The organism is Pseudomonas sp. URMO17WK12:I6 (genome assembly GCF_003253625.1).
GTDB lineage: Bacteria > Pseudomonadota > Gammaproteobacteria > Pseudomonadales > Pseudomonadaceae > Aquipseudomonas.
On the sequence record NZ_QKYZ01000009.1, the window covers coordinates 171,903 to 267,468 of the forward strand.

At 59.5% G+C, this 95,566-nt stretch carries 76 protein-coding genes (1 of these 76 running past the window's edge); 38 read left to right on the forward strand and 38 right to left on the reverse strand.

Annotated features, from left to right (window positions below; genetic code table 11):
* The 9 genes from F475_RS18100 to F475_RS18140 form a co-directional block, all read right to left on the reverse strand.
* Positions 1 to 1,481, reverse strand: the 5' portion of a protein-coding gene (locus F475_RS18100) for a glycosyltransferase (RefSeq protein WP_111454408.1). Its footprint begins 2,092 nt before the window's first position; 1,481 of the gene's 3,573 nt are visible here — the first part of the coding sequence; its start codon is at positions 1,479 to 1,481; its stop codon lies off the left edge, out of view.
* A 125-nt stretch (positions 1,482 to 1,606) separates the two neighbouring features.
* Entirely contained in the window at positions 1,607 to 3,175 is a 1,569-nt protein-coding gene (locus F475_RS18105; protein WP_018929951.1) for a flagellar hook-associated protein 3, read from the reverse strand.
* Between the two features lie 13 nt (positions 3,176 to 3,188).
* On the reverse strand, positions 3,189 to 5,249 hold the full coding sequence (gene flgK, locus F475_RS18110) for a flagellar hook-associated protein FlgK (RefSeq protein WP_111454409.1): 2,061 nt from the start codon (positions 5,247 to 5,249) through the stop codon (positions 3,189 to 3,191).
* A 23-nt stretch (positions 5,250 to 5,272) separates the two neighbouring features.
* Complete coding sequence (flgJ, locus tag F475_RS18115; RefSeq protein WP_111454410.1) at positions 5,273 to 6,571, reverse strand: flagellar assembly peptidoglycan hydrolase FlgJ; 1,299 nt, start codon at positions 6,569 to 6,571, stop codon at positions 5,273 to 5,275.
* An 11-nt stretch (positions 6,572 to 6,582) separates the two neighbouring features.
* A complete protein-coding gene (locus F475_RS18120) occupies positions 6,583 to 7,671 on the reverse strand; it encodes a flagellar basal body P-ring protein FlgI (protein WP_032831038.1) in 1,089 nt (362 codons plus the stop codon).
* 27 nt (positions 7,672 to 7,698) lie between these two features.
* A complete protein-coding gene (gene flgH / locus F475_RS18125) occupies positions 7,699 to 8,394 on the reverse strand; it encodes a flagellar basal body L-ring protein FlgH (RefSeq protein WP_111454411.1) in 696 nt (231 codons plus the stop codon).
* A gap of 52 nt (positions 8,395 to 8,446) precedes the next feature.
* Positions 8,447 to 9,232 carry a flagellar basal-body rod protein FlgG gene (gene flgG, locus F475_RS18130; RefSeq protein ID WP_007938559.1) on the reverse strand — a complete coding sequence of 262 codons (786 nt, stop codon included), beginning with the start codon at positions 9,230 to 9,232 and terminating at the stop codon, positions 8,447 to 8,449.
* 45 nt (positions 9,233 to 9,277) lie between these two features.
* Positions 9,278 to 10,018 (reverse strand): flagellar basal body rod protein FlgF, encoded by a 741-nt coding sequence (locus F475_RS18135; RefSeq protein WP_026286705.1) that lies wholly within the window; start codon positions 10,016 to 10,018, stop codon positions 9,278 to 9,280.
* Positions 10,019 to 10,372: 354 nt separating this feature from the next.
* Positions 10,373 to 11,932, reverse strand: coding sequence for a sigma-54-dependent transcriptional regulator (locus tag F475_RS18140; RefSeq protein WP_111454412.1), 1,560 nt, complete (start codon positions 11,930 to 11,932; stop codon positions 10,373 to 10,375).
* Between the two features lie 281 nt (positions 11,933 to 12,213).
* On the opposite strand from F475_RS18140, the gene phhA reads away from it, so the two are divergent.
* From phhA to F475_RS18165, 6 genes are all read left to right on the forward strand, one after another.
* Positions 12,214 to 12,999, forward strand: coding sequence for a phenylalanine 4-monooxygenase (gene phhA / locus F475_RS18145; RefSeq protein ID WP_111454413.1), 786 nt, complete (start codon positions 12,214 to 12,216; stop codon positions 12,997 to 12,999).
* 105 nt (positions 13,000 to 13,104) lie between these two features.
* On the forward strand, positions 13,105 to 13,461 hold the full coding sequence (locus F475_RS18150) for a 4a-hydroxytetrahydrobiopterin dehydratase (RefSeq protein ID WP_018929944.1): 357 nt from the start codon (positions 13,105 to 13,107) through the stop codon (positions 13,459 to 13,461).
* The gene (locus F475_RS18155; RefSeq protein WP_018929943.1) at positions 13,461 to 14,654 is read left to right on the forward strand and encodes an amino acid aminotransferase; all 1,194 of its coding nucleotides are present in this window, start codon (positions 13,461 to 13,463) and stop codon (positions 14,652 to 14,654) included. Before F475_RS18150 ends, F475_RS18155 begins: the two co-directional genes overlap by 1 nt.
* Positions 14,655 to 14,866: 212 nt before the next feature.
* Complete coding sequence (locus F475_RS30755; protein ID WP_007938543.1) at positions 14,867 to 14,998, forward strand: hypothetical protein; 132 nt, start codon at positions 14,867 to 14,869, stop codon at positions 14,996 to 14,998.
* A 75-nt stretch (positions 14,999 to 15,073) separates the two neighbouring features.
* The gene (locus F475_RS18160) at positions 15,074 to 15,256 is read left to right on the forward strand and encodes a hypothetical protein (protein ID WP_007938541.1); all 183 of its coding nucleotides are present in this window, start codon (positions 15,074 to 15,076) and stop codon (positions 15,254 to 15,256) included.
* Between the two features lie 104 nt (positions 15,257 to 15,360).
* A complete protein-coding gene (locus F475_RS18165; RefSeq protein WP_111454414.1) occupies positions 15,361 to 16,560 on the forward strand; it encodes an MFS transporter in 1,200 nt (399 codons plus the stop codon).
* Here the strand turns inward: F475_RS18165 and arfB are convergent.
* A complete protein-coding gene (arfB, locus tag F475_RS18170) occupies positions 16,557 to 16,970 on the reverse strand; it encodes an alternative ribosome rescue aminoacyl-tRNA hydrolase ArfB (RefSeq protein ID WP_007938537.1) in 414 nt (137 codons plus the stop codon). The two genes, F475_RS18165 and arfB, sit on opposite strands and share 4 nt — an antisense overlap.
* A gap of 101 nt (positions 16,971 to 17,071) precedes the next feature.
* Positions 17,072 to 18,484, reverse strand: coding sequence for an amino acid permease (locus tag F475_RS18175; RefSeq protein ID WP_064619561.1), 1,413 nt, complete (start codon positions 18,482 to 18,484; stop codon positions 17,072 to 17,074).
* 946 nt (positions 18,485 to 19,430) lie between these two features.
* Between F475_RS18175 and F475_RS30485 the strand changes: the two genes are divergently transcribed.
* Together F475_RS30485 and F475_RS18185 are read left to right on the forward strand one after the other, a co-directional pair.
* Positions 19,431 to 19,568 (forward strand): hypothetical protein, encoded by a 138-nt coding sequence (locus tag F475_RS30485; RefSeq protein WP_007938535.1) that lies wholly within the window; start codon positions 19,431 to 19,433, stop codon positions 19,566 to 19,568.
* Positions 19,569 to 19,635: 67 nt separating this feature from the next.
* Positions 19,636 to 20,601 (forward strand): leucyl aminopeptidase, encoded by a 966-nt coding sequence (locus F475_RS18185; RefSeq protein ID WP_111454415.1) that lies wholly within the window; start codon positions 19,636 to 19,638, stop codon positions 20,599 to 20,601.
* A 131-nt stretch (positions 20,602 to 20,732) separates the two neighbouring features.
* Here the strand turns inward: F475_RS18185 and rluB are convergent, their stop codons facing one another.
* From rluB to F475_RS18210, 5 genes are all read right to left on the reverse strand, one after another.
* Positions 20,733 to 21,998 (reverse strand): 23S rRNA pseudouridine(2605) synthase RluB, encoded by a 1,266-nt coding sequence (rluB, locus tag F475_RS18190; RefSeq protein WP_018929938.1) that lies wholly within the window; start codon positions 21,996 to 21,998, stop codon positions 20,733 to 20,735.
* 193 nt (positions 21,999 to 22,191) lie between these two features.
* Positions 22,192 to 23,184: an SMC-Scp complex subunit ScpB gene (gene scpB / locus F475_RS18195; RefSeq protein ID WP_111454416.1), complete on the reverse strand. Its 993-nt coding sequence runs from the start codon at positions 23,182 to 23,184 to the stop codon at positions 22,192 to 22,194.
* Between the two features lie 11 nt (positions 23,185 to 23,195).
* Positions 23,196 to 23,954 (reverse strand): ScpA family protein, encoded by a 759-nt coding sequence (locus tag F475_RS18200; RefSeq protein ID WP_253548957.1) that lies wholly within the window; start codon positions 23,952 to 23,954, stop codon positions 23,196 to 23,198.
* Positions 23,955 to 24,020: 66 nt separating this feature from the next.
* The gene (locus tag F475_RS18205) at positions 24,021 to 24,650 is read right to left on the reverse strand and encodes an L-threonylcarbamoyladenylate synthase (RefSeq protein ID WP_007938530.1); all 630 of its coding nucleotides are present in this window, start codon (positions 24,648 to 24,650) and stop codon (positions 24,021 to 24,023) included.
* A gap of 13 nt (positions 24,651 to 24,663) precedes the next feature.
* On the reverse strand, positions 24,664 to 25,527 hold the full coding sequence (locus F475_RS18210; protein WP_018929935.1) for a PHP domain-containing protein: 864 nt from the start codon (positions 25,525 to 25,527) through the stop codon (positions 24,664 to 24,666).
* 87 nt (positions 25,528 to 25,614) lie between these two features.
* On the opposite strand from F475_RS18210, the gene F475_RS18215 reads away from it, so the two are divergent.
* The 6 genes from F475_RS18215 (at position 25,615) to F475_RS18240 (ending at position 30,091) form a co-directional block, all read left to right on the forward strand.
* On the forward strand, positions 25,615 to 26,211 hold the full coding sequence (locus tag F475_RS18215; protein ID WP_064619571.1) for a septation protein A: 597 nt from the start codon (positions 25,615 to 25,617) through the stop codon (positions 26,209 to 26,211).
* A 1-nt stretch (position 26,212) separates the two neighbouring features.
* Positions 26,213 to 26,512 carry a YciI family protein gene (locus tag F475_RS18220; RefSeq protein ID WP_019579534.1) on the forward strand — a complete coding sequence of 100 codons (300 nt, stop codon included), beginning with the start codon at positions 26,213 to 26,215 and terminating at the stop codon, positions 26,510 to 26,512.
* Positions 26,513 to 26,622: 110 nt separating this feature from the next.
* Positions 26,623 to 27,036 carry a hypothetical protein gene (locus F475_RS18225; RefSeq protein ID WP_064619574.1) on the forward strand — a complete coding sequence of 138 codons (414 nt, stop codon included), beginning with the start codon at positions 26,623 to 26,625 and terminating at the stop codon, positions 27,034 to 27,036.
* A gap of 7 nt (positions 27,037 to 27,043) precedes the next feature.
* Entirely contained in the window at positions 27,044 to 27,721 is a 678-nt protein-coding gene (locus F475_RS18230; RefSeq protein ID WP_086946374.1) for a response regulator transcription factor, read from the forward strand.
* A gap of 340 nt (positions 27,722 to 28,061) precedes the next feature.
* A complete protein-coding gene (locus tag F475_RS18235) occupies positions 28,062 to 28,511 on the forward strand; it encodes a Spy/CpxP family protein refolding chaperone (protein WP_111454417.1) in 450 nt (149 codons plus the stop codon).
* 239 nt (positions 28,512 to 28,750) lie between these two features.
* Positions 28,751 to 30,091 carry a cell wall metabolism sensor histidine kinase WalK gene (locus F475_RS18240; protein ID WP_111454418.1) on the forward strand — a complete coding sequence of 447 codons (1,341 nt, stop codon included), beginning with the start codon at positions 28,751 to 28,753 and terminating at the stop codon, positions 30,089 to 30,091.
* 82 nt (positions 30,092 to 30,173) lie between these two features.
* On the opposite strand, the gene F475_RS18245 is transcribed toward F475_RS18240, so the two are convergent.
* Positions 30,174 to 30,740, reverse strand: coding sequence for an NAD(P)H nitroreductase (locus tag F475_RS18245; protein WP_111454419.1), 567 nt, complete (start codon positions 30,738 to 30,740; stop codon positions 30,174 to 30,176).
* A 122-nt stretch (positions 30,741 to 30,862) separates the two neighbouring features.
* On the opposite strand from F475_RS18245, the gene F475_RS18250 reads away from it, so the two are divergent.
* Positions 30,863 to 32,317, forward strand: a complete 1,455-nt coding sequence (locus tag F475_RS18250) for a TrkH family potassium uptake protein (RefSeq protein ID WP_018929928.1) — start codon at positions 30,863 to 30,865, stop codon at positions 32,315 to 32,317.
* Here the strand turns inward: F475_RS18250 and F475_RS18255 are convergent.
* A complete protein-coding gene (locus tag F475_RS18255) occupies positions 32,274 to 33,335 on the reverse strand; it encodes an AraC family transcriptional regulator (RefSeq protein WP_207238835.1) in 1,062 nt (353 codons plus the stop codon). The two genes, F475_RS18250 and F475_RS18255, sit on opposite strands and share 44 nt — an antisense overlap.
* A gap of 156 nt (positions 33,336 to 33,491) precedes the next feature.
* Between F475_RS18255 and F475_RS18260 the strand changes: the two genes are divergently transcribed.
* On the forward strand, positions 33,492 to 33,803 hold the full coding sequence (locus tag F475_RS18260; protein WP_086946376.1) for an Mpo1-like protein: 312 nt from the start codon (positions 33,492 to 33,494) through the stop codon (positions 33,801 to 33,803).
* 101 nt (positions 33,804 to 33,904) lie between these two features.
* Entirely contained in the window at positions 33,905 to 34,495 is a 591-nt protein-coding gene (locus tag F475_RS18265) for an HD domain-containing protein (RefSeq protein ID WP_086946377.1), read from the forward strand.
* A 19-nt stretch (positions 34,496 to 34,514) separates the two neighbouring features.
* Here the strand turns inward: F475_RS18265 and F475_RS18270 are convergent, their stop codons facing one another.
* The gene (locus tag F475_RS18270; protein WP_018929924.1) at positions 34,515 to 35,330 is read right to left on the reverse strand and encodes a UDP-2,3-diacylglucosamine diphosphatase; all 816 of its coding nucleotides are present in this window, start codon (positions 35,328 to 35,330) and stop codon (positions 34,515 to 34,517) included.
* 149 nt (positions 35,331 to 35,479) lie between these two features.
* Here F475_RS18270 and F475_RS18275 point away from each other — a divergent pair, with 149 nt between their 5' ends.
* Positions 35,480 to 36,238 carry an AraC family transcriptional regulator gene (locus tag F475_RS18275; protein ID WP_018929923.1) on the forward strand — a complete coding sequence of 253 codons (759 nt, stop codon included), beginning with the start codon at positions 35,480 to 35,482 and terminating at the stop codon, positions 36,236 to 36,238.
* Positions 36,239 to 36,359: 121 nt separating this feature from the next.
* Complete coding sequence (locus tag F475_RS18280; protein ID WP_018929922.1) at positions 36,360 to 37,253, forward strand: DMT family transporter; 894 nt, start codon at positions 36,360 to 36,362, stop codon at positions 37,251 to 37,253.
* Here the strand turns inward: F475_RS18280 and F475_RS18285 are convergent.
* The 4 genes from F475_RS18285 to recQ form a co-directional block, all read right to left on the reverse strand.
* Complete coding sequence (locus F475_RS18285; protein ID WP_007895010.1) at positions 37,247 to 37,534, reverse strand: SelT/SelW/SelH family protein; 288 nt, start codon at positions 37,532 to 37,534, stop codon at positions 37,247 to 37,249. The two genes, F475_RS18280 and F475_RS18285, sit on opposite strands and share 7 nt — an antisense overlap.
* A gap of 66 nt (positions 37,535 to 37,600) precedes the next feature.
* Positions 37,601 to 39,403: a FimV/HubP family polar landmark protein gene (locus F475_RS18290; protein ID WP_111454440.1), complete on the reverse strand. Its 1,803-nt coding sequence runs from the start codon at positions 39,401 to 39,403 to the stop codon at positions 37,601 to 37,603.
* Between the two features lie 127 nt (positions 39,404 to 39,530).
* Positions 39,531 to 39,965: a MarR family transcriptional regulator gene (locus F475_RS18295; protein ID WP_018929920.1), complete on the reverse strand. Its 435-nt coding sequence runs from the start codon at positions 39,963 to 39,965 to the stop codon at positions 39,531 to 39,533.
* A gap of 119 nt (positions 39,966 to 40,084) precedes the next feature.
* On the reverse strand, positions 40,085 to 42,211 hold the full coding sequence (gene recQ / locus F475_RS18300) for a DNA helicase RecQ (RefSeq protein WP_019648061.1): 2,127 nt from the start codon (positions 42,209 to 42,211) through the stop codon (positions 40,085 to 40,087).
* A 284-nt stretch (positions 42,212 to 42,495) separates the two neighbouring features.
* Between recQ and F475_RS18305 the strand changes: the two genes are divergently transcribed.
* The 6 genes from F475_RS18305 to F475_RS18330 all read left to right on the forward strand — a co-directional run bounded on the left by F475_RS18305 (position 42,496) and on the right by F475_RS18330 (position 49,923).
* Positions 42,496 to 43,083, forward strand: a complete 588-nt coding sequence (locus tag F475_RS18305) for a YecA family protein (RefSeq protein ID WP_007938492.1) — start codon at positions 42,496 to 42,498, stop codon at positions 43,081 to 43,083.
* A gap of 10 nt (positions 43,084 to 43,093) precedes the next feature.
* Positions 43,094 to 43,489, forward strand: coding sequence for a YbaN family protein (locus F475_RS18310; protein ID WP_018929918.1), 396 nt, complete (start codon positions 43,094 to 43,096; stop codon positions 43,487 to 43,489).
* 150 nt (positions 43,490 to 43,639) lie between these two features.
* Positions 43,640 to 44,347 carry a cysteine protease LapG gene (gene lapG, locus F475_RS18315; protein ID WP_064619589.1) on the forward strand — a complete coding sequence of 236 codons (708 nt, stop codon included), beginning with the start codon at positions 43,640 to 43,642 and terminating at the stop codon, positions 44,345 to 44,347.
* Between the two features lie 23 nt (positions 44,348 to 44,370).
* Entirely contained in the window at positions 44,371 to 46,311 is a 1,941-nt protein-coding gene (gene lapD, locus F475_RS18320) for a cyclic di-GMP receptor LapD (protein WP_111454420.1), read from the forward strand.
* 139 nt (positions 46,312 to 46,450) lie between these two features.
* A complete protein-coding gene (locus tag F475_RS18325) occupies positions 46,451 to 49,120 on the forward strand; it encodes a hypothetical protein (RefSeq protein WP_064619595.1) in 2,670 nt (889 codons plus the stop codon).
* 434 nt (positions 49,121 to 49,554) lie between these two features.
* Positions 49,555 to 49,923, forward strand: coding sequence for a DUF6124 family protein (locus F475_RS18330; RefSeq protein WP_018929914.1), 369 nt, complete (start codon positions 49,555 to 49,557; stop codon positions 49,921 to 49,923).
* A gap of 253 nt (positions 49,924 to 50,176) precedes the next feature.
* Here the strand turns inward: F475_RS18330 and F475_RS18340 are convergent, their stop codons facing one another.
* Positions 50,177 to 57,316: a retention module-containing protein gene (locus tag F475_RS18340; protein WP_111454421.1), complete on the reverse strand. Its 7,140-nt coding sequence runs from the start codon at positions 57,314 to 57,316 to the stop codon at positions 50,177 to 50,179.
* A 591-nt stretch (positions 57,317 to 57,907) separates the two neighbouring features.
* Between F475_RS18340 and F475_RS18345 the strand changes: the two genes are divergently transcribed.
* From F475_RS18345 to F475_RS18355, 3 genes are read left to right on the forward strand one after another with little or no spacing between them, the layout of a single operon-like run.
* Complete coding sequence (locus F475_RS18345; protein WP_111454422.1) at positions 57,908 to 59,266, forward strand: TolC family outer membrane protein; 1,359 nt, start codon at positions 57,908 to 57,910, stop codon at positions 59,264 to 59,266.
* A gap of 26 nt (positions 59,267 to 59,292) precedes the next feature.
* Positions 59,293 to 61,452, forward strand: coding sequence for a type I secretion system permease/ATPase (locus F475_RS18350; protein WP_111454423.1), 2,160 nt, complete (start codon positions 59,293 to 59,295; stop codon positions 61,450 to 61,452).
* 9 nt (positions 61,453 to 61,461) lie between these two features.
* Complete coding sequence (locus F475_RS18355) at positions 61,462 to 62,829, forward strand: HlyD family type I secretion periplasmic adaptor subunit (protein WP_064619601.1); 1,368 nt, start codon at positions 61,462 to 61,464, stop codon at positions 62,827 to 62,829.
* A 152-nt stretch (positions 62,830 to 62,981) separates the two neighbouring features.
* Here F475_RS18355 and F475_RS18365 read toward each other — a convergent pair whose 3' ends face one another.
* Positions 62,982 to 63,575, reverse strand: a complete 594-nt coding sequence (locus F475_RS18365) for a tRNA-uridine aminocarboxypropyltransferase (protein WP_111454425.1) — start codon at positions 63,573 to 63,575, stop codon at positions 62,982 to 62,984.
* 4 nt (positions 63,576 to 63,579) lie between these two features.
* The gene (locus tag F475_RS18370; protein ID WP_007938472.1) at positions 63,580 to 64,473 is read right to left on the reverse strand and encodes a LysR family transcriptional regulator; all 894 of its coding nucleotides are present in this window, start codon (positions 64,471 to 64,473) and stop codon (positions 63,580 to 63,582) included.
* A gap of 356 nt (positions 64,474 to 64,829) precedes the next feature.
* Here F475_RS18370 and speB point away from each other — a divergent pair, with 356 nt between their 5' ends.
* From speB to F475_RS18405, 5 genes are all read left to right on the forward strand, one after another.
* Positions 64,830 to 65,780 carry an agmatinase gene (speB, locus tag F475_RS18380; RefSeq protein WP_007942156.1) on the forward strand — a complete coding sequence of 317 codons (951 nt, stop codon included), beginning with the start codon at positions 64,830 to 64,832 and terminating at the stop codon, positions 65,778 to 65,780.
* 9 nt (positions 65,781 to 65,789) lie between these two features.
* Complete coding sequence (locus tag F475_RS18385; protein WP_111454427.1) at positions 65,790 to 66,212, forward strand: nuclear transport factor 2 family protein; 423 nt, start codon at positions 65,790 to 65,792, stop codon at positions 66,210 to 66,212.
* A gap of 54 nt (positions 66,213 to 66,266) precedes the next feature.
* A complete protein-coding gene (locus F475_RS18390) occupies positions 66,267 to 67,778 on the forward strand; it encodes a cytosine permease (protein ID WP_018929905.1) in 1,512 nt (503 codons plus the stop codon).
* A 226-nt stretch (positions 67,779 to 68,004) separates the two neighbouring features.
* Positions 68,005 to 69,384: a sodium:solute symporter gene (locus tag F475_RS18400; protein WP_111454428.1), complete on the forward strand. Its 1,380-nt coding sequence runs from the start codon at positions 68,005 to 68,007 to the stop codon at positions 69,382 to 69,384.
* A gap of 247 nt (positions 69,385 to 69,631) precedes the next feature.
* Entirely contained in the window at positions 69,632 to 69,883 is a 252-nt protein-coding gene (locus tag F475_RS18405; protein ID WP_026345692.1) for a phosphopantetheine-containing protein, read from the forward strand.
* A 186-nt stretch (positions 69,884 to 70,069) separates the two neighbouring features.
* Here F475_RS18405 and F475_RS30760 read toward each other — a convergent pair whose 3' ends face one another.
* The gene (locus tag F475_RS30760; protein WP_007914492.1) at positions 70,070 to 70,198 is read right to left on the reverse strand and encodes a PA1414 family protein; all 129 of its coding nucleotides are present in this window, start codon (positions 70,196 to 70,198) and stop codon (positions 70,070 to 70,072) included.
* Positions 70,199 to 70,338: 140 nt separating this feature from the next.
* The gene (locus tag F475_RS18410) at positions 70,339 to 71,232 is read right to left on the reverse strand and encodes a LysR family transcriptional regulator (RefSeq protein WP_064619609.1); all 894 of its coding nucleotides are present in this window, start codon (positions 71,230 to 71,232) and stop codon (positions 70,339 to 70,341) included.
* A 104-nt stretch (positions 71,233 to 71,336) separates the two neighbouring features.
* Between F475_RS18410 and F475_RS18415 the strand changes: the two genes are divergently transcribed.
* Positions 71,337 to 72,527, forward strand: a complete 1,191-nt coding sequence (locus tag F475_RS18415) for an MFS transporter (protein ID WP_111454429.1) — start codon at positions 71,337 to 71,339, stop codon at positions 72,525 to 72,527.
* Here the strand turns inward: F475_RS18415 and F475_RS18420 are convergent.
* From F475_RS18420 to F475_RS18430, 3 genes are all read right to left on the reverse strand, one after another.
* Positions 72,463 to 73,395 (reverse strand): DMT family transporter, encoded by a 933-nt coding sequence (locus tag F475_RS18420; protein WP_028939950.1) that lies wholly within the window; start codon positions 73,393 to 73,395, stop codon positions 72,463 to 72,465. The two genes, F475_RS18415 and F475_RS18420, sit on opposite strands and share 65 nt — an antisense overlap.
* 165 nt (positions 73,396 to 73,560) lie before the next feature.
* On the reverse strand, positions 73,561 to 75,006 hold the full coding sequence (locus F475_RS18425; RefSeq protein WP_111454430.1) for an NCS1 family nucleobase:cation symporter-1: 1,446 nt from the start codon (positions 75,004 to 75,006) through the stop codon (positions 73,561 to 73,563).
* A gap of 334 nt (positions 75,007 to 75,340) precedes the next feature.
* On the reverse strand, positions 75,341 to 76,177 hold the full coding sequence (locus F475_RS18430) for a S1 RNA-binding domain-containing protein (RefSeq protein ID WP_007942143.1): 837 nt from the start codon (positions 76,175 to 76,177) through the stop codon (positions 75,341 to 75,343).
* Positions 76,178 to 76,528: 351 nt separating this feature from the next.
* On the opposite strand from F475_RS18430, the gene F475_RS18435 reads away from it, so the two are divergent.
* The 3 genes from F475_RS18435 (at position 76,529) to F475_RS18445 (ending at position 78,590) form a co-directional block, all read left to right on the forward strand.
* Positions 76,529 to 76,717: a hypothetical protein gene (locus F475_RS18435; protein ID WP_017337097.1), complete on the forward strand. Its 189-nt coding sequence runs from the start codon at positions 76,529 to 76,531 to the stop codon at positions 76,715 to 76,717.
* A gap of 209 nt (positions 76,718 to 76,926) precedes the next feature.
* Positions 76,927 to 77,643, forward strand: a complete 717-nt coding sequence (locus F475_RS18440; protein WP_111454431.1) for a TorF family putative porin — start codon at positions 76,927 to 76,929, stop codon at positions 77,641 to 77,643.
* Positions 77,644 to 77,720: 77 nt separating this feature from the next.
* A complete protein-coding gene (locus F475_RS18445; protein WP_111454432.1) occupies positions 77,721 to 78,590 on the forward strand; it encodes a DUF6279 family lipoprotein in 870 nt (289 codons plus the stop codon).
* Between the two features lie 18 nt (positions 78,591 to 78,608).
* Here F475_RS18445 and F475_RS18450 read toward each other — a convergent pair whose 3' ends face one another.
* Positions 78,609 to 79,001 carry a transcriptional regulator gene (locus F475_RS18450; protein ID WP_111454433.1) on the reverse strand — a complete coding sequence of 131 codons (393 nt, stop codon included), beginning with the start codon at positions 78,999 to 79,001 and terminating at the stop codon, positions 78,609 to 78,611.
* Positions 79,002 to 79,202: 201 nt separating this feature from the next.
* Between F475_RS18450 and F475_RS18455 the strand changes: the two genes are divergently transcribed.
* Positions 79,203 to 79,937 (forward strand): thioredoxin family protein, encoded by a 735-nt coding sequence (locus tag F475_RS18455; RefSeq protein ID WP_111454434.1) that lies wholly within the window; start codon positions 79,203 to 79,205, stop codon positions 79,935 to 79,937.
* A 281-nt stretch (positions 79,938 to 80,218) separates the two neighbouring features.
* Here the strand turns inward: F475_RS18455 and F475_RS18460 are convergent, their stop codons facing one another.
* The 6 genes from F475_RS18460 to F475_RS18485 all read right to left on the reverse strand — a co-directional run.
* Complete coding sequence (locus F475_RS18460) at positions 80,219 to 80,548, reverse strand: hypothetical protein (protein ID WP_111454435.1); 330 nt, start codon at positions 80,546 to 80,548, stop codon at positions 80,219 to 80,221.
* Between the two features lie 16 nt (positions 80,549 to 80,564).
* The gene (locus F475_RS18465) at positions 80,565 to 81,125 is read right to left on the reverse strand and encodes a hypothetical protein (protein WP_111454436.1); all 561 of its coding nucleotides are present in this window, start codon (positions 81,123 to 81,125) and stop codon (positions 80,565 to 80,567) included.
* 179 nt (positions 81,126 to 81,304) lie between these two features.
* Positions 81,305 to 81,541, reverse strand: coding sequence for a hypothetical protein (locus F475_RS18470; RefSeq protein ID WP_111454437.1), 237 nt, complete (start codon positions 81,539 to 81,541; stop codon positions 81,305 to 81,307).
* 943 nt (positions 81,542 to 82,484) lie between these two features.
* Positions 82,485 to 82,844: a ribonuclease toxin immunity protein CdiI gene (cdiI, locus tag F475_RS18475; RefSeq protein ID WP_111454438.1), complete on the reverse strand. Its 360-nt coding sequence runs from the start codon at positions 82,842 to 82,844 to the stop codon at positions 82,485 to 82,487.
* A gap of 16 nt (positions 82,845 to 82,860) precedes the next feature.
* On the reverse strand, positions 82,861 to 94,653 hold the full coding sequence (locus F475_RS18480; protein ID WP_111454439.1) for a filamentous hemagglutinin N-terminal domain-containing protein: 11,793 nt from the start codon (positions 94,651 to 94,653) through the stop codon (positions 82,861 to 82,863).
* A gap of 24 nt (positions 94,654 to 94,677) precedes the next feature.
* The coding region (locus F475_RS18485; protein WP_146602938.1) for a ShlB/FhaC/HecB family hemolysin secretion/activation protein at positions 94,678 to 95,566 on the reverse strand (889 nt) is incomplete at its 5' end.

Here is a 95,566-nt window from a genome sequence, read left to right on the forward strand (position 1 = left end):
TAGCCCGCAACAATGCCGCCAAGCTCGAGAACCCGCTGACGCTGTAAAGCGAGGACCCGGCCGATGTAAGGGTAACTACGCATCAAGTCAAGATTGAAGTCCGGCTTGAACACGGGCTCGATCGACACCTCATCGCGCAGCCCTCCCTCATCGCTATAGAGACAGCGCACGTCCGGCATTTCGACCATGCGCTCGGCCAGCAGCAACAAGGCCAGCTCGTTCAAACGATCGCCCGCCCGGACCAGATAGATCCAGTCTGCCTCATCCAGTTGCCTCAGCAGTCGATTGAACTGAGCGACCGGCTCTTCATGCAAACGTACATGACGCACACCTTCGCAGGGCGCATGCTCCGAACGGGAAATCACCACCACCTGCTCGGCGGCATAAACCTGCTGACGAATACTCTTGAGCGTATCTTCCAGCGCTACGCTATTACCTTCGCTATCAATGACGATCGGCACAATCCGCGGACGCCAGGCCCACCCCTGCAGGCGGGCAGGCAAAAGACGCTGTTGAGCGGGGTTCAATGTGCGGCAAGACAACCATTCACGATACAGGTCGACAAAACTGTCGCAGTCGTCACCCACCCGGGAAAGCACCAGGGTGTGTATGAAACTCAGGGATCGGCCCAACCCCGACTCTTCCCAGGCATAGGGCTGACCATCGACTGCATCGGCCAGAGTCATATAGCGCACCCAGCCTGGTGCAGGTGCCGGCTCGCCACTGCGCAATGCAAGCATCTGTTTGAGCCAGTCGAGCTCTGTCGCCAGCGCATTCCTGACGTGTGGCTGATTACTCAATCGCGCCGGGTGCAGGCGCTCGAGACTCAGAACCTGACTGACGACAACCAGATTGCCGCGACGCAACAAACAGGCAAACAAGGCGAAGTCCAGGCGAGCCACGAAACCTTCACCGACCTGGGTCAACGCCGGCAAATACTCCAGCGCATGACGGGTACGCAGCAGCGCCCCGCTCAAACCGCTGAGGAAGTTGACCAGGGTGCTTTCCAGAATCCCCAACAGATCCTCACCCTTGAACAGCGTGATGCCAGTAGAAAAACAGCAGTTTTCCAGCCGCTCGGACAACAGGATGTAATCGCCGTCGCAAAACTGTCGCTGGGCGATGACCAGATTCACGTCATCACGATCGATAAAACCTTCGATCTGCTGCTTGATGCACTCAGGCAACAGTTGATCGTCGTCGCACAGCAGCTTCAGATAATCGCCGCTGGCCTCTTGTGCGCAAGCCATGAGGTTACCCTGAAATCCCAAGCGTCGATCATTGCGTACATAACGTAACCGGATCGACTGCGGCACCTCACAATCCTCGACGATCCGGCGGATTTCGTCGCCGACACTGTCGTCGCAGACAATCACTTCGAAGTTGCTGTAGGTTTGATTCAGCGCGCTTTGCAACGCCGCCTGAAAGAACTGCGGATTGAAGGCGGGGATGGCGATGCTGACAAGAGGGACTGGTTTCACGGCAGGGGAACTCTCGAGCGGCGGAAGCTCACTCTAAAAAGAGTGGAGCCTCCCGGAACCGCTGAAAAAAGACGGTTTGCACTCGGCAATCTGCAACCCTCGCGATAAATCGCGAAGGCCTGGATTCAGACTTTGTTGAACAGCCCCAACTGAGCGATCTTGCTGAACGCCAATTGCGAGGCCTGCAACATGGTTTGCTGCAGGGTCAGGCGGGTCATCACTTCGGCCGGATCGGAATCGCGAATCGACGACTGGGTCTGGGTATTGGCCAGCGCCAGACTCTGGTTGATCTCAGTCTGAGTGGTCAATGACGAACCGCGCCCCCCCACGGAACTGATGCCGGCCGCCAACTGGTCGATGCCACTGGACAGATTGCCAATGCCTGAACCGATCGCCGCGTTTAATTGCTGGATGGCGATCGGGTTGTTGTTGGTCGGTGTCGCCAGTGCGGTCTTCAGTTGGCTGACGGTATCCAGAACGTTCTGTGTCTGGTGTGTGTTGACTGCAACGGAGAACTGGTCACCCGCAGCCGGTGTACCGGCCAACGTAAAGGTAACGCCGGACGCGGTTGCCGTGGCACCGGCCATGGTGCCGCTGGACACCGGTTTGCTGCTGGCGGTCAGTGGCGCGGCGTACAAATCGTAGTTCGTGGCGCTGGTGAACTTGAGGATCGCACTACCGTTCGGGAAACTGGCGTGGTAGTTGGCGCTGTTGGTGACCGCGGTACCGGTGACCAGTGCCGCCGAAGGATTCCCCGGGCTGCGAGACGTAGTGAAGCTGTCCGGCTTGGCCGCCAGGGTGAAACTGTGCCCGGTGATCACTGTACCCGGGACGTCACCCGCTTGCAGGTTGATGTTCAACTTCAGATCAACGCCACGGAAATTGACAGTCTGTGTGGCCGCACCGTTGGTGGAGCTGAACACACCATTCTGACTGGCCTCGGCGGTGACGTCGTTACCTAGGGAATCGGTAATTTTCAACTGCGTGCCGCTGACGAAATCCACGGTGTAAGGCTCACCGCTGCGGAACTTGGCGTTGTAGGTGACATCGGAGCCGACCTGACCGTTGGACAACACCACACGACCGTCATCGACCGCAGGCGCGGTGAGCGTGGTCTGAGTACGACTGGTGTTGATCGCCTGCTGGAACACATCCCAACCGGTGCTGTTGGTGGCCATCGACTGGGTATCGCCAATCGGCAGATCCAGCGTGACCTGATCACCGTTGTAGGCGTAGCTGCCATCGGTGTTGCGGGTGAACGGCACCACATCGCCCTTGGACCCGGAGAAGATGTACTTGCCGTTTTCATCCTTGGTGTTCATCAGGCTGAGCAGTTGCTCTTCAATCTGCCCCAGTTCGGAAGCGTTCGCCTGACGGTCGGCATCGGTATAGCCAGCGTTGCCTGCGCCGAGCGCCAGCTCTTTGGCGCGCTGCAGCACGTTGCCAATACTGGTCATCACCGACTCGGTCTGGCCTAGGGTGCCTTTGATGGTGGTCATGTTGGCCGAGTACTGGTCAAGCATCGAAGCCTGCTGACCCAATTGCAGCAAACGCGAAGCACCGACCGGATCATCCGCCGCGGTATTCACGCGAACCAGGCTGCTGGCCTCTTCGCTGCTCTTGACCACGTTGGAAAAGTTCTTCTGATAGTTGGCAGCAGAGGACTCGTAAAACTGGGCGGTAGAAATGCGCATGGGCTACGACTCCTTAAAGACTGTTGATCAGTGTGCTGAAGATTTCCTGCGCAGCCTTGATGATCTGCGAAGACGCGGTGTAGTACTGCTGATACTTGACCAGGTTGCCGGTTTCCTCATCGAGGTCGACACCGGACAACGAGTCGCGAGCGCCCTTGGCGTTGGCCAAAATCGCGGTGGTCGCAGCACTGTCGAGCTTGCCTTGCGCGGCCTTGGCACCGACGCCCGAGACCAGTTTGCCGTAGGCATCGTTCAGGGAAATACCGTTGCTGGCCGAACCGGTGTCCACGGCCTGCTTGGTCTGCAAGGCGGCCAGTGTGGTGCCGTTACGGTTATCCAGCGAACCCGGCTGGCTGAGCGATACGTTGATCGCGGTGCCGTTACCTGGCGAACCGGCCACGGTCATGTCGAACGACACAGTGCGCTGCACAACGGGCGGTCCCGGATCATTGATCGCGGCGCCGGTGCCGTCGACCAGTGGAATGGTCAGGCTCAACGTATTGTTCTGGCCCGGCACGATGGTACCGCTGCTGAGCGAGTTGCCTTGGGCATCGAGCATTTGGTAAGTCTGAGTCGAACCACCGGCCGCACCAAATACGATCTTGACCGGCGTCGACGTCTTCAGGCCGTTCTGGATCGTGGTGGTGGTCGCCGTGTCGTAGATATCGAACTTGGTGGTCAGGGTCGGCTGACCGCTGGCCGGAATCGTCAGTGTGCCGCTGCCGCCCGCAGCAATGGCCGCGCCCAACGGTGCCGCGATGGCCAGACGCTTGGAGTCGGTCATCTCGGTCTTGATGTTGGTCGCCGCGTTGCGGGTCGGGGTGATCTTGAACGTGTCGCCGGCGGCTGCGGTGCCACCGGAAAGTGTCATGGAGAAACCATCGATCACCGGCGGTGGCGTGGTCAGCGTGCTGAACGCGCCCATGGCGGTGCCTTCTGGCAGACGCTGCACGGTGTAGTTGGTGGCGCTGGTGAAGGTGACCTTGTAATCGTTAATGGTCAGCTTGCCGCTGTCCTCGATGCTCACATCGAAGTTGCCTGAGCCGGCGCTGTTGCCGACCGTGGCAACGCTGCGTTGGGCCATTTGCGCGGCGGTGTTGATGCTGTTGAACAGGTTCGAACCAAAATCACCGTTCTTGTCGATGCCCTGGGCCTGGACGGTGTTCATCTGATCGGCGACGACCAGCGCCACACGCCCCAGTTCATTCATGGCCGGGTCCAGCACGGTGCTGCGATAACGCAGCAAGCCGCCCATCTCGCCACCGGTCATCACCGAGGTGATATCGATGGTGCTCGAACCGCGATTGAGCTGAATGGCCGAACGCGACGGGTCGTCTTTGCTCGGCACCACTTCCAGCTTGCTGGCGGTATTCCCCATGACCAGCGGCTGTCCGCTGCCCAGGTAAATGTCGAGGTTACCGTCACGCTCGAGCACTTGCGCCCCGGTGAAGGTGGACAACTGGCGCACGGTCTCGTTGCGCGCGTCGAGCAAGTCGTTGGGCTGGCCGCCGGCGTTGGAAACTTCGGAGATCTTCTGGTTCAACTGGGCCACGGTGGCCGCCAGTTTGTTGACCTGATCGGCCATGTTCGTCAGGTTGCCGTTGATGTCCGCGTTCTGCGCGGCCAACTGGCTGGAGATCGAGTTGAAACGGTTACTCAGGGCTTGCGCATCGCTGAGCAGCAGTTGGCGGGAAGCATCGTCGCCCGGTTTGGCGTTGACGTTCTGTACCGAGGCGAAGAACTTGGTCAGGGCGCCGTTGAGGCCGGTGCCGCTGTCTGACAGCAACTTATCGAGCGGGCTGATCTGCCCGGCATAGGCAGCCGAGTCGCTGTTGAGCGAGGTGGTGGTTTGCAGTTGCGCATCGAGGTAGCTGTTGTACACCCGACGCACATCGGCCAGGGTCGTACCCGTGCCGATGTAGACATTGCCGAACTGATTCGAGGCCTTGCTGCCCTGCACGGTTTGCTGACGCGAGTAGCCTGCGGTGTCGGCGTTGGCAATGTTGTTACCGGTCACCATCAACGCGCTTTGGCCAGCGGATAAACCCGACATCCCGATGTTGAGCAAACTCATGATTCAAACCTTATGCCTTGTGCCTATAAAGGCGTAGTGGAAGCGCCCGCTGCAGCGTAGTTTTGGTAACTCGTCATCTGCTTGGCTATCTGCGAGATCTTGCTTGCGTAATCCGGGTCGGTTGCATACCCGGCTTTTTGCAACTCGCGTACAAACTGTTCTGGGTTATCGGCCGACTTCAGCACATCTTGATAGCGATTGTTGCTTTGCAGCAGCGTCACAAGGTCATGGAAACTGTCCTTGTAAGAGGCGTAGGAACGGAACTCAGCCGTCTCCTTGACCATCTGGCCATTTCTGAATTCGCTGGTGATCGCCCGCGCCGAATCGCCCTTCCAGTTACCACTGGCCTTGATCCCGAACAGGTTGTGGCTACTGCTGCCATCCTGGGCGCGCATGACAGATTTGCCCCAACCGGTTTCCAGGGCGGCCTGAGCCACCAGGTAACGCGGATCGACACCGATACGGTCGGCGGCTTCTTTGGCCATTGGCAGCATGGTGTTGACGAATTCGTCGGCGGAGCTGAAGGCTTTCTTCGCCGGTGCCAGGGGGATTTGAGCCATGGCACGACCATAAATCTGCAGGCGCCCGCTGGAGCTCGTATCCGTTTGCGAAGCCAGCCAATCGCCGTTGTACAGCGGGCCGGAACCGGTCGCGGTGCTCGGCGGCACCTGGATTTTGTTCTGCGTTGCGGTGGCGGTTGTCGCCGTGGTCGATGCTGACGGCACCAACCCTGCGAGCAAACGGTCGGCCAGTTTCGGTGGCAGCGCCAGACGCCGCTGATTGATCAGCGCCATGTCGTTGCGGTGTGCGCCCTCGCCCGCACCTGCCGGCGCCCTCACCGCGCGTGAAGCCCACAACGGGCGCTCGCCGTTGAGGCGCGACAGCGGCCCGTTGGTGGCGACCGTACCGGCGGCAATCGGTGTTTCCACGGCGGCCTTCGCGGCGGCTTGCTTGGCGGCAGATGCTGCCGCAGCCTCACCCGGCGCCAACGGTTTGTTCTTCGACATCTGGCGCATCAACACGTCAGCCAGGCCGATACCGCCGCCTTCGCGAGACAGGGAAACGGCCAACTGCTGGTCGTACATTTCCTGGTATTGCTTGGCTGCCGGCGTGTTGAGCGGATTATCCTTGCCCAGCGCTTCGGTGGCCGAGCGCATGGACTTGAGCATTTCGCCGAGGAACAGCGACTCGAATTCCTGCGCCACTTTGCGCATGTTCGCATCGCTGTTCTTGTCGCCGACCTTGAGCTGATTCAAACGATTCAGGTCCGAGTAGGAACCCGAATCGCTGCTGCTGACCAGACCGCTTTTGCGCATATCCATGATCGCCGTCCTCAGATCACGATCAGGTCGGCTTGCAACGCGCCGGCCTGTTTCAACGCTTCGAGGATCGCCATCAAGTCACCCGGTGCTGCGCCGACCTGGTTCACCGCACGAACGATCTCGTCGAGGGTGGTGCCCGGGCCGAACTTGAACATCGGCTTGGCTTCTTGCTGAGCGTTGACCCGCGAACGCGGCACGACCGCCGTCTGCCCGTTGGACAGAGGACCGGGCTGGCTGACGATCGGGTCTTCGGTGATGGTCACGGTCAGGCTGCCGTGGGTCACGGCGGCCGGGGAAACCTTGACGTTCTGGCCGATCACGATGGTACCGGTGCGCGAGTTGATGATGACTTTCGCCACCGCCTGGCCCGGATCGACTTCGAGGTTTTCGAGGATCGACAAATAGTCGACCCGCTGGCTCGGATCGAGTGGCGCGGTCACGCGGATCGAGCCACCGTCAATGGCCTGAGCGACGCCAGGGCCAAGCATGTCGTTGATCTTGTCGACGATGCGCTTGGCCGTGGTGAAGTCCGAACGGTTGAGGTTCAGGGTCAGACTGTTGCCCTGATTGAAACCGCTCGGCACTGCACGCTCTACCGACGCACCACCGGGGATGCGACCGGCCGACGGAACGTTGACGGTGATCTTGGAACCGTCACGACCTTCGGCATCGAAACCACCGACCACCAGGTTGCCCTGAGCGACGGCATAGACGTTGCCATCGATACCTTTGAGCGGCGTCAACAGCAAGGTGCCGCCACGCAGGCTCTTGGAGTTACCGATGGACGCTACGGTGATGTCTATCTGCTGACCCGGCTTGGCGAACGCCGGCAAATCAGCACTGATCGACACCGCCGCGACGTTCTTCAACTGCACGTTGCCGGAACCTGGCGGCACCTTGATGCCGAACTGCGAGAGCATGTTGTTGAAGGTCTGCAGGGTGAACGGGGTTTGCGTCGTCTGGTCGCCGGTACCGTTAAGCCCGACCACCAGGCCGTAGCCGATCAATTGGTTGGAACGCACGCCGGAAATACTGGCGATATCCTTCAGCCGCTCGGCTTGAGCATCGAAGGCCGCCGTCAACAACAGGACGCCCACCATAAGGTGTTTAAGATTCAACGTAGCCACCTAGAAAGGGAACAGCGGGCTGAGGAAGAAACGGTCGAACCAGCCTGGCTGACTCGCATCGGCAAACGAACCGGTGCCCGAATAGGTGATGCGCGCATCGGCGATACGGGTCGACGAAACGGTGTTGTCAGTCGCGATGTCATCGGCGCGAACAAGCCCTGCAATCCGCACCAGTTCATCACCGGTATTGAGGGTCATCCACTTCTCGCCGCGTACGGCGATGATACCGTTGGGCAACACGTCGGCGACGGTCACGGTGATCGAGCCGGTGAGGCTGTTGCCCTGCCCGGCCTTGCTGTCACCCTTGGTCGCGCGGTCGCCGCTGTAGCTGGCATCCAGACTCAGGTCGCCGCTGTCGAGCGGGTTATTTACGCTGGGCTTAGTGCCGAACAATGAGGAAAGACCAATGCTGGTCTTACTGGTCTTGCCGACCTGGGAATTGGCGTTCTTGCTCGCCTGGGTGCGCTCGTTCAGGGTGATGGTGATGATGTCACCGACCCGGAATGCCTTGCGGTCGCTGTACAGGTTCTGTTCGAAACCGGCCTGGTAGATCGAGCCGTTATTGGCGGCAGCCGGCAACGGCGTGCGCGGCAACACCGGGGCGTAGTAAGGGTCATTGGGCTTTGGCGTCGGACCGACGCACCCCGCCAGCGCGGCGACCCCACTCAGTGCCAGAACAGATACAAAGCGATTCATGACCCTACCTCACGGTGTTGCAGGCGACCTCATGGCCGCCTCATAGACTTGATTACAGATTCTGCGTTACGAACGAGAGCATCTGGTCGGCGGTGGAGATCACTTTGGAGTTCATCTCGTAGGCGCGCTGAGTGGTGATCATGTTGACCATTTCTTCAACGGTGCTGACGTTGGACGTTTCCAGGGTGTTCTGCAGCGTGGTGCCGAAACCGGCCAGGCCCGGGGTGCCGACTTGCGGCGCGCCACTGGCAGCGGTTTCCAGGAACAGGTTGTTACCCACCGCTTGCAGACCGGCCGGGTTGATGAAGTCGGCGGTTTGCAGGTTGCCGATCACCTGGGCGGCCGGGCTGCCGGCAACAGTGATGGACACGGTGCCGTCACGGCCAACGGTGAACGTCTGGGCATTGTTCGGAATGACAATGGCCGGCTCCAGGGCGAAGCCGCTGGCGTTGACGATCTGGCCGTTGGAATCCAGGTGGAAGGTACCGTCACGGGTGTAGGACGTGGTGCCATCGGGCTGCAGGATCTGGAAGAAACCGCGGCCGTCGATGGCCATGTCCAATGGCTGCTCGGTGGTTTGCAGGCTGCCGGCGGTGAAGTTTTTCTGGGTGCCGACGATGCGCACACCGGTACCCACTTGCAGACCCGACGGCAGTTCGCTGTCCTGGGTCGACTGGGCGCCTGGCTGGCGTTTGATCTGATACAGCAAGTCCTGGAATTCGGCGCGGTCACGTTTGAAACCCGTGGTCGATACGTTCGCCAGGTTGTTGGAAATGGTGGTGAGGTTGGTGTCCTGGGCGGACAGACCTGTTTTGGCAACCCATAGAGCCGGAAGCATTCGTTTCTCCTCGTGCGCCTGTTTTACGGCGCGACGTTCTGATAATTAGCTGATCTGCAAGACCCGAGCCATGGCCTGGTCATCGTCTTTGGCGGTGTTCATCATCTTGATGTGCAGCTCGAACTGCTTGGCCAGCGCCAGTACCGAAGTCATTTCTTCCACGGCATTGACGTTGCTCGACTCGAGGAATCCGGACACCAGCTTGACGCCGGCATCGGCTTGCGCCGGCTTGCCGTCCTTGGTGTGGATCGAACCGTCCAGGCCTTTGGTCATGTTCTTGAAGTCCGGGTTGACCAGTTTGATGCGGTCGACTTCAGCCATCACACGCGGGCCTTCGCCCATCGCACGGATGCTGACGGTGCCGTCTTCGCCGACTTCGATCTGCTGCTCGGGCGGCACGGCAATCGGCCCGCCATTGCCCATCACCGGCATGCCGTTGCCGGCGCGCAGCACGCCCAGCGCATCAACGTTCAGGCTGCCGGTGCGCACGTAGCTCTCACCGCCATCGGGGTTCTGCACGGCGATCCAGCCGTTGCCTTGCACCGCGACATCGAGGTCACGGCCGGTTTCCACCAGGGCGCCCGGGGAGAAGTCGGTGGCCGGACGTTCGCTCATGGCAAACGCACGCGCCGGAAAGCTGTCACCAAACACCGGCATCGAACGGGCCTGCTCCAGGTCCTTCTGAAAACCATTGGTAGAGATGTTCGCCAGGTTGTTGGCATGAGCCTTCTGCGCCAGTGCATTCTGGCTGGCGCCGGTCATTGCCACATAAAGGTACTTGTCCACACTCTTTCCTCTGCATGCCGGACGTTTGCCGCCCACCGCTGTACTGCTGAGCCATAAGCAATTTGCAGACCAACTTTTTTCTGGCGGCGCCGGGCCCGGCAAACAAAGGACTTGAGGGATTTAGAGGGGATTGAGGAAATGTATCGAAGACGAAAAACCGGCGGTGTCATGCCGCCAAGAGGCAAGGATCAGCCTGGACGCTGATCGTTCCCCTGTGGCGAGGGAGCTTGCTCCCGCTGGGCTGCGCAGCAGCCCCAAAAATGACAACCGAATTATTGCAGGCAGATCGCGCAGGTAGGTTTTGCGGCCGCTTCGCGCCCGAGCGGGAGCAAGCTCCCTCGCCACAAAAGCCGCTTAGCCCGGCTCCTTGCCGACCTCATACTCGCGCAACTTATTGGCAATGGTGGTATGGGAAACCCCCAGTCGCTTGCCCAGTTGCCGACTGCTCGGATACTCGGAATACAAGCGCTCCAGCACGGCTTTCTCGAAGCGCCCGACAATCTCGTCCAGCCCACCCTCGAGGGAGAAATCGCCAAGCGGCTGACGCACGCCGTAGTCCGGCAGACGAATGTGCTCGGCTTTGACGGTGCCGCCATCGCACAGGGAAACCGCCTGAAACAGCACGTTCTCCAATTGCCGCACGTTACCCGGCCAGTGATAGTGACTGAGTCGTTCCATCGCCGCCGGCGCCAGCTTCGGCAGTGGGCAACCGATCTGTCGGCTGGCCTGATCGAGGAAGTGCTCCACCAGCGGCGCCAGTCCGTCGAGGCATTCGCGCAGTGGCGGGATGTGCAACGAAAGCACGTTCAAGCGGTGGTACAAATCCTGGCGAAATTCACCGCGAGCACACAGCTCGGACAAGTCCACCTGAGTCGCGCAGATCACCCGCACATCCAGATAGACCTCTTCATCGCTGCCGACACGACGGAAGCAACCGTCCTGCAGAAAGCGCAGTAATTTCACCTGCAAGCGCGGGCTCATTTCGCCGACGCCATCGAGAAACAACGTACCGCCCGCCGTCAGCTCCAGGAGCCCGAGCTTGCCTTCGGCCCGCGCCCCTTCGAAGGCGCCGGGGCCGTAGCCGAACAATTCGGTCTCGGCCATGGACTCTGGCAGGCCGGCGCAGTTGAGCGCCATCAGCGGTGATTGCCCACGCGGGCTCGCCAGGTGACAGGCCCGCGCCAACAACTCTTTGCCGGTGCCGGTTTCGCCTTCGATCAATAGCGGCGCATCTAGCGGTGCCATGCGCCGCGCTTCGCGAACCACCGCCGCCATCACTTTCGAGCTTTGGAAAATGCTGTCGAAGCCGCGCAACTCCTGTTTGCGCACGTTATAGATGCGCTCGCCCACCCGGTCCGCCCGGTGCAGCGTCAACACCGCACCGGCCATGGCCTCGCTTTCGTCATGCTCCGATTGCAGCGGCGCGATGTCGGCGAGAAACACGTCACCCTTGACCTTCACCCGCAAGCCGTTGATCCGCGACTTGTTGGCGCGCACCAGTTCCGGCAAGTCGAAGTCTTCGGCGTACCGCGACAGCGGAATCCCCGGCACCTCATCCACCCGCACCCCGAGCAATTGCGCCGCCGCACGGTTGGCCGCGACGATGGAACCGCCCATGTCGATCGACAGCACCGGAAACTCCAGGGCACCGAGCAAGGCATTGAGCTCCATGTGTCGACGCTCGCTGGGCATCAGCCCTACACGCTTGACGCCGAATACCCCACCAATCGCCTCGAACTTCGGCCGCAACGCCTGGAACTGAATGTTGATCAGGTTCGGACAGTGCAGATAGATCGCATTGCCATGCTCACCACCCACCTCGCCGCGAGCGACGTTGATCCCGTACTCGACCAACAGGTTGAGAATGTCGCGCAAGATACCGATGCGGTTCTGGCAGTGGACTTTGATACGCATATGAAGGCCCGTAACAGCGGTGATCGAGGCCCGGCGCAAGGAATTTTCTGCGCGAGCACCAAGTTAGTCGTCAAGATTATGTGACACCTGTAGGCCATTTCAAACCCGTAAATATCAATACTTGCGCCACAGCAGACAATACGTAACGAAAACTTTACGAAGAGCGCGGATTTTTCCTACGCAAGACGCGGATCACCTGCTGCAACACCGAACACCTTGGGGTATTTCTAGGTCCATAGCTGTACACACAACAAGAACGATTCCCCTAGCAGGAGAGCAGCATGAAGCAGACGCAATACGTGGCTCGCGAGCCCGATGCGCAAGGTTTTATCGACTACCCCGCTGAAGAACACGCGGTGTGGAATACGCTGATCACTCGCCAACTGAAAGTGGTCGAGGGTCGTGCATGCCAGGAATACCTGGACGGTATCGAAAAACTCGGTCTGCCCCACGACCGCATTCCGCAACTCGGCGAAATCAACAAAGTCCTCGGTGAAACCACCGGCTGGCAAGTTGCCCGGGTGCCCGCGCTGATTCCCTTCCAGACCTTTTTCGAATTGCTGGCGAACAAGCAGTTTCCGGTGGCGACCTTTATTCGTACCCGCGAAGAACTGGATTACCTGCAAGAGCCGGACATTTTCCACGAGATCTTCGGCCACTGCCCGTTGCTGACCAACTCCTGGTTCGCCGAATTCACCCACACCTACGGCAAACTCGGCCTACAGGCCTCCAAGGAAGAGCGCGTGTACCTGGCGCGTCTGTACTGGATGACCATCGAGTTCGGCCTGGTCGACACGCCGCAAGGCCTGCGCATCTATGGCGGCGGCATTCTGTCCTCGCCGAAAGAAACTGTTTACGCCCTGTCGGATGCGCCTGAGCATCAGGCCTTCGACCCACTGGAATGCATGCGTACGCCGTATCGCATCGACATTCTGCAGCCGCTGTACTTTGTCCTGCCGAACCTCAAGCGCCTGTTCGATCTGGCCCACGAAGACATCATGGGCATGGTCAAGCAAGGCATGCAGCTTGGGTTGCACGCACCGAAATTTCCGCCAAAAGCTGCGTGACCCGCGACTTTTGGCATCAAGTGAGTCTGTTACGGATCGCCGCTTTGCTTTAGCGTGGTCCCACTGACGACCGTTTTTCAAAACACTCGATTTCAGGAACACATCATGTCCACATTGAACCAAGCCCATTGCGAAGCCTGCCGCGCCGACGCCCCTCAGGTCAGCGACGAAGAACTGCCGATCCTGATCAAGCAGATCCCTGACTGGAACATCGAAGTGCGCGACGGTGTGATGCAGTTGGAAAAAGTTTTCCTGTTCAAGAACTTCAAGCACGCGCTGGCGTTCACCAACGCCGTTGGCGAAATCTCCGAGGCCGAAGGTCACCACCCGGGCCTGCTGACCGAGTGGGGCAAAGTCACCGTGACCTGGTGGAGCCACTCCATCAAGGGCCTGCACCGCAACGACTTCATCATGGCCGCGCGCACTGACGAAGTGGCCAAAGACGCCGAGGGCCGCAAATAATGCATTTCGACGCCATCGGCCGAGTACCCGGCGACCCGATTCTCGGCCTGATGGAGGCCTATGCGCAGGACCCTAACCCGCGCAAGTTCGACCTTGGCGTGGGTGTCTACAAAGACGCCCAGGGCCTGACGCCGATCCTTGAAGCGGTGAAGCTTGCCGAGCAGCGCCTGGTGGATCGCCAGGCCACCAAGACTTACATCGGCGGCCACGGCGATGCGGCGTTCGGCAAAGTCATCAACGAGCTTGTGCTGGGTGCTGATTCGGCGCTGATCGCCGAGCAACGGGCCGGCGTCACGCAAACGCCGGGCGGCACCGGTGCGCTGCGCTTGAGCGCCGACTTCATCGCCCAATGCCTGCCGGGCCGTGGCGTGTGGCTGAGCAGCCCGACCTGGCCGATCCACGAAACGATTTTCGCAACGGCCGGGGTCAAGGTCAGTCACTACCCGTACGTGGGCAGCGATAACCGTCTCGATGTCGAAGCGATGCTCGAAGTGCTCAATCAAGCACCGAAGGGCGATGTGGTGCTGCTGCACGCCTGCTGCCACAACCCGACCGGTTTCGACCTGTCCCATGACGATTGGCGCCGGGTGCTGGACGTGGTGCGCAGTCGCGACTTGCTGCCTCTGATCGACTTCGCCTATCAGGGCTTCGGCGATGGCCTGGAACAAGATGCCTGGTCGACCCGGTTGTTCGCCGCCGAGTTGCCGGAAGTGCTGATCACCAGTTCCTGCTCGAAAAACTTCGGCCTGTACCGCGACCGCACCGGTGCGCTGATTGTCTGCGCGCAAACCGCCGGCAAGCTGGTGGACATCCGCAGCCAACTGGCCAACATCGCCCGCAACCTGTGGTCGACACCGCCGGATCACGGCGCCGCCGTCGTCGCGACCATCCTTGGCGATCCAGAGCTGAAAAGCCGCTGGGCCGACGAAGTGGAAGCCATGCGTTTGCGCATCGCCCAGCTGCGCAGTGGCCTGGTCGAAGCGCTTGAACCCCACGGCTTGCGCGAGCGGTTTGCGCACATTGGCGTGCAACGCGGGATGTTTTCCTACACCGGTTTGTCGCCGGAGCAGGTCAAGCAACTGCGCGAACATCACAGTGTGTACATGGTCAGCTCGGGCCGGGCGAACGTGGCGGGGATCGATGCGACACGCCTGGACCTGCTGGCCGAGGCCATCGCTGACGTCTGCAAGTAACACGATGCAATGGCGAGCTCCCTGTGGCGAGGGAGCTTGCTCCCTCGCCACAGTGGGTCTTCGCCTCCTGCTGACCTGTCTAGACAATCCCATCCGTCGTAACAATTGGATATAAAGTCTATTTGTCATTTTTCCTGCTGTATCCTGCCCAGGCTTTTTTAAAAGCGCGGATCTACCAGATCTATCAACAGACTTAGCGAGGAGCGCGAAACATGCACGAGATCCCTAATCTCCCCTTCCCAAGCCTGCACGAAACTGAGCAGACAACCACGCAACAAGCCGGTGCCCAACAGCCCGAGCCGAAAGAAGCACCTGAACGCCGCCAGGCCGACAGAGAAGACTGATACACCTGCAATGCCAGACCGTGTGGAAAGCGCTAACATGCGCTTTCCACACTGCCTGAACCGCGAGCCCGCACCATGAGCGATGATTTCACTGAAGCCCAGGCCAGCGTCCTGATCGGCACCGCCGAGAAGATGATCGAGATCTGGAATCGCCTTTCCCCCGAGAAACAAGCCGCCCTGCTGGCCCGCTTCGGCAGCGAAGAAAATGCCCTGGCCGCCCTGGTCACGACGCAACTGGTCGCCCCCGCAAAATCCTGATTCATCCCGTTCGGCAATTAGTTTTACTTTTTCACGCCCTGCGACCGTCCACGCCGCTATCATAAGCAGCCTATCTATCCTGCTGCCCCGTGGACCTTTTACCCATGTCTGAAACCCAGCGCCCCCTGGCGGTCACGCTGCAAGTCGTTTCCATCGTCCTGTTCACTTTCATCGGTTACCTCAATATCGGTATTCCCCTGGCCGTATTGCCGGGCTACGTCCACAGCGACCTCGGCTTCGGCGCGGTGATCGCCGGGCTGGTGATCAGCGTGCAATACCTGGCCACCCTGCTCAGCCGGCCTTATGCCGGGCGCATCATCGATAACAAGGGCAGCAAACTGGCGGTGATGTATGGCCTCGCCGGCTGTGGTTTGAGCGGCGTGTTCATGCTGATTTCAGCCTGGACGCAAAGCCTGCCGATGCTGAGTTTGATCAGCCTGTTGATTGGCCGCCTGATACTCGGCAGCGCGGAAAGCCTGGTCGGCTCCGGGTCGATCGGCTGGGGCATCGGCCGGGTCGGCGCGGCGAACACCGCCAAGGTCATCTCCTGGAACGGCATCGCCAGTTACGGCGCGTTGGCGGTCGGCGCACCACTGGGGGTGCTGCTGGTGAGTCAATTGGGTTTGTGGAGCATGGGCGTGAGCATCATGCTGCTAGCGGTGCTGGGCGTGGCGCTGGCCTGGCCGAAAACCGCGGCGCCGATTGTCGCCGGCGAACGTTTGCCGTTCATGCATGTGCTGGGACGGTTGTTCCCTCATGGCTGCGGCCTGGCACTGGGCTCCATCGGCTTTGGCACCATCGCGACCTTCATCACCCTGTATTACGCTACTCAGCATTGGTCCAACGCGGTGCTGTCCCTGAGTTTGTTCGGCGCCAGTTTCATTGGCGCGCGACTACTGTTCGGCAACCTGATCAACCGCCTCGGCGGCTTTCGCGTGGCGATTGCCTGCCTCTCGGTGGAAACCCTCGGGCTGTTGCTACTGTGGCTGGCGCCGGATGCTCATTGGGCACTGGCCGGTGCGGCGCTGAGCGGTTTCGGCTTTTCGCTGGTGTTCCCGGCCTTGGGCGTGGAAGCGGTCAATCTGGTGCCGGCCTCCAGCCGTGGCGCAGCAGTTGGGGCCTATTCGCTGTTTATCGATTTGTCACTGGGGATTACCGGACCGCTGGCGGGTGCGATTGCTGCAGGATTCGGGTTTGCCTCGATCTTCCTGTTCGCCGCCCTCGCCGCCTTGAGCGGATTGATGTTGAGCGTTTACTTGTACCGACAGGCGCCCAAGTATCGGGAAGAGCGTGAAGCACGCTAAAAATCGACCTTGCCCCGCCCGGCCTTGATGCTGCCGCGCTTGGTCTTTGATTCGAGCCGACGCTTTTTCGAGCCCAGCGTCGGCTTGGTCGGACGGCGTTTCTTTTCCACTTTGGTAGCGCTGAGGATCAACTCGGTCAGACGCTCCAGCGCATCGGCGCGGTTCTGCTCCTGCGTGCGGTATTGCTGGGCCTTGATGATCAACACCCCTTCGCTGGTGATGCGACTGTCGCGCAACGCCAGCAGCCGTTCCTTGTAAAACTCGGGCAGGGACGAGGCCGGAATGTCGAAGCGCAGGTGCACCGCACTGGAGACCTTGTTGACGTTCTGCCCACCGGCGCCCTGGGCGCGAATGGCCGTCAACTCGATCTCGGCATCCGGCAGATGCACGTTGTTGGAAATCACCAGCATGGAAAAAGGTCCGGTATCAGGACCGCCAGAATACCCCGGCTTTCGCATCCTCCACAAAAAACCCGGCACTTTGGCCGGGTTTATCGTTTCTGCGCGTTGCGTTATTTCACCGCAACCTGCAACGCCTGCTGGGCGCTGCGCTTGTTTTTGATGCCGTAGCAGATCCACATGAACGCGACCCACACCGGAATCGCATACACCGAGACCTGGATGCCCGGGATCAGCAGCATCACGCCGAGGATGAACACCACGAACGCCAGGCAGATGTAGTTGCCGTACGGGTACCACAGGGCCTTGAACAGCGGCGTCTGCCGGGTCTTGTTCATGTGCTGGCGGAACTTGAAGTGCGAGAAGCTGATCATCGCCCAGTTGATCACCAGGGTCGCAACCACCAACGACATCAACAGTTCCAGCGCGTTTTGCGGGATCAGGTAGTTCAGCAACACCGCGATCAACGTCACAGCGGCCGACGCCAGGATCGAACGTACCGGCACGCCACGCTTGTCGATCTTCGACAAGGCTTTCGGCGCATCGCCCTGCTCGGCCATGCCCAGCAGCATGCGGCTGTTGCAGTAAGTACCGCTGTTGTACACCGACAGCGCCGCGGTCAGGACCACGAAGTTGAGGATATGCGCGGCGGTGTTGCTGCCGAGCATCGAGAACACCTGCACGAACGGGCTGCCGCTATAGGCATCGCCAGACGCATTCAGTGTCGTCAGCAGGCTGTCCCAAGGGGTCAGCGACAACAGGACCACCAGCGCACCGATGTAGAAAATCAGGATCCGGTAGATCACCTGGTTGATGGCTTTCGGGATCACGGTTTTCGGCTTGTCGGCTTCAGCGGCGGTGAAACCGAGCATTTCCAGGCCACCGAAGGAAAACATGATGATCGCCATGGCCATCACCAGACCGCTGACACCGTTCGGGAAGAAGCCACCGTGGGACCACAGGTTGGTTACCGAGGCTTGCGGGCCGCCGTTACCGCTGACCAGCAAATAGCTGCCCAGGGCAATCATACCGACGATCGCCACGACCTTGATGATCGCGAACCAGAACTCGGCCTCACCGAAGACTTTGACGTTGGCCAGGTTGATCGCGTTGATCAGCACAAAGAACGCAGCAGCGGAGACCCAGGTCGGGATATCCGGCGCCCAGTAGTGGATGTATTTGCCGACCGCGGTCAGCTCCGACATGCCCACCAGGATGTACAGAATCCAGCAGTTCCAGCCCGACAGGAAACCGGCAAAACCGCCCCAGTATTTATGCGCGAAGTGGCTGAAGGAACCGGCCACCGGCTCTTCGACGATCATCTCGCCCAGCTGGCGCATGATCATGAAGGCGATGAAGCCGCAAATGGCGTAGCCGAGAATCATCGACGGGCCGGCGGATTTGAGCACGCCGGCCGAGCCGAGGAACAACCCGGTACCGATCGCGCCACCGAGGGCGATCAGTTGAATATGGCGATTTTTCAGGCCGCGTTTAAGCTCGCCTGAATGCGAGTTTTGTCCACTCATGAAAAGGGTCTCACGCAAGGTTTGATGATGTTCGGTAGACGTTGCTGCAAGGTTGCGATTTCAAGCAGCGCCGATCAAACCCCAGCGCAGGCACCAGGAGTTCAGCGTTTTTACGACAGTCATGCGTCACCTGTTTGTTTTTATCTGTGACGAAATCGAACCCGACACGCTCGTGACGCGGCGGAGTGAACAAGGCGGATAGCCTTGAGGTTTGCGCTGTTGCGCAGAGGGTCACAGTTAAAACGCGGCGCATTGTACACCGCTAACCCCCTGCTGCCAGACACCGCTGGATCAGCGCGTCGGTTGCCGGGATTGCCTGTGTCCGCCTCGAAGGTCTCGGGCGGCTGCAAAAATTGAGTCAGACCTTTGCAGGTCTTCGACGGGGGCAGCGGAAAAATCGCCCCACGGAGAGAGATGGAGATGAGTCACGGCGTTCATTGCGCCTCCTTCTTGTTATGCACCTGCACGACAGGCATGGGGCGCATCTCACCTTTCAATCGAGGCTGAGACAAGCGCGCCAGAGCCCTTGAACAGCACCATCGTGGCGGCGGACGGCAGGTTTTCCTTACAGCCCTTTCCACAGCGGCATTCCATGGGGTTTGAGCACGCTTTTCGTAAGGATTTATTTACAGCGCGTAACGCATGCTTTCCAAATCAGATCCAGAGAGCCGTCGACTGTAAATTGACGATAGGAAGCTTCCTAAGGAGTTTCCGACTTAGTTTTCTGTTTTTTATTAGAAAATTTACTTTTTTTAAAATGGAATAATTAGTTCAAATGAAAATTGTTTAATTATTTTTTTGCAATTCAAAAACCTGTGAACTAGGTTTTCAGCGACTTGCCGAGCCGCATCGACCGGCAAGTTGACGCGCTCTTCAATGAATGAAAAACGCGCCACTGTTCTTACCGAAGCTGTTCTTACCGTAAAAGTCATCTAGGAGATTCACCATGCAAGCACTGGACAAAGACTTGGACACTGAACTGCAACTCGACGATTGGTTTGAAGCACCGACCCATGAAGCCGCCGTTGAAATGATGCAAGCCGACGCGGTTGTTCCGTTCGGCACGGCGATGTGGCCTCTGTAAGACATCCCGGCGGGCATGATCCGGCCGGTCGTGCCCGCCACTTACCAGGTTTGTCAGGGAGGACTCCATGGATAAGCAGCGTGCCATCTCGCATTTCCTTTACTACCTCGAACATCACCCAGCCGTTGCCGGCATCAAACCGGCGAAGGTCTTGCTCGGCCATACCGCTGATTACGAGGCGCTGACCGGCGCCATCGTCGAACAGGCCGGCAACAGCCCAAGGTTCGCCTTCAGCGCGATGCGTCTGGACCTCGAACCCACCGAATTGCTGGCCCAGGCGATTGCAGACAGCGATCTGTACATTTTCTTCTACGACTCTTCCACCCTGCCCAACCCGCGTCCCGACGGCCCGGACTTTGTCCGCGCGCTGCAAGGCGTGATGGCGGAAAACTGGAAGAAGTCGCTGCTGTTCAAGGATTACGGCGATTACTTCTACGACACGTTCAGTGTCACCCCGCAGCGGATTGCCGGGTTGAACAGCCACTTGATCCAGCGCATGTCCCAGGCCACCACTTTAAGTTTCAAAGATGAGCATGGCTCGTGGTTCGAAACACCGTTGAGCAGTATCAAGAAGTGGACCGACATCAATGGTGTCGGCAACTTCGACCTGGCGCCCGGCGAGATTGCCACCCATAGCGAGGCGATTAATGGCCGGGTCAAGTTCATGGGGACGTTCCTCAGCACGATTCCGTTTGCCCGCAAGTACGGCGTACTCGCGTCACCACTGGAGTTGTGGATCGAGAACTCGACCATCAGCAAAATCGCCACCGATGTGCCGGGACTGGAACATGACTTCAACAAGTACCTGGACGCCAATCCGTCCAATCGACGCATCGAGGAGTTGGGGATCGGTACCAACGAAGGTGTGAAAGAGTTGTATGCGCGCAATGCCGGGTTCGAAGAGCGCCATTGCGGTTTGCACTTGGGGTTGGGCGGAGGCGCCAAGGGCAGCCATCATCTGGACCTGATCTTCTCTGGCGGCGTGTTGGCGCTGGATGATGAGCCGGTGTTTGATAGGCGGTTTGTCTTCTGAACAACACCGCCCCCTGTGGCGAGGGAGCAAGCTCCCTCGCCACAACGCCACCTGCATATTGAAAACCGGTTCTGCCAGACACAAAAAAACGCCATCCCGAGGGATGGCGTTTTTTATGCTGCGCTTACCGATTACTCAGGCTTGCGACGACCGAAGCCCGGACGCTGGCCGGAGCCGGCTGGCGCACCGCGGCGCTTGCCCGATGGCGCGTCCTTGTCGACCAGCACGATGCCTGGGCGTTTCTTCGGCGCCGGTTTGGCCGGGCGCTTGGTGTCGGCCGGGCGGTCTGCCACCGGCGTACCACGGCCGGCAGGCGCACCGCGATCGCTACGACCACCGGACGGAGCGCCACGGCCTTCGCCACGCTCAGTACGACCGTTGGCCGGACGCGGCGTGCGTGGACCGCGCTCGCCGTCCTGGCGTGGCGCTGGCTTGCGGGCCGGGCGCTCGCCTTCGATCTGCGGCTCACGAGATGGACGCGGGCCGGCAGCTGGAGCGCCAGCGGCTGGACGCAAGGTCCGTACGCGTTCGGTCTTGCCCACCGGGCGGGACGATTTGCGCTGCATACGCTCGAGCTTGTCTTTGCTCTTGGCGTTCATTTGCGGCATCGCCACCGGCGTCAGGCCGACTTCAGCACTCAGAATGTCGACTTCCTGCTGGCTCATTTCGCGCCAGCGACCCATCGGCAGGTCGGAGTTGAGGAACACCGGACCGAAACGCACGCGCTTCAGACGGCTGACCACCAGGCCCTGGGATTCCCACAGACGACGAACTTCGCGGTTACGACCTTCCATCACCACGCAGTGGTACCAGTGGTTGAAACCTTCGCCACCTGGTGCCTGCTTGATGTCGGTGAATTTGGCCGGGCCGTCTTCGAGCACCACGCCTGCCTTCAGACGCTCGATCATCTCGTCGTCGACTTCACCACGTACACGGACGGCGTATTCACGGTCCATTTCGTAGGACGGGTGCATCAGGCGGTTGGCCAGCTCACCGTCGGTGGTGAACATCAGCAGACCTGTGGTGTTGATGTCCAGGCGCCCGATGTTGATCCAGCGACCTTCTTTCGGGCGCGGCATCTTGTCGAACACGGTCGGACGGCCTTCCGGGTCGTCACGGGTGCAGATTTCACCGTCGGGTTTGTTGTACATGATCACGCGGCGTACCGACTCGGCAGCTTCTTCGCGCTTGATCACCTTGCCATCGATGGTGATGGCGTCATGCAGGTCGACGCGCAGGCCGAGGGTGGCGTCTTTGCCATTGACCTTGATGCGGCCGTGGCTGATCCAGGCTTCTACGTCACGGCGCGAGCCGACGCCGATACGGGCGAGGACTTTCTGCAGTTTTTCGCCTGCTGGGCCGATTTCCTGGTCGTCTTTCTGGTCGTTGATACTCATCTGGGCACCTCCCGGTGTGATCAAGTTCAGGCCTTGGCCTGAAGATGTGAAATCTGGTCGTTTGACGAAGGGATCGTCAAAGGGTCGCGAATCATACGCTCATGGAAGCGTTCGCGCATCAGAGACTAGCTGATCGACCGTCGGTTATTAGTTTTTCCGCCGGCCGGCGGTGGCTGCGATCTTTTGGCGGACCTCAATCCTCGAACTGGCGGCGTTCGGCCTCGATCGCTTCGGCCAGGGCACGGGCTTCGGCTTCTTCGTCGCTCAGTTCAGGTTCGGGCTTGGGTTGTTCAAGCGCGGCAACCGCGGCCAGCAGTTTCTCGCGAGCCTCGGCAACGCCAAGAATGTCATCCTCAGGTTCTGGTTCCTGCTTTTCTTCGTCAGCAACTGATGCCTCAACCTGAAGCTCTACCTCGACTTCCGGCTCCGGCTCCGGCTGCTCCGATACCTCTTCAGTCTCGGTCAACTCGCCATCGCGCAACAAATCGTCGAAATCGGTCTTGAGCCCCTCCTCCATCGTGTCCAGCTCCAGCAACAGCGTGTGGAAGCTGGTTTCTTCCTTGGGCTCTTCCGGCTCGGCGCTGGCATCTGCCAATTCTTGCAACCCGGCCGGCACCGGTGCGTCGTCGAACTCGAGCATCGGCTCGGGTTCCAGCTCGCGCAGCTCGGCCAGCGGCGGCAGGTCGTCGAGGTTCTTCAGGTTGAAGTGATCGAGAAACGCCTTGGTGGTGGCGAACATTGCCGGTTTGCCGGGCACATCACGGTAACCGACGATGCGGATCCACTCTCGCTCCAGCAGGGTTTTGACGATGTGGCTATTGACCGCCACGCCGCGCACGTCTTCGATCTCGCCCCGGGTGATCGGTTGGCGATAGGCAATCAGGGCCATGGTTTCGAGCATGGCGCGCGAGTAACGCTGCGGCCGTTCTTCCCACAGGCGCCCGACCCACGGCGCGAACTTTTCGCGGATCTGCAGGCGATACCCGGAGGCGACTTCCTTCAGTTCGAAGGCTCGGCCGTCGCAGGATTTGCCCAGAATCGTCAGCGCTTTCTTGAAAACCGCTGGTTCGGGCCGCTCGCCTTCTTCGAAGAGTTCGAACAGGCGCTCAAGCGATTGCGGTTTTCCCGAGGCCAACAGAAAGGCTTCAAGCAGTGGCGCCAGCTCGCGGGGTTCAGTCAGGTTCATGATTCAACTCGTTATTCGGCTCGGGCTCGCACATGTATCGCCGCGAACGGCTCATTCTGCACCAGCTCGACCAAGGATTCCTTGACCAGTTCGAGGATCGCCATAAAGGTCACCACTACCCCCAGACGTCCTTCTTCAGCGGTGAACAGCTCGACAAAGGGCACGAAACCGCCACCCTTGAGCCGCTCCAGTACATCGCTCATGCGTTCGCGGGTGGACAGTGCCTCGCGGCTGACCTGGTGGCTTTCGAACATGTCGCCCCGGCGCAAGACCTCGGCCATGGACATCAGCAACTCTTCCAGACTCACGTCCGGCAGCAGCTTGCGCGCCCGGGCTTCCGGCGCGTCGAGCTTGGGCACCACGACATCGCGGCCGACGCGGCTCAGGCCATCGATACCTTCGGCGGCGGCCTTGAAGCGTTCGTATTCCTGCAAGCGGCGGATCAGTTCGGCGCGAGGGTCGTCTTCCTCGTCTTCAATGGTTTCGGCTCGCGGCAGCAGCATCCGCGACTTGATCTCGGCGAGCATCGCGGCCATCACCAGGTACTCGGCGGCCAGTTCCAGGCGCACCGACTGCATCAACTCGACATAGCCCATGTACTGGCGGGTGATTTCCGCCACCGGGATGTCGAGAATATTGATGTTCTGTTTGCGGATCAGGTACAGGAGCAGGTCGAGCGGGCCTTCGAAGGCTTCCAGAAAGACCTCGAGCGCATCCGGCGGGATGTACAGGTCCAGCGGCATTTCCATGACCGCCTGGCCATAGACCATGGCGAAAGGCAGTTCTTGCTGGGCGCCGGCCTGGCTGTCGACGGGTTCTGGTTCTACTGCAGACATCTACGCCTCGGCCATGAATGGCGTAGGGTCGCCGCAACCGACACGGATGACTTCCGGCTCGCCGTCGGCGAGGTTGATCACGGTGGACGCCTTGATTCCGCCGAAACCGCCGTCGATGATCAGGTCCACCTGATGCTCCAGCAACTGGCGCATTTCGTAGGGATCGGTCAGCGGGTCAGTGTCGCCGGGCATGATCAGGGTCACGCTCATCAGCGGTTCGCCGAGTTCTTCCAGCAGCGCCAACGCAATCGGGTGGCTCGGCACGCGCAGGCCGATGGTGCGTTTTTTCGGGTGCAGCAACAGCCGCGGAACTTCGCGGGTGGCGTTGAGAATGAAGGTGTAAGGCCCCGGCAAGTGGGCCTTGAGCAGACGGAAAGTACCGGTGTCGATCTTGGCGAACAGCCCCAGCTGCGACAGGTCGCTGCAGATCAGTGCGAAGTTGTGCTTCTCATCCAGCTGACGCAACCGACGCACACGCTCCACGGCGGTCTTGTCACCGATCTGGCAACCAATGGCGTAGGAAGAGTCTGTGGGATAAATCACCACCCCGCCGTTGCGGATGATCTCGACAGCCTGTTTGATCAGGCGCGCTTGCGGGTTTTCCGGATGAATCTGGAAAAATTGACTCACATTCTCTACCTGTTCAGACGGCGGCAATAATTGGGTCATGTTTGAATCGACACCACAGTGGTGGCAGATCCTCCGGGAGCGGGCGGTATTCACCGATCTCGGACCAGCCTCCAGGGCCATGAAAATCACTGCCGGCACTGACCAGCAGACCAAACTCACGGGCAAGAATCGCCAGGCTGCCCACTTGCTCGGCGGGCTGATGGCCATTGACCACTTCAATCGCGTGGCCCCCGGCTTGAATATAGTCAGAAATCAGGCGGCGACGCTTGCTACGAGTGAAATCGTAGTGCCAGGGGTGCGCCAGGCTGACCCAGGCACCCGCGGCGCGCAGGGTCTCGACGGTGTCTTCGAGGGTCGGCCAGTGCAGCTTGACGTCTCCCAGCTTGCCGGCGCCCAGCCATTTGCGGAAGGCTTCGGCGCGATCCTTGACGAAACCTTCGCGCACCATCCAGTCGGCGAAGTGCGGACGGGCCGGCGCGTTGCCGCTGTCGCCCAGTTCCTGCTGAATGGCGCGGGCGCCGTCAAGCGCCCCCGGCATGCCTTTCAACGCCAACTTGCGGCTTATTTCTTCGGACCGTAGCCAGCGGCCATCGTGCAATTTGGCGATGGCCTCGACCAATGGCGCGGCATTGACGTCGAAACCGTAGCCCAGCACATGAATGGTCGCCCCGCCCCAGGTGCAGGACAATTCGACGCCGTTGACCAGTTGCATCCCCAGTGCCGTCGCGGCGCTACGGGCCTCGTCGAGGCCTTCAAGGGTGTCGTGATCAGTCAAGGCCAGGACTCGCACGCCTTTCTCGAACGCACGCGCAACCAGTGCCGCAGGCGCCAGGGCGCCATCGGAGGCCGTGCTATGGCAGTGCAAATCAACATTCACAGGACTATGTAACCTCAAATCAGCTGACGCTATCGCGCGTCAATATGTTTGTTATTATGCCGCCACATCCTGCTTCTGGCTGCCACTGTGAAACAATTCATCGACTTCATCCCGCTTCTGCTGTTTTTCATCGTTTTCAAAATTGACCCGCGGGTCGTCGACATTGGCGGTCATCAACTGTCTGTCGGTGGTATTTACAGCGCCACCGCGATGCTGATCATCAGCTCCCTGGTGGTCTATGGCACGCTGTACATCAAGCAGCGCAAGCTGGAGAAGAGCCAGTGGCTGACCCTCATTGCCTGCCTGGTCTTCGGCAGCCTGACCCTGGCGTTCCACAGCGAAACCTTCCTGAAATGGAAAGCCCCGGTGGTCAACTGGCTGTTCGCCCTCGCGTTCATCGGCAGCCATTTCGTCGGTGACCAACTGCTGATCAAACGCATCATGGGCCACGCGCTGACCCTGCCGGAGCCAATCTGGACCCGCCTGAACATCGCCTGGATCGGTTTTTTCCTGTTTTGCGGTGCCGCCAACCTGTTCGTCGCGTTCACGTTCCAGAGCTACTGGGTAGACTTCAAGGTCTTCGGCAGCCTGGGCATGACTTTGCTGTTCCTGGTCGGCCAGGGCATCTACCTGTCCCGCCACCTGCACGACGCCGACACCACAACGCCAAAAACCGAGGACTGACATGCTTTACGCAATCATTGCCACAGACGTCGCCAACTCCCTGGAAGCCCGACTGGCCGCACGGCCTGCGCACCTTGAGCGTCTGCAAGTGCTCAAGGGCGAAGGTCGTATCGTATTGGCCGGTCCACACCCGGCGGTCGACAGCAATGATCCGGGCGCAGCCGGTTTCACTGGCAGCCTGATCGTCGCCGAATTCGAGTCCCTGAGCGCCGCCAAGGCCTGGGCCGACGCCGATCCGTACGTTGCCGCAGGCGTCTACGCCAATGTTCTGGTCAAGCCGTTCAAGCAAGTCCTGCCGTAAAGTTCTCGCGTGCGGTGAATCTTATCGATTCATCGCACGTTCAATCGCTCATTATTCTCGTTTACCGGCCGACAACCTGCCCAATACTCGTATTGGAATCAGGAGTTGCGATGCGCAAAGGTCCGTTGTGTCTGATGTTGGTGACGTTGTCGATCATGGCGCCAGCCCATGGTGAAGAAAGCGCCAATGGCGGTAATTCGACGCCGCTGTCCTTGAGCGCCGGTAGCCAGATCACCGAGTTGCAGCAACGCTTGAAAGAGAGCGAGCAGCAACGAGAAACACTGAGCAAACAATTGCAAACCACCGATGGCGAGCGCGAAAGCGCCCAGCTGAGCCGGTTGCGCCAGGAGAATCAGCGCCTGAAGCTGCAACTCAAGGAAACCCTGGCCAGCAGCCCGCTACCGCGCCTGCTGACCGATCAGCAGCAGTGGTTCGTTATTGGGGCGGCAGTAGCGCTATTGGCCCTGCTCTGCGGTATCTTCGCCAGTGGTGCCACCAGAAAACGTAGGCAATGGCTAAATTGAGTGAGTCATGAGCGAGCTGTTACTAATTGATGATGACCAGGAGCTGTGTGAGCTCCTGAGCAGTTGGCTGAGCCAGGAAGGCTTTCAGGTTCGCGCCTGCCACGATGGCCAGAGCGCCCGTCACGCGTTGGCCGAAACGTCTCCGGCGGCCGTGGTGCTGGACGTGATGCTGCCGGACGGCAGCGGCCTGGAACTGCTAAAGCAACTGCGCAGCGACCATCCGGATTTGCCGGTGCTGATGTTGTCGGCCCGTGGCGAACCGCTGGACCGCATCCTCGGCCTGGAACTGGGTGCCGACGATTACCTGGCCAAGCCATGCGACCCACGGGAACTGACCGCCCGCCTGCGCGCGGTGTTGCGCCGCAGTCATCCGACGGCGGTCTCCAGCCAGCTCGAGCTGGGCGACCTGTGCTTCAGCCCGGTGCGCGGGGTGGTCAGCATCGATGAACAGGAATTCACCCTCACCGTTTCCGAAAGCCGCCTGCTCGAAGCCCTGCTCAAGCAGCCCGGCGAACCGCTGGATAAACAGGAACTGGCGCAAATCGCCCTCGGTCGCAAACTGACCCTGTACGACCGCAGCCTGGACATGCACGTCAGCAACCTGCGCAAAAAAATCGGCCCACACCCCGACGGCCGCCCACGCATCGTGGCCTTGCGCAGTCGCGGTTACTACTACAGCCTCTGACACCCAACGGGTCTGCGTTCGACTCTTGTAGCAGCTGTCGAGCCCCAGCGAGGCTGCGTTCGGCTGCGAAGCAGTCGTGATCCGCCTGACGCGGTGTATCTGGAAGAACGTGCAAACAGGTTTTACGACTGCTGCGCAGTCGAACGCAGCCTCGCTGGGGCTCGACAGCTGCTACGAAGGCCAGATTTCATCTGACAGAATTCGGCGAAGTGTCGGAATTGTCAGGGAGACAGAAAACCGTCTTTACCCAAGCTTTACGCTCCGCTGACCGCCGTTGACCTTGATCTGCGTAATCTGCACACATCCGGAACGTACCGGGAACGAGACAAGGAGATACACCATGCGCAAGACTCTTATCGCTCTGATGTTTGCTGCCGCCCTGCCGACCGTTGCCATGGCCATGCCTGAAGGCACAGGCCCGATGGGTGATCACATGGACGGCTCACGCCACGGCGGTCAGATGCACGGCATGCACGGCAGAGGCCCTTACAGCCAACTGGACCTGAGCCGCGAACAGCGCGAGCAGATCCGCAAAATCATGGGCGAGCAGATGCACGAGCGTCAGCAACTGGTCGACAAGTACCTGGAAAAACTCTCGCCAGCCGACCAGAAAGCCCTGAAAGACGAGATGGAGGCCAAGCACAAGAAAGCCGAAGCCGACGTTCGCGCCCTGCTGAAACCGGATCAACAGAAGCAATTCGACGAGATCCAGAAGAAACAAGCTGAGCGTCGCGCCGAATGGGCCGAGTTCAAGGCCTGGAAAGCGCAGCAAGCGCAAAAGGCGCAATAATGCGTTAACCCCGGACCCAACGGCCAATCACCGTTGGGTCTGATGCCTCTCAGTTCGTTGTGGGAGCGAGCCTTTGTGGCGAGGGAGCTTGCTCCCGTTGGGGCGCGAAGCGGCCCCGGTATTTCAAAGTTAAACCGTATGTAACGGGTTTACGACTGCTTCGCAGCCGAACGGGGCGATGCGGCGTTCCGACAAGCCCCCTCGCCACACATTGATTTGAGCTTGTTCGAGGATTTTCTGTGCGCTCATTGTTCTGGCGTATCCTGGCCAGCTTCTGGCTGGCCATCGCTCTGGTTGCAGGGCTTTCCATTTTGCTGGGGCACATGCTCAACCAGGACGCGTGGATTCTCAGTCGCCACCCGGGCCTCAATACCCTGGCCGAACAGTGGACGCAAACTTACGAAAGCCAGGGCGAAGAAGCCGCCCAGGACATCCTGGAGCAGCGCAAGCGCCAATATCACATCGACGTTCAGGTGCTCAACGAGGCAGGAGACCCGGTGGTACGCGGCACCTTCCCTCGGCGTGCAGCCGCCTTCGAAGCACGGCAGCAAAACGATGATCGGCGCCTGCCGTGGCGACGCCTGACCGATGAATACACCAGCGCCAAGACGGGCGACACCTACCTGCTGATCTATCGCATTCCCCACCCGGAACTGGACGCTTGGCACCGTGAGAGCCTGCTCTGGCCGTTGAGTGCGCTGGGTATCGCGCTGGTGGTACTGACCCTGTTCAGCCTGCTGGTGACCTTTTCCATCACCCGACCGCTGAGCCGTTTACGTGGCGCAGTGCATGAGTTGGGGCAGACGACGTATCAGCAAAACAGCCTGGCGCAACTGGCTAACCGCCGCGATGAATTCGGTGTGCTGGCCAACGACTTCAATCGCATGGGCGCGCGTCTGCAAAGCCTGATCGGCAGTCAGCGGCAATTGCTGCGCGATGTGTCCCACGAGTTGCGTTCGCCCTTGGCCCGACTGCGCATTGCGCTGGCACTGGCCGAGCGGGCCAATCCCCAGGAGCGGGAAAAACTCTGGCCGCGCCTGACCCGTGAATGTGATCGACTGGAAGCACTGATCAGCGAAATCCTGGTGTTGGCGCGGGTCGATGCCGACAACGCCAGTGCCGAAGAGGTGGATCTCAATGCACTGCTCAATACCCTGCAAAAGGATGCTCAGCTAAGTTCGCCGGAGCAGAACGTGCGCCTTGAGGCCGAGCCGCAACTGAACCTCAGAGGTTGGCCGACCATGATCGAGCGCGCCGTGGACAACCTGCTGCGCAATGCCCAACGCTTTAACCCGGTCGGGCAACCAATCGAAATGCAAGCGTCGCGTCAGGGCGACAGGATTGTGGTCAGCGTGCGCGATCACGGCCCCGGTGTAGAGGCTGATCATTTGAATCAGTTGGGGGAGCCGTTCTATCGGGCACCGGGGCAGACAACGGCCGGGCATGGCTTGGGGCTGGCTATCGCACGCCGTGCGGCGGAACGCCATGGCGGCAGTCTGGTGCTGGCCAATCATCCTGAGGGTGGGTTTATTGCCAGTCTGGAATTTCCGTTGGTGCCGGGGGCGGTGGTGCAGCCGTAAATCGGGGGTGATGCAAAAAGATCGCAGCCTCGTTTCACTCGACAGCTCCTACAAGTGCAACGAGACTGCGATCTTTTGATCTTCAGGCCTTACCGGACCAGGCGCTGACAAACTCGGCCAGATCAACCTTCTCCGCCACACGCGGTTCTTTCTGCGGCGTACCGAGATAAAGGAACGCAATCACCTCTTCCCCTTCGGCCAAACCCAACCCCTTGGCTACATGCGGCGAATAGGCCAGCTCACCGGTGCGCCATACCGCGCCAATGCCTTGCGCGTAAGCGGCCAGCAAAATCCCGTGAGCCGCGCAGCCTGCCGCCAACAATTGTTCGGATTTCGGGTATTTGACGTGATCCTGCAAACGCGCGATCACCACAACCACCAGCGGTGCACGCAGCGGACCGTTACGGGCCTTGTCCAGCGCGACTTCTGACACCTCGCTGTCTTGCAGTTTCGCCGCTTCGGCCAGCAACTCGCCCATTTGCTCGCGCGCTGCGCCTTCGACTGTCAGGAAGCGCCAAGGCTGCAAATGGCCGTGGTCTGGCGCACGCATCGCGGCGGCAAACAGCACTTCGCGTTGCTCGGCAGTGGGCGCCGGATCGAGCAGTCGTGGAACGGAAACACGGTTGAGCAAAGCGTCGAGAGCCTGCATCGGCCACCTCCTGAAAAAAATGTCTGCCTATTCTAGCGGTATCCGGCACAGGGCTGTCGGTTTACATGCCCTGCCCCGCAGGTAGAATGGCGCCCTTCCCTACTTCAGCCCGAGCGGACTTCATGGCGTTGCCGACCTTACGGATCATTGGTTTCATCATCGGCATCTTCCTGATCACGCTGGCCATTTCCATGGCCGTGCCCATGGCTACCCTGGTGATCTTCGAGCGCACCAGCGACCTGCCGTCGTTCCTCTGGGCCAGCATGATTACCTTTGTCGCCGGCCTGGCCCTGGTGATTCCGGGGCGCCCCGAACACATCCATCTGCGCCCGCGAGACATGTACCTGCTGACCGTCAGCAGCTGGCTGGTGGTGTGCATCTTCGCCGCCCTGCCGTTCCTGCTGACCCAGAACATCAGCTACACCGACTCATTCTTCGAAAGCATGTCCGGCATCACCGCCACCGGCTCGACGGTGCTCACGGGCCTGGACACCATGTCCCCCGGCATCCTGATATGGCGCTCCTTGCTGCACTGGATCGGCGGGATCGGCTTTATCGGCATGGCGGTCGCGATTCTGCCATTGCTGCGCATCGGTGGCATGCGGCTGTTTCAGACCGAGTCGTCGGACCGTTCCGAAAAGGTCATGCCCCGTTCGCACATGGTGGCGCGCTTGATCGTTGCGACCTACGTCGGCATCACCATTTTCGGCAGCCTGGCGTTCTGGTGGGCCGGGATGAGCCCGTTCGATGCGATCAACCACGCGATGTCGGCGATTTCCACCGGCGGGTTTTCCACCTCCGACCAGTCTTTGGCCAAATGGCCGGAGCCTGCGGTGCATTGGGTCGCGATCGTCATCATGATTCTCGGCGCCTTGCCGTTCACCTTGTATGTCGCCACGTTACGCGGTAACCGTCGGGCGCTGATCAAGGATGAACAGGTGCAAGGCTTGCTCGGCATGTTGCTGGTGACCTGGCTGGTGCTCGGCACTTGGTACTGGTGGACCACCCAGTTGCACTGGCTGGACGCCTTGCGGCATGTGGCGCTGAACGTCACTTCGGTGGTGACGACGACAGGTTTTGCACTGGGGGACTACAGCCTCTGGGGCAACTTCTCGCTGATGCTGTTCTTTTACCTGGGGTTTGTTGGCGGCTGCTCGGGTTCGACCGCTGGCGGGATCAAGATTTTCCGCTTCCAGGTGGCCTACATTCTGCTCAAGGCCAACCTTAACCAGTTGATTCACCCACGCGCGGTGATCAAGCAGAAGTACAACGGCCACCGTCTCGACGAAGAAATCGTACGTTCGATCCTGACCTTTTCGTTCTTTTTCGCCATCACCATTTGCGTGATCGCTCTACTGCTGTCGCTGCTCGGCGTGGACTGGATGACCGCCCTTACCGGTGCGGCCAGCACGGTGTCCGGCGTCGGCCCGGGGTTGGGCGAAACCATTGGCCCGGCGGGTAACTTCGCCAGCCTGCCGGATGCCGCGAAGTGGATTCTCTCGTTCGGCATGCTGTTGGGTCGGCTGGAGATCATTACGGTGTTTGTTCTGTGTATCCCTGCGTTCTGGCGTCACTGACCGGCTTGAGCGCTTCCGTCAGCCGCGCCCGGTATTCGCCGGGGGTGGTGTCGAACCAGCGTCGGAAAGCGCGGAAGAAGTTGCTCGGATCGGCAAACCCCAGCAGGTAGGCAATTTCCAGCAGCGTCATGCTCGGTCGCGCCAGGTATTGCTCGGCCAGTTCACGCCGCGTGTCATCCAGCAACGTCTGAAAACTCGTGCCCTCTTCCTGCAAGCGTCGCTGCAAGGTGCGTTGCGACAGGTGCAGCGCCTGCGCTACCGCATCGCGCTTGGGTTCGCCCTGGGGCAGCAAGCGGCACAACACCTGCCGCGCATTGTGGGTCACGCGGCTCTCGGCAAACCGCGCCAGGTATTCACCGGCAAAGCGATCGTGCAGCAACGCCATGGCCTCGTTGGCGGTGGGCAACGGTGCCTCCAGGTCAGCGCGCTCGAAAATCAAGGCATCATAGGGCGCATTGAACATCATCGGCGCGTGGAAGGCTTGCTTATACGGTTCGAGGTCGGCGGGTTGATCGCCCTGCAGCAGCACTTTGCGCGGATGCAGCGCGCTCCCGGTCAGCCACCCGCAAAACGCCAGGGCACAGGCCATCGATGCTTCAGCGCTTTGTCGGGTCGGCGGCAAGTGGTCGCCATGCACCGTCAGAATCAGCGCATAACCCTCGTCCAGTATGCGAAAACTCAGATCGGCACTTTCGGCGATGATTCGCTGATAACGCACCAGACGTTGAAAGCCTTCGGCCAGGGTTCGACTGGACATCAAGGCATAACCGGCAACGTGCAGGGACGCCGGTCGCACCACCTTGCCCATGTTCAGGCCGATCGCCGGGTTGCCGGACAACTCGACCGCGCGCTGCCAGAGCCGCGTCATGGAATCTTGCGGGAAGCGCGCATCCGGATCATCCAGTGCCGCATAGTCGAGCCCTAGCTGCTTGAACAAAACCCGGCAATCCAGGCCGTCCATTTCCAGTGCTTTGACAATCCCCATCGCCCAGCTTGCAGAAGTCGTTCGTTCGCTCATGGCGTTTACTACGTGATGGCCGCATGCCACGACCCAATGCCCAAGGATACTAAAGTGGCGCCTATTGTCACTGGCTGATGCCTATGATCACTCTAGACTTAAATAGGCTACCCGCAGCGCAACTTGTTGCCTGCACACACCACAGAGATCGCAGTCGTGGAAAACATCAAACGTTTCAACAGCTTCGCTGCGTTTTACCCGTATTACCTCAGCGAACACCGCAATAGCACTTGTCGACGACTGCACTTTGTCGGCACCACGCTGGTTATTGTCATTCTGGCGCTGACCATCGCCAAAGGCGCATGGTGGCTGTTGCTGGCCCTGCCGCTGGCCGGTTACAGCTTCGCCTGGGTCGGGCATTTCTTCTTCGAGAAGAATCGTCCTGCAACCTTTCAGCATCCTCTTTACAGCCTGCTCGGCGATTTCGTCATGTACCGTGACATGATTGTAGGTCGCGTGCCGTTCTAGGCTCCTTTGGCCACAAAAGCGTCCTGTGCAGCCAGTGCAGCGCTCTGGATCCAAGCCCTACACTCCAAACATCCCTTTCGATAAGAACAAGAGGATAGCCGATGAATGCCCGCGCCCGTTTTACCCACATGCAGGACGGCACGCAGGAAGACTGGGCGATCATCGCCACAGACTTCAGCGCCTATGCCCGGCAATTGCCCACAAGGATCGTGGCGCATTTGAAGTTACTGGAAGGTGATTTCGGCGGATTCCCGGTGGATCGCCTGACCCACTCGCTGCAAACCGCCAGCCGCGCCTGGCGCGATGGCCGCGACGAAGAGTACGTGGTCTGCGCTTTGCTCCATGACATCGGCGACACACTGGGGTCCTACAACCACCCGGACATCGCCGCGGCGATTCTCAAGCCGTTCGTCAGTGCCGAGAACCTGTGGATGGTGGAGAAACACGGGATTTTCCAGGGCTATTACTTCTTCCATCACCTGGGCATGGACCGGCATTTGCGCGAGCAATTCAGCGCTCATCCGCAGTATCAGGCGACCATCGAATTTTGCGCCCGGTACGACGCGGCGGCGTTTGACCCGGCATACGACACGCTGCCGCTGAGCTTTTTCGAACCGATGATGGAGCGGTTGTTTGCGCAGCCGAAGCATTCGATCTACAAGGCGGCGATGGAAGAACAAGCGCCGGCCTGAAGATCTTTTGACTTTGCTTTTAAGCCGGCTCTGCGACTTTAATTGCCTTCAATTCCGCCTCCCGCGCTTGGGCATCGGCCAACCGGTACAACTCGATCGAGCCGTCCCAATGCTCGATCAGCGCCGTGCACGATTCCACCCAATCCCCGCAATTGAGGTAGTCCACCTCGCCAACCTTGCGAATTTCGGCATGGTGAATGTGCCCACACACCACGCCATGCAACTCGCGTTTGACGCATTCGTGGGCAATGGCTTCCTCAAAATCGCTGATGAAACTGACGGCGGTCTTGACCTTGTGCTTGAGGTACGCCGACAACGACCAATAGCCGTAGCCATAACGGGCCCGCCAATGGTTGAGCCAGCGGTTGAGGGTCAGGGTAAATTCGTAGGCCGAGTCGCCGAGGAACGCCAGCCAGCGGTGATAGCGAGTAATCACGTCGAACTGATCGCCATGAATCACCAGCAGATGACGACCATCGGCGGTCACGTGCACGGCTTCGTCCACCAGCTGGATATTGCCCAGCATCAGTTTCGAATAACGGCGCAGGAATTCGTCATGGTTGCCGGTGACGTAGATCACTTCTGTGCCGCGCTTGCTCATGGTCAACAGGCGACGAATCACATTGGTGTGCGCCTGGGGCCAATACATGCCGCTGCGCAGCTTCCAGCCGTCGATGATGTCACCGACCAGGTAAATCCTGTCGGCATGGTAGCCCTTGAGAAACTGCGACAGGTGTTCGGCCTGGCAGTCCCGTGTGCCCAAATGCACGTCGGAAATCCATAAGGTCCGCACACGTTGCTTACGGCTGGGTTTGGCGAGCTCGGCGCTGGTCATGGGCAACCCTCTGGACAAGTTTTGGCAAGCTTGCGCCGGTCGGGTTAATTGCCCATGACAACCGCAAGTCAGTCCTGTGACAACGCGCGAACGCAGGGCCTCGGTGTAGACTGGCGGCTTCACTCATCAATATCGCCACGAGACCTGCGATGAGACCGATCCTCACCCTGCGCCAATACACCCACGACCTGATCGTCCACAGCCACGACCACGCGCAACTGGTATTCGGGCTGTCGGGTGCACTGGATTTCGAGGTCGAGGGGCTTGGCAGTCAGGTGGTTCAGCAGAGTTTCGTGGTGGTGCCGTCCGGGGCGCATCATGCCTGCGACAGTGCCCATGGCAGCCGTTGCCTGGTGCTGGATGTGCCGAGCGATCAGTGGGTGTCTCAGTCGCTGGGGGACCACGCCGAGGCCAGCCGCCGCTTGCTCGACAATGCCGGGCGCCTGTCGCTGGACGCCGGACAAAGCCAATTGGTGAGCTGGCTGGCCGGCAGCCCGATCAGCGATCCGCTGATCGCCCAGCAAGGCGCGGTGTTGCTGCTGGCCAGCCTCAACAACGCCAAGCCCGACACGGTCGGCGGTCGGCGTCTACCGTATGCGGCGCTCAATGCTCACATCGATCAATACGCGGCCTATCCACTGCAAGTCGCCGATCTGGCGCGCATTGCCGGCCTGTCCAGCGCTCGCTTGCACGCGCGGTTCGTGGCGGAATGCGGACAAACGCCGATGGACTACATCCGCAGTCGCCGGCTGCACATCGCCGTGCGCTTGTTACGCGATTCGGCGCTACCCATTGGCGAGATCGCGTGTCGGGTCGGCTACAGCTCCCAGAGCGCATTCGCCGCAGCAGTGCTGCGTGAATTCGGCGCCTCACCCGGTAAATTGCGCCGCGAGGCTGGCGACAAATAACGCGAGTCTGGCGACAGACACCCGCAAGCACATCGTTCATTGTGTAGGAGTTGCCGAAGGCTGCTCCTACACAGGTCGACGGTGTCGTCGGCCAGATTCGATACGTTATTCAAGGACTGCAATGACTCCCCGTACCGCCCTTGGCGCTCTGCATATCGGTGCACTGATGTTCGGCCTGACCGGCGTGTTCGGCAAACTTGCCGCCGCCTCACCGGCGATCATCGTGTTCGGTCGTGCCGCGTTTGCCGTCCTCGCCCTGGCGTTTTTCGCCCGGTTCGCCAGTAATACCCGTTGGCAGGCACTCGACGCCGTGGACTGGCGCCGCCTGTTGCTCAGCGGCTTGCTGCTGACCGGACACTGGGTGAGTTTCTTCATTGCGGTGAAGGTGGCCGGGGTGGCGATCGCGACCCTGGGCTTTGCCAGTTTCCCGGCGTTTACCGTGATCCTCGAAGGGCTGATTTTCCGCGAGCGCATCCGCGCCAATGAAATCTTGCTGGTGGTGCTGGTCAGCATCGGTTTGGTACTGGTCACACCGGACTTCGATCTGGCCAGCGGCGCCACCACCGGCCTGTTGTGGGCAGTGGCCTCCGGTCTGCTGTTCTCCCTGCTGTCCCTGACCAACCGCGCCAGCTCCGGGCGAATCCCGCCGGTGCAGGCGGCGCTGTGTCAGAACGTAGTGGTTGCGATCTGCCTGCTGCCGGTGGCGATGCCGCAGTTGAGCGAAGTACGCGCCATCGACTGGCTGTGGATTGGCCTGCTCGGGGTGTTCTGCACCGGCGTCGCTCACAGCCTGTTCGTCGCCAGCCTGGCGGTGATCAAGGCCCGGACCGCGTCAGTGGTGTTTGCCCTGGAGCCGGTTTACGGCATCACCCTGGCCTGGTTGTTGTTCGATGAAAACCCGACGCTGCGCATGCTGATCGGCGGCGCGTTGATCATCGTGGCCATCGTGGTCTCCAGCCGGTTGTCCGGCGGTTCAAGCCACAAGACCGTTGCCGCGCAAGCGCCGTCTCACTGAGTGCGGTCGTTGTGGCCCAGGTCGCGGTCCGGATCGATCTGATCGCGGACCCGCTGCTTGAGCACCTTGGCCTCGGGGAAACCGCCGTCGGCCTTGCGTTCCCAGAGCTGCACATCGTCGCAGAAAATGTGGAATACCCCACCAGTACCGGGCACCAGGGATACTTTGCCCAGGTCGTCGCCGAAGGTGCTGAGCAGCTCCTGGGCCAGCCAGGCGGCGCGCAACAGCCATTGGCATTGCGTGCAGTAGGTGATGACGATTTCCGGTTTACGTGCGGTCATGATTGGCAAAACTCCTCTGCCTGAGGGGTTGCCATAATAACCGCAAAGGCTGCGATCTTTTGATCTTCAGCGAATACCCGCCAACAGCGTTCGGGCCGTCTCCTTCAGTGGTTCGTCGCCTTCCTTGAGCAACTCGTTCAGCAGCTCGATGGCGCTGTCCAGATCGCCGTCGTCAATACAGGTCTGGGCCTGTTCGAGTTTGCCCGCGCTGCTCGGCTCGACCGGTTCAAGATCCATCAACTCAGCATTCAGCGGTTCAAGCTCCAGCGGCTGGCCGGGATCGCTGAATTCGTTGAGAAAAGTTTCGTCCAGAGATTGCGACTCAGGTTCCGCGACCCATTCAAGCTCGGGCTCATCCAGCGTCGGCTCGTCGGGTATTTCGAAGACATCGGGCAACACATGCAGGTTCGACGTGAACCCGGGCTCGTCTGCCGGTGATGGCTCATTCGATGGTTTGGTGCTGGGCGGTGAGTTGTCGAAGGGGCTGATCAGGTCCCAGTTCGCATCCATCGACAGGTCGTCGAGGTTCAGCTGAAACTCATCGCTCGGTGCCGCTGGGATTGCAGGCGTGGACGGAGCCACTGCCACCGCGGTGGCCACCGGCACGGCATCGATCAGTTTCGGATGGCGGCTGCGGATGTCCTGAAGTTGCTGTGTGTCAAACCCGGCGTCACGCAGGCTACTTTCCTGCGCGTCATACGCTTGCACGTCACCCTGCTTACCAAGAACCTCCAGCAGCTGCACGGCCAGGTCGGTGCGCTGGGGTTCCTTGACCAACGCCTCTCGCAACAGTCCGGCTGCCTCGGACAATCGGCCATAGGCGAGGTAGATACTAACCCCCTCCAGCACGTCGCCTGCGACAGTCTCATCCGCCGAGCCGGCCACCGATCGCGCCTGGGTGGCTGGCCTGGCCGGTTCTGCCGTGCGGCTGAGCACCGGTTCATGACGCGACGGCTGCACGGGTAGCAGCTCGGGTAAGGCCTGAACCTGCTGTCGTCGACGGCGAATGAACACTGCGAGCGACACCAGGGCCACCAACGACAGCAACCCGATGATCAACGGCCAATGGGATGCTTCGGACGTCTCGACAACCACCGGAACCGGCGCCGGCACCTCGGGTGCGGCAGGCACCGCCGACGCCTGTTTGACTTCCGTCAGTTGGGTTTGCAGCTCAGTCACCTGTTTTTTCTGAACGGCGATCTGCTCGTCCTGCGCCTGCAGCTTCGCATTGAGTTCATCGATGGTCTTTTGCAGCTGCTGGTTTTGCAGCACGCTGGTGGCCAGTTGTTCGGCAACAGGATCACTCGCCGGCGTAGCGGCTGATTTATCGACATCAGGCTTGGGTGCCGAACTATTCACCGCAGGTGGCGGTGCAACAGCCGGTTCAACAGACGGGAACGCGGAATCCTGAGGGCTCGGCGCGGGGTCGTCGTTGACGGGAACAATCCCAGGTGAACCCGGCGGATCGATCAGCACGGTGTACTCGCGCAGCAAACGCCCATTGGGCTGATTGAGCTGCACCAGAAAATTCAGAAAGGGTTCCTTGACCGGCTTACTGGACGTCACCCGGATCAGGTTGCGGTTGCCCCGCAGGATCGGCGTGAACTTCAGGTTATTGAGGAAGAACACCCGCTCGACACCGGCGCGGCTGAATTCTTCCGCCGTCGCCAGGCTGACCGACAGCTCGCCCTCCTCCAGCCCCCCAACGTCCACCAGGGCGATATCGGCGCTGAACGGCTGGTTGAGCGCCGAATGCTGGGTGATGTCGCCCAACCCGAGCGCAGGAGCCAATGCCGAGTATGTGACAGCACCACCAACCAGCAACAACCTGGCGCAACACCGCAATACGACTTGCCAACTCTCGAGCATGAGCATCCCTTAATAACCAGAACCAACCTGTACGTGTTCGCACATCCGGTACGAACACGATATTGCCTAGTAGTTCTTTATAGTCTGCCCAACGGGGTATCTCAAAAGTCCGACGCGTGGTTGTGCCTCAAGATTTTTCCAGGTTGCCCAGGATGTGCGCGTGGACACGCATGCAGACCTTCAAATCCGCCTCATCAACGCCTTCGAACAATTCGTGGCGCAGTTGCGTGGCAATGGTTTCAATTTGTTCGATCAAGGGGCGGGCCGGGGCACAGAGGACGATTTTTTTCGCCCGACGGTCTTCCAGCACCGATTGGCGTTGCACCAGGCCCTGACTTTCCAGGCTATCGAGCAGTCGAGCCAGGGTAGGCCCTTCGACGCCGACGCTTTGCGCCAGTTCACGCTGGGTGGGAGCATCATCGAAACGCGCCAGGTGCAGCAGCACCAGCCAGCGCGCCTGGGACAGGCCCAAGCCAGCCAGTCGGCGGTCCAGTTCGGCACGCCAGCCCCGAGACATCTGGGCCAGTTGCATGCCAAAGCGGTGTTGATCGGTTAACGGCATAAAACACTCATGGTTAGACTGAAATAGAGAAAAACTAATTATTAGTCAGCTAAGCATGACCTTTGGCTATAGGCAAGGTTTGCTCTGTACTGAATCGTTACATCTGCGCGACAGATCATTCAAATTTCGAACTCCGACTGCAGCGCGGCACGAACGCAATACAAAACGCCTTCCGGCACCCGTCCTGCGAACAACGCGGCGATCTCCGCCACCGGCGGCAACTCGCCTTCGCCGTCGAGGAAGGCGTCCTGAACTTCGCCCATCAACTCTTCGGGCAGGTCCAGCGCCTGTTCCAGTGACAGCTGCTGCTTGCCGATGGCCTCGGCGAGCATCGTGTAGACGTTCTTTTCCGAGCATTGCAGCTGACCGGCGATCTGCAGCGGTGTCATGCCGGCCCGGGCCAGCGTGATCAGCTCGTGGCGCACATCGGCCACCACTTTCGGCGCCTCGACCTGACCGCCGAGCACTTCGAGGAAAGCCTCGCCGTAACGTTCCAGTTTGCGCGCGCCGACACCGCTGACCGTGGCCATTTCCGCCAGCGAGGTCGGCTGGCTGCGGAGCATTTCCAGCAGCGTCGAATCGGGGAAGATGACATACGGCGGCACGCCATGTTCTTCGGCCAGTTTGCGACGCAAGGCACGCAGGGCTTCCCACTGTTCGCGCTCCTCGAAGCGGACCAGTTGGCTCGCCTGGCTCTTGCTGCTTTTAGCGGTGGTTTGCGGCTTGAGGTCGCGGCGCAGTTCCAGGGTCACTTCGCCCTTGAGCAGCGGCCGGCAGGTATCGCTCAGGCGCAGCCCGCCGTAGCCTTCGAGGTCGATGTCCGCCAGACCGCGGGCAACAAGTTGTCGGAACAAGGAGCGCCATTCACTTTCGCCCAGCGCTTTGCCTACGCCGTATACCGACAAATGCTGATGACCGAAACTGCGGACCTTTTCGTTGTCCTTGCCCAGCAACACGTCCACCAGATGGCCGACGCCATAACGCTGACCGGTGCGGTAGATCGCCGACAGCGCCTGGCGGGCCGGCTCGGTGGCGTCCCAGGTCTGCACGCCGTCGACACAGTTGTCGCAGTGGCCGCAGGGCTCGGGCATGTCTTCGTCGAAGTACGCCAGCAGGGTCTGGCGGCGGCAGCGGGTTTCCTCACAGAGCGAGAGCATGGCGTCGAGTTTGTGCTGCTCCAGACGCTTGTGGCGTTCGTCGCCTTCGGAGTTTTGCAGCATCTGCTTGAGCATCACCACGTCTTGCAGGCCGTACGCCATCCAGGCATCCGCCGGCAGACCGTCACGACCGCCGCGACCGGTTTCCTGGTAATACGCCTCAAGGGACTTCGGCAAGTCGAGGTGAGCCACAAAACGCACGTTGGGCTTGTCGATGCCCATGCCGAACGCCACGGTGGCGACCATGATCAGGCCTTCTTCGTTGAGAAAGCGCTTCTGGTGATGCGCCCGGGTTTCGTTGGCCAGACCGGCGTGGTACGGCAGCGCCGGGAAGCCTTGCTCACTGAGGAACACCGCCACTTCGTCGACCTTTTTGCGCGACAGGCAGTAGACGATGCCGGCATCGCTGCGCCGTTCGGCGAGGAACGCCAGCAACTGCTTGCGCGGCTGTTCCTTGGGCACAATGCGATAAAAAATGTTGGGACGGTCGAAACTCGACAGGAAACGCTCGGCATCCTGCAGATGCAGGCGATCGACGATTTCTTCCCGGGTACGCTTGTCGGCGGTGGCGGTCAGGGCAATGCGCGGGACGCTGGGGAACAATTCCGCCAACTGGCCCAGTTGCAGGTATTCGCGGCGGAAATCGTGGCCCCATTGGGACACGCAATGCGCTTCGTCGATGGCGAACAGGGCGATTTCGAGGCTTTGCAGGAAGGCCAGCATCCGTGGCTGAACCAGGCGTTCAGGCGCGAGATAGAGCATTTTCACCTCGCCGCGCTTGATCCGTGCAGCAAGATCACGCTGCTGCTCGGCGCTGAGGGTGGAGTTCAACGACGCCGCGGCGACGCCCAGCTCTTCGAGGGTGGCGACTTGATCGTCCATCAGCGCGATCAGCGGCGACACCACCACCGCCAGGCCTTCGCGCAGCAGCGCCGGCACCTGGAAGCACAAGGACTTGCCGCCCCCGGTAGGCATCAGCACCAGGGCGTCGCCGCCACTGGCCACGCGCTCAATGATTGCACCCTGACGGCCACGGAAACTGTCGTAGCCGAAGATGTCCTTGAGGACGCGTTGAGCCTGTTCGAGCATAAAAACTCCAAAAATCACCGAAACATCCCTGCAAGGCTGGTTCAGAACCACGAAAGCTGCACAAACAAATCGTAAGTGCGCATTGCATGACGCTGCATATTTCAGCCGTGACGCCAGCAGGGCATCACAAAACGCGCGAGTATACCCGAGCCCTCCCTTGCAAAGGGCGCCGCTGATAAGACGCACACAAGCCAACCGCGGGAGCAAATATGCCGCGCGGCTGGCCTGAGCGCTCAAGAAGGCCTAGAATTCCCGCATCGTATATTCCCCAAGGTAGCCCTTTAATGTCCTTCGCTGAGCAACTAACCCGCCTGCAAGTCTTCCTCGACGCCGACGAGCTGCATGACGAGGCGCTGGACTACGTGGCCGCCCACGGCTACCTCACTGCGCTGTCGATCTGCTCCGAAAGCGTTCCCGATCGCGAATGGATCGACGCGCTGTTCGCCGAAGAGCCGCATTACGCCGACGACACCGAGCGTGAAGCGATCGAATCCACCCTGGTGCTGCTCAAGGCTCACATCGCCCGCCAACTGGCGTCCGACGAAGAGTTCGAGCTGCCGTGCGACCTCGACCTGGGTGATGACCCGGACGATTCCGACCTGCGCGGCTGGTGCATCGGTTTCATGGAAGGCGTGTTCCTGCGCGAAGCCGCCTGGTTCGAAACTGCCGAAGACGAAGTCAGTGAAATGCTGCTGCCGATCATGGTCGGTTCGGGTCTGTTCGACGAACAGCCTGAGTTCTCCGACATAGCGGCCGACGCCAACCTGATGGACGACATGATCGTGCAAATCCCGGAAGCCCTGACCGCGCTGTACTTGCTGTGCAACGCGCCAGACGAAAAACCGGCGATCCTCAAGCCACGTCACCACTAAGGTTTTGCCTATGGACAACCCCATAGGCAACCGCCCCCTGATGTTGCGCTACGTGCTGCTGGCCATCGGCTGGCTGAGCGTAGCGCTGGGGGTGATCGGGATTTTCCTGCCGGTGCTGCCCACCACACCGTTCCTGCTGTTGGCGGCAGCCTGCTTCGCCCGCAGTTCGCCGCGTTTCTATCACTGGCTGGTTGAACATCCACGGCTTGGACCCTGGATTCGCGACTATCTGGACGGCAACGGCATTCCGCTCAAGGGCAAGGTCTACACCATCGGGTTGATGTGGACGAGCATCCTGTTCTCCTGCTACCTGGTGCCCCTGCCGTGGGCGCGCGGGTTCATGCTGACCAGTGCGGTGCTGGTGACGGTTTATATCCTCAAGCAGAAAACCCTGCATAAACCCTGATTCCTATCTATGGCTCGAGTCTTTTGTGGCGAGGGAGCTTGCTCCCTCGCCACAGGAAACAACCCGCCGACATCCTTTCGTCCGACGACCTACCCGACCGCCCCGTAAACACCGCCTAGACTTCAGACATCTGCACCCGAGCAGCCAGACATGCCCCGCAGTCCGCGTAGTCCAGGATGGTCAACGCTCCGACTTCGGTTCGGCGGATGGCTGCTGCTGGCGAGTTTTCTACTGGCCGGGTTGGGCAGTGCCTGGGCCGACTGGGATTTTGCGCAGGTTCTGCAAACGGCCGAAAAACGCTACGGCCCCCTTGGCGAGGCACAGGGACGGATCGAGGCCTGGAGCCAAATGCTGCAAAGCGAACGCAACCAGCCTGAGCGCGAACAACTGAACGCGGTCAATCACTTCTTCAATCAGCGACTGAGTTTTCAGGATGACACGCGCATCTGGCATCAGACCGATTACTGGGCCACGCCCGTGGAGTCCTTGATCAAAGCCGCAGGCGACTGCGAAGACTTCGCCCTGGCGAAATACTTCAGCCTGCGTCACCTCGGGATTCCCAGCGAAAAACTACGCATCACCTACGTCAAGGCCCTGACCCAGAACCAGGCGCACATGGTGTTGACCTTCTACAGCAGCCCCACGGCCGATCCGCTGGTGCTGGACAACCTGATCGACGAGATCCGCCCCGCCTCCCAACGCAAAGACTTGCTGCCGGTGTACGCCTTCAACGCCGAAGGCCTGTACTTGCCGGGAGCCAATGGTGGTAAACGCAGCAGCGACTCGAAAAAACTGTCGCGCTGGCAAGACGTATTGAAAAAGATGCAAATCGAAGGGTTCGCCGTGGGCGAAGGCTAGCCGCCACTGCAAGGAGTGTTTTCATGTCACTGCGCAAACAGTTGTTCCTCGCCATTTGCCTGTTCTTGCTGGTGGCCTTCAGCGGCAGTTTTTTTGTCAGCCTGGAAAGCTCCCGTGAACAGATGCTCAGTCAGTTGCGCTCCCACGCCCAGGACGCCGCCACGGCGCTGGGCCTGTCGTTGACCGCGCAGATCGAAGACCCGGCGATGATCGAATTGATGGTCAGCTCGATTTTCGACAGCGGCTATTTCAGCAGCATCCGGGTCATCAACATCGATAATGAACAAGTGCTGGTGGAGCGCAGCGTACCAGCGCAAATCGAGGGTGTACCCGGCTGGTTCGTCAGTCTGGTGAACCTGCGCCCACAAGGTGGCGATGCACTGGTCACGCGTGGCTGGGACCAGGCAGCCCGGGTCGAAGTGCTGAGCAACCCGCAGTTCGCCCTGGCCAAACTCTGGGACAGCACCCTTGGCAGCCTGATCTGGCTGCTGATTTGCGGACTGCTCAGCGCCGTGTTTGGTGGCTGGCTGTTGCGCCGGCAGCTGCGGCCGCTCGACAACATGGTCAAACAGGCGGAAGCCATCAGCAAACGCGAGTTCCGCAGTTTGCCGAAACTGCCGCGTACGCCGGAGCTCAAACGCGTGGTGCTGGCCATGAACCAGATGGTCGAAAAACTCAAGGCGCTGTTCGCCGAAGAGGCCGCGCGCAGCGAAAAACTGCGCTCCGAATCCTATCAGGACAACCTCACGGGCCTGGCCAACCGGCGTTTGCTGGATGAACAACTGGCCGACCAATTACTGGATTCCGAGCAAAGCCGCGACGGTCATCTGCTGATGCTGCGGATCAACGACCTGATCGGCCTCAATCAACGCCTGGGTGGCCAGCGCACCGATGCCCTGATCAGCGCCGTCGGCGAGTTGCTCAAGCGCCTGACGCAACCTGCGGAACGTCGTACCTGGCTCGCGGCGCGCAATCGCGGTGGCGAATTCAGCTTGCTGACGCCGGGTCTGGACAGTAGGGGAGCCGCGCGCCTGGCCTCCGAAATCAGCGCCACCCTGGAAAACCTGCGCCTGACCGGCGCCAGCGACTGCATGCCCGTGGCGCATCTGGGCATCGTCGCCTACCACCCGGGCGAACCGGCAAATGATGTGCTGCTGCGCCTCGACCAAGCGCTGACCCAGGCCCGGCAACATCCCGAGCGGCCATGGATATACCAGGCCCAGGTCGATACTGCGCCGAATCACTCTCAGCATGATTGGCGCAACTGGATCGACGATGCGCTGACCGAGGGCAAGATGCAGTTGTATTTCCAACCGGTGGTGCAATGCGCCGACACCAGTCAGGTGCTGCACCACAAAGTCCTCGCGCGCTTGCTCGACCCGCAGGGCCAGGCCGTTGCCGCCGGGCATTTCCTGCCGTGGATCGAACGCCTCGGCTGGTCGGCGCGGTTCGATCTGGCGATGCTCGAAACCACCCTCGAATACCTCGCCGCCAACCGCTGGCCGCTCGCGCTGAGCCTGTCCGGCAGCACCCTGCGCGACCAGACCCAGCTGAAACTGATCTGCGACATACTCGAATCATTGCCGGAACTGGCGCCTCTGCTGACCCTGGAAATCGACGAACACCAACTGCCGCCCCCCGAAGAACTGCAACGCCTGAGCCACAGCCTGCTCAACACCGGTTACCGCATCGGTTTGCAGCATTTCGGCGGCAGCTTCAGCCAGATCGGCAACCTGACGCAGCTGGGGTTGGCGTACTTGAAAATCGATGGGGCGTACATTCGGGGTATCGATGAGCAGAGTGACAAGCGGTTGTTTATCGATGCGATATACCGGGCGACCAACAGCATTGATCTGCCGTTGATTGCGGAAATGGTCGAGACCAAAGGGGAACTGGAGGTGATCCGGGAGTTGGGGCTATTTGGGGTGATGGGGCGGTTGATCGGGCCACCGGAGCCGATGTGAGGGGTATGACCACTCGTCTAAAACCTGTGCGCACCTGTCAGATCTGACAGTAGGCAAACACTCACGCCGATTATCTAATCCTTCCGTATCGGTGCCGCCCAATCGGGCAGCCGGGCGCCTCTATGGAAGGTATGCATTCATGAACAGCCCCCTGACAAACGCTGACCTCGCCTCCAATGGACAAGTCGTTGTATTCCCGCCCGATCGCGGCATCGGCGTGCTGGCCGTAGACCCGCCCTACCCGCCGGGCTACAAACCGCAGAGCGACGGTGCGTTGGGGATCAACATCAACATGGTGCACGGCGACCGAGACGGTTTGCTGGTTTACATCCTGGCCTATCTGAACATGGCCATCGGCGACTACATCACGGTTTACATCGAAACAAAAAACGCTCCCGTCGCTGAATTTTCCGTCACCGAAGCCCACTTCGATGCCGAAGGCAACGCGAAAAACATTCCTTTCTATATTTCCGCCACAGACATGGAAGCCAGGTTTGCACCGCTGCTATCGGAGAACAAGCAATTCTGGTTCGAAGTTGAGCGTGTGAGCGGAAACGACACCGAACAATCGCCACCTGTGCCGCTGTTTTATAAATACCCGGCGCCGGGTGAACCGGACACAGACGGCGGAAAACCCTTCAACCAGGGCCTCAAGCTGCCCGTCGCTTCGGAATCCGTCATTGATAAAACCGTGGTCGATGAAGGCATGTTCGTGACCGTGCTGGCGTATTACAACCAGCAAATCGGTGATGTGGTCGTACTTGCCTTTGGATCGCTGCTCCTTGAGGCCACCGTCACTGCGTTGGGTGATGTGGTCTTTGAATTGACACCTGAAATGCTCGCCAAACTGCCGCTCACCTCTACGGTGATCGTACGCTGGGAGGTGTTCGATGTCGTGGAGAATTCGAGCGGCTGGTCGGACTCGCTAACTCTTACGTTCAAACCCGGCATTGTGTTGCTGACGGCACCGATTTTCGAACAGGCCGATCCCGACAATGTGGTAGATCACGATCTGCTCATGGGCGATCCCATGGTGATACTGGTCACCGGTGTATTTGCGCAACATGATGAGATCGCACTGACCCTGGAAGCGCTCACCAGTGGTGGCGATCCCGCCAGCCACACGTTCCGTGTGACGCTGACTGCCGCGACCAGATCCGTGAAAATCCCTGTTCTAAACGAGTGGGTACGCAATCTCATCAGGGGATCGGCACGGGCGTCCTACACATTGACCAAAGGGGGCAACACCCAGCTTTCGAAACCCGCCGACGCCACTTTCAGGGGCAAGTCCTTGCCTCTGGGTCTGGCTATAGTTGAGCCGCTGGTAGACGACAAACTACCGGTCGACACTGGCAGGGCCAGGGTAAAAGTTGCTGACTATTGGCCGTTGAAAAAGGGCGCCAACGTTACCCTTCACTGGCAAACTACCGATAAAGACGGGATCAAGGCCCTGTTCATTTTCAAACTCATTATCGAGGATCCGACACAGCCAATCATATTTGAGGTGTCAGACAAGTACATCGCCCCTTATGCCGATACGCCTTTGACGGTGCAATGCACAATAAAAAATCCGGGGGAGATGGAGGTCTTTTCGGAACTACTTCAGTTAATGTTTGGAGAGGAAGCGATTGAAGAATTGCGGCCGCCATTCCCCGTACCGCCGGCTACCATGGTCATCGATTTACTGGAAGTACCGAATGGAATTACCGTTCGAATTGAATATCCGACCGCCAGGACAAATGATAAAGCGCAATTTATAGACGCGACTCCCCTGCCGGGTGACAAACCCTTTTCTGAGCAGCGAATCAATGAAAACAAACGGGCCAACTTAAAACTCAGCTCCGCATTTCTTTTGGCCCGCATGAATAGCGAAATAAAGTTGTATTGGACGTTGATTCGCGACGGAAAATCAGTTGGGAAATCGTTACCCCTGGCACTGAAAATTGAGCCGATTGTCGACGGTGATATTCGATTGGGAGTTCCCATCATCGATCAGGCTGATAGTGCGCAGACCTTGGATATCAATGAATTCGACGGTGATGCCACCATCACTAAAACTTCATGGCCGCTTCGGGGTGGAAATTATCATATCGACATAACGGTCATCGGAACCGGAAACAATGGAATCCCCCTTGTTATTCCCGTAGTGACAGAAGGTTCCTTGACACCTGAGGAAGAGACAAATGGATTCACCAGAACACTGTCACGTGCGCAACTGTTACTGCTGCAGGATGGTTCAACCCTCCATGTAGAAGTCAAAGCCAACGTCAAGGGACAAAAGCCCATAACGATCACATTCCCAACATCCATAAAATATATCATCAAGAACAAACAGCCGATATTGTCGGAAAACTTCGATCACCGCCCTACACAACTAATAGCACCCGGCGGAAGTATCTCACTAGATAGCATGACCATTACGTTTCCGGCAGGGAACGGTTATTTGGGAATAACTTCACTAGCCAATGTTATCACCGGCCCTTACCCTCAGTTACCGGGCTATTGCTATGGGCAAATTCTGGAGATGCATTGGCAGGCAAGTGGAACAGCACAACATATGCGCATCAGATTTAACTGGGGCTATTCTTATGTCAGTTTTTGGTGCAGATTCGCCCAATTTAATGACCTCTCGGTTTTATTTTTAGATAAAGCGGGAAACTCGTTAAATCATATTTATCTCGCCAATAATTTCGGCGTGCAGCCTGTCACTTACTCCACCCCTTCCCACAACTACATCTGGGGTATAGAAATCCGGACTCCAAGAATGGACCTCATTGCTCTAGATTATTTCGAAATGCGTCGCAAGTAAGTGTTGATAAACACTGGTGAAGACAGGGACGTATTTGTTTATCGCTTCAGGTCTTAATCCAAACTCTGAGTGAGATAAACATGAGTGTTTAAAAGACATCTCCAGACACTCACTCAGGCTACACATCCTTGCGCAGTTGCCTACGACTGCGCCAGAATCCGCCGGCTTGTGCGCCTAAGGGTCGGGTTCTATTGTTTCCCGGTCGCTGACAAATCAGCGATCGGGTTTAGCGACCCGAACCTTTGTAGGCGCAACAGCGCTCCAAACTCTCTTGCAGATTGTTCATGTCTGCGATTGATGTCATGGCGGCTGTGCGCGGGAGACCTTCGGGTCTGCCGGGCGCCTACACCCGGTTCGCTAACCTGCGTGCAGCCGCCACCCTTACCTGTTTAGCGACAGGTCTTGGTGGCTCCATTTCCTGTAGGAGTTTCACCATGTTCAAAATCACACCCAACCCACCCGAAACCGACGACGTTTCCCCTTACGAAACCCCGGACTCCAAAAAACTCAACGAAGCCGCCGAGCGCGCCCTCGATTACTACCTCAAACCGTCCGCCCCCAAGCCCCCACGCAAGCCGAGCACGATTTACACCGTTGCCCCGGACATCGACATCGAAGAGCTACTGGCCAATGCCTGCGAGTCCTTTGCCTCGGCCAAGGTGATCGCCAGTGACTGTGCCGGTTTTCTGGAGGGGCCGCAGCGCAATACGATATTGGGCGTCGCGCAGCTCATCATGTTTGGTGAACTGGCGGTGAGTCGGGCGCTGGACAGTCTGGAACTGAAGGCTGACCCGGCCCTATGACCTTAGGTCAAACGCTGCCCCCTGTGGCGAGGGAGCTTGCTCCCGCTCGGCTGCGCAGCAGTCGTAAACCCTGTACATACGGTCTACTTGATGCAATTGGTCGAATGGTTTTGGGGTCGCTTCGCAGCCCAGCGGGAGCAAGCCCCCTCGCCACATGAGGTGTATCCGGGCACAGGGCCGGTAGATAAATCCTCAACCAACAAAAAACCCGCCATCCCCTTTCACCGGGAATGGCGGGTTTTGTCGTTTCAGATCACACGGTATCCACCTTCAACGAATGGTCGTTCAACATGCCGTTGATAATGGTCGCGGTATCGTGACCGCCGGCAATCACACCATTCGCTCCGGGGGTGACGCCGTAGTGACTGGCCAGGTTCACACCGGCCAGGTCGATGGTCTGGCTCGGCGTGGCGCCGGCCATGGCGCTGATGTCGATGCTGGTGACCAGGGTCGCGCCGCTGCCGGTGACTTTGAAGTGCAGGTAGTCATCCAGCGATGCCGCGGTGCCGTTCTCGCCTTGCAGCAGTTGCGACAGGTCGAGTTTGTCGGTGCCCGGGGTGAAGTCGGTGATGACGTCGTGGCCGCTGTTGCCTTTAAGCCACTGGAAGGTGTCGGCGCCGCTGCCGCCGGTGAGGGTGTTGTCGCCCAGGCCGCCGATCAGGAAGTCGTCGCCGCCTCCGCCGTTGAGCACATCGTTACCCAGACCGCCGTTGATGATGTTGCCGTTGTTGTTGCCCGTGAGGCTGTCGTTGAAGTTCGAGCCCGTGAGGTTTTCGATGCCGGTCAGGGTGTCGGTGCCTGCGCCAACGGTGTTTTGCGCGGTGAGCAGGCTGAGGTCGACAGTGACGCCGGCGGTGGCATGGGCGTAGCTCGCGGTGTCGTTGCCGGTGCCGCCGTCGAGCCAATCGTTGCCCGGCCCGCTGAACAGCAGATCGTTGCCGGCGCCGCCATGCATCTCGTTATTGCCTGAACCTGCGGTGAGCACGTCGTTGCCGTCACCCGCATTGACAATGTTGTTGCCGGTGCCCGCGATCAACACGTCATCGCCCGAGGTGCCGGTCAGTGTATGGCCGGCCTGATAGGTGATGTCGACTGCCGCGCTGTCGCTGCCGCCGTGGTTGTCGCTGGCGGTGTAGGTGCCGTGGAAGTCCGGCGTGGAGTCCTGGGCTCCGGCGTAGTTGACGGTCATGGTCAGTTGATAGTTTTCCGCCCCCTTCCCGCTGTTGCCAGGTCCCCCGTCGTCAATGTTGGTGATGTGGATCTGGTACGTGCCGTCCGCCGTGGCGGTGATGGTCTGGCCATCGGCGAGAGCCATGTAAGCGCCGCCATTGACCGAGTACTCCATGGTGATGTGGCCGGCCGCCAGGTTGTGGTCCAGGTTGAGGGTCTCGCCCTGTTTGAGGTTGACGGTGATGCGGTCCTCATCGTTGGTATTGTTGGTGCTGACCGCCCCCAAGGCCCCGCTGACCACCAGCATGGCGGTCATGGCGGCAGCGTTGGCGACGAATGCACTGCGGGCGATAGTCACGGCCTGGACGTTATTGCCGGTGAAACTGAAGCTCGAGTTGGTGCCGGTAAAGTCCGCCCCCTTGGCCGTCCAACCCGTGTTGAAGGTAGTCGGCGATGCCGTGAGCGCATCACCGTTGGGGTCGGTGTCGTTGGCCAATAGCAGCTCGCCCGGCACCACGATACTGCCCGACAGCACGTTGGTGATGATGTGATCATTGACCGCCACCGGCGGCGAATTCGGAATCACGTTGACCGTCAGGGTCGAACTGGTGAGGTCGCCGTCGTTGTCGCTGGCGGTGAAGCCGATGTTTTCGGTGATCTGCACGGCCGTGGTTTTCTGCGAGGTGTAGGTGTACTCGCCGGTGTCGAGGTTCACCAGCAGCGTGCCGCTGTTGTTGGTGGCGATGCTCAGGGTGTTGTCGACGGTGTTGAAGGTGCCGTGGTTGGCGCCGCCGCTGAAGTTCAGCGAACCCTGATTGCTGTTGGCTTTCGGGTCGTAGGTATAGGTGGTGCCGTCGACCGTGAGGGTTTTGATGAAACCGCCATCGGCGCCAAATGTACCGCCCTCGCCCAGCAACGAACCGGTGACCGGCGCACCTTGCACGGTGCCCGAAAGTACCGAGTTGAGTTGGTTGAGGTCGGTCACCACCACGGCGTTGGTGTCGGTGTGCGTGCTGCCGTCATAGGCCACCGGATCGAGGCTGGCGTTATTGACGCCGCTGCCCAGGCCGATGGCGTAGTTCTTGATGCCATTGGCGTCGAGGAAGGCTTTGAGCGCGATCTCGTCCGCAGTGCCGATGTCGCCTTCGTTGGGTTTGCCATCGGAGAAGAAGTAGCCGACGTTCTGCGCCCCGATGAGTTTGCCCGAGGTGTCGAACGCGCTCTCCATGGTTGCCACGGCCGCGTCGTAGTTGGTCCCGCCGCCCGCGGTCAGCGTAGCGATGATCGACTTGGCCGTCGCCACATCGACCCACACCGAAGTCTGGTCGGTGGCGCTGCTGCTGAAGGTGACGATCTGTACCTTCACGTCGCCCAGATTGTCGTACTTGTCGAGCAGCGCGCTGATCGCCTGCTTGGCCAGGTCCAGCCGCGACAGGCCCGATACGCCGGAGGGGTCGTCCATGCTCCCGGATACATCGATCACCAGCATCAGGTTGGAGTCGATCTGCACGGCCGGCACCGAACGGTCCGAGGCGACGGCGTGAGGCACGTCATCGACGATGCTGACCACAAGGGTGCCGGTGGTACTGTTGCCCAGCGCATCGGTGGCTTTGTAGGTGAAGCTTTCGTTCAGGGTGTTCGCGCCGTCGTTGGCGTTGGGCGAAGTTTTCGGCGCCGAGGTCAAGGTGTACGTGTAGGAACCGTCAGGATTGAGCAGGATCTGCCCGTAGGTGCCGGTGGCGCTGCCGACCAGGGTGTAGGTGATCGCGCCAGTGGCGCCAGAGACCGAGCCTGCCAACGTACCTGAGCCGGTTTCACCGGTGTTGCCGGGCTCGCTGCCGGTGACGCTGCCCGCCGCCAGGTCCTGGCCGTCCTTGGTCAGATCCAACGCTTTTTCGTAGACGGTCACATCGGTATCGGTGGCGGCTACGAGGCAGTTGTTGGAGACGTCAACAGTGATCGTGGCGGTGCTTTCATCGCCGTCGGCATCGCGCACGGTGTAGGTGAAGGTGTCCGTGGCGCCCGCTTCGCCGACCGAATTCGGGTTGCTGTGGTACACCGCATTGCCGCTGGCATCCAGGGTCAGGTAGCCGTAAGCGCCGTTGATTTGCGTGTTCAAGCCGCCGATGGCCGAAGTCGAGGTGTCGCTGCCGGCACGCACGCCGACCACTGCCCCACCCAAGGCCGGGCCATCAGCGCCGAGCACATCGTTGTCCAGCACATTGCCGCTGACCGTGCCGCCCTCCACCACCGAAACCGAATCGCAATGGGCCGTCGGCACGTCATCGACGATGTTGATCACGATGGAACTGGTGACGCTGTTGCCCAGAGAATCGGTGGCCTGATAGGTGAAACTTTCGCTCAGGGTGTTCGGTCCGTCGTTGGCGTGCGGCGTGGTGGTGGGTGCCGAGGTCAGGGTGTAGGTGTAGGAGCCGTCCGGGTTGAGCAGGATTTGCCCATAGGTGCCGGTGGCGCTGCCGACCAGGGCGTAAGTGATTGCACCCGTGGCGCCAGTGATTGAACCGACTAATGTGCCGGAGGCGGTTTCACCGGTGTTGTCAGGCTCGCTGCCGATGACAGTGCCCGCCGCCAGGTCCTGGCCGTCCTTGGTCAGATCCAACGCCTTTTCGTAAACGGTCACGTCGTTATCGGGGGCCACCACGAGGGAACAGTTGGAGATGTCGATGGTGATGGTCGTGGTGCTTTCATCGCCGTCGCCATCGCGCACGGTGTAGGTGAACACGTCCGTGGCGCCCGGTTCACCGACCGAGTTCGGATTGCTGTGGTACACGGCGTTGCCGTTGGCATCCAGGGTGAGATAGCCGTAAGTGCCGGTAATGTGCGTGTTCAAGCCACCGATAGCCGAAGTCGAGGTATCGCCGCCGGCGCGCACGCCAACCACCGCGCCACCCAAGGCCGGGCCGTCAGCACCGAGCACATCATTGCCCAACACATTGCCACTAACCGTGCCGCCTTCCGCCACTGAGACGACATCGGCATGAGCGGTTGGCACGTCATCGACGATGTTGATCACGATGCTGCCGGTGACGCTGTTGCCCAGAGAATCGGTGGCCTGATAGGTGAAGCTTTCGCTCAGGGTGTTCGCACCGTCGTTGGCGTGAGGGGTGGTCGTGGGGGGCGAGGTCAGGGTGTAGGTGTAGCTGCCGTCCGGGTTGAGCAGGATTTGCCCGTAGGTTCCGTTGGCGCTGCCGACCAGGCTGTACGTGATGGTGTCGCTGGTGCCGGTGACTGAACCCACCAGCGTGCCGGAGGCGGTTTCGCCGGTGCTGCCAGGCTCGCTGCCGATGACCGTGCCCGCTGCCAGGTCCTGCCCGTCCTTGGTCAGGTCCAGCGCTTTTTCATTAACCGTCACGTCGGTGTCAGTGGCAGCTACGAGGGTGCAGTTGGCCACGTCAATGGTAATGGTGGTGGTGCTTTCATCGCCGTCGGCATCGCGCACGGTGTAAGTGAACACATCGGTCGCGCCAGGGCCGTTCACGGCATTTGGATTGCTGTGATAGACCGCATCGCCGTTGGCATCCAGGGTCAGGTAGCCATAGGTGCCGTTGATTTGACTGTTCAAGCCACCGATGGCTGAAGTCGAGGTGTCGCTGCCGGCGCGTACGCCGACCACCGCGCCACCGAGTGCCGGCCCGTCGGCGCCGCCGATATCGTTGCCCAGCACGTTGCCCGAGACCGTCGCGCCTTCGGCCACTGAGGCGTGATCCGGGTTGGCGGTGGGCAAGTCATCGACGATGTTGACGTTGATCTGGCCCAACGCCGTGCTGCCGTCGACGTCAGTGGCGACGACATTGAGGTTCTCGGTGATGCTGTTGGCGCCGTTGGCGTTCGGGTGGGTTTCGTTATCCACCAGGGTATAGCTGTAGCTGACCACGCCAGTCGCACTGTCGTAACCGGTGACGGTCAGCGTGCTGCCAAGCGGAGTGACGATCGACTGCGGGAAGCCTGCGGCCACGCCACCGGTGACCACCGCGATGCCGCCCACCGTCAGGGTTTGCAAACCGTCGAGCGCGGTGACGGTGAAGGTGCCGCTCTGGGTCAGCGCCGGTGTGTTGGGGCTGCTGCCGTCGCTGAGGTTTTTTTCGTAGACGGTCAGTTCGCCGCCGTTGACGTTCAGGCCATCGAGCGTCACCAGGTCGTCGTTGTTATGGATGTTCAGCACCAGCGTCGCGGTGCTGGTATCGCCATCGGAATCGGTAAGGGTGTAGACGAAGTTTTCGGTGCCGTTGCCACCGCCGTGCAGGGCTTTGAAATCGGCGTCGCTGGTGTTAAGGGTGTAGGTGTACGTGCCGTTGGCATTGAGTACCAAGGTACCGAACGTCCCGGTGAAAGTACCGCCGATGATCGGCCCGCTGTCGGGGCCGGTGGCAATGCGGTCGGCGCCCTGGACGTCGTTGGGCAGCACGCTGCCGGTCAGGGTCAGCAGGGTTTCCGATGCAGTATTGGCGTTGCTGTCGTCCACGGCATGAGGCAGGTCATCGACGATGTTCACATCAAGACTGCCAGTCGCGGTGGTGCCGTTGTCGTCCACCACGGTGACCGCAAACTGCTCGGAGAGACTGTTGGCGCCGTTGGCATTCGGATGCATTTCGTTGTCGACGAGGGTGTAGCTGTAGCTGACCACGCCGGTCGCGCTGTCGTAGCCGCTAATGGTCAGCGTACTGCCCAGCGGCGTGACGATTGATTGCGGGAAACCCGCCGATACACCGCCAACCACCACATTGATTCCGCCGACGCTGAGGGTTTGCACGCCATCCAGCGCAGTAATGGTGAATGTGCCGCTCTGGGTCAGCGCCGATGCATCAGGGCTGCTGCCGTCGCTGAGGTTTTTTTCGTAGACGGTCAGTTCGCCGCCGTTGACGTTCAGGCCATTGAGCGTCACCAGGTCGTCGTTGTTATGGATGTTCAGCACCAGCGTCGCGGTGCTGGTATCGCCATCGGAATCGGTAAGGGTGTAGACGAAGTTTTCGGTGCCGTTGCCACCGCCGTGCAGGGCTTTGAAATCGGCATCGTTGGTGTTCAGGGTGTAGGTGTACGTGCCGTTGGCGTTCAACACCAGGGTGCCGAACGTCCCGGTGAAGGTGCCGCCGATGATCGGCCCGCTGTCGGGGCCGGTGGTAATGCGGTCGGCGCCCTGGACGTCGTTGGGCAGCACGCTGCCGGTCAGGGTCAGCAGGGTTTCCGACGCGGTATGGGCGTTGCTGTCGTCGATGGCCTTGGGCACATCGTCGGTGATATTGACGTCCAGCGAACCGGTGGCGGTATCGCCGTTGCTGTCGTTCGCAACCACAGTGAATTGTTCACTGAGATTGTTGGTGCCGTCACCGGCGGAATGGGTTTCGTTGCCGACCAGGGTGTAGCTGTAACTGACCACGCCGGTGGCCGGGTTGTAGCCGGTGATCGTCAGGGTGTTGCCCAGTTGAGTGGTGATCGACTGCGGAAAACCGATGGGCACCCCGCCACTGATCACGCTGATCCCGCCGATGCTCAGGCTGCTCAGCCCGTCGGGCGCAGACACTGTGAACGTACTGTGCTGGGTCAGTGCCCCCGGGTTGCTGGCCGACCCGTCCGCCAGGTTGGCTTCATTGAGGGTCAGTTCACCGCCCGCCACCGACAGGCCGGTGAGGATGACCGGGTGATTCGGCACGTTCGCGGCAAACGGCGTAACGATACCTTTATCGCCGTTGTCCGGCGCAGCGTCCCGGCGTTCCAGGGGGAATTCGGGAATACCGTTGAAGCCGGCGGTGGGGAAACCAATCGTGGGATCGACCCGCCCGCCCACTTCCTCCAACAGCACAAAACTGTGGCCACCACCCAGCGCACCACCGGGCGCGCCCGTTGCGCCCGGTCCGGCGGCGGTGGCCTCAGCGGTCTGGGTCGGGTCGGCACCGGCGGCAATGGCTTTTTGCAGTTGCTCGACATCGGTCAGTTGCGCCTGGCTCGGCGTTACCGCATCAGTGGTCTCCACATGCGGCACCTGGTGCGCCAGTAACTGGGCATTCATTTGCAGGCTGCTGTCACGCCCCAGCGTCAGCTCCTGGCCATTTTGCATATGCACCGCCACCGCCCCTTCAGCCCCGGTGACCAGCTGCTCGCCGGCAAACAGCCGATCGCCCTCGATCAGTGCCCGTCGAGTGCCATCACCCGCCACTGCATACACCTGACCGATGACCTTACTGACGATACCGATGAGCGTTGCCATGTGCGTTCCTCCGCTGCCAACTGCTGTCGGCATCCTGTTTGCGCGAAGAAACGTGCTCATGGTTCAAGCAGGTTGCCCGAGACCCGCGTGCCGGAAAGCGTTTACCTGAAGTAAACCGCTGCCTCCCGACACTCTCGCCAGGCGTGTCGCTCGCGAGGGGGGTGTCTTGGGATCGGGATAAAACCCTCTGCAATCAATGGCATCGGGACCCACTTCCAAAACGACCGGCCTGCAAACGCATGCGTAACGGTTCTGAATCACTCGAGTGACAAAAAAATGTCGCCTCTAAACCGTCTCGCTCTCCTCCCCTCCAGCACTTCTTCGCCCTGTGTCGAAAAGTGAATGGAACTTTCCAAAACCCTGTTGATGTTCCAGAAAGCCAATAAAACAAAGGCTTTCGCATTGAACAATGTGCTGGATTTTTCAGGCCGCATAAGTTTTTTTTGGCATAGCCCTTATGAAAAATTTTTCTTAGCTACGCTTCAGGATGTTCTTAGCTCTGTTGTTACAGGCATGAAACGGTTTCATCTAAAAATATCGTCAAAAAAATGGCGACCGCTAAGCACCATCAGGAATCAGGGAGATGCACCCATGCGCGTTTTAACCCCCCTTTGCAGTGCGATTCTGCTGGCCATGGCCTGCGCTTCTCAGGCTCAGGCGATGTCATTGACCGAGGCGATCCAGAGCACCATTGCGACCCACCCGGAACTGGCGTCTCGGGTCGATGCCCGGCTCTCGGCCGACGAGCAGATTAAAGTCGCTAAAGGGGGCTTTTATCCATCGGTGGATTTGAACGCCGCCTATGGTCGCGGCTACAGCGATAACACCACCACCCGGTCGCGAGGCAATCACAACACCGAAATCCTCACCTACACCCAGTCGGAACTGCGCCTGCGGCAAATGCTGTTTGATGGTTTCAACACCACCAACGAGGTCGCGCGCACCAAAGGCGTGTCCAACTCGCGGGCCTATTACGCTCAAGGCACCGCCCAGGACCTGGCCCTGCGCACCATCGAGGTGTACCTCGAAGTGCTCAAGCGCCGCGAACTGGTGACCCTGGCCAAGAACAATCTGCAAGCGCACATGCGGGTCAACGATCAGATCGGCCTGCGTACCCAGCGTGGGATCGGCAGCAACGCCGACGCCGACCAGTCCACCGCTCGCCGGGCACTGGCGCAAAACAACCTCGACACCGCCGAAGTCGATCTGGCCGATGCCGAAGCGAATTTCTACAGCGTCGTGGGGCGCATGCCCGATGAACTCGAAGCGCCGCCGTCGACCCGCGGCGAACTGCCCGCCACCCTGCCCGAAGCCCAGCAGAGCATGGTGGAAAACAACCCGTACCTGAAATCCGCCCAGGCTGATGTGCAATCGGCCGAGAGCCAGTACGAAGTCGCCAAGTCGCCGTTCTACCCACGCTTCGACGCCGAAGCAGCGGTGGGCGCCAATAACAATGTGCAGGGCGATCAAGGCCACGACAACGAATGGCGAGTGGGCGTGGTGATGAACTACAACCTGTTCCGTGGCGGCAGCGACAAGGCCCGGTTGGCCTCCGATGCGCATCAGATCAACCAGGCGATGGACATCCGCAACAACGCATTGCGCCAGCTCAACGAGAACATCCACCTGGCCTGGAACGCCATGCAAAACGCCAAGAAACAAACCCCGACCGCCCGTGAATACGCCGAAACCACCACCCGAGTACGGGCGGCGTATCAGGATCAGTTCGGTCTCGGCCAACGGACTCTGCTCGACTTGCTCGACAGTGAAAACGAGCTCTACAACGCCAACCGCCGCTACACCGAAGTGCGCTACACCGAGGAGTTCTCGATGTACCGCGTGCTGGCGAACATGGGCCAGTTGTTGAGCAAGCAACGGGTGGTGCTGCCCGCCGATGCGATCGCCGCCACCGAAGTGAAAAACGAAGCGCGCTTGCCTGAACTCAAATGAAGTAACGCCGTGTAGGAGCGATCAATGTGACCAGCATGGAAACCGGCAACACGGGTGTCGATCCGCGTCTTAGTTTCGATGATCCGCTTCTGGACGGCCTGTTGATTCTCTGCAAACTCCACGGCGCGACGGTCAGTCGTGCCAGCCTGAGTGCCGGGCTGCCAATGGCACACCAACGCTTGAGCCTGGACCTGCTGCCGCGCGCAGCGGCCCGGGCCAGTTTGCAGGCGCGGGTGCTGCGCCGTGAACTGGCGGATATTTCTGCGCTCAACCTGCCGGTGATGCTGATCCTCAACCATGGCCGCTGCGCGGTCTTGCGCCGTTGGGGCGACGATGGTCAGGCGCTGATTCTGCCCAGCGAAGCCGACGGCGGAGAACAGTGGGTCAGTACGGACGAGCTGGCCGCCAACTACAGCGGCCAGGCCTTGTTCGCCCGGCCACGGCATGAACTCGAAGACTTGCGCGCGCCGCTGGTGCCGCGGGTCGAGGCGTGGTTTCGCGACACGCTGAAGCTGTCGAAATGGCTGTACAGCGATGCGATTCTGGCAAGTTTCCTGATCAACCTGCTGGGCCTGATGGTGCCGCTGTTCGTAATGCAGACCTACGACCGGGTGGTGCCGAACCAGGCCACTTCAACCTTGTGGGTGCTGTCGATCGGCCTGCTGATCGGCACCGGTTTTGAGTTGGTGCTGCGGGTGGTTCGTGCGCACTTGCTGGACACTGCCGGGAAGAAAACGGACGTGATTCTTTCAGCGACCCTGTTCGAACGCATCACCGGCATGACGATGAAAGCGCGACCCGCAACCATCGGTGGTTTCGCCCAGAGCATTCATGACTTCCAAGGCCTGCGGGAGTTTCTCACCGCCGTCACGCTGACCAGCCTGATCGACATGCCCTTCGCCGTGCTGATGCTGGTGGTGATCGGCCTGCTCGGCGGCTGGCTGGTGGTGATTCCGCTGCTGGCCTTCCCCATCACGATTCTCTTCGCCATGGTGATTCAGGCGCGCCTGCGCGACACCGTGCAGAAGAGTCTGAGCCTCGGTGCCGAACGCCAGGCCCTGCTGATCGAAACCCTCGGCGGCCTGGAAACCCTCAAGGCCTGCAGCGCTGAAAGCGAGCGCCAGCACAAATGGGAAAGCACCCACGGCGCCCTCACCCGCCTCGACAGCCATGCGCGCAACCTCTCCGCGCTGGCCACCAACGGCACGCTGTTCATTCAGCAGTTTTCCGGCATGGCGACCATCGTCGCCGGGGTCTACAGCATCATCGCCGGCAACCTCAGCGTCGGTGCGCTGGTGGCAAGCTATATGCTCGGCAGCCGCGTGCTCGCGCCGCTGGGGCAGATCGCCGGGTTGATTACCCGTTACCAGCAAGCGCAACTGACCATGAAAAGCACCGATTCGCTGATGTCGTTGCCGCAAGAGCGCGACGCCAGGCAGCGGCCACTGGAGCGCACGCAACTGCAAGGCGCCCTGGACGTCTGCGGCGTAACGTTCCACTACAACGGCCAGAACGCGCCGGCCCTGGCCAACGTCAGCTTCAGCATGAAACCGGGCGAGCGGATCGGCATCATCGGCCGTAGCGGCTCGGGCAAAAGCACCTTGGCGCGGCTGGTGATGGGTTTCTACGCGCCGGAAGAAGGCCAGTTGCTGCTCGATGGCCTGGACCTGCGGCAACTGGACGTCGCCGACCTGCGTCAACAGATCGGCTACGTCGCCCACGACCTGCCCTTGTTGGCCGGCAGCCTGCGCGACAACCTGACCCTCGGCGCCCGTTATGTCAGCGATGCCCGGATGCTTGAAGTCGCTGAGCTGACCGGCGTGACTGAACTGGCGCGTCAGCATCCACAAGGGTTTGATCGGCCAGTGGGCGAGCGCGGTCAGTTGCTGTCGGGTGGGCAACGGCAAGCGGTGTTGCTGGCGCGGGCCTTGTTGCTCGATCCGCCAATCATGCTGCTCGACGAACCCACCAGCGCCATGGACAACAGCAGCGAAGACCTTCTACGGCAGAAACTCCACGGCTGGGTCCAGGGCAAAACAGTGCTGTTGGTGACCCACCGCTCCTCGATGCTCAGCCTGGTGGATCGGCTGGTGGTGCTGGACAACGGGCGGATCGTCGCCGACGGCCCGAAAGAAGCGGTGATCGATGCATTGCGCAAGGGCCGTGTCGGCTCTGCGACGGTTTAGGAGCGCCCCATGGCCCGTTCATCATCCGACACAGCGCAAGACCGAAGCTACTTCGGCAGTTTCAGCAAAAGTGCCGAGAGCGAGTTCATGCCGGAAACCGCCGGCGCCTCGTTGCAGGATTCACCGCGCTGGTCGCGGATCACCGTGTGGCTGGCGGCGGCGCTGCTGATCAGCGCGCTGGTCTGGGCCAAATTCGCCGTGTTGCAGGAAGTCACCATGGGCGAAGGCAAGGCGATTCCGTCGAGCAAGATACAGGTGATCCAGAACCTGGAAGGCGGCATCGTCACCGAGATTTTCGTTCGCGAAGGGCAAATGGTGAACAAGGGCGACACCTTGCTGCGCCTGGATGACACGCGATTCCTGTCGAATAAGGGCGAAAGCGAAGCGGACCGCTATGCCTTGATCGCGCAGGTCGAACGATTGTCCGCCGAAGCGGAAGGCCGGCCATTCACACTGTCGCAGGAAGTGATCGCCAAGGCGCCGCAAGTGGCCGAGGACGAACGCTCGCTGTATGAACAACGCCAGCGCCGACTGGCCAGCGAACAGCGCACGCTGACTGAACAACTTCGGCAAAAAACCCAGGAACTGGCGGAATTCCGTTCCAAACAGGGGCAGTTCAGCTCCAGCCTGGCGCTGCTGCAACAAGAGATGAACATGTCGGCGCCGCTGGTGGGCACCGGGGCGGTGTCACCGGTGGAAATCCTGCGGCTCAAACGTAGCGCGGTGGAAATCCGCGGCTCGTTGAACGCCACGACCCTGGCGATTCCCCGGGCGGAATCGGCGATCAATGAGATCAAAAGCAAGATCGACGAGTCCGAACAATCCTTCCGCTCGGACGCGGCGAAAGAGCTGAATGAAAAACGCACCGACCTGTCGAAAATCACCGCCACGAGCATTGCCATCGACGACCGGGTGACGCGCACCACGGTGGTGTCGCCGGTTCACGGCATCATCAAAGTGCTGAAGGTCAATACCATCGGCGGCGTGGTTCAGCCGGGCAGCGACATGGTGGAAATCGTGCCTGTGGAAGACAACCTGCTGATCGAGGCCAAGGTCCGCCCTCAAGACGTGGCGTTCCTGCACCCGGGCCAGAAAGCCATGGTCAAGTTCAGCGCTTATGACTACACGATTTATGGCGGGTTGAGTGCCAGGCTTGAGTTGATCGGGGCGGACACCATTACCGATGACAAGGGCAACAGCTTTTATCTGATTCAGGTCAGGACCGACAAAAATCACTTGGGCGGGGATGTGAAACCGCTACTGATCATTCCGGGGATGGTGGCGACGGTGGACATTATTACCGGGGAGAAAAGCGTGCTGGATTACCTGCTTAAACCGGTGTTGAAGGCACGGACCGAGGCGATGCGCGAACGCTAAGTCTCACGCTGTCCCTGTGGCGAGGGAGCTTGCTCCCGCTGGAGTGCGAAGCGCTCCCAAAACCTGCCAGCATGATTTCCCTGACACACAGGCTGAATGGTTTTGGGTCTGCTGTGCAGCCCGGCGGGAGCAAGCTCCCTTGCCACAAGTCATCACCGGCCGTGATTCTTCCGATAGGTCTCCTCCCCCATCGCCGCAATCTGCCCCTCGATCAACGCCTCGAACGGCTTTAATAACGGCTCGAAACTGCTCGGTGCTTCGAGGGTCTGCAACGCCTGCACAATCGCCTCCACCGTCGACAACGCCCCAGGCCCAGGTGCCTTGCGCAAGCGATAACGCGACACCCCGCCCTCGGCCAATGTCACTCTCGGCAACGCCGCCAGCAATGGATTGAGGTGCAGCATCTTGCGCGCCTTGCGCCAGGTACCGTCCGGAACCACCAGCAGCAGCGGCTTATCACTCGCGGTGTACGCCTGCATCGGCTGCGCATCTTCACCGGGAAACAACAGCCGCGCCTGATAGCCCGGTTGATTCAACAACGCCGGCAAATCCTCGAACACCTCGCCCACGATCAACTCGGCATTCTTGAGTCCCAACGCAGCCAATCGTGCGGTGTTCAACGCATGGTTCACTTCACTCGGATGCTGCAACAGCAACACCCGCGTGCGGCTATCCAGGCTTGGGATCAGTGGGCACAGACAATGGGTTTGCGGGCGCAGGCAGCGCGGGCACTGGATTCTGGACATTTTCTTAAGCCTGATTGAGCTGTGCTTTGAGCAAATCACGGAAGGTCTGGATCAGCGGCTCGCGGCTACGGCCACGGCGCACGATCATCGAGAATGGCGCCTGATAACCGAACGTCGCCGGCAGCAGTACGCGCAAATCCCCCTTGTCGGCCCAGGCCTGGGCGTAGTGCTCCGGCAGGTAACCGATGTAGGCGCCGGACAGCACCAGAATCAATTGGGCCTCCATACTTTCCACGGTCGCCGCGCTGTGCTTGAAACCATGACGCGCCAGTTCGGCCTGGCTCCAATAGCCGCGACCGACCATGCGTTGCTGGGTGATGACCTGTTCGGGGATGCGCCGCTCGTTGAACAGCGGATGACGGCTGCTGCAATACAGCCAGTGTTGCTCGCGGTAGAGCGGCATGTAGACCAGACCGCTCATGCGCGTGGAAAAGGCACCGATGGCCAGGTCGAGGCGGTTGTCCTGCACGCCGAGTTGCAGTTCGTATGGGCTCATGACCGAGAGATGCAAGTGCACCGCCGGGTGTTCCTGGCTGTAGGCGCCGATGGCTTCGGCGAACGGCAAGGCCTTGTCGCTGACGGTGGAATCGATCACCCCCAGGTTCAACGTGCCGCGCAATTCGCCTTTGAGGGCGGCGGCGTATTGTTCGAAACCTTCGAGTTCGGCCAACAGACGCAGGGTTTCCTGATGGAACAGCTCGCCCTTGCTGGTCAGGCTGAAACCGCCGCGACCACGATGGCACAGCACCAGGCCGAGGGCCGCTTCGAGCTGGCTCATGTAGGTGCTGATGGCCGACGTCGAGAGATTGAGCTCGTGCTGGGCGTTGGCGAACCCCTGATGGCGGACCACGCTGACGAAGATGCGCAATAGTTTCAGGTCGGGTAAAGCGTTGGCCATGGGGGGCTCCATTGCAAGGTAGTGCATGTTGCTTTTGTGGCGAGGGAGCTTGCTCCCGCTCGGCTGCGAAGCAGTCGTAAACCCGACTCATGCGGTCTGCCCGATGCAACCGGGCTTAATGGTTTTGGGGCCGCTTCGCAGCCCAGCGGGAGCAAGCTCCCTCGCCACAAGGATTCGGTGCATGGTGGGGAGTCTATCTTCCCGCCCGCCATTAGTTTAGAAAAATCTGAACTAAGTATTTGCCCGTAGCGATTCTTCCCGGCCACTGCATTTCGCAGAATCGGCCCACAGCGGTGCCCGTCTCTCCCCGAGCGGCTTACCTGCATAAATAAAACAACGACGATGAGGCCTTACCCGTGGACAAGATTCTTCACCAACCACTGGGCGGCAATGAAATGCCGCGCTTCGGCGGCATCGCCACCATGCTGCGACTCCCCCATTTGCCATCCGCTGCCGGCCTGGACGCTGCCTTTATCGGCATCCCGCTGGACATCGGCACGTCCCTGCGCCCCGGCACCCGCTTCGGGCCGCGTGAAATCCGCGCTGAATCGGTGATGATCCGTCCGTACAACATGGCCACCGGCGCTGCGCCGTTCGACTCGCTGTCGGTTGCCGATATCGGTGACGTGGCGATCAACACCTTCAACCTGCTGGACGCCGTGCGGATCATCGAAGAGGCCTACGACAATATCCTCGAACACGATGTGATCCCCCTGACGCTGGGCGGCGACCACACCATCACCCTGCCGATCCTGCGTGCCATCCATAAAAAGCACGGCAAGGTCGGCCTGGTGCACATCGACGCTCACGCCGATGTGAACGATCACATGTTCGGCGAGAAAATCGCCCACGGCACCACCTTCCGTCGCGCGGTAGAAGAAGGTCTTCTGGATTGCGACCGCGTAGTGCAAATTGGCCTGCGGGCTCAGGGCTACACCGCTGATGACTTCAACTGGAGCCGCAATCAGGGTTTCCGCGTGGTTCAGGCTGAAGAATGCTGGCACAAATCCCTGGCGCCGCTGATGGCCGAAGTTCGCGAGAAAGTCGGCGACGGTCCGGTGTACCTGAGTTTCGATATCGACGGCATCGATCCGGCCTGGGCACCTGGCACCGGCACCCCGGAAATCGGCGGTCTGACGACCATTCAGGCGATTGAAATCGTGCGCGGTTGCCAAGGCCTCGACCTGGTGGGCTGCGATTTGGTAGAAGTCTCGCCAGCGTACGACACCACCGGCAACACCTCGCTGCTGGGCGCCAACCTGTTGTACGAAATGCTCTGCGTACTGCCAGGCGTGGTCCATCGCTGAGGATCGGTCATGAACGAACGTGATCAGGTACTCAATGCCGCCGCCGAACTGGTGTCGGCCTTTGCCCGAAACGATCGCGAAGCCTACTTCGGCGCATTCAGCATCGACGCCAGCTTCGTGTTCTACACCCTCGAACAGCCCCTGCTGTCGCGCGATGCCTACCAGGTGTTGTGGGACAGCTGGCGTGCCGAGGACGGCTTCGAAGTGCTGTCGTGCACCTCGAGCAACGCCTTCGTCAGCCTGCAGGGTGACGTGGCGATTTTCATCCATGACGTGGCCACCGAGCTGCGCATGCAAGGGGAGCAACACTTCAGCCAGGAACGCGAGACGATTGTTTTCAAGAAACAGGCGTCTGGCCAAGAACAACAAGGCCTATGGCTGGCCTGCCACGAACATTTGTCCGCAATGCCGGAAGGGCTGCCAACCCCTTAGCCAAACAGGTGACGCTCACGCACGATGAGCGCGCCTTTATGATCGGAGCAGATCATGAATAACAACAACAAAGACCAAAGCCTTACGCAAATTGAAACCTACGGGGTCGAGCAGATCCCGGACAACGAACGCACCGCAGGCCCGACGGACTTGTTCCGGATGATCTTCGGCGGTTCCAACACCTTCGCCACCGCCGTGCTCGGCAGTTTCCCGGTACTGTTCGGCCTGTCTTTTCAGGCGGGCGTCTGGGCGATTGTGCTGGGTGTGTTGCTGGGCTCGCTGATCCTCGCGCCGATGGGCCTGTTCGGTCCACTCAATGGCACCAACAACGCCGTGTCGTCCGGTGCGCACTTCGGCGTGCACGGGCGGATCGTCGGTTCGTTCCTGTCGCTGTTGACCGCTATCGCCTTCTTCTCGCTCTCGGTATGGAGTTCGGGTGATGCGTTGATCGGTGGTGCGAAACGCCTGATCGGCCTGCCGGAAACCGACCTGACCCTGGGCCTGGCCTACGGTCTGTTCGCGATCCTGGTGCTGACAGTGTGCATCTACGGCTTCCGCTTCCTGCTGTGGGTCAACAAGATCGCCGTGTGGAGCGCCAGCCTGCTGTTTCTGCTGGGCGTCTTCGCCTTCGCCGGTCCTTTCGATGTGAACTACGCCGGCAGCGTCAGCCTCGGTCAACCGGGTTTCTGGGCGGCTTTCATCGGCGCTGCGCTGGTGGCGATGAGTAACCCGATTTCCTTCGGGGCGTTCCTCGGCGACTGGTCGCGCTACATCCCGCGTGACACCTCCAAGCGCCGGATCATGGCTGCCGTGGTGATCTCGCAGATCGCGACCTTCATCCCGTTCCTGTTCGGCCTGGCCACCGCCACCATCGTAGCGATCAAGGCACCGGACTACATCGCGGCCAACAACTACGTCGGCGGCCTGCTGGCGGTATCGCCGAGCTGGTTCTTCCTGCCGGTGTGCCTGATTGCGGTGATTGGCGGCATGTCCACCGGCACCACGTCGCTGTATGGCACCGGGCTGGACATGTCCAGTGTGTTTCCACGGGTCCTGTCGCGGGTTAAAGCGACGCTGCTGATCGGCGTGATGTCGATTGCCTTCATCTTCATCGGGCGCTTTGCAGCGAACCTGGTGCAGAGCGTGTCGACCTTCGCCGTGCTGATCATCACCTGCACCACCCCATGGATGGTGATCATGATCATCGGCCTGCTGGTGCGTCGCGGCTTTTACTGCCCGGATGACCTGCAAGTGTTCACCCGTGGCGAAAAAGGTGGCCGCTACTGGTTCACCCACGGCTGGAACTGGCGTGGTCTGGGCGCCTGGATCCCGAGTGCCGCGGTCGGTTTGTGCTTCGTGAACCTGCCGGGGCAGTTTGTCGGGCCGCTCGGCAATCTGGCCGGCGGGATCGACATCAGCCTGCCGGTAACCCTCGGCCTGGCTTCGCTGGTGTACCTGACGCTGCTGAGCCTGTTCCCGGAGTCGGCTGCGGTGTTCGGCCCCAACGATGCACGCAGCAAGGGCACGGATTCGCTCGGTAAACCGGCGATGCGACAAGCCGCCTGATTCAACACGGTGGTCAACAGAACTTCCGTGGCGAGGGAGCTTGCTCCCGCTCGACTGCGCAGCAGTCGCAAAACAGGTTAGGGCGTTCTCCAGAAGAAACCTGGTTGCAGGATTTGGGGATGCTTCGCAGCCCAGCGGGAGCAAGCTCCCTCGCCACAAAAAGCGGTCTCATGGCCATATTGCTATTCAGCCTCACCATAAAAAAGACAATCGGAGACACGCCATCATGGCTTTGGATTTATTCGTCGTACTCATCTACGCCGCCGCGATGCTGATGCTCGGCTATTACGGCATGCGCAAGGCCAAGACCAACGAAGACTTTTTGGTCGCCGGTCGCAACCTCGGCCCGAGCATGTACATGGGCACCATGGCCGCCACCGTTCTGGGCGGCGCGTCCACCGTCGGCACCGTGCGCCTGGGCTACGTCCATGGCATCTCCGGTTTCTGGCTGTGCGCGGCACTCGGCTGCGGGATCGTGGCGCTGAACCTATTCCTCGCCAAACCGCTGCTGAAACTGAAAATCTACACCGTTACCCAAGTGCTGGAAAAACGCTACAACCCGATGGCCCGCTCCGCGAGCGCGGTGATCATGCTGGCGTATGCGCTGATGATCGGCGTAGTTTCGATCCTGGCAATCGGCACCGTACTGCAAGTGCTGTTCAGCCTGCCGTTCTGGGTCTCGGTATTGCTCGGCGGTGGCGTGGTGGTGATCTACTCTGCGATCGGAGGCATGTGGTCCCTGACCTTGACCGACATCGTCCAGTTCGTGATCAAGACCGTGGGCCTGATGTTCATCCTGTTGCCGATCTGCCTGTACCGCGTTGGCGGCTGGGATGAATTGGTGTTGAAACTGCCGGCCACTGCCTTCAGCTTCACCACGATTGGCTGGGACACCATCATCACCTACTTCATGATCTACTTCTTCGGGATCCTGATCGGCCAAGACATCTGGCAGCGTGTGTTCACCGTCAAGAGCGCCAAAGTGGCTCAGGTCGCCGGTACCTTCGCAGGCTTCTACTGCATCCTTTACGGCCTGGCCTGCGCCCTGATCGGCATGGCCGCTCACGTGCTGATCCCGGACCTGGACAACGTCAACAACGCTTTCGCCGCCATCGTCAAACTGTCCCTGCCGGACGGTATCCGTGGTCTGGTGATCGCCGCGGCCCTGGCGGCCATGATGTCCACCGCCAGCGCCGGCCTGCTCGCCGCTGCCACCACACTGACCGAAGACCTGCTGCCGAAACTGCGTGGAGGCAAACAGTCGAGCCTGGGCATGAACCGCCTGTTCACCCTGTTGACCGGCATCGTCGTACTCGGCATCGCTCTGGTCGTACATGACGTGATCAGCGCGCTGACCCTGGCTTACAACCTGTTGGTGGGCGGCATGCTGATCCCGCTGATCGGCGCGATCTTCTGGAAACGCGCAAACACCGCCGGCGCCATCGCCAGCATGGGCCTGGGCTTTGCCACTGCGCTGCTGTTCATGATCAAGGACGGTATGGACGCCAATACTCCGATCTACTACAGCCTCGGCGTGGGCCTGGTGAGTTTCGTGGTGGTCAGCCTGCTATCCCGTCGCCCGGCCGTAGTGGCGAGCGCTGCCTAAGATTTCTATAACGACCTGATGCTTTCTTCGGCGGGTGTGGCGTCGGTTGCCACACCCGTTTTTTTTCGCCTGAAGGAATTTGCCCATGAAGATCGTCAGCCGCGATCAGTGGTTCAAGATCGAACGCATTTCGGTAGCCTTCCGGAGAGTATCTGCGCTCGATGATTGACGAGTGGCAGCGCCGACACGCCTGAAGCCTGCTGTACTCAGCGTCAGGGACCTCATAACGTTCTCGAAGAAGGACCTCATGACAAGAGCCGCCGTTCGTGCCGCCGTGCATCGTCGCATCCGCCGCCTGCTGGAAAACCAGGATGACTTCGACGACAACACCAACCTGATGCAGTTGGGCTTGGACAAAGAGGATATTGAAGAGCTGATCTTCCGCCTGGAGGATCAGTTGGGGTTGACGGCGTTTACCGCCGAAGAAGACCGGATTCTCAAGACTGCCAGGACGGCGAATGACTTGACCCGGTTTTTGATTGAGATTGGGCGGTATTGAAACGGATTGCTAAATACATCCGATGGGCCGAACGAACCTCTGTGGCGAGGGAGCTTGCTCCCGCTCGATTGCGCAGCAATCGCACGCTGCACTCGCGCTCAAGCTGACCCACCTGAGTGGCGATGAATGGGGCCGCTGCGCGCCCCAGCGGGAGCAAGCTCCCTCGCCACAGGTGATTTGCCAGACTTACCGACGGCGCTGCTGGCGGCGACGTTGTTCGTCATCAGTGCGAATTGGCACCGGTTGCAGAGGCGGTTCAATCAAACCGAGTGCGACACCCAGGTCATGCAGCCAGTTTTGGATTTTCTCTTTCATGATGCCCCCCTTCAGGGTCGTGCCGAGCGGCCGAAGTTCTGTAGCCCCTTCGCACTGATAATAGTCCGAAGTCCTACGCAATGCTCGCTCAAGATCGCAATGATCTGTTACTGAATTGATCCAAATCCTTGGACGTTAGTTCAAGAAATTGACTGGGCCTGGACCATGGTCGACGGATACACCGCCTGCTGCTGCTCGATCCATGCATTCAGGTTGGCCCCGACCATGCCTTTGCGCCACATCAGCCAGGTGGTCGCGCTGGCAAACGGCTCGGCCAACGGGTGCACCGCCACGCTTTCACGCCCCGGCAGACTGGCGAGCATCGACTCCGACATCAGCGCCACGCCAGAGCCGGCAATCACGCAAGCCAGCATTCCCGGATAAGACTCGATCTCCATGGGTCGGCCCATGGCCGCATGGTCATGGGCAAACCAGGCTTCCAGGCGCATCCGGTAGGAGCAGCCCTGGCGAAACGTGAACACCGAACGCCCTTCGACATCCAGCGCACTGCGCACCGGCGGATGATCGGCCTCGCTGATCAACACCAGCCGTTCGTCGCACAACGGCACGCCGTCGAGCCCGGCCAGTTCCAGCGGGCCGTCCACCAGCGCCGCATCGAGGCGCCCGGTGAGCAACCCTTCGAGCAATTCACCGCTGGGCCCCGACTGCACTTGCAGGTTCACCGCCGGGTAGCGGCGGTGATAACGCGCCAACAGCTCTGGCAAGTGAATTGCGGCGGTGCTGTACATGGTGCCCAGTACGAAATCCCCGGCCGGTTGCCCGCCCTGCACCGCCGCGTGAGCTTCGTCATGCAAGGCGAACAGCTTGGCCGTGTAGTCCAACAGGACTTTTCCCGCAGGTGATAACTGCAAACGCTGACGCTCACGCACGAACAGTTCGACACCCAGTTGCTCTTCGAGCTGTTTAAGCCGGGTCGACAGGTTGGAGGGCACGCGATGCAGGCGTTCGGCGGCTCGGGTGATGGAACCCTCCTCCGCCACCGCTTGGAAGATCCGCAATTGGCTGAATTCCACGCCATTCTCCAAATAAGAACAAGTTTCTCACTATTATTCATTTTTAAAGAAAGTCAATCAGTCCTAGCCTGACGGTCATTGATCCTCGAAACGGAACTCAGACCATGTCCCCGCTGATTCGCTTAACCGCCAGCTTTGTCGCCCTGATGATGGCCATGGGCATCGGGCGTTTCGCCCTCACCCCACAACTGCCGCACTTGCTCAGCGAAGGTCAGATCGACCTGACTGCCGCTGGTCTGATTGCCGCCGCCAACTACCTTGGTTACTTCGTCGGCGCGGTGGATGCGATGTTCGCCCGTCGCCCCGATCAGGTTCGCAGGCGCCTGCTCGGCGGTTTGTGGTTGTGTGTATTGCTGACCCTGGCCTCGTTCTGGGCCAACGGGTTCTGGGCGCATCTGGCGCTGCGTTTCGGCACGGGCGTGGCCAGTGCCTGGGTGCTGGTGATGATTACCGCGTTGAGCCAACCGCTGGCAGCGGCGGCCGGTCGTCCGCGACTCGGCGCCTTGGTGTTTGCCGGACCGGGTCTGGGGATTTTTCTGACAGGGTTGTTGGCCTTGGGCTCGAACCTGCTGGGGCAAACGTCCGCGACCTTGTGGTTGGTGTATGCCGCTGTCGGGCTGGTGATGCTGCTGGCGATTCTGCCGTTCCTGCCGCAGCCGGCCGCCACTTCAACGGAGACACCGCTTGCCACCAAGTCGGCTGCCCAAGGCGTCGGACGCTTACCGGTAATCTATGGGTTGTATGGTCTGGGCTACATCATCCCGGCCACTTTCCTCTCACAAATGGCCAGCGCGCAGTTCCATGGGCAATGGCAAGCCGATCTGTTCTGGCCGTGCTTTGGTCTGGCGGCGGCGACCGGGGTCGTGTTGGTGAGCCTGCGTCGGCACAACCCGAACGCAACTCGTCATTGGCTGATGGCGACGCTATGGCTACAGGCCGCCGGGGTGTTTGCTTGCCTGTTGGGCAGCGGTGCCGGCCTGGCGCTGGGGGTGATCCTGTGTGGCGGGCCGTTTCTGGCCTGCATGCAACTGGTGATGCAGCGCTCCCGGGAACTGGCGCCCCACGCCACCCAGCGCAACGCCGGGCTGCTGACCGCGTGCTTCGCCGTGGGTCAGCTCAGCGGGCCGTTGCTAGCCGCGTTGAGCAGCCATTTCAGCGGTGGCTTGCAACCCGCGCTGGTGATCGCCGGCGGCGGTTTTATCATTGCCGCAGGTTTGCTGCTGCGCCCGATCAGGGTTGCCCAAGTGCTTTGCGCAAACGACGGCGCACCCACTGCTCTGCGCTCACAAAAGTGATCCCGAGCAAAACCAGTACCGCGCCGATCACAAAGTTCAGGCTCAGCTCTTCACCCAGCAGCACCACGCCGAACGTGACGCCGAACAACGGCGTCATGAACGAAAACACCGCGAGGTTCGCCGCCAGGTAACGGCGCAGTAGCCAGAACCACGTCAGGTAGCTGAAGAACGACACCACCAATCCCTGAAACAGCACGCTGGCCACCGCCACCGTGGTCAGGCTGACATGGGTGACCTGGCCGCTGAGGATCGCAATCAGCAGCAGGCCGACGAAGCCGACGATCAGTTGATAAAACAGCGTCAGTGTCACCGGCGCTTCCGACAGACGCGAGGCGCGCACCACCACAGTGGTCGCGCCCCACGACGCGCCGGCCAGCACACCCAGGGCATCGCCCATCAACATGCGGTGGTCAAGATTGTCCCAGGACACACCACCGGCAAACGCAATGGCAATGCCAATGAACGCCAGAAAAATCCCCAGCCACTGCACCGGTCTTAAACGCTCACTCGGCAGCAACCAATGCACGCCCAACGCGGTAAAGATCGGCGCGGTGTAGAGAAATACCGACATATGCGCCGCCGTGGTCAGTTGCAGACCTTCGGCAATGAAGAAGAACTCCAGGCCAAACAACGCGCCGGCCAGCAAGCCGCCGCGCCAGGTAGTCCCGACCTGATCCCAACCGCCCTTCCAGCAGATCAATAATCCTACAAGCAACGCGGAAATACCCGACCGCCCCGCCGCCTGCATGACCGGCGCGATGTCGGGCGCCGCCCATTTGATCATCACCTGTTGCACACCCCAGATCAGGCACAGCCCGACCATCACTTGCAGGGCAAACCCATCGGCGCTACGCCGGGTGGCGCTCACCGGAACACCTCGACAACACAATCCATGGCAGTGACTCGACAGTAAAAGCAAAGCCCCGGCCTTCCTGCTGAACAGAGGGTGCCGGGGCGAAAAATTATGCTGTCGATTATTAACCAGATGGACAGAAAAAGGTGTCTGCAAAAGACCTTTAAATCGCCACGTACGTCATCCAGCGATGACCAGAGCCGCCGATTGCTGTGCCTGCTCGCGCCTGGCCAGTGCGAAGTACAGGACGCCGCCGAGGAAGCAGCCGGTGAACCAGGCGAAGTTGGCCATCGGCTGCAACACCGGGATGAAAGTGATCGCAACGCCCATCAGGGTGGCTGGAATCAACGCCTTGACCGCCGTCCAGTTGATCCCGCCGCTGTAGTAATAACGCCCGCTCGGGCCGTCATTGAACAGCGCATCGACGTCGATCTTCTGTTTTTTGATCAGGTAGTAATCCACCAACAGAATCCCGAACAGCGGGCCGATGAACGCCGCCAGCACGTCGAGGGTGTAGTGAATCACTTCGGGGTTGTTGAATAGGTTCCACGGGGTGATGAAGATCGACGCCATGGCGGCGATCATGCCACCCGCACGCCAACTGATTTTGCTTGGGGCGACGTTGGCGAAGTCGAATGCCGGGGACACGAAGTTGGCGACGATGTTGATGCCGATGGTCGCGGTGACGAAGGCAAAGGCGCCGAGCAGCACCGCCACGCTGTTGTCGATGCGCGCCACGGTGGCGATCGGGTCGTGAAGCATTTCACCGAACACCGGCAAGGTGCCGGAAACGATCACCACGGTCACCAGCGAGAACGCCAGAAAGTTTACCGGCAGCCCCCAGAAATTGCCGCGACGCACGTCATTCATGCTGCGGCAGTAGCGACTAAAATCACCGAAGTTCAGGGTCGGACCGGAAAAGTACGACACCACCAATGCCGTTGCCACGATCACCTGGCCGAAGGCTTCCCAGCCAGACAGTGACTTTTCCGCGAGAGTGAAGCTGATGTTGCTCCAGCCGGCCTGCCAGACGATCCAGCCGGCGAGCAGGAACATCACGCCATACACCACGGGGCCGGCCCAGTCGATGAAGCGACGGATCGACTCCATGCCGGTCCAGAACACCAGCGCCTGGACGAACCACAGGCTGAGGAAACCGAACCAGCCGAGGTAGGACAAACCGGCAAAGTGCGGTTCGGCGTAGGCCGCCATCGCAGGAAAAAACCGCAGCACGACGATGATGAGTGCACTGGACGCCAGGTACGTCTGAATCCCGTACCAGGCCACCGCAATCAGGCCGCGAATGACCGCAGGAATATTCGCCCCGAACACCCCGAACGCCAGTCGGCAGATCACCGGGTAAGGCACCGCGGCTTGCTGACTCGGCCTGGCCACCAGGTTGGCGATCAACTGCACGATGCAAATCCCGCCGAGCAAGGCAATCAACACCTGCCAACTGGCCAGCCCAAGCGCAAACAAGCTGGCGGCGAACACATAGCCGCCGACGCTGTGCACGTCGCTCATCCAGAAGGCAAAGATGTTGTACCAATTCCATGTCTGCGGCAGTGGCCCCAGATCCTGGTTATACAGGCGCGGGCTGTAGCCATTGGGCAATTGTTCGGTCATCGCGGGGCTCCTCGAAAGTACAGGCGCGGCCCCCGGGATGGGTGTGGCGAGCACACTGCGTACGGGAGCCGGCATGGTTTGTATACGAGTTGCTACGCAGAATGCGTGCCATACGATCAAAAGGTGTGACAAACCTGGCTTTAAACCCTGTTCAGAGCAAAGCTTCCAAGACGTGTAGGGGGTTATAACGCCCACGAACAGGGCGTCCGCGCCTACAAACGGTGCAGAGTGTTATGTATACAAAGAGATGGGTGACTGCTGCGCAGAAGGCTACCGTAGGCTGGATCCTTTTTTGATCACAACCTGCGGTAGCGCCTACCGGGGCCGGTGCAGGTCAGCTGAGTTCGATACGATCAGCGTGAATGACGATCTGGCCGTTCTTGTACAACGCACCGATGGCCTTTTTGAAGTTGCCCTTGCTGACGCCGAACATACTGCTGATCAGCGTCGGGTCGCTCTTGTCGCTGACTGGCAGGGTGCCGTTGTTGTCGCGCAACTTGGCGAGAATCTTCGAGTTCAGACTGGTGGCGGCGGCTTCGCCCACCGGCTGCAGGCTCAAGCTGATCTTGCCGTCGGCACGGACTTCTTTGATAAAGCCCTTCTCTTCTTTACCGGCGCGCATGAACTTGAAGATTTCGTTCTTGTGGATCAAGCCCCAGTGCTTGTTGTTGATGATTGCCTTGAAGCCCATATCGGTCGCTTCGGCTACCAGCAAATCAACTTCCTGGCCCGGGGTGTAGTTGGCCGGGGTCTTGTCCAGATAACGGTCCAGACGTGCCGTCGCGGTGATGCGCCGGGTGTGTTTGTCGAGGTAGACGTGCACCACGACATACTCGCCGGCAGTCATCTGGCGCTTTTCTTCGGAATACGGCAGCAGCAGATCCTTCGGCAACCCCCAATCCAGGAACACGCCGATGCTGTTGACTTCAACGACTTTCAAACTGGCGAATTCACCGACCTGAACTTTCGGCTTTTCGGTGGTGGCGATAAGTTTGTCATCGCTGTCCAGATAAATAAAAACGTTGAGCCAATCTTCATCTTCGCTGGGAATATCTTTGGGAATATAACGATTAGGCAGAAGGATTTCGCCATCCGCGCCACCGTCCAGATATAAACCGAAGTTAGTGTGTTTAACCACTTGCAAACTGTTGTAACGCCCGACTAAAGCCATGTCCAATACCCTCATTGCGTGGGCGGCATTCTACCCGGTTTTGCGGGCTGCGTTCGGCGGGCCGGCTCGGTGGCGCGAGAAAATCCGCGCAAGGCCCTAATTTCCCTGGGTTTGGCGGGCGTGTTTGGCCGCTCGTCAGGCCGTTCGGGTGGTCTGGACGGTGGCCAGCCCATCCGAAAAGCACTATTTCCCCACTGAGGTTTTTAGTTAAAACAGCAGCTTAGGGGACTATTCCAAATAATAACTTGCGATTATTCGCGCACCTGCCGTGTGTATTTCGGGAGGATATTTACCAAGCAATTGTCAAGTATTTCCTGTACGATGCCTGGCCAAGTTAATTTCTACAGGTTAATGGCCGCCATGCGTGTAAAAGCATCCAACAGCAAAGCAAAGCCAGCTCCAGCCGTTGAAACCAGCGAATCGATCAACAATCAGATCGCTGCGTTCCTCAAGTCCGGTGGCGAGATCCAGCAAATTGCCAAAGGCGTCAGCGGCCAGACGTTCGGCCCGTCCAAGCAGATCACGCTGGGCAAAAAGTAATTCCCCCGTTTTAACTGGTCCCTAAGCGCTTTGAGCTTCGAAGCGCTTGGACTGGAACCCTCCAGCAACACCCCATAAAACAAATCAATATTTCAACAATCGACGAACGGCCCTCGATGCCGAACATTCGCCGGTATGCTTGCACGTGTCTGGATCAAGCGTTTCAGCAGGTTTTCACCACCTGCTCCTCGCAGCTCATGGAGTGACGCATGCTCAAGCCCTCTCTTTTCCTGCTCGCCAGCCTGTTGTGGTGTTCCGTCGCCCATGCGCAAGTCTTCCAGCGCGAATTGGGCGATTTCGATCTCAAACTCGCCACCACCCCCAGCCGCAGCATGGCCCAAGGGCTGGTCAAACCCTCGACGACCGGCTCGTTCCACGGTGGCCTCGACCTGAGCCACGACAGCGGCTTCTACGTGGGCCAATGGTCCCCCAGCATGGGGCTTAGTCCTTCGAGCAACCTTGAAGTCGACTCCTACATGGGCTTTAAACAGCCCTTCGATCACTCCCTCGGCTACGAAGTGGGCATGATCCATTACAGCTATCCCAAAGTGGATACCCTCGACAGCCAGGAGTTGTTCGGCGGCCTGACCCTGCTGGGCAGCCGCTTCGGCGCTGCCTTCAGCAACGACCCGGACAAACAGAACAGCACCCTGTTCGCCGACCTAAGTGGCAATCAGCCGTTCGGCATCGGGGTCAGCCTGAAATACACCACTCACCAGCTCAATACGCCGGTGTCCGTTGACGGTGGATATGTAGGCAGTTTTACCGACTGGTCGGTGAAATTGTCCCGGCCGTTCATGGGTATCGACCTGGACTTGATCTACAGTGACTCAAGCCTGAGCGGCAGCGATTGCTCCGCCTATTCCGGCCACAATAGCGAGTGCGACGGTCTGGTCACTCTCAAGGCTGTACGCGCCTTCTATTAATCGGCTGAACTGCCAGGCTCGTCCTGCGTTCACATAAAAGAACCCAATAAAAAACCAGGTCTTCGCAAGGGCTTGCCATGTCGCATTGGTTGAAACAGATCACCGTCATCCTCACGCTCAGCCTCACCATCGCCGCCTGCACCCGCGTGGGCCTGGCTTACCGCAACCTCGACGTGATCATTCCCTGGACGCTCAGCGACTACCTGGACATGAACCGCCAGCAAAAAGACTGGTTGAACGAGCGGCTCAAGGAACACCTGCGCTGGCACTGCACCACGCAACTACCCGGCTACCTCGACTGGCTGAATCGTTTACAGACCATGATCGAGACCAACCAGATCACCGACGCCGAGCTGCAAGCCCGTACCCAGGAAGCCAAACAAGCCATCGCCGAAACCGCCCGGGAAATTACCCCATCGGCCATCGAACTGTTGCAAGGGCTGGATGACAAGCAAGTCGCGGAAATGAACGACGCTTTCGCCAAGGACCTGCGCAAACGCCAGGAGGAATACCTCAAGCCACCTCTAGAGCAACAGATCAAAGAGCGAAGCAAGCGCATGGAAAAACGCCTGAATGCCTGGCTCGGACCACTCAGCCCAACCCAACAGCAACGGGTGATGGCTTGGTCGAGCGCCCTGGGGGATCAGAACAAAGAATGGATTGCCAACCGCGTCCATTGGCAACAGCAATTCAGCGCGGCGGTCGCGCAACGTCAGAGTCCGCAATTCCCACAGCAAATCGAGACACTTCTGGTTGATCGCGAGAGTTTATGGACCCCCGCTTACCGTGTGGCCTATGCCAACACCGAAGCCCAGGCTCGGGCATTGCTGGTGGACTTGATGGCCGAGAGCACGCCGTTTCAGCGTCAACGGTTGCTGCAAAAGATTGAAGACATGCGCAAGGATTTCACTGATTTGAAATGCCTGAAAGCGGCGCAACGAGGCTAGGTTCTAAAGCTGCAAGCTTCACGCAATCTGAGCCTTCGACGCCACTTCATCAAACGTCAACTCATCCAGCGCATCGTCCTGCTCATCCAGCACCTGGCGCGGATGCTCATTTCCCGGGATGCTGCTGTCGATCAGGCTCAACAAACTCGAGCCCCGGGGTGTCAAAATGTAATTCTCGCCATTGCCACCCTGATCCTCCGGCCGAGGCTCGATATACCCCCGCAACAGCAGTATTTTTTCGTACTCACCGGCCATCGTTTTCAGGCGATCCAGATTCTCGAACGGCTCGCCCGCGGAGGCTTTCGCCGCCGCATACTGCTCGGCATAAGGCCGTGGAGTGAAACTGCGGCCAGCACTGTTCTGCACTTCGTGCAGTAAATGCTCGATCAAATCCCAGTTATAAGTCGTCATCCTGATCAACCTCCAGTGCCCACGAGTGAAATGGCCTTCATAGGTTGTGACCGACAGGGAGTGCAGCCGTTCAGCCGAGTTCTTTCCCCCAACCGACCGGCGGCCTGTCGATTTGAGCGCAGGCCAAACGACTAGGCTGTGTAAGACGGTTTACCCCTCTGCGCGGATCGACTTTCGCCACAGCAAGCAGGAGAAATCACCATGAACATTCAGACTCATCCGGTCGTGTCCCGGGAAGAATGGGTCGCGGCCCGCAAACAACACTTGGCCCACGAAAAAGCCTTCACCAAAGAACGAGACAAACTCAGCGCCGAACGCCGCGCCCTGCCCTGGGTAAAAATCGACAAACCCTACCGCTTTCAGGGCTCCAACGGCGAACTGAGCCTGACCGACCTGTTCGGCGGCCGCAGCCAGTTGATCGTCTACCACTTCATGTTCGCCGCTGGCTGGGACGAAGGCTGCCCAGGCTGCTCGTTCCTCTCCGACCACATCGACGGCGCCAACCAACACCTGGCCCACCACGACGTCGCCGTGGTCGCGGTTTCCCACGCACCGTTCGCCGAATTCCAACCGTTCAAACAGCGCATGGGCTGGAAATTCGACTGGGTCTCGTCCGAAGGCTGCGACTTCAACTACGACTTCGGCGTCTGCGCCCGGGCCGAAGACGTCGCCACCGGAAAAGCTACCTACAACTACGAAAAAACTGACGGCGTTGAGGAAGAACTCCCAGGGCTTAGCGTGTTTTATCGCAATGAAGCAGGGGAGACTTTCCATACCTATTCAACGTATGCCCGAGGCCTGGATCTGCTGGTTGGTGCCTACAACTACCTCGACCTCACGCCTAAGGGGCGTAATGAAGAGGAGATCATGGATTGGGTGAGGCATCACGATCGGTATGAAGACAAGGTGTCAGCTAGTTGCTGCCATGGTGGGTAGATCGCAACCCTTTCGGAGCGAGCCTGCTCGCGATGACTGACTAACGTTCAACATGGATTTCGACTGATGCACCACTATCGCGAGCAAGATCCCACAGGAGGTAAGTGGCGTTGTGTAAATTGCATTCAGACGTCCGACTTCAACAAAACGGGCGACCTATGAGTCGCCCGTTTTTAATGCCTGCCCAATGTTTGGAATACACAACTCAAAGGACGAATAAAGGTTTTTGCCATACTCCATCCCAAACAAATATATCTGCCTCCTTCATGTCCCGACCCAAGCTAATCATATTTAAATTCAACCGCCAGCTTACTGACAGCAACATCCAATGTAATTACACAGCCACTCCAGATCGGACACCCACCCGTTATTCCGTTCTGAATATAGATTTTTCGAAGTTCAACAAGACAGTCAAACAATTCCGAATCCACTTGAGCGCTGACGGGGCTAAACCAGTCCTGTTTACCATCCTCATCCACATAATCAAATAGAAACTGGCAATGATCGTTCTCTGGAGATAGCTCCGCCTCGACTATGACCTTCATAGCGATCGCGGGGGATGTATCCAGCAAAATATGTCCGAGCTGCAGATAAATATCATCTTCGCTCATTATTCACACCACCACTTTACATTGAAGGCACGCTCGCCACGGGAATGCGTTCCTGAGCCTGAGTTATATCGTAAACATGCTGCTCACAGCGGCTATCAACAAACTGGAACTCCACCAAATAGACCTTGCTTCTTTCTGGTGTGAAAGTGGTTTTGAGCGGACCGCAACTATAGATATTCCCAACACCCGCGCTATTCGAATAACCCGATACTTGGAATGGCTGATCGGCATCGGCCTGCACTTCCAGCTGCGGGAAGCGTTTAAGCGTGGCGCTGTTGGCCGCTTCGTTGAGTTTGGCGATCCAGCCGAAGACCTTGCCCTGGCCTGAATCCACCACGGTTCCAAGCACCTCCATACGCTGGTCAGGATCCGCTGCGCGACGGATCGAGAACTCTACTGGGGAAGTGTTGCCTGATGCTTTCATGATGACCTTGGCGTGTTGCGCATCGACGGCCACCTTGTTCTGACTCAGCTGGACACCGTCTTTCAGCAGACTGGGGGAAGAGTCCCGGACGTTGGAATGGCAGCCTGGTAATGCCAGAATCAGGGTCAGTGCTAGTAGTGTGGTTCTTTTCACGTCTGAATGTCCTTGAAAGCGTATGTTCGGCTGATGAGAACATATTTGTCAAAGCGGCGCGTCATAAACGCTGAGTTCGCTATAGGGGGACTGCCACATCCCAAAATCAGACAGATTTATTTTCTGGCCGTCGCATAAAACCAAACAAATAAATCCGCCCTTTTTTTCAAACTATTTCATTAAGAAGCCCACTGGGTTTTCCCAGGAAAACTTCCGCCTCTAGAAAGACGAATTAGCTTCATAGCAGCTCTTTTCGACCACTCTCCATTTACATCCAGAGGACACTCTTTCAAAACATGAATAGTTTCACCCTTTTTCCCCAGCCGTATTATCCCAACCTCCAAATTCCGGCCAAACGTGTATTCAACATACTCTTCAGTTTCTACAACCTTATCCATCTCTATATAAAATGCCATATAACCCTTCTCAGTTACCTAGTGGACTCGGGTATCGGAGCTGTGTTTTATCAATAGGAAAATGGACAGGAAAAGGGGACGGATTTATTTTCTAGCCACCGCACGAGCCAAACAAATAAATCCGTCCCCTTTTCTTTCCTTTTCTTTTTTCTCCGCTAAACAAGCGTGATCTGCCCCCTTACAAATAACCTGCACTTTTCAACATTACCAACAGCTCAGTATTTAGTGACTCATCAATAACCCCTTCAGATTTTCCCGCCCCCCTCCAATGCCAGATAAGTTGCATAGCAAGACTATCAACATCGATAAATTTCTCATGAAAAATCTCACTAAGACGTATATTAGTAAGTTTAGGATCAACCTCTATCAAGTCCCTAAAAACCTGACACGGCAACCCCCCCCCTCAGAATACCCTCAAGCATAAATCCTCCACTGCAAAATATCACTTCATGGCTTTTTGAAAACAACCGTGGTTATATCATTAAACATACCAGTTTCAGGCGCTTGAACACTGGTAAAGCCATATTTCGCGGCAAGACGCCCCGTCCAAGTATTCGCAGCGGCCTGAGTAGGCGGCATACCTTTCGTCAAATTAGACAAGTACTCTGCGGTATTAACGCTATTTCATATCGCTAAAGTGCGACACAGAAAACGTAGTCTGCCCCCATTTTCTGCCATTCTCAGGATAAACGTGGTCTGTCCCCGTTTCTCCCTGGCGCAGCGGACGCGGCTCGAACTCTCGAAAAACCTTGGAGAGACTTGAGCACGTATTGCGAGCCGAGGTACATCAACAGGCGCAGGCGCTGGGGTAGATTTGTGGGGATCCCTCAGGGTCTGTCCCCGTTTTTCTACAGAGTGAATGGAAATGCGCACCTGCAGGTTGCCCATCTCCCGTTATGTGAACAAGCAAATCCGATGAACTTGGATTTATACAACGCCAACCTCAGCACAAACGATCCAACAACTTACGCACCTCCTCTATATCTCCAGAATGTAACCTTAGATACTTATCACAAGCAAGCTTTAGATACTCACAAAATACTTCATCACTTACAATTATCGACACATCCTCTTCTAGGATATATCCACTGGAGAATCTAACCCCTTCAAAATGATCCTCCTCAAAGTAACTATTCATATCAGGAAAACTACAGTACGCGCCATCTGTACTAAACCCCCACCCTTTAACAAGATACTCTACTGCCTCAATAAACCTACCATCATTGTACATCCTGTCAAAGTAAGCTTTTATTACCCAGTGCAAATCCCGACGATCATAGGGTTGACCAAACAATTCGCTCACACCATTACCCCTTTATTCATCTCGGGTGAAAGTTACGGACCGTACCGGTAGTCGGATCCAGATAAATCCTGAACTTGATACCTCCCGCCTCACCATTATAGGCGTTCATCCCTCGGGTCATGGCGTTGATGTAACCATCTGCCGCCGCCTGTTGCCCAAGCTCCAGCATTTTCTGCTCGGTTATGATTCTCGGATCATATACAGTCTTTGTAAATACTTCAGCTTTGTAGCCCGTCACATTGCCAGCTCTATCGTAAGACGGAACTTGATACTTAATCGTACTGATCCCGTTGGTAAATTCTGGTTCCTGACCGATGATCTTCACTCCATTATCAGTGGCTGCTTTCGAGAAGGAGTCCAAATTATGAGTTCCACTGATACCTTTTTTCTGCGAAAAGCCATCAAACTCACTCAAGTGATACTTGACATTCGGATTAATGCTCATTCCGTCCGGAAAGGCTGCCACGCTTTTCCCGCCATAAGACGCGATCGCTTTACCCGCGATAAATGTGGCAATGGTACCGACCATGACCTTGACTTGTGGATCGGAGATATCCAGCCCCAGTGACTGAGCAAAGGCTTCCGCGCTCGGCATGGCTATTGCTGCTGTCGGTACCACATTTGCGTCAAGATTAAACTGGTGGAAAGATTCAAAAATGCGCTGGAGGTCAGGAGGCAACCCAACATCATATTCACCACGCTGATATCCCAGTACTGTGTTGTAGATATCGAGCGAGGCCTTCTGGCAGCTCTTTATATCCACCGCACACACCTCTTTCAGTACCTGCTCGTTCGCCAGATGCTTCTCGAAATACTTAATGGCGACACCATCACACGATTTGGTTGCTTTACAGGCTTTCAGCTCTTTGGCGAGCTCCTGCATTTCGGCATGATTGAGATAGTTGTATTGCGTTGCGTTCGACGTCACAGTTGACGCGACCGACGCATCTCCACCTGTGAATGCTGCCGTCAACACCCCTACCAGTTGCGAGGCTGCCATCAGGTTGCTCACACCCTGACGATATTCAAGACTGTTAGTGTCCATACCTTTGGGCAGTAGATTGTCAGCCAGGAAATCAACCAGCGCTTCATTCGCCCCCGCAGCAATCGCTCCGGTACGGAAGTCCCCGCCCATCGCCTCGGCCATCAAGCCACCCAACGCGGCATGCATGACGACTTTGGACAATTTGCCATCTTCGAAAACGGTAATGTCACCGATTTTGTTAGCAGTCACCGCCCCGGCAATGCTGACGACCGAACCCAGTGCCGAGGCCACCAGATTGTCCTTGAGGCTCCCGCCCATGATCGCCGTTTTTACAAAAGCATCCGCCGTTGCCTTGATGGCAACGGTTTTTGCTGCCTCCACATCGAACTTCAGCTCAGTAGGGACGAAGCCAAATTTGGCGGCGATCCCTGCCGTGACACCCGCTAGCACATAGCCTTTTAGGCTCTCGGACGAAAAGACGTCCTTGAAGGTGTCTCCTAAATTGCCTTTGTTATTGATCGTACTGACTGCAGCAGTGCTGGCCATGGAGGTCATTACCGCCGTAGCGACGATGTTGCCCAACCCCGCAGCCGTTGTCGCAGTAGCCGCCGCCGTTGTTGTAGCCAAGGTTCCGCCCGCGGCACCCATGGCGCTACCGGCAGAGGCCACCGCAGCACTGGCCGCGCCTGCGGTGAGGACACTGACGATGATAATCACCGCCAGCATGGCCGCTGCCCCCATGCCCGAACTGCTGTACTTGAAGGCGTCGTGGGTTTCCTTCACTAGTCGCCAGTCAACATCACCACGCTTCTCGGCGTCCTTGAGCCAGGCCAGACCTGGATCAGCCTTGACCATGGCATCGATGGTCTGACTGACGGTGTTCTGATTGATGTCCTTGATGTCGATGTTCAAACCTTCGACGGCATGAATCACCAGATTGCCATTGGCGATCATTTCGGTCTGACGCAATGTTTCGTCAGTATTTCCTCGACCTTCGGCTGAGTTCCAGGACAGGCTGGAATTACTCTTCTCGTGGCTCTCCTGATGCAGGTCCTTCACGCCCTCAAACGTGATGGCCCCACCACTGTTGATGGTCAAATCGTTTCCGCTGTCGAGCTTGGCAGCCTGGTAATGTTGATCACCGCCGCTGACGATCACCATATTGCCGCCGGAGGTGATTTCGCTGCCGATGTTTTTCACATCGGTGACTTCATCACGTTTGGTTTTCTTCGAACCGAAGGAGCCTTTTTTCTTCTTGTCATACAGCGAATAGTCAGTATCTTGCGCCGCGAGAATATCGAGGTTGTCACCGGCCACCAGGTACGCCTCGTCGCCTGCGGTAATGCGGCTGGAGATCACGGCGAGATCGTCACCGGCACTCAACGCCACGTCGCCGCCCGCCGTAATACCCGACATGACCTGGCTGACGTGATCTTCCTGCACGGTAAGTTTTTTGCTCTTGGACAGGGAGTGACTCTCATCCGCCGCCGAGCTGATGACCAGATTTTCGGTTGCCGTCATCGCGATGTCGCGCTTGGCATCGATCTGGCTGGCGATCACGCTGATATCGCGGCCCGCCTGGGCCGTCAGATCACGGCCGGCGCTGACGCTGGCCCCCAACTGAGTGATGTCGCTGCTGTTGTGCCTGCTGTCGCGGACCACACTGTTGATGACCTGCGTCGAGGACACGTTGAGGTCTCGTCCGGCATTCAGGTCCATGTCACGGCCGCTTTGCAGCACACCACCAATATTGTTGATATCCCGCCCCGCCGAGATGCTGAGGTCATTGGCGGCTTCAATGCGCGCGGCGCTGTCAGCGAAGTCGTGATGTTGCGTACCAAAGCGTGTGCTGCTGTCTTGCGAAGTAATGGTGCGCTCGTTGATCACGTCTCCCATGATCGCGTTCACGGTCACATCACGACCAGCAAGAATGCCGCCAGACTTGTTGATGACGTCATTACCCGCCAGCACATCAAGACGATTACCCGCCTGAATCAGACCACTGTTGACCAGATCGTTGCCCGCAGTGGCCTTCAGGTCATTAGTCGCTCGCAACGTACCGACGTTATCGAGGTTCTGCCCCGCAATCAGCGTCACGTCCTTGCCGGCAATCAGCGCACCGGTCGGGCCGAGGCGGCCTTCTGCCTGTGCCAGATACAACACCGGCACCAGGACTTTTTCGCCGTTCACTTCGTGCTCTTCGAGCCAGACGATGTCGTGGGTCAGCGCCGCAACTTGCTGAGACGTGAGGCTGACACCCACCGATAGATTGAGTGTGTCCTTGCTGGCGATGGCGTTGTTCATCAGGTACTTGAACAGGCCTTCGTCGGTGGTCTGGCCGTCGATGTAGCGCTGGCCAGTGCGAGCGACGACAGCTTGCTGGATCAGGCGCTGTTCGTAGAGGCCGTCGCCCAGGCGTTTGGCGCTGGTGTCCGGGTCGTAGCCGAGGTTGCTCAGCAGGTAATCCGAACTCATGAATTGCTTGAGGTTGGTGAGTACCGGATTGGTTTCGATCAGGTACTTGTGGCCGTTGGCCGGCGCTTTCACGTCCGGCAGGCCGGTGACGCGAGTCAGGGGACGAATGACAGTCGTGGACTTGCTGTCGTTGCCGAGTCCGCCTCTGCGAGGAGTGACCGACGTCACGGAAGCGTCGAGTGTGCTGGCGACGCCTGCAGTCACCGTCGGTAGGTGCGTGACCGGGTCTACGGCGTGATCACTGCTGGAGAGGATCGCCGGGGTGTCTACCAGCAAGTTGCGTGGGCCACCACCGCTGCTAGCAGCGACCACGTGTCCCTGTGTAATGACGTTTTCACCGCCCAACGTCCAGCCTGGCGGATGTGCCGTGACTGTCCCCGGTGCGACATCGCTCGTGTCCTGAGTGCTCAGACGGAACAGGCCGTTCTCCCCGGAGGGGAGACTAAAGCCCGGCAATGTCAGCGGGTTGACTTGTTGCTGGGCCAGATCGGGTGGCAGTTGGCTGTTGAGCCTGATGACGGTGGTGCCGGTACCGCTTGCCTTGGTGTCCGCGACTTTATTGGTGCCACCGGTGGAACCGTAGTCCTGGTGGATGACACTGTTCTGCAAGTCCTGGGCAGCGGTGATCGAGACGTTGCCGCCGGCCTGGATGACCGCATTGCGCCCGGTGCCGACGCTGCTGCCATCGCGTGCCGTTTCAATGTCACTGACCAGGGTGTAGTTCTGCAGGCCGGTCGGCAGTTCCACCAGGTTGTTGCGATCGTATTGGGATTGCGGGCTGGTAGAGCCGTAGGAATAACCCGAAAGGGTATTGGTCACTGCCTTGTTGGTCACCGTGTCCTTGACCACGACCAGCTCAAGCAGGCCGCCATCATGACCGGGCTCACGGCCTGTGACAGAGAAAGCAGTACCTAAACTAAAACCTCCAGAACCGTCGATGTAGTAGAGGTTCGGGAAGTCCGGGTTGTTGCGCTGGTTGTATGCCACCACCTGCGGCATGAAGCGATTGACCGTTCCGTCGGTGACGGTGCCGGTCCGATAGATACGCGTGCGCTCGATACTGCCGCTGACGGCACCAATGTTCCTCAGGTTGTTGGCATTGATGGTGATGTTGCCAGTCGCACTGACAGTGCTTTTGCTATTGAGGAAGTCGCCACCGTTGAAGACGAAGTCACCACCTGCGGTCAGTAAGGCGGATGTCGTGGTGTCGCTGTCCTGCCCGCCTTCGAAAACTTCCCGGGCAATGTAATTGACGTCGTAGTGGTCGCCACTACAATCGCTACATTGCACCGCCAGGAAACCGGAAACCAGGGTACGCGTCAGGCCAAAGTTCTGCGTGCCGTCGTCGCCCGAAGTACGGTTGGTGAAGGATCCGGCGTTGAGTGTGAATGTGCGGCCGCTCTCCATGGAGCCGGAGATGTTCGAGACTTGGCTGGCCTGGGCCGCCCCGCCGAATCCCCTAACCACAATATTACGTAGTCCGTAAATGTCACCGTTCTGGTTGGTGAAAGTACCAACACTTAGTGTCATGTCAGCACCGCTGAAGATCAGGCCGCGATCATTGAGCAGGGACGTGGTGTTGATATCAAGGTATTCAGCTGAACCCAGAGTACCGTAGTTGGCAACACTCCCGGCATTGACCAGCAAACCATCGTCCGACGTGATGCGGCCCGAGTTGTTGAATTGCCCGCCGACTTTGATTGTCGAGTCCGAACCACCCGCAATACTGCCGGCCGCCCTGAGATTCAGTTGTGCCGCGGCCAGGGAAAGGCCACCAATGCTCGACATCCGCCCGTTGCCGCTGTAACTGCCGGCCAACTGCATATCCATGACACCATCACTGGCGATCAGGCCATTGTTGGTCCAGTTACCGCCACGAGCCTGCAGGTAGTCAGAGGCCAGCAACTGGCCACTGGCAGTCTGACTGAAATTGTTGACGTTGACGTTCAAGCGCCCGGCCTGGATGACGCTGGAGTTGGTCCAGGTATCAGCATTCAGATCCAGGGTACCGGCGGTGGTGATGCCGCCTCCGGCGCCAATGACGTTGGCGGTGGAGATATCAAACCGGCCACGACCAACGTGATTGAGTTTGCCCCCGGCATTCAAAAAGCTGCCAACGGCCAAGGTCAGGTCGGTGTTGGCGGTCTCGAGCACGCCATTGCGGTTGTCCAGCAAACCGCCGATCTGGAAGCTGGTCTTGTCGGCACTGCCCAGGGAGCGAAGCCGACCGGTCTGGTTATCGACGCTGGCGGCTTTTACCGTCAGCGTGGTGTCGCTTTCGACGATACCGTCGCGGTTGTTCAGGGCGCCGCTGAGGCTGAGGTCGATGCGGTTACCCGCAATCTGACCGTCGCTGTTATCCAGACGGGTGCCCGTCACACCGACCAGGCCCTTGGCGTAGAGCACGCCATTGCGGTTGTCGAGCGCGGCGGTAGTGATGCTCGCATCAGTGGCTTGTGCCGAGATCCGTCCGCCGTTGTTGTCCAGACCGGCCAGTGCCGACAACGTCAGGCCCTGGGCTTGAATGATCCCGCCCTGGCGGTTGTTGTTGAGGTCGTAACCGTTGCGCAGTACGCCGACGGTTCGCGCTTCAAGGGCGCCTTTGATGCTCGACAGCACGCCACCGCGGTTGTCGATGTTGGCGGCTTTGACGGTCACGACACCGTTCTGGGCAATGACCTTGCCGCTCTGGTTATCGAGGTCGCCACTGACGTCGAGGGTCAGGCCGTTCTGGGTCTGAATCACGCCTTTGCCGTTAGCCATGCTGGCGGCTTGCAAGTTCAGGCCGGCGTTCTGGCTGTAGATCAAACCGTTGGCGTCGTTGCGTACCGCGCCGCTGGCGGTGATCTGTAAGGCGTCCTTGGCGGCGAGGGTGCCGTTGTTGCTGTTGTCCAGCAACCCGGTCAGGAGGGTCAGCGTACTTTGGCTGGCGAGTTGGCCGTTCTGGTTAGCGAGGTCGGTAACACCCTTGATCAGCACCGGACCGGCACCGACCAGTTTGCCGCTGGTGTTGGTCAATGCACCGAGCAGATCCAGCGTCACTGCGCCATTGCCGGCGATGGTCCCGGCGGTGTTGTCCAGGCCGGTGGCCGTGGCATTGATCGCCTGTTGCGCATTGATCGTGCCGCCAGCGTTGGTCAAAACGCCGGTGGTGATGTCCAGTGCGGCGCCACTGTTGATCAGGCCGCCCAGGTTGTTGTTGAGGGATTCGCTCAGGGTGAGGGTCTGCCCCGCCGCGCTGCTGAGAATGCCTTTGTTACTGTTATCCAGGCTCTTTGATTTGACGCTCAGGCTGCCCTGACTGACCAATGCCCCGGCATCGCTGTTGAGCAAGACACCCTTGAGGTCCACGGCAACATCACCGTTGCTGCTCGAGAGCGTGCCGTTGTCGCGATTATCGAGGCTGTCGCCGTTAACGGTCAGTCCCTGCCAGCCGGAGATCAACCCCTTCTGGTTGACCAGGCTGGTGCCTTTGACGGTCAGTAGCTGACTGCTGATCAGCTTGCCGGCGCTGTTATCCACGGCCCAGGCAATCACATCGAAACCGAGGTTACTGGAGATTTCGCCGTTCTGGTTGTTGAGATCGCGCAGGTGCTTGAGGGTCAGTGGCCCCTTGGCCATGAGCAGGCCGTTGCGATTATCCAAGTCGCCGTTGGCCAGCTCCACGGTGACGGCTTTTTCGCCGAGCAGGCGTCCCCCGTTCTGGGTCAAGGACGTCAGGGTCAGGTCGATGTCGCCCTTGGCCGAGACTTCGCCCTCGTTGCTGGAGTCCAGGCTGGTGGCCGTCAGGGTCAGATTGCCCTGGCTGTTGATCAACCCGCTATCGCGGTTGTTCAGTGCCATGGCGTTGAGGATGACGGCACTGGCGCCGAGCACGGTGCCGCTCTGGTTATTGAAGTCAGCGCTGCCGACTTTGAGTAATTGAGCTGCGTTGATCAGGCCCTTGGCATCGTTGCGCAACAAACCGTCGACAGTCAGTTCGAGGTCGCCACGGCTGGTCAGGCTACCGCCGCTATTGTTCAGGCTGGCGGTGCGTGCGTCGAGGGACGCAGCGCCGATCAGGCCCTTGACGTTGTCCAGCGCGTTGGCGATGCGCAGGATCAGGCCCTGATTGCTCAGCAGTTTGCCGTTGCTGTTGTCCAGGCTTTGCGCGGTCAGCGTGAAGGCTTCGGCGCTGGAGATTTCACCGCCCTGGTTGTTGACACCCTTGAGTTGCTTGAGCAGCAAGGTGCCGGGGGCATTGATCAAGCCGTTCTGGTTGTTCAGTTGGCCGTTATTCAGGTCCAGGCTGAGGCTGCTGTTGCTGAACAGCTTGCCACCCTGCTGATCCAGCCCGGTGACCGACGCGGTCAAGACACCCTGGCTGCCGATACGACCATCGTCCTGGTTGGTGACCTGACCCGCGACGAGGTTCAGGGTGCTGGCGCTGTTGAGTCGGCCGCCCTGGCTGTTATCGAACGCGCCGGTGGTGACCGTCACTGCGCCTTTACCGCTGATGCTGCCTTGCTGGCGGTTGTCGAGGCTGGCACTGGTGAGCGTGAGCGCGCCATCGGTGACCAGTGCACCGCTCTGGTTGCTGACGCTGCCGTCGCTGGTGAGCTTCATATCGGCCGCGCTGGAAAGACTGCCCTGGGTGTTGGTCAGTTGCGTGGTGTTGACGGTCAACGTCTCTTCACTGCTGACCTGGCCCTGGCTGTTGTCGAATGCGCCAGTCAGGTTCAAGTGCATGTTCTGCACGCTGAGCAGGTTGCCGCCGCTGTTATCCAGCAGACGCCCTTGCAGGTTAAGCGCGGTGGTGGCGCTGAGCAGGCCTTTGTTACGGTTGAGCAACTGGTCAACGTTGAGGGTCAGTGCCTGACCGGTGAAAATCCGGCCGCCATCGCTGTTGTCGAGTTTTGTGCCGGTGAACGACAAATCGGCGTTGGTGCTGACTTCACCGCCGCGGTTATCGAGGTCATCGACGGTCAAGGTCATGGCTTTGGTGGACCCCAACAAACCGCTCTGGCGGTTGTCGAGGGTGTCGGCGGTCAGCTTGAGCACACCGGTGGTGATCAACTTGCCTTGCTGGTTATTCAGAGTTTTGACCTGAACAGTGGAGTCGGCCTTGCCGGCAATATCGCCGCCACGGTTGTCCAGGGTGTCAGCAGTGAGCAGAAGTTCACCGTCAGCGATGATCGAGCCTTGCTGGTTCTCCAGTGTTTTGTCGGTGGTGAGTTCCAGCCGATCGTGGCTGCTGATCAAGCCTTCGTTGTTGTTGAGGCTGTCGCTATGGCTATCGATGGACGCGGCGGAAATCACGCCTTTGAGGTTGTTCAGGGCTTGCGCGATGCGCAGGGTCAGACCCTGATTGCTCAGCAATTTGCCGTTGCTGTTGTCGAGGTTCTGAGCAGCCAGTGTGAAGGCTTGAGCGCTGGAGATTTCACCGCTCTGGTTGTTGACGTCCTTGAGGTTTTTCAACATCAGCAACGGCGCGTTGATCAGACCGCCCTGATTGTTCAGTTGACCGTTGTTCAGGTCCAGGCTCAGTCTGGTTTGGCTGAACAGTTCACCGCCCTGTTGATCAAGCCCGGTGACCGAGGCGGTCAACGCTTGCTTGCTGGCAATCCGTCCGGTGGCGTTGTTGACTTGCTTGGCGGTGAGGTCCAGGGTGGTGCCGCTGATGAGGCGGCCGCCCTGGCTGTTATCCACGTTGCCCGTGACGACGCGAGTAGTATCTTTGCCGGATATCAGGCCTTTCTGGCTGTTATCCAGGCTGGCGCTTTCAAGGGTCAAAGTGGCGTCGGTGCTGATCGAGCCCCCCACGTTGAGCAAGGCGCCACGACTGCTCACGGACAGCGCACCGGCACTGCTCAGGCTACCGGCGCTGTTGTCGAGGCTGGCCGCGTTGACGGTCAGCGTTCCTTCGGTGCTGATCAGCCCCTGCCCATTGAGCAAGGCATCGTCGAGGGTGATCACCAACCCCTTGAGGCTGTTGAAGGTGCCGCCGGTATTATCCAGCGTGGTACCGGTCAGAGTCGTCGCGCCCTTGGTGACGATCAGGCCTTTGTTCTGGTTGATCAGTTTGGCAACGGCCAATTTCAGATCGGTAGCGGCGAGAATTTTCCCTCCGTCGCTGTTGTCCAGGTGCTGGCTTTCGATGTTCAGCAGCAGGCTGCTGGAGAGTTCGCCGGCCCGATTGTCGATGTCGTCGACCTTCAGTGCCAGCGCTTTAGTGGTGCCAACCAGTCCGCCATTGCGGTTATCAAGGGTCGTGCCGGTGAGGCTCAGGTTGCCTTGGGCGACCAGTGCCCCACCTTGTTGTTGCAGCAGGCCGATGGTGGCAGTGAGGTCACCCTGGCTGGAGATTCGCCCCACTCCGTTCTGCACCTCATCGGCCTTGAGGGTCACCGGTCCCACGGCACTGAGCAACCCGTCACTGTTGTCCAGACGAATACCGTCATAGGCAATACCGGCCTTGCCGCTGATCAAGCCTTTGTCGCGGTTATCCAGTTGGCCGATTTGCAGTTTCAACTGTTTGTCGGCCTGGATCACCCCGCCACGGTTATCGGCGGAAGCGCTGCTGACTGTCAGCGTATCTTTACCGGTGACTTTGCCACCGCGGTTGTCGAGGCTACCGCTACGTACATCGATGGCGCCCTTGGCGCTGATTTCACCGGTGTTCTGGTTATCCAGCAAACCGCTGATGCGTGCGGTGAGGTTGCCGTCGCTGACCACCACACCAGCGTCGCGGTTGTCGAGGCTGGCGGCTTTGAGATCCATGCTCTTGCCTGAACCCAATACACCGTCGCGGTTATCCAGTGCCCCGCTGAGGTCAATATTCAAACCCAGGTCTCCCAGGATCTGACCGCTGCGGTTGATCAGTGTGGTCGCATTAAGCCGAGTGATGCTGGCACTGGAAATTTCACCGTTGCTGTTGTTCAGCTGACCGATCGTGCCCGTCAAATTGCCCGTGCTGTTGATCACTCCCTTGGTGTTGAGAATTTGGTTAGCCGTGACGTTCAGCGCACCACTGCTCAGCACCCGGCCGTTGTTCTGGTTGTCCAGAGTCCCGACGGTGATGTTGGCAGTTTTCGCGGCGCTCAACGTGCCGCCCTGGTTATTCAATGCCTGCGCGGTGTTGACCGTCAGGTTGCGGCTGGCCACCACGCTTTTGCCGAGGTTGTTGAGGTTCTGCGCATTCAGGCTCACGTCGCCGCTGGCATTGCGGCTGGTGTCGGCGTTGACCCCGGCTTCGATGATGCCGTTGTTGGTCAGCACACCGCCGGCCGTCAGCGCGATGCTGTCCCGGGCCGCGAGGGTTTGCTGGTTGGTCAGGTTGCCCTGGGTTTGCACGTTGACGGCGGTGCCGGCGTAGACCGGGCCGCGCGCATCGAGGCTGGCCGCTTTGACATTGACGGCGCCTGCGGCCGAGGTTTGCGCCAGGCTGAGATGGCCATTGGTGTCGAGCTGGATATCGCCACCGCTGGCGGCCAGGTTGCCGTCGAGTTTCACCCCGACCCCGGCCTCGGTGCCGACCAGTTTGATCGCCCCGGCGTACATCCCGCCCAACGCGGAGGAGTCGATCGCCAGTTGTGGTTTGACACTGCCGTCATCGGCGCGAGCAGTGGCGTTGAGGCTGTCGGCGTTGACGTCGTTGCGACCGGCAACGATGGTCAGGTTTTTCGCCTGGATCTCGGCGTTGATCTTCGCGCTGCGGGTGATGATTTCAAACTGGTCGACGTTGTTGGCGTTCAGCCCGGCGCCGTCGATGGTGACGCTGCCCTGATCGACCTGGAAGCGATCGAGGCGACCGCTACCGTCGAGCACCGGCTTGCCGGTGGTCAACGTCACGCGCGGGGTATTGATGAAGCCGCAGCCGTTGCAGCTGATGCCGTAGGGGTTGGCGACGATGACCCGCGCCGACTGCCCCGCCACTTCGGTGTAGCCGCGCAACTGGCTGGGGCTGCCGCCGACCACTTCGTTGAGGATGGTTTGCGCCGCGATCCCGTTGGTCAGGTTCGGGTTGCCGACAATGATCCCGCCCAGTTGCGTCGCGCCGGTCTGCGCGGCGACGTTGTTGAGGATGACGCCTTGGGTGCCGACGTTGTAATCGTGGAACTGGTTATGCGACAGGCCCGTGCCGTTGGGCGTGGCGATCTGGACGATCGGCACGCCATTGCCCGCCTGCCCGAGGCTGGTGCCGGGCGTGGCCACCACGATCCCGTCGGCCTGGGCCCACATCGGCTGCCAGAACATGACGTTGGCCAACAGGAACGCCAACCCGCGCTTGGGCATGCCCCAGAAGTGCTCGCGATTTTTGACCGCAGCCGAGGGCTGGCTAGCGAGGAAGGCGTAATGGCGAACGTCCATGTCAGTGTTCTCGAAGAGGCGTAATTAGAGGAAGAAATCCACGCGGAAGTAGATCGGCGCTTCGCGCTCGGTCAGCACGTCAGGGCGTTCCAGGGAATGGGCAAAAGTCACGCTGGCGGCCACATGCTGACCCCGGGCAAACAACTCCACGGAATCGCTGGACATGCGCCCGTGCTGATCGCCGTTATAGCGGTCGCCACGGATCACACCCTGGTCGTAACCGAGGCTGGTGCCGTACTCGGCGAACACCGGGCGCAGCCATTCCAAAGTGATCGGATGGCTCCAGCGCAGTTCGTTGCGCCAGTAGCCGCCGCTGTCACCGGACAACGACTGGTCCTTATAGCCACGGATCGACGACTGCCCGCCAAGGCTGGTGCGCTGCGGGCTGAACAGCACGTCTTCACTACGCTGGCCGGTCATCAGGCTGCTGAAACTGAAGGACTCGCCCCACAGCTTGAACGGCTGCAGATAACTCGCGGTGGCGGTGTATTTGCGGTAACGCGCGTTCGGCTCGCCGGGGCCCGGATCGCCGTTACCCTGGGCGTCGAACGCGCCGATGCCTTGTTGCATGCCCAGGTCGAGGTTGACGAAGGCACTGCCGACCCGCCGACCGTGGTTGATGCCGAACTGCGCTTCGCTGATGCGGTTGCTGCTCAGCTTGAGCTTGCTGTCTTCAATGAAGTTGTTGGTGCGCAGGTACGACAGACCGGTGCTGAGGGAGGTCTTGCTCAGGGCGTCGCGATGGATCACCCGCTCGGCGCGCAACTGATGGTTTTCGCTGTCGCCGGTCTGCTTGAAATTGAAACCGTTGGCCTGGGCTTGCGAGCGGTACTCGCTCTGGCTGTAGGTGTAACTGAAGTTCCACCAGCCCCACGGCACGCTGTAATTGAGCAGCGCGTTGTTGGAGGTGTGC

Bases quoted from the DNA above. Each gene is read 5' to 3' on its own strand.
- F475_RS18365 (WP_111454425.1), bottom strand. From the start codon at position 63,575: ATGTCCAGAATCCAGTGCCCGCGCTGCCTGCGCCCGCAAACCCATTGT.
- F475_RS18405 (WP_026345692.1), top strand. From the start codon at position 69,632: ATGACAAGAGCCGCCGTTCGTGCCGCCGTGCATCGTCGCATCCGCCGC.
- F475_RS18255 (WP_207238835.1), bottom strand. From the start codon at position 33,335: ATGAGCGAACGAACGACTTCTGCAAGCTGGGCGATGGGGATTGTCAAA.
- F475_RS18480 (WP_111454439.1), bottom strand. From the start codon at position 94,653: ATGGACGTTCGCCATTACGCCTTCCTCGCTAGCCAGCCCTCGGCTGCG.
- F475_RS18245 (WP_111454419.1), bottom strand. From the start codon at position 30,740: ATGCAGGCTCTCGACGCTTTGCTCAACCGTGTTTCCGTTCCACGACTG.
- arfB (WP_007938537.1), bottom strand. From the start codon at position 16,970: ATGCTGGTGATTTCCAACAACGTGCATCTGCCGGATGCCGAGATCGAG.
- F475_RS30755 (WP_007938543.1), top strand. From the start codon at position 14,867: ATGCACGAGATCCCTAATCTCCCCTTCCCAAGCCTGCACGAAACTGAG.
- F475_RS18370 (WP_007938472.1), bottom strand. From the start codon at position 64,473: ATGGCCAACGCTTTACCCGACCTGAAACTATTGCGCATCTTCGTCAGC.
- F475_RS18345 (WP_111454422.1), top strand. From the start codon at position 57,908: ATGCGCGTTTTAACCCCCCTTTGCAGTGCGATTCTGCTGGCCATGGCC.
- F475_RS18435 (WP_017337097.1), top strand. From the start codon at position 76,529: ATGGCCGCCATGCGTGTAAAAGCATCCAACAGCAAAGCAAAGCCAGCT.
- F475_RS18235 (WP_111454417.1), top strand. From the start codon at position 28,062: ATGCGCAAGACTCTTATCGCTCTGATGTTTGCTGCCGCCCTGCCGACC.
- F475_RS18455 (WP_111454434.1), top strand. From the start codon at position 79,203: ATGAACATTCAGACTCATCCGGTCGTGTCCCGGGAAGAATGGGTCGCG.
- recQ (WP_019648061.1), bottom strand. From the start codon at position 42,211: ATGCTCGAACAGGCTCAACGCGTCCTCAAGGACATCTTCGGCTACGAC.
- F475_RS18165 (WP_111454414.1), top strand. From the start codon at position 15,361: ATGTCTGAAACCCAGCGCCCCCTGGCGGTCACGCTGCAAGTCGTTTCC.
- F475_RS18285 (WP_007895010.1), bottom strand. From the start codon at position 37,534: ATGACCGCACGTAAACCGGAAATCGTCATCACCTACTGCACGCAATGC.
- F475_RS18155 (WP_018929943.1), top strand. From the start codon at position 13,461: ATGCATTTCGACGCCATCGGCCGAGTACCCGGCGACCCGATTCTCGGC.
- flgG (WP_007938559.1), bottom strand. From the start codon at position 9,232: ATGCTTCCGGCTCTATGGGTTGCCAAAACAGGTCTGTCCGCCCAGGAC.
- F475_RS18265 (WP_086946377.1), top strand. From the start codon at position 33,905: ATGAATGCCCGCGCCCGTTTTACCCACATGCAGGACGGCACGCAGGAA.
- F475_RS18430 (WP_007942143.1), bottom strand. From the start codon at position 76,177: ATGGCTTTAGTCGGGCGTTACAACAGTTTGCAAGTGGTTAAACACACT.
- F475_RS18225 (WP_064619574.1), top strand. From the start codon at position 26,623: ATGCGCAAAGGTCCGTTGTGTCTGATGTTGGTGACGTTGTCGATCATG.
- F475_RS18295 (WP_018929920.1), bottom strand. From the start codon at position 39,965: ATGCCGTTAACCGATCAACACCGCTTTGGCATGCAACTGGCCCAGATG.
- F475_RS18445 (WP_111454432.1), top strand. From the start codon at position 77,721: ATGTCGCATTGGTTGAAACAGATCACCGTCATCCTCACGCTCAGCCTC.
- F475_RS18220 (WP_019579534.1), top strand. From the start codon at position 26,213: ATGCTTTACGCAATCATTGCCACAGACGTCGCCAACTCCCTGGAAGCC.
- F475_RS18325 (WP_064619595.1), top strand. From the start codon at position 46,451: ATGAACAGCCCCCTGACAAACGCTGACCTCGCCTCCAATGGACAAGTC.
- lapD (WP_111454420.1), top strand. From the start codon at position 44,371: ATGTCACTGCGCAAACAGTTGTTCCTCGCCATTTGCCTGTTCTTGCTG.
- F475_RS18200 (WP_253548957.1), bottom strand. From the start codon at position 23,954: ATGGTCTATGGCCAGGCGGTCATGGAAATGCCGCTGGACCTGTACATC.
- F475_RS18105 (WP_018929951.1), bottom strand. From the start codon at position 3,175: ATGCGCATTTCTACCGCCCAGTTTTACGAGTCCTCTGCTGCCAACTAT.
- F475_RS18160 (WP_007938541.1), top strand. From the start codon at position 15,074: ATGAGCGATGATTTCACTGAAGCCCAGGCCAGCGTCCTGATCGGCACC.
- F475_RS18230 (WP_086946374.1), top strand. From the start codon at position 27,044: ATGAGCGAGCTGTTACTAATTGATGATGACCAGGAGCTGTGTGAGCTC.
- F475_RS18270 (WP_018929924.1), bottom strand. From the start codon at position 35,330: ATGACCAGCGCCGAGCTCGCCAAACCCAGCCGTAAGCAACGTGTGCGG.
- F475_RS18150 (WP_018929944.1), top strand. From the start codon at position 13,105: ATGTCCACATTGAACCAAGCCCATTGCGAAGCCTGCCGCGCCGACGCC.
- F475_RS18250 (WP_018929928.1), top strand. From the start codon at position 30,863: ATGGCGTTGCCGACCTTACGGATCATTGGTTTCATCATCGGCATCTTC.
- rluB (WP_018929938.1), bottom strand. From the start codon at position 21,998: ATGAGTATCAACGACCAGAAAGACGACCAGGAAATCGGCCCAGCAGGC.
- F475_RS18415 (WP_111454429.1), top strand. From the start codon at position 71,337: ATGTCCCCGCTGATTCGCTTAACCGCCAGCTTTGTCGCCCTGATGATG.
- flgJ (WP_111454410.1), bottom strand. From the start codon at position 6,571: ATGGATATGCGCAAAAGCGGTCTGGTCAGCAGCAGCGATTCGGGTTCC.
- F475_RS30485 (WP_007938535.1), top strand. From the start codon at position 19,431: ATGCAAGCACTGGACAAAGACTTGGACACTGAACTGCAACTCGACGAT.
- F475_RS18310 (WP_018929918.1), top strand. From the start codon at position 43,094: ATGGACAACCCCATAGGCAACCGCCCCCTGATGTTGCGCTACGTGCTG.
- F475_RS18470 (WP_111454437.1), bottom strand. From the start codon at position 81,541: ATGGCATTTTATATAGAGATGGATAAGGTTGTAGAAACTGAAGAGTAT.
- F475_RS18385 (WP_111454427.1), top strand. From the start codon at position 65,790: ATGAACGAACGTGATCAGGTACTCAATGCCGCCGCCGAACTGGTGTCG.
- F475_RS18140 (WP_111454412.1), bottom strand. From the start codon at position 11,932: ATGCGTATCAAAGTCCACTGCCAGAACCGCATCGGTATCTTGCGCGAC.
- F475_RS18185 (WP_111454415.1), top strand. From the start codon at position 19,636: ATGGATAAGCAGCGTGCCATCTCGCATTTCCTTTACTACCTCGAACAT.
- F475_RS18290 (WP_111454440.1), bottom strand. From the start codon at position 39,403: ATGCTCGAGAGTTGGCAAGTCGTATTGCGGTGTTGCGCCAGGTTGTTG.
- F475_RS18400 (WP_111454428.1), top strand. From the start codon at position 68,005: ATGGCTTTGGATTTATTCGTCGTACTCATCTACGCCGCCGCGATGCTG.
- F475_RS18460 (WP_111454435.1), bottom strand. From the start codon at position 80,548: ATGAGCGAAGATGATATTTATCTGCAGCTCGGACATATTTTGCTGGAT.
- F475_RS18425 (WP_111454430.1), bottom strand. From the start codon at position 75,006: ATGACCGAACAATTGCCCAATGGCTACAGCCCGCGCCTGTATAACCAG.
- F475_RS18340 (WP_111454421.1), bottom strand. From the start codon at position 57,316: ATGGCAACGCTCATCGGTATCGTCAGTAAGGTCATCGGTCAGGTGTAT.
- phhA (WP_111454413.1), top strand. From the start codon at position 12,214: ATGAAGCAGACGCAATACGTGGCTCGCGAGCCCGATGCGCAAGGTTTT.
- F475_RS18305 (WP_007938492.1), top strand. From the start codon at position 42,496: ATGTCCTTCGCTGAGCAACTAACCCGCCTGCAAGTCTTCCTCGACGCC.
- F475_RS18175 (WP_064619561.1), bottom strand. From the start codon at position 18,484: ATGAGTGGACAAAACTCGCATTCAGGCGAGCTTAAACGCGGCCTGAAA.
- F475_RS18275 (WP_018929923.1), top strand. From the start codon at position 35,480: ATGAGACCGATCCTCACCCTGCGCCAATACACCCACGACCTGATCGTC.
- F475_RS30760 (WP_007914492.1), bottom strand. From the start codon at position 70,198: ATGAAAGAGAAAATCCAAAACTGGCTGCATGACCTGGGTGTCGCACTC.
- F475_RS18390 (WP_018929905.1), top strand. From the start codon at position 66,267: ATGAATAACAACAACAAAGACCAAAGCCTTACGCAAATTGAAACCTAC.
- F475_RS18280 (WP_018929922.1), top strand. From the start codon at position 36,360: ATGACTCCCCGTACCGCCCTTGGCGCTCTGCATATCGGTGCACTGATG.
- scpB (WP_111454416.1), bottom strand. From the start codon at position 23,184: ATGAACCTGACTGAACCCCGCGAGCTGGCGCCACTGCTTGAAGCCTTT.
- F475_RS18450 (WP_111454433.1), bottom strand. From the start codon at position 79,001: ATGACGACTTATAACTGGGATTTGATCGAGCATTTACTGCACGAAGTG.
- flgK (WP_111454409.1), bottom strand. From the start codon at position 5,249: ATGAGTTTGCTCAACATCGGGATGTCGGGTTTATCCGCTGGCCAAAGC.
- F475_RS18440 (WP_111454431.1), top strand. From the start codon at position 76,927: ATGCTCAAGCCCTCTCTTTTCCTGCTCGCCAGCCTGTTGTGGTGTTCC.
- F475_RS18330 (WP_018929914.1), top strand. From the start codon at position 49,555: ATGTTCAAAATCACACCCAACCCACCCGAAACCGACGACGTTTCCCCT.
- F475_RS18355 (WP_064619601.1), top strand. From the start codon at position 61,462: ATGGCCCGTTCATCATCCGACACAGCGCAAGACCGAAGCTACTTCGGC.
- F475_RS18120 (WP_032831038.1), bottom strand. From the start codon at position 7,671: ATGGTGGGCGTCCTGTTGTTGACGGCGGCCTTCGATGCTCAAGCCGAG.
- flgH (WP_111454411.1), bottom strand. From the start codon at position 8,394: ATGAATCGCTTTGTATCTGTTCTGGCACTGAGTGGGGTCGCCGCGCTG.
- lapG (WP_064619589.1), top strand. From the start codon at position 43,640: ATGCCCCGCAGTCCGCGTAGTCCAGGATGGTCAACGCTCCGACTTCGG.